Source organism: Thermaerobacillus caldiproteolyticus (genome assembly GCF_013761245.1).
GTDB lineage: Bacteria > Bacillota > Bacilli > Bacillales > Anoxybacillaceae > Thermaerobacillus > Thermaerobacillus caldiproteolyticus.
This window is the reverse complement of record NZ_JACDUT010000004.1, coordinates 230,686-320,903: the sequence shown is the minus strand read 5'-3', so window position 1 is coordinate 320,903 and position 90,218 is coordinate 230,686. Positions and strand designations below refer to the sequence as shown.

Annotated in this window: 101 protein-coding genes, 1 tRNA gene, 2 pseudogenes, 2 riboswitches and 1 other annotated feature (1 of these 107 running past the window's edge); of the genes and pseudogenes, 35 read left to right on the top strand and 69 right to left on the bottom strand. The window is 41.1% G+C overall.

The window, feature by feature from the left end; all coding sequences use genetic code 11:
- The first annotated feature begins 86 nt into the window (after positions 1 to 86).
- On the top strand, positions 87 to 1,253 hold the full coding sequence (locus tag HNR31_RS19095) for a site-specific integrase (protein ID WP_309505652.1): 1,167 nt from the start codon (positions 87 to 89) through the stop codon (positions 1,251 to 1,253).
- 123 nt (positions 1,254 to 1,376) lie between these two features.
- Here the strand turns inward: HNR31_RS19095 and HNR31_RS08585 are convergent.
- Positions 1,377 to 1,449 (bottom strand) — tRNA-Val (locus HNR31_RS08585).
- 144 nt (positions 1,450 to 1,593) lie between these two features.
- Here HNR31_RS08585 and HNR31_RS08580 point away from each other — a divergent pair.
- A complete protein-coding gene (locus HNR31_RS08580) occupies positions 1,594 to 1,764 on the top strand; it encodes a hypothetical protein (RefSeq protein ID WP_181555836.1) in 171 nt (56 codons plus the stop codon).
- 543 nt (positions 1,765 to 2,307) lie between these two features.
- Positions 2,308 to 2,850 (top strand): HD domain-containing protein, encoded by a 543-nt coding sequence (locus tag HNR31_RS08575; RefSeq protein ID WP_181555835.1) that lies wholly within the window; start codon positions 2,308 to 2,310, stop codon positions 2,848 to 2,850.
- A gap of 34 nt (positions 2,851 to 2,884) precedes the next feature.
- On the opposite strand, the gene metC is transcribed toward HNR31_RS08575, so the two are convergent.
- The 4 genes and pseudogenes from metC to HNR31_RS08555 all read right to left on the bottom strand — a co-directional run bounded on the left by metC (position 2,885) and on the right by HNR31_RS08555 (position 6,695).
- Positions 2,885 to 4,063, bottom strand: coding sequence for a cystathionine beta-lyase (metC, locus tag HNR31_RS08570; protein WP_181555834.1), 1,179 nt, complete (start codon positions 4,061 to 4,063; stop codon positions 2,885 to 2,887).
- Positions 4,064 to 4,067: 4 nt separating this feature from the next.
- Positions 4,068 to 5,171, bottom strand: a complete 1,104-nt coding sequence (locus tag HNR31_RS08565) for a methionine biosynthesis PLP-dependent protein (RefSeq protein WP_181555833.1) — start codon at positions 5,169 to 5,171, stop codon at positions 4,068 to 4,070.
- Positions 5,172 to 5,248: 77 nt separating this feature from the next.
- Positions 5,249 to 5,361: riboswitch (SAM riboswitch) on the bottom strand.
- Positions 5,362 to 5,544: 183 nt separating this feature from the next.
- A complete protein-coding gene (locus tag HNR31_RS08560; protein ID WP_181555832.1) occupies positions 5,545 to 5,766 on the bottom strand; it encodes a hypothetical protein in 222 nt (73 codons plus the stop codon).
- A gap of 154 nt (positions 5,767 to 5,920) precedes the next feature.
- Positions 5,921 to 6,695, bottom strand: a pseudogene (locus HNR31_RS08555) (3-hydroxybutyrate dehydrogenase).
- A gap of 194 nt (positions 6,696 to 6,889) precedes the next feature.
- Between HNR31_RS08555 and HNR31_RS08550 the strand changes: the two are divergent.
- The 3 genes from HNR31_RS08550 to HNR31_RS08540 all read left to right on the top strand — a co-directional run bounded on the left by HNR31_RS08550 (position 6,890) and on the right by HNR31_RS08540 (position 8,648).
- Positions 6,890 to 7,618, top strand: a complete 729-nt coding sequence (locus tag HNR31_RS08550) for an alpha/beta hydrolase (RefSeq protein WP_181555831.1) — start codon at positions 6,890 to 6,892, stop codon at positions 7,616 to 7,618.
- 78 nt (positions 7,619 to 7,696) lie between these two features.
- Positions 7,697 to 8,215 (top strand): YjcG family protein, encoded by a 519-nt coding sequence (locus HNR31_RS08545; protein ID WP_181555830.1) that lies wholly within the window; start codon positions 7,697 to 7,699, stop codon positions 8,213 to 8,215.
- A gap of 1 nt (position 8,216) precedes the next feature.
- Positions 8,217 to 8,648 carry a GNAT family N-acetyltransferase gene (locus HNR31_RS08540; RefSeq protein ID WP_181555829.1) on the top strand — a complete coding sequence of 144 codons (432 nt, stop codon included), beginning with the start codon at positions 8,217 to 8,219 and terminating at the stop codon, positions 8,646 to 8,648.
- A 759-nt stretch (positions 8,649 to 9,407) separates the two neighbouring features.
- On the opposite strand, the gene HNR31_RS08535 is transcribed toward HNR31_RS08540, so the two are convergent.
- The 4 genes and pseudogenes from HNR31_RS08535 to HNR31_RS08520 form a co-directional block, all read right to left on the bottom strand.
- Positions 9,408 to 9,638, bottom strand: a complete 231-nt coding sequence (locus HNR31_RS08535) for a hypothetical protein (RefSeq protein ID WP_181555828.1) — start codon at positions 9,636 to 9,638, stop codon at positions 9,408 to 9,410.
- A gap of 148 nt (positions 9,639 to 9,786) precedes the next feature.
- Positions 9,787 to 10,041 (bottom strand): stage VI sporulation protein F, encoded by a 255-nt coding sequence (locus HNR31_RS08530; RefSeq protein ID WP_181555827.1) that lies wholly within the window; start codon positions 10,039 to 10,041, stop codon positions 9,787 to 9,789.
- Between the two features lie 116 nt (positions 10,042 to 10,157).
- A pseudogene (locus HNR31_RS19090) lies at positions 10,158 to 10,244 on the bottom strand (YjcZ family sporulation protein); the annotation flags it as partial.
- 130 nt (positions 10,245 to 10,374) lie between these two features.
- Positions 10,375 to 10,611, bottom strand: a complete 237-nt coding sequence (locus HNR31_RS08520; protein WP_181555825.1) for a hypothetical protein — start codon at positions 10,609 to 10,611, stop codon at positions 10,375 to 10,377.
- Between the two features lie 131 nt (positions 10,612 to 10,742).
- On the opposite strand from HNR31_RS08520, the gene HNR31_RS08515 reads away from it, so the two are divergent.
- The gene (locus tag HNR31_RS08515) at positions 10,743 to 11,063 is read left to right on the top strand and encodes a thioredoxin family protein (RefSeq protein ID WP_181555824.1); all 321 of its coding nucleotides are present in this window, start codon (positions 10,743 to 10,745) and stop codon (positions 11,061 to 11,063) included.
- Between the two features lie 318 nt (positions 11,064 to 11,381).
- Here the strand turns inward: HNR31_RS08515 and HNR31_RS08510 are convergent, their stop codons facing one another.
- The 11 genes from HNR31_RS08510 to HNR31_RS08460 all read right to left on the bottom strand — a co-directional run bounded on the left by HNR31_RS08510 (position 11,382) and on the right by HNR31_RS08460 (position 16,839).
- Entirely contained in the window at positions 11,382 to 11,552 is a 171-nt protein-coding gene (locus tag HNR31_RS08510; RefSeq protein ID WP_181555823.1) for a hypothetical protein, read from the bottom strand.
- 13 nt (positions 11,553 to 11,565) lie between these two features.
- Entirely contained in the window at positions 11,566 to 12,426 is an 861-nt protein-coding gene (locus HNR31_RS08505; protein WP_181555822.1) for a DUF421 domain-containing protein, read from the bottom strand.
- A gap of 12 nt (positions 12,427 to 12,438) precedes the next feature.
- On the bottom strand, positions 12,439 to 12,645 hold the full coding sequence (locus HNR31_RS08500) for a DUF1657 domain-containing protein (protein ID WP_181555821.1): 207 nt from the start codon (positions 12,643 to 12,645) through the stop codon (positions 12,439 to 12,441).
- A gap of 15 nt (positions 12,646 to 12,660) precedes the next feature.
- Positions 12,661 to 13,017, bottom strand: a complete 357-nt coding sequence (spoVAE, locus tag HNR31_RS08495) for a stage V sporulation protein AE (RefSeq protein WP_181555820.1) — start codon at positions 13,015 to 13,017, stop codon at positions 12,661 to 12,663.
- A gap of 5 nt (positions 13,018 to 13,022) precedes the next feature.
- Positions 13,023 to 14,030 carry a stage V sporulation protein AD gene (spoVAD, locus tag HNR31_RS08490; RefSeq protein ID WP_181555819.1) on the bottom strand — a complete coding sequence of 336 codons (1,008 nt, stop codon included), beginning with the start codon at positions 14,028 to 14,030 and terminating at the stop codon, positions 13,023 to 13,025.
- Complete coding sequence (spoVAC, locus tag HNR31_RS08485; RefSeq protein ID WP_181555818.1) at positions 14,027 to 14,509, bottom strand: stage V sporulation protein AC; 483 nt, start codon at positions 14,507 to 14,509, stop codon at positions 14,027 to 14,029. The genes spoVAD and spoVAC overlap by 4 nt, the downstream gene beginning before the upstream one ends.
- Positions 14,510 to 14,521: 12 nt before the next feature.
- A complete protein-coding gene (locus HNR31_RS08480) occupies positions 14,522 to 14,992 on the bottom strand; it encodes a YhcN/YlaJ family sporulation lipoprotein (protein ID WP_181555817.1) in 471 nt (156 codons plus the stop codon).
- Between the two features lie 207 nt (positions 14,993 to 15,199).
- Positions 15,200 to 15,406 (bottom strand): DUF1657 domain-containing protein, encoded by a 207-nt coding sequence (locus tag HNR31_RS08475; protein WP_181555816.1) that lies wholly within the window; start codon positions 15,404 to 15,406, stop codon positions 15,200 to 15,202.
- 136 nt (positions 15,407 to 15,542) lie between these two features.
- On the bottom strand, positions 15,543 to 15,749 hold the full coding sequence (locus HNR31_RS08470) for a phage holin family protein (protein WP_181555815.1): 207 nt from the start codon (positions 15,747 to 15,749) through the stop codon (positions 15,543 to 15,545).
- A gap of 42 nt (positions 15,750 to 15,791) precedes the next feature.
- A complete protein-coding gene (locus HNR31_RS08465) occupies positions 15,792 to 16,019 on the bottom strand; it encodes a hypothetical protein (RefSeq protein WP_181555814.1) in 228 nt (75 codons plus the stop codon).
- A 310-nt stretch (positions 16,020 to 16,329) separates the two neighbouring features.
- Entirely contained in the window at positions 16,330 to 16,839 is a 510-nt protein-coding gene (locus HNR31_RS08460; protein ID WP_228485607.1) for a hypothetical protein, read from the bottom strand.
- Between the two features lie 219 nt (positions 16,840 to 17,058).
- On the opposite strand from HNR31_RS08460, the gene HNR31_RS08455 reads away from it, so the two are divergent.
- Together HNR31_RS08455 and HNR31_RS08450 are read left to right on the top strand one after the other, a co-directional pair.
- Positions 17,059 to 17,775, top strand: coding sequence for a BMQ_0737 family morphogenetic spore coat protein (locus HNR31_RS08455; protein WP_181555813.1), 717 nt, complete (start codon positions 17,059 to 17,061; stop codon positions 17,773 to 17,775).
- A gap of 115 nt (positions 17,776 to 17,890) precedes the next feature.
- Entirely contained in the window at positions 17,891 to 18,694 is an 804-nt protein-coding gene (locus tag HNR31_RS08450) for a hypothetical protein (RefSeq protein WP_181555812.1), read from the top strand.
- 60 nt (positions 18,695 to 18,754) lie between these two features.
- On the opposite strand, the gene HNR31_RS08445 is transcribed toward HNR31_RS08450, so the two are convergent.
- Complete coding sequence (locus HNR31_RS08445; protein ID WP_181555811.1) at positions 18,755 to 19,105, bottom strand: DUF1360 domain-containing protein; 351 nt, start codon at positions 19,103 to 19,105, stop codon at positions 18,755 to 18,757.
- A gap of 375 nt (positions 19,106 to 19,480) precedes the next feature.
- On the opposite strand from HNR31_RS08445, the gene HNR31_RS08440 reads away from it, so the two are divergent.
- Positions 19,481 to 19,882, top strand: coding sequence for a hypothetical protein (locus HNR31_RS08440; RefSeq protein ID WP_181555810.1), 402 nt, complete (start codon positions 19,481 to 19,483; stop codon positions 19,880 to 19,882).
- 158 nt (positions 19,883 to 20,040) lie between these two features.
- Here the strand turns inward: HNR31_RS08440 and HNR31_RS08435 are convergent, their stop codons facing one another.
- Positions 20,041 to 20,853 (bottom strand): UTP--glucose-1-phosphate uridylyltransferase, encoded by an 813-nt coding sequence (locus tag HNR31_RS08435; protein ID WP_181555809.1) that lies wholly within the window; start codon positions 20,851 to 20,853, stop codon positions 20,041 to 20,043.
- Here HNR31_RS08435 and HNR31_RS08430 point away from each other — a divergent pair.
- From HNR31_RS08430 to HNR31_RS08420, 3 genes are read left to right on the top strand one after another with little or no spacing between them, the layout of a single operon-like run.
- Positions 20,765 to 22,327: a UDP-glucose dehydrogenase family protein gene (locus tag HNR31_RS08430; RefSeq protein ID WP_309505649.1), complete on the top strand. Its 1,563-nt coding sequence runs from the start codon at positions 20,765 to 20,767 to the stop codon at positions 22,325 to 22,327. The two genes, HNR31_RS08435 and HNR31_RS08430, sit on opposite strands and share 89 nt — an antisense overlap.
- Positions 22,324 to 23,280 carry an NAD-dependent epimerase/dehydratase family protein gene (locus HNR31_RS08425; RefSeq protein WP_181555807.1) on the top strand — a complete coding sequence of 319 codons (957 nt, stop codon included), beginning with the start codon at positions 22,324 to 22,326 and terminating at the stop codon, positions 23,278 to 23,280. Before HNR31_RS08430 ends, HNR31_RS08425 begins: the two co-directional genes overlap by 4 nt.
- On the top strand, positions 23,277 to 24,440 hold the full coding sequence (locus HNR31_RS08420; RefSeq protein WP_181555806.1) for a glycosyltransferase family 4 protein: 1,164 nt from the start codon (positions 23,277 to 23,279) through the stop codon (positions 24,438 to 24,440). The genes HNR31_RS08425 and HNR31_RS08420 overlap by 4 nt, the downstream gene beginning before the upstream one ends.
- A 559-nt stretch (positions 24,441 to 24,999) precedes the next feature.
- Here the strand turns inward: HNR31_RS08420 and HNR31_RS19265 are convergent.
- The 5 genes from HNR31_RS19265 to mgtE form a co-directional block, all read right to left on the bottom strand.
- A complete protein-coding gene (locus tag HNR31_RS19265; protein ID WP_373367386.1) occupies positions 25,000 to 25,107 on the bottom strand; it encodes a zinc ribbon domain-containing protein in 108 nt (35 codons plus the stop codon).
- Between the two features lie 277 nt (positions 25,108 to 25,384).
- The gene (locus HNR31_RS08410; protein ID WP_181555805.1) at positions 25,385 to 25,651 is read right to left on the bottom strand and encodes a hypothetical protein; all 267 of its coding nucleotides are present in this window, start codon (positions 25,649 to 25,651) and stop codon (positions 25,385 to 25,387) included.
- Entirely contained in the window at positions 25,648 to 26,076 is a 429-nt protein-coding gene (locus tag HNR31_RS08405) for a CotO family spore coat protein (protein WP_181555804.1), read from the bottom strand. The genes HNR31_RS08410 and HNR31_RS08405 overlap by 4 nt, the downstream gene beginning before the upstream one ends.
- A 137-nt stretch (positions 26,077 to 26,213) precedes the next feature.
- Positions 26,214 to 26,990: an enoyl-ACP reductase FabI gene (fabI, locus tag HNR31_RS08400; RefSeq protein WP_181555803.1), complete on the bottom strand. Its 777-nt coding sequence runs from the start codon at positions 26,988 to 26,990 to the stop codon at positions 26,214 to 26,216.
- 99 nt (positions 26,991 to 27,089) lie between these two features.
- Complete coding sequence (mgtE, locus tag HNR31_RS08395; protein WP_181555802.1) at positions 27,090 to 28,451, bottom strand: magnesium transporter; 1,362 nt, start codon at positions 28,449 to 28,451, stop codon at positions 27,090 to 27,092.
- Between the two features lie 144 nt (positions 28,452 to 28,595).
- Between mgtE and HNR31_RS08390 the strand changes: the two genes are divergently transcribed.
- Both HNR31_RS08390 and prpE read left to right on the top strand, forming a co-directional pair.
- Entirely contained in the window at positions 28,596 to 29,771 is a 1,176-nt protein-coding gene (locus HNR31_RS08390; RefSeq protein ID WP_181555801.1) for an FtsW/RodA/SpoVE family cell cycle protein, read from the top strand.
- A gap of 79 nt (positions 29,772 to 29,850) precedes the next feature.
- Complete coding sequence (gene prpE / locus HNR31_RS08385) at positions 29,851 to 30,588, top strand: bis(5'-nucleosyl)-tetraphosphatase PrpE (protein WP_181555800.1); 738 nt, start codon at positions 29,851 to 29,853, stop codon at positions 30,586 to 30,588.
- A gap of 216 nt (positions 30,589 to 30,804) precedes the next feature.
- Here the strand turns inward: prpE and HNR31_RS08380 are convergent, their stop codons facing one another.
- From HNR31_RS08380 to HNR31_RS08365, 4 genes are read right to left on the bottom strand one after another with little or no spacing between them, the layout of a single operon-like run.
- The gene (locus HNR31_RS08380) at positions 30,805 to 31,704 is read right to left on the bottom strand and encodes an RluA family pseudouridine synthase (RefSeq protein ID WP_181555799.1); all 900 of its coding nucleotides are present in this window, start codon (positions 31,702 to 31,704) and stop codon (positions 30,805 to 30,807) included.
- A gap of 22 nt (positions 31,705 to 31,726) precedes the next feature.
- Positions 31,727 to 32,521 carry an NAD kinase gene (locus tag HNR31_RS08375; protein WP_373367388.1) on the bottom strand — a complete coding sequence of 265 codons (795 nt, stop codon included), beginning with the start codon at positions 32,519 to 32,521 and terminating at the stop codon, positions 31,727 to 31,729.
- Between the two features lie 17 nt (positions 32,522 to 32,538).
- Entirely contained in the window at positions 32,539 to 33,177 is a 639-nt protein-coding gene (locus tag HNR31_RS08370; RefSeq protein ID WP_181555797.1) for a GTP pyrophosphokinase, read from the bottom strand.
- 16 nt (positions 33,178 to 33,193) lie between these two features.
- Positions 33,194 to 33,568 (bottom strand): UPF0738 family protein, encoded by a 375-nt coding sequence (locus HNR31_RS08365; protein ID WP_181555796.1) that lies wholly within the window; start codon positions 33,566 to 33,568, stop codon positions 33,194 to 33,196.
- A gap of 134 nt (positions 33,569 to 33,702) precedes the next feature.
- Here HNR31_RS08365 and HNR31_RS08360 point away from each other — a divergent pair, with 134 nt between their 5' ends.
- The 5 genes from HNR31_RS08360 to HNR31_RS08340 all read left to right on the top strand — a co-directional run bounded on the left by HNR31_RS08360 (position 33,703) and on the right by HNR31_RS08340 (position 36,964).
- Positions 33,703 to 34,293 (top strand): CYTH domain-containing protein, encoded by a 591-nt coding sequence (locus HNR31_RS08360; RefSeq protein ID WP_181555795.1) that lies wholly within the window; start codon positions 33,703 to 33,705, stop codon positions 34,291 to 34,293.
- Positions 34,290 to 34,880: a lytic transglycosylase domain-containing protein gene (locus HNR31_RS08355; RefSeq protein WP_181555794.1), complete on the top strand. Its 591-nt coding sequence runs from the start codon at positions 34,290 to 34,292 to the stop codon at positions 34,878 to 34,880. The genes HNR31_RS08360 and HNR31_RS08355 overlap by 4 nt, the downstream gene beginning before the upstream one ends.
- Before the next feature lie 329 nt (positions 34,881 to 35,209).
- Positions 35,210 to 35,623: a globin domain-containing protein gene (locus HNR31_RS08350; protein ID WP_181555793.1), complete on the top strand. Its 414-nt coding sequence runs from the start codon at positions 35,210 to 35,212 to the stop codon at positions 35,621 to 35,623.
- Positions 35,616 to 36,509 carry a ClpXP adapter SpxH family protein gene (locus HNR31_RS08345; protein ID WP_181555792.1) on the top strand — a complete coding sequence of 298 codons (894 nt, stop codon included), beginning with the start codon at positions 35,616 to 35,618 and terminating at the stop codon, positions 36,507 to 36,509. Before HNR31_RS08350 ends, HNR31_RS08345 begins: the two co-directional genes overlap by 8 nt.
- Before the next feature lie 266 nt (positions 36,510 to 36,775).
- The gene (locus tag HNR31_RS08340; protein WP_181555791.1) at positions 36,776 to 36,964 is read left to right on the top strand and encodes a hypothetical protein; all 189 of its coding nucleotides are present in this window, start codon (positions 36,776 to 36,778) and stop codon (positions 36,962 to 36,964) included.
- A gap of 25 nt (positions 36,965 to 36,989) precedes the next feature.
- Here the strand turns inward: HNR31_RS08340 and pepF are convergent, their stop codons facing one another.
- The 4 genes from pepF to mecA all read right to left on the bottom strand — a co-directional run bounded on the left by pepF (position 36,990) and on the right by mecA (position 42,644).
- A complete protein-coding gene (gene pepF, locus HNR31_RS08335) occupies positions 36,990 to 38,807 on the bottom strand; it encodes an oligoendopeptidase F (RefSeq protein ID WP_181555790.1) in 1,818 nt (605 codons plus the stop codon).
- Between the two features lie 69 nt (positions 38,808 to 38,876).
- Positions 38,877 to 40,073, bottom strand: coding sequence for a competence protein CoiA (locus HNR31_RS08330; protein ID WP_181555789.1), 1,197 nt, complete (start codon positions 40,071 to 40,073; stop codon positions 38,877 to 38,879).
- Between the two features lie 311 nt (positions 40,074 to 40,384).
- On the bottom strand, positions 40,385 to 41,896 hold the full coding sequence (cls, locus tag HNR31_RS08325) for a cardiolipin synthase (protein WP_181555788.1): 1,512 nt from the start codon (positions 41,894 to 41,896) through the stop codon (positions 40,385 to 40,387).
- 70 nt (positions 41,897 to 41,966) lie between these two features.
- Complete coding sequence (gene mecA / locus HNR31_RS08320) at positions 41,967 to 42,644, bottom strand: adaptor protein MecA (protein WP_181555787.1); 678 nt, start codon at positions 42,642 to 42,644, stop codon at positions 41,967 to 41,969.
- A 217-nt stretch (positions 42,645 to 42,861) separates the two neighbouring features.
- On the opposite strand from mecA, the gene HNR31_RS08315 reads away from it, so the two are divergent.
- Entirely contained in the window at positions 42,862 to 43,533 is a 672-nt protein-coding gene (locus HNR31_RS08315) for a TerC family protein (protein ID WP_181555786.1), read from the top strand.
- Between the two features lie 44 nt (positions 43,534 to 43,577).
- Here HNR31_RS08315 and spxA read toward each other — a convergent pair whose 3' ends face one another.
- The gene (spxA, locus tag HNR31_RS08310; protein WP_181555785.1) at positions 43,578 to 43,976 is read right to left on the bottom strand and encodes a transcriptional regulator SpxA; all 399 of its coding nucleotides are present in this window, start codon (positions 43,974 to 43,976) and stop codon (positions 43,578 to 43,580) included.
- A gap of 259 nt (positions 43,977 to 44,235) precedes the next feature.
- Between spxA and HNR31_RS08305 the strand changes: the two genes are divergently transcribed.
- Entirely contained in the window at positions 44,236 to 44,421 is a 186-nt protein-coding gene (locus HNR31_RS08305) for a hypothetical protein (protein ID WP_181555784.1), read from the top strand.
- Positions 44,422 to 44,581: 160 nt separating this feature from the next.
- On the opposite strand, the gene HNR31_RS08300 is transcribed toward HNR31_RS08305, so the two are convergent.
- The 5 genes from HNR31_RS08300 to HNR31_RS08280 form a co-directional block, all read right to left on the bottom strand.
- Positions 44,582 to 45,520 (bottom strand): ABC transporter ATP-binding protein, encoded by a 939-nt coding sequence (locus HNR31_RS08300; RefSeq protein ID WP_181555783.1) that lies wholly within the window; start codon positions 45,518 to 45,520, stop codon positions 44,582 to 44,584.
- A gap of 2 nt (positions 45,521 to 45,522) precedes the next feature.
- On the bottom strand, positions 45,523 to 46,590 hold the full coding sequence (locus HNR31_RS08295; protein WP_181555782.1) for an ABC transporter ATP-binding protein: 1,068 nt from the start codon (positions 46,588 to 46,590) through the stop codon (positions 45,523 to 45,525).
- Between the two features lie 11 nt (positions 46,591 to 46,601).
- Entirely contained in the window at positions 46,602 to 47,519 is a 918-nt protein-coding gene (locus HNR31_RS08290) for an ABC transporter permease (protein ID WP_181555781.1), read from the bottom strand.
- A gap of 2 nt (positions 47,520 to 47,521) precedes the next feature.
- A complete protein-coding gene (locus HNR31_RS08285; RefSeq protein WP_181555780.1) occupies positions 47,522 to 48,457 on the bottom strand; it encodes an ABC transporter permease in 936 nt (311 codons plus the stop codon).
- A 98-nt stretch (positions 48,458 to 48,555) separates the two neighbouring features.
- Positions 48,556 to 50,202: a peptide ABC transporter substrate-binding protein gene (locus HNR31_RS08280; protein ID WP_181555779.1), complete on the bottom strand. Its 1,647-nt coding sequence runs from the start codon at positions 50,200 to 50,202 to the stop codon at positions 48,556 to 48,558.
- A 613-nt stretch (positions 50,203 to 50,815) separates the two neighbouring features.
- Positions 50,816 to 51,049: a binding site (T-box leader), on the top strand.
- A gap of 54 nt (positions 51,050 to 51,103) precedes the next feature.
- Here HNR31_RS08280 and trpS point away from each other — a divergent pair.
- Entirely contained in the window at positions 51,104 to 52,093 is a 990-nt protein-coding gene (gene trpS / locus HNR31_RS08275; protein ID WP_181555778.1) for a tryptophan--tRNA ligase, read from the top strand.
- 30 nt (positions 52,094 to 52,123) lie between these two features.
- Here the strand turns inward: trpS and HNR31_RS08270 are convergent, their stop codons facing one another.
- The 5 genes from HNR31_RS08270 to HNR31_RS08250 form a co-directional block, all read right to left on the bottom strand.
- Positions 52,124 to 52,864, bottom strand: coding sequence for a YjbA family protein (locus HNR31_RS08270; protein WP_181555777.1), 741 nt, complete (start codon positions 52,862 to 52,864; stop codon positions 52,124 to 52,126).
- An 87-nt stretch (positions 52,865 to 52,951) separates the two neighbouring features.
- Positions 52,952 to 53,158, bottom strand: a complete 207-nt coding sequence (locus HNR31_RS08265) for a hypothetical protein (RefSeq protein ID WP_181555776.1) — start codon at positions 53,156 to 53,158, stop codon at positions 52,952 to 52,954.
- Positions 53,159 to 53,239: 81 nt separating this feature from the next.
- A complete protein-coding gene (locus HNR31_RS08260) occupies positions 53,240 to 54,040 on the bottom strand; it encodes a DUF2268 domain-containing protein (RefSeq protein ID WP_228485606.1) in 801 nt (266 codons plus the stop codon).
- 91 nt (positions 54,041 to 54,131) lie between these two features.
- Entirely contained in the window at positions 54,132 to 55,373 is a 1,242-nt protein-coding gene (fabF, locus tag HNR31_RS08255; RefSeq protein WP_181555775.1) for a beta-ketoacyl-ACP synthase II, read from the bottom strand.
- 51 nt (positions 55,374 to 55,424) lie between these two features.
- Positions 55,425 to 56,357, bottom strand: a complete 933-nt coding sequence (locus tag HNR31_RS08250; protein ID WP_181555774.1) for a beta-ketoacyl-ACP synthase III — start codon at positions 56,355 to 56,357, stop codon at positions 55,425 to 55,427.
- A 174-nt stretch (positions 56,358 to 56,531) separates the two neighbouring features.
- Between HNR31_RS08250 and HNR31_RS08245 the strand changes: the two genes are divergently transcribed.
- Positions 56,532 to 56,819: a hypothetical protein gene (locus HNR31_RS08245; RefSeq protein WP_181555773.1), complete on the top strand. Its 288-nt coding sequence runs from the start codon at positions 56,532 to 56,534 to the stop codon at positions 56,817 to 56,819.
- Between the two features lie 99 nt (positions 56,820 to 56,918).
- On the opposite strand, the gene HNR31_RS08240 is transcribed toward HNR31_RS08245, so the two are convergent.
- Entirely contained in the window at positions 56,919 to 57,650 is a 732-nt protein-coding gene (locus HNR31_RS08240; RefSeq protein WP_181555772.1) for an alpha/beta fold hydrolase, read from the bottom strand.
- Positions 57,651 to 57,813: 163 nt separating this feature from the next.
- Here HNR31_RS08240 and HNR31_RS08235 point away from each other — a divergent pair, with 163 nt between their 5' ends.
- A complete protein-coding gene (locus HNR31_RS08235; RefSeq protein ID WP_181555771.1) occupies positions 57,814 to 57,996 on the top strand; it encodes a DUF2929 family protein in 183 nt (60 codons plus the stop codon).
- 195 nt (positions 57,997 to 58,191) lie between these two features.
- On the opposite strand, the gene clpB is transcribed toward HNR31_RS08235, so the two are convergent.
- The 9 genes from clpB to argC form a co-directional block, all read right to left on the bottom strand.
- Positions 58,192 to 60,792 (bottom strand): ATP-dependent chaperone ClpB, encoded by a 2,601-nt coding sequence (gene clpB / locus HNR31_RS08230; protein ID WP_181555770.1) that lies wholly within the window; start codon positions 60,790 to 60,792, stop codon positions 58,192 to 58,194.
- A 161-nt stretch (positions 60,793 to 60,953) separates the two neighbouring features.
- Complete coding sequence (locus HNR31_RS08225; protein ID WP_181555769.1) at positions 60,954 to 61,133, bottom strand: YjzC family protein; 180 nt, start codon at positions 61,131 to 61,133, stop codon at positions 60,954 to 60,956.
- 122 nt (positions 61,134 to 61,255) lie between these two features.
- On the bottom strand, positions 61,256 to 62,215 hold the full coding sequence (gene argF, locus HNR31_RS08220) for an ornithine carbamoyltransferase (protein ID WP_181555768.1): 960 nt from the start codon (positions 62,213 to 62,215) through the stop codon (positions 61,256 to 61,258).
- Positions 62,212 to 65,346, bottom strand: a complete 3,135-nt coding sequence (locus tag HNR31_RS08215) for a carbamoyl phosphate synthase large subunit (RefSeq protein ID WP_181555767.1) — start codon at positions 65,344 to 65,346, stop codon at positions 62,212 to 62,214. Before HNR31_RS08215 ends, argF begins: the two co-directional genes overlap by 4 nt.
- Positions 65,339 to 66,409, bottom strand: a complete 1,071-nt coding sequence (locus HNR31_RS08210; RefSeq protein WP_181555766.1) for a carbamoyl phosphate synthase small subunit — start codon at positions 66,407 to 66,409, stop codon at positions 65,339 to 65,341. The genes HNR31_RS08215 and HNR31_RS08210 overlap by 8 nt, the downstream gene beginning before the upstream one ends.
- A 78-nt stretch (positions 66,410 to 66,487) precedes the next feature.
- The gene (locus HNR31_RS08205; protein WP_181555765.1) at positions 66,488 to 67,645 is read right to left on the bottom strand and encodes an acetylornithine transaminase; all 1,158 of its coding nucleotides are present in this window, start codon (positions 67,643 to 67,645) and stop codon (positions 66,488 to 66,490) included.
- Positions 67,645 to 68,421: an acetylglutamate kinase gene (argB, locus tag HNR31_RS08200; protein WP_181555764.1), complete on the bottom strand. Its 777-nt coding sequence runs from the start codon at positions 68,419 to 68,421 to the stop codon at positions 67,645 to 67,647. The genes HNR31_RS08205 and argB overlap by 1 nt, the downstream gene beginning before the upstream one ends.
- A 20-nt stretch (positions 68,422 to 68,441) precedes the next feature.
- Positions 68,442 to 69,674: a bifunctional ornithine acetyltransferase/N-acetylglutamate synthase gene (argJ, locus tag HNR31_RS08195; protein WP_181555763.1), complete on the bottom strand. Its 1,233-nt coding sequence runs from the start codon at positions 69,672 to 69,674 to the stop codon at positions 68,442 to 68,444.
- 15 nt (positions 69,675 to 69,689) lie between these two features.
- Positions 69,690 to 70,727 carry an N-acetyl-gamma-glutamyl-phosphate reductase gene (gene argC / locus HNR31_RS08190; RefSeq protein ID WP_181555762.1) on the bottom strand — a complete coding sequence of 346 codons (1,038 nt, stop codon included), beginning with the start codon at positions 70,725 to 70,727 and terminating at the stop codon, positions 69,690 to 69,692.
- 628 nt (positions 70,728 to 71,355) lie between these two features.
- On the opposite strand from argC, the gene HNR31_RS18655 reads away from it, so the two are divergent.
- Positions 71,356 to 71,451 carry a helix-turn-helix domain-containing protein gene (locus HNR31_RS18655; RefSeq protein ID WP_258561031.1) on the top strand — a complete coding sequence of 32 codons (96 nt, stop codon included), beginning with the start codon at positions 71,356 to 71,358 and terminating at the stop codon, positions 71,449 to 71,451.
- Positions 71,452 to 71,547: 96 nt separating this feature from the next.
- Here the strand turns inward: HNR31_RS18655 and HNR31_RS08180 are convergent, their stop codons facing one another.
- The 8 genes from HNR31_RS08180 to HNR31_RS08145 all read right to left on the bottom strand — a co-directional run bounded on the left by HNR31_RS08180 (position 71,548) and on the right by HNR31_RS08145 (position 77,775).
- A complete protein-coding gene (locus tag HNR31_RS08180; protein ID WP_181555761.1) occupies positions 71,548 to 72,282 on the bottom strand; it encodes a YwiC-like family protein in 735 nt (244 codons plus the stop codon).
- An 18-nt stretch (positions 72,283 to 72,300) separates the two neighbouring features.
- Positions 72,301 to 72,531: a molybdopterin converting factor subunit 1 gene (moaD, locus tag HNR31_RS08175; protein WP_181555856.1), complete on the bottom strand. Its 231-nt coding sequence runs from the start codon at positions 72,529 to 72,531 to the stop codon at positions 72,301 to 72,303.
- Positions 72,531 to 73,001, bottom strand: coding sequence for a molybdenum cofactor biosynthesis protein MoaE (locus tag HNR31_RS08170; RefSeq protein ID WP_181555760.1), 471 nt, complete (start codon positions 72,999 to 73,001; stop codon positions 72,531 to 72,533). The genes moaD and HNR31_RS08170 overlap by 1 nt, the downstream gene beginning before the upstream one ends.
- Positions 72,998 to 73,507: a molybdopterin-guanine dinucleotide biosynthesis protein B gene (gene mobB / locus HNR31_RS08165; protein ID WP_181555759.1), complete on the bottom strand. Its 510-nt coding sequence runs from the start codon at positions 73,505 to 73,507 to the stop codon at positions 72,998 to 73,000. The genes HNR31_RS08170 and mobB overlap by 4 nt, the downstream gene beginning before the upstream one ends.
- Positions 73,504 to 74,763, bottom strand: a complete 1,260-nt coding sequence (locus HNR31_RS08160; RefSeq protein WP_181555758.1) for a molybdopterin molybdotransferase MoeA — start codon at positions 74,761 to 74,763, stop codon at positions 73,504 to 73,506. Before HNR31_RS08160 ends, mobB begins: the two co-directional genes overlap by 4 nt.
- A 349-nt stretch (positions 74,764 to 75,112) precedes the next feature.
- The gene (gene moaA / locus HNR31_RS08155) at positions 75,113 to 76,135 is read right to left on the bottom strand and encodes a GTP 3',8-cyclase MoaA (protein WP_181555757.1); all 1,023 of its coding nucleotides are present in this window, start codon (positions 76,133 to 76,135) and stop codon (positions 75,113 to 75,115) included.
- 14 nt (positions 76,136 to 76,149) lie between these two features.
- Positions 76,150 to 76,806 carry a molybdate ABC transporter permease subunit gene (gene modB, locus HNR31_RS08150; RefSeq protein WP_181555756.1) on the bottom strand — a complete coding sequence of 219 codons (657 nt, stop codon included), beginning with the start codon at positions 76,804 to 76,806 and terminating at the stop codon, positions 76,150 to 76,152.
- Positions 76,807 to 77,187: 381 nt separating this feature from the next.
- Positions 77,188 to 77,775 carry a molybdenum cofactor guanylyltransferase gene (locus HNR31_RS08145; RefSeq protein WP_181555755.1) on the bottom strand — a complete coding sequence of 196 codons (588 nt, stop codon included), beginning with the start codon at positions 77,773 to 77,775 and terminating at the stop codon, positions 77,188 to 77,190.
- 393 nt (positions 77,776 to 78,168) lie between these two features.
- Here HNR31_RS08145 and HNR31_RS08140 point away from each other — a divergent pair, with 393 nt between their 5' ends.
- A complete protein-coding gene (locus HNR31_RS08140) occupies positions 78,169 to 78,315 on the top strand; it encodes a hypothetical protein (RefSeq protein WP_181555754.1) in 147 nt (48 codons plus the stop codon).
- Positions 78,316 to 78,869: 554 nt separating this feature from the next.
- Here HNR31_RS08140 and HNR31_RS08135 read toward each other — a convergent pair.
- Positions 78,870 to 79,637 (bottom strand): alpha/beta fold hydrolase, encoded by a 768-nt coding sequence (locus HNR31_RS08135; RefSeq protein WP_181555753.1) that lies wholly within the window; start codon positions 79,635 to 79,637, stop codon positions 78,870 to 78,872.
- A gap of 113 nt (positions 79,638 to 79,750) precedes the next feature.
- On the opposite strand from HNR31_RS08135, the gene HNR31_RS08130 reads away from it, so the two are divergent.
- The 3 genes from HNR31_RS08130 to HNR31_RS08120 all read left to right on the top strand — a co-directional run bounded on the left by HNR31_RS08130 (position 79,751) and on the right by HNR31_RS08120 (position 80,996).
- Complete coding sequence (locus HNR31_RS08130; protein WP_181555752.1) at positions 79,751 to 80,557, top strand: Cof-type HAD-IIB family hydrolase; 807 nt, start codon at positions 79,751 to 79,753, stop codon at positions 80,555 to 80,557.
- 86 nt (positions 80,558 to 80,643) lie between these two features.
- On the top strand, positions 80,644 to 80,796 hold the full coding sequence (locus HNR31_RS08125; protein ID WP_181555751.1) for a hypothetical protein: 153 nt from the start codon (positions 80,644 to 80,646) through the stop codon (positions 80,794 to 80,796).
- A 2-nt stretch (positions 80,797 to 80,798) separates the two neighbouring features.
- Positions 80,799 to 80,996: a DUF3813 domain-containing protein gene (locus HNR31_RS08120; protein WP_181555750.1), complete on the top strand. Its 198-nt coding sequence runs from the start codon at positions 80,799 to 80,801 to the stop codon at positions 80,994 to 80,996.
- A 339-nt stretch (positions 80,997 to 81,335) separates the two neighbouring features.
- Here HNR31_RS08120 and HNR31_RS08115 read toward each other — a convergent pair whose 3' ends face one another.
- Positions 81,336 to 82,178: a YitT family protein gene (locus tag HNR31_RS08115; RefSeq protein ID WP_181555749.1), complete on the bottom strand. Its 843-nt coding sequence runs from the start codon at positions 82,176 to 82,178 to the stop codon at positions 81,336 to 81,338.
- Between the two features lie 123 nt (positions 82,179 to 82,301).
- Here HNR31_RS08115 and HNR31_RS08110 point away from each other — a divergent pair, with 123 nt between their 5' ends.
- On the top strand, positions 82,302 to 83,165 hold the full coding sequence (locus HNR31_RS08110; RefSeq protein WP_181555748.1) for a DegV family protein: 864 nt from the start codon (positions 82,302 to 82,304) through the stop codon (positions 83,163 to 83,165).
- 62 nt (positions 83,166 to 83,227) lie between these two features.
- On the top strand, positions 83,228 to 83,359 hold the full coding sequence (locus HNR31_RS08105; RefSeq protein WP_181555747.1) for a DUF3941 domain-containing protein: 132 nt from the start codon (positions 83,228 to 83,230) through the stop codon (positions 83,357 to 83,359).
- 126 nt (positions 83,360 to 83,485) lie between these two features.
- On the opposite strand, the gene HNR31_RS08100 is transcribed toward HNR31_RS08105, so the two are convergent.
- The 3 genes from HNR31_RS08100 to HNR31_RS08090 all read right to left on the bottom strand — a co-directional run bounded on the left by HNR31_RS08100 (position 83,486) and on the right by HNR31_RS08090 (position 87,110).
- Entirely contained in the window at positions 83,486 to 85,138 is a 1,653-nt protein-coding gene (locus HNR31_RS08100; protein WP_181555855.1) for a methyl-accepting chemotaxis protein, read from the bottom strand.
- 17 nt (positions 85,139 to 85,155) lie between these two features.
- Positions 85,156 to 86,139 (bottom strand): BMP family lipoprotein, encoded by a 984-nt coding sequence (locus tag HNR31_RS08095; protein WP_181555746.1) that lies wholly within the window; start codon positions 86,137 to 86,139, stop codon positions 85,156 to 85,158.
- A gap of 107 nt (positions 86,140 to 86,246) precedes the next feature.
- A complete protein-coding gene (locus HNR31_RS08090; RefSeq protein WP_181555745.1) occupies positions 86,247 to 87,110 on the bottom strand; it encodes a CvfB family protein in 864 nt (287 codons plus the stop codon).
- Positions 87,111 to 87,212: 102 nt separating this feature from the next.
- Between HNR31_RS08090 and HNR31_RS08085 the strand changes: the two genes are divergently transcribed.
- The 3 genes from HNR31_RS08085 to metH all read left to right on the top strand — a co-directional run.
- Positions 87,213 to 87,704, top strand: coding sequence for a YajQ family cyclic di-GMP-binding protein (locus HNR31_RS08085; RefSeq protein ID WP_181555744.1), 492 nt, complete (start codon positions 87,213 to 87,215; stop codon positions 87,702 to 87,704).
- Positions 87,705 to 87,905: 201 nt separating this feature from the next.
- Positions 87,906 to 88,023: riboswitch (SAM riboswitch) on the top strand.
- Between the two features lie 305 nt (positions 88,024 to 88,328).
- Positions 88,329 to 90,179, top strand: a complete 1,851-nt coding sequence (locus HNR31_RS08080; RefSeq protein WP_181555743.1) for a bifunctional homocysteine S-methyltransferase/methylenetetrahydrofolate reductase — start codon at positions 88,329 to 88,331, stop codon at positions 90,177 to 90,179.
- Positions 90,172 to 90,218, top strand: the 5' portion of a protein-coding gene (gene metH / locus HNR31_RS08075) for a methionine synthase (protein WP_181555742.1). Its footprint extends 3,364 nt past the window's final position; the window shows 47 of its 3,411 coding nt (coding positions 1-47); the start codon lies at positions 90,172 to 90,174; the stop codon falls past the right edge of the window. The genes HNR31_RS08080 and metH overlap by 8 nt, the downstream gene beginning before the upstream one ends.

Below are 90,218 nucleotides of genomic sequence, written 5' to 3'. Positions count from 1 at the left end.
CATTCATCCGCTCCTTTGATTCATCTGTTTAGGAGCAGTATAGACAAGAATAGGCATTGGTTAAACATGTCGGAATTTCAAACTGAATTTATATAGGATCCTACGTTGATCCTAAAACCGGAAAAAAGAAAAGAAATCGAAAATACAAAACAATAACTGCAAAAGGAGCGAGACAAGCAGAGCTAGAACTTGCTAAATTTGTTGCTGAGGTAACCGGAGATGGATACTTTGAACCGGAGAAAATCAATTTTGTTGATTTTGTACAAAACGAATGGATCCCGAAATGCGCTAAAAAACGTTTGGCCCCGACAACTTTTGAAAATTACATGGAATGTGTTAGAAATCGAATATTACCTGCTTTCCAATATTTAAGAATGGACCAGATAAAACCAAAACATATCATAGATTTTTTGGATAACCTTGAGGAAAACGGTATGAGAATGGACGGCAAAGGAGGAAAATTGTCCAGTTCTCGAATTTACTATCATTACCGAATATTAAATAACATTTTTAACTTTGCACAAGAAATTCAAATCATTAAAGAAAATCCTGTGAAAATGGTTAAAAAGCCAAAGGTAGAGTACAAAGAAACAGAGGTATATACGGATGAGGAGGTAGCTCATCTTTTGGAATGTTTGGAATCTGAAACACAAGTACCACACTGGCAGATCATCATTAAACTCGCGATCATAACTGGGATGCGACGATCAGAACTCTGTGGTCTGGAATTTAAACACTTTGATTATGAGAATGGCTTAGTCCGCGTCCGCCAAGCTCTCACTTACACAAAAACCAATGGATATGAAATCCACGAAATCAGAAAAGGGAATCGAACGGCCAGACAAAGAGATATCCATATCCCCCTTTCCTTGGCAACCGAAGTCAAAAAGTTGGAACTGCAAAGAAAAAAAGAGCGCTTAGCTGCGGAAAAACTTTGGATGGACGGAAAATACAATTTTATTCTCTGTGATGAAACAGGGAAACCGTTTAATCCAAACTCTCTCAAAAATTGGTGGGAACGATTTATAAAACGTCATAAGCTTAAATATATTAATATTCATGCTCTTCGGCACACGTCGGCAACGTTGCTGATCAATGAAGGTGTGCACGCAAAAATCATCTCTGAACGTTTAGGACATTCCGATATCAAAACGACAATGAATATATATGGACATTCTCTAAAACAGGCTGACAAACTGGCAACAGAAAAATTGGAAAGTGTACTAAAAAGATCAGCAAAAAAATCAATATGAACCATCAAAAAACATTTAATTTTTCCGTTTTGCCGGCAAAAAGTCGGCAAAAACAGATTTTTAAAGAAAAAGCGCGGTTCATGATTTTCTCAAGAACCGCGCTGTATCAAGGACTTTTAATGATGATTCCGACTGGGCTCGAACCAGCGACCTCCACCCTGTCAAGGTGGCGCTCTCCCAGCTGAGCTACGGAATCAAGCAGGTTTTATCAATCACATTTTCAATTATATTCATGTCCGCATACATTGTCAAATATTTTTTTTAAAAAATCGTGATGATCGCTTAGGTTATTTTGATCTGTTACAACGAACATGCAATCTACTAGAAAGAGAGTACTATGATGAGCTTAAAAATCCGCATATATTCTGACTTCGTTTGTCCGTTTTTGTTTTATTGGAAAAATCCGCTGATGGAAGCAGTGAACGGAAAAGATATTGAAATCGAATGGATGCCGTTTGAACTTCGCTCATATTCGACGGAGCCGATGTCACTAAACAACGAATGCATCTAGCAAACACAACATCAATCGGTCAAACCGCTTTCGACGCAATTTGGCGTAAACATGTAGATTCCAGAGACTGATCCAGTTCCGCCGCATGCAGGATATCAATACACCTACGAACAAGGAAAAACGCTTGAATACGCTCGCTCTGTTTTTTCAGCATATTGACAAGAAAAAAATATAAGCAATATTACCGTGTTAAGCGAAATCTCCGAAAAATTTCGAGCTGTAGTCAAAATGCGAGCTTTAAAGAAATCCATCAACAAGCATTAAAAGCACGCTTACGAAGAAGTTCAAGTTACCGCCGTTCCGAAATCCATCATCAAAAATCGTATGCTTCACGGCTTACATACGAAAGAAGAAGTTAAAACAAATCATCAACGAGTAAACATAAAGCGATGAATGAAGGTCTCGATACATACACAGCCGTACCACTTCTAACGTGTTGCGGATTTTTTTGTTCAGTAAACGTTATCGATGATGTTTTTCTATTGTCCTTATTCCGTTTGATATGTTATGATGAAAGGAAACACATAAAACGGAGGGGTCAGCATGCGATACGTCACGCTAACAGACGTGTTTATCCATCCGATTGCGCAAAAATATTTAAAACGCTCTGGTGTTGCTCATGCGATTGCTACGGCTTATCATGCGTATCGATTAGCCATCAAGCATAACGTTAATGTCGATTTAGCAACAAAGGCAGCGCTTCTGCATGACATTGGCCATTACGAATGGTATTCCGATGGGAAATGGGATTATGAACAATACAAACAAAATGACATTCACGCAATTAAAGGCGCAGAACGAGCGCACAAGCTGCTGATCCGCCTAGGCGAACACCCACAAAACGCAAAAGAAATTGCACTCGCCATTCTTTTGCATACCGACTCCTATCTGCCAGAAGGCGAATTAAAACGAAAACCATTGCAAACAATTATCAAACTTGCCGACGAAGCAGATGAGGAGCCAGACGGCAAGCATCACTACCGAAAAATTGATGATGCGCTCGCTTTGAAAAAAGTGAAACAATTGGATGAACTCGTCAACAAACAACTTCAACAAGAACAAGAACGGCTTGATGAAATTATATAAGGCTAGGTAAAAATAAAGACCTAGCCTTCTGTATTTATCGAGTAATTGCTGTTGACTTTGCCTTGACATAGGAGAGCGCCTCGTCAAAGTCGGCAATTAAATCATCCGCCGCTTCTAGACCAACACTTAAGCGCAATAGCCCATCCGTAATTCCTCTTCGTTCCCTCTCCTCTTTCGGCATCGCTGCGTGCGACATTTTCGCTGGATACGACAAAATCGATTCTACTGCCCCTAAACTAACGGCAAACACTGGAATTTTCACATGCTTCACAAATGTACGTACCGCCTCTTCATCTGCTAGCCGGAATGATAACACTGCACCAAATCCGGATGATTGATAGCGTTGAATCGAGTGACCGGGATGGTGAGAAAGCCCTGGATAATACACTTCTTCTACTTTCGGATGCGCTGCTAAATAACGAGCGATTTGCAACGCTGATTGTGTAGATTGCTGCAAGCGGACATGAAGCGTCTTCAATCCACGCAACACAAGCCACGCGTCTTGCACTCCTAGCACTGCACCAAAGGCATTTTGCAATCTATACAGTTGATTAGCAAGTCCCTCATCTTTGACAACGGCAAGCCCGGCCACCACATCGCTATGCCCAGATAAAAACTTCGTCGCGCTGTGAAGAACGACATCAACCCCTAGATCCAGCGGACGCTGCAACGCCGGAGTCATAAACGTATTATCTAAAAATGTTAAACAGCCGTTCGCTTTGGCAAGCTTAACAATGCCGCGAATGTCGGTAATTTTTAAAAGCGGATTCGACGGTGTTTCCACATAAATTACTTTCGTGTTTGGACGAATATGGGAAGCGACTTCATGCAAATCGGTCATATCAACAAATGTATATTCGATTCCAAACCGGCTTAGTACATCGGTAATAATGCGGTACGTGCCTCCGTAAACATCTTCTGTCACAAGGACGTGATCCCCTTTTGACAATAATAAAAACGCTGTAGAAATCGCCGCCATTCCAGAAGAAAAGGCAAAACCTCGCACTCCTCCTTCGAGCTCTGCGATCGTCTCTTCCAACGCTTCCCTTGTCGGATTGCCAGAACGGCTGTAATCGTATTTGCCGAATGTATCAAAATCGGCCTGATGAAATGTCGACGCGTGTTGAATCGGGACGCTCACCGCCCCGGTTTGCTCATCTACTTTCCATTTGTTATGAAGCAAATTTGTTTGAAAAGAGAACTCTTTTTTCACTTCGCTACACCTCTTTCATTTTTTCCAAGGCTTGCGACAAGTCGGCAATTAAATCTTCAACATGTTCGATGCCAACGGAAAATCGCAATAAGCGGTTACAGACGCCGTTGGCAATGCGAATTTCTTCTGGAATATCGGCATGTGTCTGCGTCGCTGGGTATGTAATAAAACTCTCGACACCCCCTAAACTTTCGGCAAACGTAATCACTTGTAAGTTCTGTAAAAAGCGATTAACCCACGCTTCATCGCGCAGGCGAAACGACAGCATTCCTCCCCGTCCCGGATACAAGACATCCGTAATATCTTCACAGGCGGCTAAAAATTCGCTAATTTTTCGTGCGTTTTCCTCGTGTTGTCTCATTCGCAGCGCCAGCGTTTTCATGCCGCGAATCAAGAGCCAAGAATCAAACGGCGAGAGAACGGCACCGATGGCATTATGATATTCCGCTAACTGTTGACAAAGATCCTCCCCCTTTGCAACAACTAATCCAGCTAATACATCGTTATGGCCGCCTAAATATTTCGTAGCACTATGGATGACAATATCAGCTCCTTGCTTAATCGGTTGTTGAATAACCGGGGTGTAAAACGTGTTGTCAACGATGAGAAGCAGTCCGTGTCGCTTCGCTAATTGCGCTACTTCTGTAATGTCTGTTTCTTGCATTAATGGATTGGTCGGGGTTTCCAGAAAAATCGCTTTTGTTTTTTCCGTAATCAAATTCTCCACTAATTGTATGTCGCGAAAATCTACATAATGAAAACCTAATCCGTATTTTCGCCATCCTCTTTCGAAAAGTCGATATGTACCGCCATAAAGATCAGCAGAAACTAAAAACTCATCCCCGCTTTCAAATAGTGCTAAAATCGTTTGAATCGCTGCCATCCCGGAACTGAACGCATAGCCGCGATCTCCGCCTTCCAGCTTTGCGATCGCTTCTTCGACAATTTTCCGGGTTGGATTGCCGGTCCGAATATAATCGAAGCCTGTTGACTGTCCGATACCTTCATGACGGTACGCGGTGGAAAAATAAACAGGAGGATTCACCGTTCCTGTCACGTTCTCACTTCTGTTTCCGATCTGCGCCAGTAATGTTTCCAGTTTCTCCATGCTTCTCTCCCCTTTTCCGGTAAAATAAAAAAAGCCTTCTAAGAAGAAGACTTTTTGCATACTCCACGAAGTGCTTCTTCTTATCTGCCGAATTGAAACCAATTCGCTGGATTTAGCACCTGGCCAATAAAACATTGGCTGGTTGCTGAAGCTTCACTGGGCCAGTTCCCTCCGCTTCTCTTGATAAGAATCCGTTTTCTGTTATTCATTTTTCAGATTTTCTTACAATGTAACTCATTCTCACAAATTTTTCAAGTAATTTTTAAAATTTTTATTCATCGTTATATACTGAATGATTCTGCGTAGAAAGCTCCAAACAGTGAGTTTTCTTTTCCGATATACGATTCGTTTACTTGCTGATTTATATAAATTATCAAAAAAATTGCGCTTCATTCTCTTTTACGAGATCAACAAGGTTTGAAGTACTTGTCAAAATCGGATTATCCATATTGTTAAAATTCGAGTGTATCCCTGCCATAAAAAAGAGTTTTTCCCCTAATACAGCCGCACCATATGGAGAAAGATCTTCCATGGCGTCTCCCAGAAAAGAAGGAACAACTTTGTCCCCTTTCTTAATCGTTGAAACACGTTCCATAACAGTTTCCCCAAGTTTTGAAAGCTAATCTATCTTACTTATAAAATCATTTTCATAACAAACACCCCAGTGTGAAGTAGGACCCAGGCAACAACTGCTTCTAGTATAAATTTCTTTTACTTTGAACTTCTCTATGACGAAAAGAGGCGATAGATTACTGTGCTGTATATCCCCCATCAATCACCGCAGCTTGCCCAGTAATGCCTTTTGCCCTTTCACTCGCTAAAAAAGAGCGTAATCCGCCACCTCTTCCACACTTAATAGCCGTTTTTGTGGAACAAGCGGATAAATTACTTCCTCTAATACCTTTTCTAAAGGCACATTGCGCGTTACTGCTAAATCTGTTAGTTGATTACGAACAAGGGGGTGTCCACATATCCTGGGCATAATGCGTTAACAGTAATCCCATAAGGAGCTGCCTCCAATGCAGCCACCTTTGTTAAACCGATTACCCCATGCTTGGCACTATTATACGCTGCCTTACCTGCGAAACCGACAAGTCCATTAATGGAAGCCATATTAATAATCCGCCCGTACTTTTGCTTTTTCATAATAGGAAATACATGCTTGATAGCCATGAATGGAGCGATGAGCATCACGCGAATTAGCTGTTCAAATTTTTCTGTTGGAAACTCTTCAATCATGGAAACATATTGTAATCCAGCGTTATTGATGAAAATATCGATGCGTTCAAATTGTTGCACAGTTTGATCAATCGCCGCTTTTAATTGAGCCTCTGATGTTACATCACACGCCACCCCCAACGCTTCCGTTCCTTCACATCGTAACAGTTCTACCGCTTCATTTACCGCAGTTTGATGTAAATCTATTAAAGCAACTTTCGCACCATGTTCAGCAAATTTTTTCGCCAATTCCCATCCGATTCCCCTCGCGGCTCCTGTGATGACCGCCACTCGACTGTTGACCACATCCATATCTCCCTTCTTATCATGAATGTTCTACTATAAACGGGTTTTGACATACCTGTTGAAAAAAACCTTCATTTCGCAACAAATTCTCCAAAAATAAAGTCAATGTAATCACGCACATCGGTGACATGTTTCAACATAAATATGCTACAATAAAACATGTGAACGCTTACTTTCTGATGGAGGATTTCGTCATGACAACACAAAGAGGAACCTTGTTCGAACAAACCCTTTATAGCCGTGAACTACAAGAAGATGTGACATTGCTGATTTATTTGCCTAGCACGTTTTCTCCGCTTTACAAATATTCCATTCTCGTTGCTCAAGATGGGAAGGACTATTTTATGCTCGGCAAAATCGGGCGGGTCATTGAAGAACTATTAGAAGACAAGAAAATTGACCGCACGATTATCGTAGGCATTCCATATAAAAATGTCAATGATCGCTATGAAAAATATCATCCAAACGGAAAAAAACATGTCGCTTATTTAAAATTTTTAGCCAACGAGCTTGTCCCATATCTAGACCAACAATTTCCAACTTATCAAATGGGAATGGGACGCGCGCTCATAGGGGATTCCCTTGGCGGTACCGTTTCCTTACTGGCCGGGCTCACGTATCCACACACATTCGGAAAAGTTACCATGCAGTCACCATACATCAATGAAGCGATGATCGAAAAAATAAAGCATTTCCCTGATCCACATCTATTGAAAATTTATCATTCGATCGGCACAGAAGAGACAGCAGTGAAAACAACGGATGGAAATATTCGTGACTTTATCTCGCCAAATCGGCAAGCCCATGATATATTTGTAGAAAAAGGATTTTCTTACCAATACACAGAATTCCATGGCGACCATTCTTGGACATATTGGCAGCCTGATGTTCCGCGTGCGCTTGAATACACACTTTCTATGTAATGTAAACGTTACACTACAATATTTTTCGAAATTTTGTTATAATTAAATAATACCGCTAATACAAAAGGAGGGATTAATGTGAAATATGGAATTGCTCTTTTTCCGCCAAAGAACATACAAGATTTTGCCAACTCATACAGGAAACGCTATGATAGTCATTATGCCTTGATTCCGCCGCATGTAACGCTCAAAAGCCCTTTTGATGCTGACGATCAAGAAGTGAAAACAATCGTGAAAGAACTGCGTAAGATTGCAGCCGAAACGGATTTAATTCCATTAAAAATTACGAAGTTCAGCTCATTTTATCCAGTGAACAATGTCATTTATTTAAAAATCGAGCCAAATGAAACACTAGAACGCCTTCATAAGCAGCTTTATAGCGGCATTTTTACTGACAAACCAGAGTATGTATTTGTACCGCATATTACAATTGGTCGGGACCTTTCTAACGCGGAATATGCAGATGTGTACGGGCAATTAAAAATGCAAACCGTTCATTTCGAAGAAACTGTCGACCGATTCCATTTGCTGTATCAGCTAGAAAATGGCTCTTGGACCGTGTACGAAACATTCCGCGTGGGAAAGGAACAGGAATAACATGAACGTCGCAATGGGTGAAAAACAGGATTCTTCTCTTTATAACGATGCTCTTACTGTGAGAAAAACAGTATTCGTCGAGGAACAGCATGTTCCGGAAGAAGAAGAAATCGACGAATTTGAACAAGAAGCGACCCACTTTGTTCTTTACGACGGGGACAACCCAGTCGGTGCTGGAAGGTTTCGCATGCTTGATAATCACATGGGAAAAATTGAACGCATTTGCATATTACCAGATTATCGCAATCGTGGAGCTGGGCGACTCATTATGGAAAGCATTGAACAGTTTGCCAAAGAAAATGGCATTTCAAAAATAAAATTGAATGCCCAGACCCATGCCGAACCATTCTACCAAAAACTAGGTTACGAAACCGTTTCCGAGGTGTTCATGGATGCAGGAATCCCGCACGTAGCCATGGTAAAACAGCTTTAGGACCGTGTCATGCCGATACGGTCCTTATTGCCGCTCAACATAAAGAATGGAGCTGAATCGACAGTACGGCTTTCCCGTCTTTTATAAGTGAAAAAATACGCTGTATGACGGTACGTATATAGCAATCAAGAAGAATGTTATTGAGCTCCCTCTCCCAATGCATACACCTTTCGCGAATAAACCATTCATGGCTGATTCTTGCATCGCAACACGTTTTCCTGCCAGCGATATTTTATTGGACAGGTCCCGTATTGTTTACAACATAAGCGGCCAATACAGCGTATGTAGCATTGATCCGCATCGACTACGGAATTTTATGTTTTTTGTAACGCCTCCACTCTAAAAAAGCATATAAAACACCTTGATGGGTAACAGCTACGACCAATCCGTCAAGCTCCCGCGTTCCTTCCTTAGCCATGTCATCGGCTTGAATCCCTTCACTCTCTAGAAACTTTATTGTAACGGTCCATTTCCTTAAAATAATACAGCGGTTCGAGAATCGGGTTTTGTAATATCGCTTCTTCTAAAGCTGACTCTACTACGTGCCTCTTGTTGCTGCTGCAAATAAGATACTCCCATAGTAATATGAGTAGTGAAAAAATGGATGAGCGGCGCTCTCTTCCTTTAAGCGTTTTATTGCCTTATTTTCATTGTCCCTTGATCAAGACCGGCGTCAATCAAAATCCCTTTCTCTTGACGATATTGACAGCTCCTTCAAAATAAGAACAGTGTATTGATTCCATGTCTATCCGTCCATTTCTATATGCATTCATTGATCCATTGACCTTTTCCTGTTATGTCAACGAGTATTTTTTGTGCTGCTGTTTTCTTTCGTTGAGGCACATATTCATTTAGTCGAGCTGTATCATAACGATTGGAAGCAACATTGACTGCTGTTATAGGGAAAACCGAAAGTAAAGGCGAACGTTCAAGTATTGGACGATGCACATAATAAAAAAACGAATCATAAGCGCCAGAAACGGTTAACATCTATTCTCCTCCCCCCTTTGTTCATTGATTCGCTATTCTCACTTATGAATCCTTTTTTCCTACCTTATGTTTTCGTTGCAAAAAGCATAATCGCATTTTGTCAGTGAAAGGCAACAAAGGGAGCTTCGGTCTCGAGGCTCCCCTTTCTTTACTTCTTGTTTAGCATGTTGGCAATTGTACTAAAATCAAGCTGTTTTCCATTTTGAATAATCGTTTTCACAATTTGGTCTTCCAACTCTTTTGGCACTTTTCGATTGGCAATTTGCGCGACACGCTTAATGACTTGACGAACGGTTTTCTCGTCTTTAAAGTTGGCATGTTGTAATGAGTTGGCTAACTCGAATACCTCTTTCATATTGACGCCCGTTTTCTTTTCAATATTTTTCAAAAATTGATTATCCATTGTTCCATCCTCCCTTTCATGCTACATCGTATGAAAACAAAAACCAGAAGTGAATAAATGAAAAGAAAAAGTACGAGCTGCTCGTTTTTGAAAACAGCCCGTACCCGTTAAACACATTAGCCTACGAACGCAGCACCCACAATAATTAACAAAATAAACAAAACAACAATTAATACAAAGCTAGAGCCGTAACCTCCATAGCCATAACCTCCATAGCCATAACCACCGTAGCCGTAACCGCAAGATCCGAACATCGCTATGCACCTCCTTACACGTTGTTAGTTTCATCGTATGCATCTACTTAGCAAACGGTATGGGCTCACGTTGAACTTCCTACCCAAATAACCGAAACAGTTGCGCGAATTGTTTCTCCTTTTTCGCAAACCAACGATTCATATAATCCAAATTCCCTTCAATTTCTTTTAAAAATTGCCCGTTTATTTTCTCGATTTCCTTTATCTGCCCATCAAATTTCTTGTTCCATTGTTCAAATAGTTGAATGAATTGATGGTGCCCTTCTTGCTTTGACTTTGCCAATGTTTCTAACGCTTTTTCCAGCTCGCGGCTCATCGTCTCACCGTCCTTTCTATCATTTATGTATGCAAGCGGACGGACGATGTGCAAAGGCATATCAATTCTTTTTTAACGAGAAAGTATGATAAAGTATAAACGTATACAACATCAATAAGGAGGAACATCCATTGAAAGAATTACAAACTGCAGAGCAATTTCAAGAAGTGATTTCGGGCGAACAGCCAGTCATCGTCAAATTTTATACAACATGGTGCCCTGACTGTACACGAATGAATATGTTCATTGATGACATTGTCAATGAATACTCTCAATATGATTGGTTCCAAATGAACCGCGACCATGTTCCTGAACTCGCGGAAAAATACCAAGTCATGGGAATTCCGAGCTTGCTTGTGTTTAAAAATGGAGAAAAAGTTGCCCATCTTCATAGCGCTAACGCAAAAACTCCAGAAGAAGTCCGAGAGTTTTTGCAATCGTTAAACAGCTAAAAATGTCGTCCAAAAATTACCTCGTCCTGTGAGTAATTGGCAAAATGCCACCATCTTGGCTCCTGCGATGGGCAAATGTTCTTCCGCCCAACATGCTTGTCACTTCAAAAGAGAAGGTTATTTGATACAAGGGAGCTAGAGCAAGGCTATTTTCCAATATTGCTCCTGTGATGACTCGGCGCATATCAGCTGAGAAATTGATTTAATCAGTAGACACGTTGTGGGCCGAACTAACAGCTCTTTAAAAAAGAAACAAGGATATAAGTAAAAAACAAAGAACCGCTTCTCGATGATCTATCGAGAAACGGTCTTTTCTTTTTAATACTCGATGTCTTCATAGTCTTTTGGTTGATGTGTGACATTATCGCCACTATACATAAATTCAAGTGTCACTTCTTCATCAGTGGTATTCGTTTGATTTGGAGCATTATTCTTTCTCAGCCCGAGTGTAATTTCTTCATCAGTTGTTCGTGTTGTTTTCCGTTCCATTTTTTATACCTCCTTAATTTCTTAACAATGGTTCGACTTGTCGCAGCAATGTTGTTAACTTTTCAGCGTTGTTCGTATATAACTGTTTTGCTTCTTCTGATTCGGTCTGAAGCGCAAATAACTCGAAATCGGCTTGTACTTTTTTGATCGCTGCTAGCAGCAATTTCTTTTCTTGCGGCTCTGATACTTGGATTTTATCGTCATACAAATCGACCGTTAGCTGCCCATATGAATCGACTTGGGCTAAAAACACGTTTTCGATCGCTACACCTTGCTTATCCAGCTCTTGCTTTAGCCAACCGCGGTTTAGCCCCATCGTCGCGAGCGGTTCGTCTAAAATTAATCCATCCATAATGACCGTCTGCGGTTCTTTTTCCGAAGGGGGATTTGGAAATACGTCCCCAACAGTTAACGGCTGCTTTTCGCGCTTGAGTAATACGTTTAGCTCTCCGTTTGGCTCAAGTGTCGCAAATTCAACATCAGCAACGCGAAATATATCCTTCTTCCGAAGTTGTTCCAACAATTCATCAATTGTGTATTTTTCCCGTTTTAAATTTTCTTCTAAAATCTTGCCGTTTTTAATAAAAACGGTCGAGTTTCCTTCGATAAAATCGCGGAATTTTTTATTTCGTAAAGAAAGACGTGAAATAAAAACGGGGAATAGCGACCAGATTAAAATACTTGTAATGCCTTCTTGCAGATTAATACCAAGGTCTACTGACATCGTTCCAGCAATATCACCGACTGTAATACCGACAATATACTCAAAAAAGGAAAGCTTCGATAATTGCTTTTTTCCTAATATTTTTGTAATAATAAATAATCCAATTAATATCGAAAAGGATCGTATCGCTGTTTCTAACCATATAGGCATCGATCATACTCCTTACTTTCCGTGATATTGGGGCTCCTCCCATTCTAACTTGCTAAGCCGTTTTTTTATATCGGCGATGATTTCTTCTGTCAACATCATCGCCTCATGAAATGTTCGCTGCGCTTGTTCGTCTTGCGAAATGAGAGCAAGCCCTTGTAAACCAGCGTGAATACTCTTTAAGCTTGCTAAGCTTTGTTTCACTTGGGAACCAACTGTCATGTTATCATCATCTCCTTACCCTTTTGGTCGGAACAATAAAGCGCCAATAAAGCCGAACACAATGGCCGCAGAAATGCCGGCGCTTGTGACTTCGAACATTCCTGTCAATACCCCGATAATGCCGTGTTTATCGGCTTCATGAAGAGCACCATGGACAAGCGAGTTGCCAAAACTCGTAATCGGAATCGTCGCCCCTGCCCCGGCAAAATCGATTAACGGCTCATACAAACCAAATCCGTCTAAAATTGCACCGATAACAACAAGTGTACTTAGTGTATGAGCTGGTGTTAATTTGAAAACGTCAATCATAATTTGTCCGATGACACAAATGATTCCACCTATAACAAATGCCCAAAAAAACATCGCCATCATCTTTTTCACCCCCCATATTCAATCGCTACTGCATGAGCGATACAAGGAATCGTTTCATTTTGTTGAAAAGTAAGCGGCGAAAGCAGAGCCCCCGTTGCCACGACAAGCATTCGTTTGAATTCTCCTTGTTTCATGCGATTAAGCAAATGACCGTACACAACGGTAGCTGAACAGCCAGCGCCGCTTGCCCCTGATAAAACCGGCTGTCCTTCCCGATAAATAAGCAATCCGCAATCCTGATACCGTTCCTCTTTTAGGTCTATACCGTGCTGTCTCATTAAATCAAGGGAGACTTCTCTTCCAATTTTCCCCAAATCCCCAGTAACGATTACGTCATAGTAAGAGGCATCGATTTGCATGTCGCGCAAATGGGCTTCAATCGTATCGACAGCAGCTGGTGCCATCGCTCCTCCCATGTTAAACGGATCGCTGATTCCCATATCGACAACGCGGCCCATCGTTGCAGAGACAATGCGTGGGCCTTCTCCTTGAGGACTGACGAGCGCCACTCCTGCCCCTGTCACCGTCCATTGTGCCGTCGGCGGCTTTTGCCCACCATATTCGGTTGGATAGCGAAATTGTTTTTCAACCGCGGTGTTATGGCTTGATGCACCGGTTAGTATATATTCTGCCCCACCGTAATTCACAATAAATGCGCTTAACGCTAGTCCTTCCATTGAGGTCGAACATGCTCCAAATACCCCTAAATATGGAGCACCAATCGTTCTTGCGGCAAAGCTAGACGGGGTCATTTGATTAATTAAGTCACCGGTAATAATAAACTGTACTTTTTCTTTTTCAATCCCGCCTTTTTCCATCGCTTTAAACATCGCTTCTTCCAATAGCACTTTGTGCGCTTTTTCGTAGGAGTCTTCACCAAGCCAAAGATCTTCGTGCAATAAATCAAAATCATCGGCAATTCGTCCGTTCGCTTCAAATGGTCCGCCGACAGTTGCCGTCGCAATAATAACAGGTTTATTTTCAAAAACCCACGTACGATGTCCTTTCATCATCCAAGTCCACCCCATTTCACCGCAATCGTTTTGATTAAAGCAACGACAAAGGCGGCAAATGTCCCAAATAAAATAACTGAACCAGCAAGTTTAAACATGTTGCCTCCAACACCTAATACAAATCCTTCTGTTCGATGTTCAATCGCTGCGGAGATCACTGCATTCCCGAATCCAGTGACCGGAACAGAGCTACCCGCTCCGGCAAACTGGGCGATGCGGTCATATACGCCTAATCCCGTGAAAATCATCGCAAGAAACACCATTGTAGCCACCGTCGGATTACCTACTGTCTGTTCTGTAAAATCAAAAAAGTACATATAAAAGTACGAAATTGCTTGACCAATCACGCAAATAAGCCCACCGACAAAAAAAGCACGGATACAGTTTTTCACAACCGGTCGCTTTGTTTCTCGTTCCTTTTCAAATAAATGATATTCTTGCTGTACAGGAGTAAGTTTTTTGCGCTTCTCGTTCGCCATATTTGTCCCCCCTCATGTGAGCTCTTCACTTAGTTTTTTCAGTTTTTTTATTTGTTTGTTGATTTGCTTTTCGTTCATTCCATCCTTATTGATTTTGTCGCGTAACTCATTTGTTTTCCAAAATATTTTTAAATCACTCGACACAATAATCTTGTGATTTGGAAATAACTGTTTTAATTGCTGTTCGATATCTTTTTTGATTTGTTTCATACGGAAGCGATGCATATGTTTCACTTGATAAGCGACTAATAGTTTTTTTGAAGTGTTGACCGCTACGGCATCTCTTACTTCTTTTCTTGCTTTTATATGCTGAACAGCTTGTTTCGCTATCGATTGATTCACCTTGTATGAATAGGCTGTTCCATCCCTATTGGTTTTAATCATATTTGTTCCTTGTAATGACTGCTGCTTTATTTCTTTTTCTCTCGCACATCCAACAATCAGTAATGTGACAACCATCAACATCGTTACGTATTTTCTCATGTTTCATCAACCCATCCGTGTATGTATTTTGTTTGAAAAAAGGTTGGTACGTAACCAACCTTTTTCCTGTCTAAAACTACATGACGTTTGTGTACTCGGCTTAAAAACGATCAGAGGACACCGCAGCTCCTTGAAAATATCAAGCCTCTCCGCAGATAACACGGGCATTTGCTCAATCTTGTCTAGGCAAACCGCCTTCGCTTTTCTTTATTGTTGGTTATATTGTGGCTCTTCGTTTTGAATTTCTTGCACGCGAGAATTCACTAAATCCACAATCGCTTGGGCTTGTTGCGCTGCTTGTTGGTAAAGTTGTTTCGCAGCTTGATTGTCCGTTTGTAGCGCAAATGTTTCAAAACTTGCCTGAGCTGATTTTAATCCTGCTAATGTTTGTTTGACTTGAGAAATGACTGTCATGTTTTTTTTGCCCTCCTGAAGATGTTGAGTATCATTTACAGTTGTTAGAATGGATTTTTTTACGAAAAATATAATTGTCATTTTTTGAAAAAAAGAAAATGACTGCCCTGTAGAATGGACAGCCTGAGACATTCGTTTATTCTTCTTGATTGCTTATTTTATCTGAATAACCGCGGCCAAGGGATGGATTGTTAATAATTCCAGCTATGACGAGAATACTTAAAAATGCTTCATACAATCGTTCATATTTTCCTAAATCAATGTCTACACCAAAGGTTTGTAACGCTATGACGGCAAAAGAGGCGATTGCTAGCCAGAGGCCATAATTTTTAAACCTTTCCATTGCATTCTCTCTCTTTGACCAGTGATTCAGTATGGGTTTTAATCAAATCCATGAAAAGCGTCTTCTACCTTCGTCTCCTTCATTCTCTTCAGAATGGACAGTTTCATTTTCTACTGCTTCATTTTGTAAATCATCAAGCCCTTCTACATCCGTGCGACGTGAAGATAGCCACGGATCATGGATTCGTCTTCTGGGAACAATCACCACATCATCAGCGTGAACAATCAGCTTATCGACATGAATGACACGAGCTTTTTTCTTTCCTGACATTTCCGTTTCCTCCTTGCTGCCTATTGGGATTTCGCATTGTTAGACTATGCAAACGCCTTGATAATGGTATAGGCATTTTCCATAAAAAAAGGATTATCTTTTTTCGATAATCCTAATAATGACTCTTACTTTCTCTTTCTAGACTTTCCGCATCTACATCCACCGGTTTTTTTAACAGGAGCTGAAGAAGAATATACCCTTACTGCTTTAATCGCTTTTTTTTCCTTCATAAAATATGACCTCCAATCATCGAGTTGTTAACATATTATGATGCAATGTAGTCATTGGCATAAGTCAAATTCAATTTTTATTATTTTTCTTCTTCATTTCCTCCAAAAGTAAAAGGACTTGAGTCCAACTGGTGATTTACATTCACTTGGCTTTTGTTGGAGGAAGGGGCTATAATCGCATTCTGTTGTCGCAACGTATGAATAAACCAAGAATCCGGTTTTCCCTCCTCGTTTTGTTCTGTTTCTACATACTTTTTTAGCTCTGTCAATTGTCGCTGTAATTCTTCCTTTTCCTGCTTTGCTTGCGTTAATTCTTCATACCTTTGTTCGCTTTGTAATGCAAGTTCTTTAAGAACCACATTCTCTGCAGTGATTTCCTCCAACTTTTTCGCTAATTCTTTTATTTTTGTTTCTACTTGCTCCAACTCGTCTTTAAGGCTCTCATTTTCTGATTTTAAAGCCGCATACTTTCGGTAGATATCGTTCTGTTCATATTCGTGTAATTTAGATTTATATCTCGTTAACTCAGACTGTAGATGAATAACCTTCTGCTTTAACAGTATCACATCTTCCGCTTGCTTTGATTTCAACTGCTATCTCCCCCTGCTTAAAAAATCATTGGTTCCTAATACATACAAATTCAATAACTTTCCCTTTTATACCATCAACAAACAAAAAAATTAAATTTCCGCTTTTATCACAGCACACTTACCTAACAATTTCATACTATACAGTAGTCCTAACTCCCGCAGGAATAATTATTGATATTGATTTCAGCGGGAAAAAATTTTTAACAGGAGGAAAGAGTTATGGATCACTCTCATCATAAAGAAAAAGTATGTATCAAGACTCGTAAAGTGTACGACTGGGTTACTCGTCAAGTCGATGTGCCTTTAAAGAGCTTCTCTAACCAAGATTTAGAAGAAATATTCCCTGAACATAAGTACCACCGAGACGGAAAAAACATTTGTGAGTTCTTCACTTCGCACGGGATAAATCCAGAAGACTTCACTATAAGATGCTTCTTATCAGATGAAGACGGAAATCGAATCGATCCAGTAGTTGACAACGATGCTCTCATTTGTCAAGAAATCATCCAACCAAATGGCCGTCAACCTGTAACAGTTACTCTCCCATCCGGCGAGAGAGTTACATTACAAAAAGTAAAAGCACTAGTGAAAGGTCATGTCGTTGTACAAATTCTTAATGCAAACGGCCAAGTCGTATGCGAATCTGATCCAATCCCATTTGCAACAGCCCAAACATTTATCCTATGTGCTCCTGAAGGCACAATACTTGATTGCCACATTTCGTTCTTCGAATGTGATGCAAGCTTAGTATGTACACATAACTTCTCACAATTAGATGTTTCCGTTACTTTATGCTTAGAAGTGCAAATGGAAGCCGATGTAAAAATCGAAGTAGAAGCTCGTTTCTGTGATCCACGTGAGGAAATCTTGGAAGCTACACTTTGCCCAACCAATAAATTCCCACCTCAATGCCCTGAAGTATTTCCAGCCCATTAAGTTTAACTTTACGAGTTAGGCTGTTGCTCCACTCAACAGCCTTTTTTGTTTGATGAATTCATATTAATGATTTTTTTCTTAGTACATATATATAGCTGTAAAGGAGGGCAAAAAAATGAAACAGCACCCTACGACAGCTAACATCGATCAACAAATACAATTGCAACAAAAAATCATTCACTATCGCTCAGAGATTTCCAGTTATGAAAATAAATTAAAATCATTAGAAACAAAACTTCAAAAAGAGAAGCTGCGAAACAAATACTTACAAGAAAAGCTTCACCTCGCTGAATCAATAAATATTGAACAATATGAAAAAAAAATCGCTCAGTTAGAAAATCAGCTCTTATCCTATGAAGTTGCTCTTGAAGAAGCGAATAATCAAATAAACAACCTGAAAAAAATTCTGTATAGTAACAAACAAGAAGAAAAAAAATCCGTGCCATCTATCGTAAAAATGCAAGCCATTTTCAATTATTCTCTTATTCTTCCCCAGGCCAATGATGCAGAAGATATTGTCATTATCGGCGACTTCATTATTAGCAACCTAGGAACCGAACCTCTACAAAACATAATCACATGCATACGTATTACTCCTAAAAAGGCAGGAGAGTTGAGCGGAAAGATTACAATAAAACCGCTTAAGTCAAAGGAAAATGACTTCGTTTCTAACCAAACTTCTCCTGAATGGACTTTCGCATACGAAAACTGGAGAGACAAAATAAGAAATGAGGGAGAATACTGGATAAAACCGACACACCCGGAGAAATTAATGCCAAATGAAGAATTACGATTTTCCAATTTTGATATAAGAGTAAAAAAAATAAAAGGAGCACACTCCGTAGTTATCGATGGGTTTGTATACTGCCAAGAAATCCCGAACGGAGTTCCTTCGTCAAACAGCATAACGATTAACTAATGAACCTCTCCCACCTGCATACTGTTTAGAGCTGGGAGATGTTCTTATGCTCTTTTCTTCTTATGACAATATTTTTTCGACGATTGCTTCTACTAATGCAGAGCATCCAGCTATCGCAAAAATACATACTAACGGCTTAAATCCATACGGCCATATCGTATAACCTATATACACAAATGCAGAACACCATATTCCGGTACACCAGTAACAACCTAACAGCTCACCAATCCAATATTTGATGCCACTTCCTTTCACAATAAGAAACGTCCGGGTAGTTCCATCCGGCAACTCCTCCTCTATGATGTCATGAAATGGCTTCCTAATAAATGCAGTGATTGTATCGTACATAATGAGTCGCGTTAAACGAAAGCTTGCCAAAAAAAGAAGAAAAAATTCAAATGGATTTAACATCCAAACATCTCTCCTTACATTTTCAGATCACTATTAATTTATGAAGTAAATAGTCGTTAATGATTAAAGATGTTGTATTTTATAACAAACGAAAAATGTACAGTTGGGTAACTCAAAGCAGGAGGTATGATCAATTAACTTGCCTGCCAAACGATAAATCTTGCTCTTTTGTGTACAGTCATGACTGCAAAGTCTCCATGTCAAGTAACACCCGATTACCTTCATATCTATCTGCTGGGATACATTTATTTATATTTTTAAATTCTCAGGAACAGAAAAATAACTCCTCCTCTAGGCCTTTGTCCAAACAGTTCTCCCAGCCAATCATATGATACAGTAGATATTTTATCCATTTGAACATAAGGGAGTGAAAACATGTACAAGGTGTTCTTTAGTAATAGACTGTTAAAGAAAAGTCGTAATCGTAATCATAATGATGATTCCCCTCCAAAAAATAACGAGATAAATGAAGGACTTAACAGTTTAGAACCTGAGATAGAAATAAACGTTCATACCGCAGATCAAAATAACGGGATAAGCGAAATACTTAATAGTTTAGAACCCGGAACAGAAATAAACGTTCATGCTACAGATCAGACTTACTATAACGCTTTGTTTTTAGCATTCGATCGCAGAACAAATAAAGTCTCATTATTGACTGACCGTTTTTACAAACGCGGCAATCGCTTAACCATTTTAGAACTCAAGGATATTATTTCTATCGATCTACCAGTCTCGGGTGATTCCGCTGAAAAATTAGACGATGAAGATGAATAACGTTCGAAACCATGGCAACCGCTAATTTAGAAATAGCGGTTGGCTTTCTTTATGATTACAGTAATGGTCCAAAACAACAAAAAACCAGGTCGTACTTAACCTGGCTTTTCTATAAAAGCGAACACGCTTCCTCCATTGAGTTGTAAGCAAAATCTCATTTAATCCTTTGTTGGTCTATTCATTATGTTGATTAAAGAAATATAGTCATCATATGAACCTATATCAAACCTATTCCCTTCAATTGATTTTCCATAACAAGCTTCTGCTGTCGACATCTTCTTAATAGCATCCGTCAATTGTATTTCTTCTCCTTCTTTCATCGTCAAGGTCTCTAAATAAGAAAAAATGGAAGGAGTAAACACATATCGACCGATGACCGCTAAATTTGATGGAGGGTTCGTTTTTGGCTTTTCGACAATGTCAACGATTTTACACATTCTATTTCCCAACGGCTCCCCTTTAACGACTCCATATTTGTGTAAATGTTTGTCTTCCACTTTATTCAGTCCGATGACGCTCTGAAGGTATGTCTTATACTCTTCTACCAATTGTTGAATGGCTGGTGTTGTTCCATTCAAAATAATATCATCTGGCAAAAGAACAGCAAACGGCTCGTTTCCGACAAAAGACTTTCCTAAATATACAGCATCTCCTAATCCTCTCGCATATGACTGGCGCGTATAGTAAATGCGTACTTTCGGAATAAATTCCTTTTCCAACAAATGTGTTTTATTTTGTTTTTCCAAAAAAGCTTCAAGTTCAAGAGAATGGTCAAAATAATCCACAATTAGATTTTTGGTCCGCGACACAATAATTAATATTTCTTCGATTCCAGATTCAATTGCCTCTTCAACCACATAATGAATTGCGGGTTTCATATCGATGGGGAACATTTCTTTTGGAATCACTTTTGTAATCGGCAAACTTCTTGTACCATATCCAGCCGCTGGTATGATTGCTTTTTTTACCATAGTTCTTCCCCCTCTATTTTCTTTACATTTATCGTATTCGTTCAATGTCGGGAAGGAAGGTTGTCTATATAAAATGGGCGACAGCATTCATGGTGTTTTAGGTATTTGCCATGTAGCAAATCAAGCATGTCCATTAATATGCTATAAAAGCCGCATACTTTTTTTACCAAAGGGAGTGTCTGTCATGAATATATGCGTCATAGGTGCAGGATACGTCGGATTAACTACCGCTGCCGTTCTCGCTGAACTTGGTCATGAAGTCAACTGTATTGATCAAGATAAACATAAAATTGAAATGTTAAACAACGGTGAAGTACCTATTTATGAGCCAGGACTAAAAGAATTAATTTATAAAAACTATAATTATCTTACCTTTGCCGAATCTCTCGATGGTTATATAAAAAGGGCTTCTGTTGTTATTATTTGCGTCGGCACCCCTTCTTGGGAAGACGGAAGTACCAATTTGTGTTATATAAATTCCGTCATTGACGATCTATCAAGTCGTATAAACTCATATAAAACCATCATCACCAAAAGTACCGTGCCGCCTGGAACGAACGAATGGATTTATACAAAATTGCTCGAAAAAGGAGTTCCTCCCCACCTGTTTAACGTTGTCTCAAACCCCGAATTTTTAAGAGAGGGCTCTGCCATTCATGATATGTTTCATGCTGACAAAATTGTCATCGGTCTCCGCCCAGATGATCAGCAATCGTTATCTGTCGTACAAGAAATGTATTCAGGTATCAGCTCTCCATATATCGTAACTAGCCTAAACGGAGCCGAAATGATCAAATATGCTTCTAATGCTTTTTTAGCAACCAAAATTTCATTCATTAATGAAATCGCCCGTATTTGCGAAGCTTTTCATGTCGATGTGAGCGATGTTGCTAAAGGTTTAGGACTAGATCCGCGAATCGGGCCTCAGTTCTTACAAGCGGGACTAGGATATGGGGGATCGTGCTTTCCGAAAGACATAAAATCTCTTGAACAAACTGCTCTTTCCAAAAACATTCAACCGCATATCTTACGGGCTGTTCAAACTGTAAACGACACACAAATTGACATTTATATTCGGAAGCTCAGACTGACGCTAGACGATTTACCAAACCGAAAAATTGCCGTGCTAGGCATCGCCTTCAAACCTAATACAGACGATACCCGTTATTCACCTGCTGAACGATTTATTCGCGAACTTAGTGAATCCGGCTGCATAATTCACGCATATGATCCAAAAGCAAAATTGGATGATCATCACCGACCAAATGTAATCCAAAAAACAACTGTAAACGAAGCCATTCATGAAGCAGATTGTGTGTTTATTGCAACTGACTGGGAGGAATTCAAACAACTAAACTGGTCGGAAGTAAAGCAGCTTATGAAGGGAACGATTATATTCGACGCAAGAAATTGTCTTAATCGTGAGAAAGTCGAACAGTGTGGATTACATTATATAGGAGTTGGTCGCGGATGAAAATCCTTGTTACAGGTGCCGCAGGATTTATCGGTTCACATTTATGTGAAAAATTATTAGAAAATGAACAAAATATTGTTATCGGCATTGATTGTTTAATAGGTCCGACCCCTTCCAGCTTAAAACAATTCAACTTAGATAAACTTGTATCACACCCAAGGTTTACGTTGATTTTGCAAGATCTTCTTTCGACAAATCTACCCGAACTTCTTAAAGACGTTGATGTTATTTATCATTTAGCGGGAATGCCGGGCGTTCGTACGAGCTGGGGAAAAGATTTCGAGTCGTACACCATTCATAATATCTCCTCGACACAACGATTACTAGAAGCATGTAAAGGGTTGCCAATCCAGCAATTTATTTACGCTTCGACTTCCTCTGTATACGGTGAAAAGGATGGGAAAGTATCTGAATCCATGGAACCATCTCCCTTATCTCCATACGGCATTACAAAGTTAACAGGGGAACATTTATGCAGAGTATACCAAACAAATTTTCACATTCCGACTGTCATATTGCGATATTTCACCGTTTACGGTCCACGCCAACGTCCAGATATGGCCTTTCACCGCTTTATCAAGCAAATATTAGCTGAACAACCTATCACGATTTTTGGAGATGGTACGCAATCACGAGATTTCACCTATATTTCTGATTGTGTAAAAGGAACCGCTGCCGTCCTAGGCAATACAAATATAATCGGAAAAACGATAAACATTGGCGGTAAAGAGAGGGCATCAGTAAATGAAGTGATTGAGTTATTAGAATGTCTAACAGGAAAAAAAGCGATCAAACATTATACAAAAACAACGATCGGCGAGCCAAAGCATACTTGGGCTGATATCTCAATGGCACAGCGTTATCTACATTACTCTCCAGAAGTGACATTAAAAGAAGGACTGCAAAAAGAAATTGAGTATATTCGCTCAATTTACAAGGATGAAATCAAATGAAAATTGCCTATATCTGTACTGGAAAACTCCCTTCTCCTGCTGTTAAGGGGGGAGCCATTCAACTTATGATTGACGGTGTCGCACCTTTTATAGCCCGCAAACACCAACTTACTATTTTTTCTATAAACAATCCAATATTGCCACCTAGAGAAACCGTTAATCATATTAATTATATTCGCTTCCCAAAAGAAACCTATGAAAAAGACGTCGCTGTTGCATTAACGAAACAATCTTTTGATGTGATTCATGTTTTTAACCGCCCAATAAACTTGATTAAATATAAAGAGATTTCTCCGGCAAGCGCTTTTGTGTTAAGCCTTCATAACGACATGTTCTCACCGTTAAAAATATCTAAAGAACTAGCGGAAAAAGCGTTAAACGAAAGCGCCTTAATTACATCTGTAAGCGAATACATCAAACAAACAGTAACGAGAAGATATGAAGTGCCAGAAGAAAAAATAAAAGTGATCTACTCAGGGGTAGATTTGGAGAAGTACGTTCCTTCTTGGACAATAGAAGGCCAGCAAATTCGCGAATTAGTAAGGCAAAAATTCGGGGTTTCAAATAAAAAAGTGATTTTATTTATTGGTAGATTAAGTAAAACGAAGGGACCCCATATACTCATTGAGTGCATGAACACCGTTCTTTCAAATCATCCAGATGCAACCTTAGTGATTGTCGGAGGTAAATGGTTTAGCGAAAATGGCTGGAATGACTATGTTGAATATCTTCACCATTTAGCATCCCCATTTGGAAATAACGTGATTTTCACTAACTACATTCCTTCGGAAAAAATTCCGCAAATTCTTTTAATGGGAGATGTATTTGTTTGCAGTTCTCAATGGCATGAACCATTAGCTCGGGTTCACTACGAAGCAATGGCGGCGGGGATTCCTATTATCACTACAAATCGCGGTGGTAACACCGAGGTAATCAGTCATTTACAAAACGGTTTAGTCATTGACGATTACAAAAATCCCTATGCCTTTTCCGAAGCCATCAACTATATTTTTACAAATAAAGAGAAAGCCAAAGAAATGGCGGTAAACGGCAGAAAGCTTATTGAAGAACAATTTCAATTTAGACATGTAGCTAACCGATTAGAAGCTGTCTATGTAGAAGCATTCTACAAAAATACACAATTAAATCTAAAAAATTAAGGATGTCTCCTAACCAATGAGACATCCTCATACTCTCTAAGTGCCGCTTAGTCAGTTTCATCACATGCAATAAAAACAAAGAAAAAGGGCAAACAACTAATTATATGTTTGCCTCTAATGCTCCCTCCGTTAATTCATGCCCCTTTCCATGAAAGATTTTTCAACCCGTTGCTCATTTCTTTCTATTTGTCATATTTTCTTTTGTCCAGATTCCCCTTTTAGCAGTAGCGTTCCAAACTTCTGCCTCTCTTTAGGCCGTTGTTCATAACCAATTTGGCTGTGATTTGACTTCCATGGCAAGTTTCCTCATCATTTCCGCCAATATGTTTTCATCATTCATTAAAGGGAAGGCTGTAGTTTGCTCCTAGAGCAAAACAAAATTTCTTTGTCTTCCACGATAATTGCTTTCTCCTTTTCGCTCCAAAAGAGTAAGTGAATCTGAAGGAAATACCTCTCCTCAAATCGAGGAATATTTTATTTTCTATTGAACTCCTCCACTTTCGCTCCATTTCAGAGCAGGAGATTCTTGGATAGTTCCAAGCGATCCCCGCCCGGCAGTTCAGCTAGGTTGATCTAACAAGCGAAATCCTTCTTTCAAAGTGTTGATGCTTGCGTTCACACCTCGATTACAGTGCGTGCCACATGAGGGACACGTCCACTCCCGCAAATTTAGGCCTTTCGCTTCTTTGGCAGCTGCATTTTAGATCCCATCACGACCCGTTTTTACCGTACCATTCCGTTTTATATTCCAGCGTTTTATGAAATATCAACCAACTTACTTCATAAGATAGGATTTATGATTTTTTGTTATATATATTTTCCACCATAATGGCCCTTCATTTATGTCATCAAAACGATGGAACTGAATAACACGCTGTTAGAAAGCAACAGGAATACTTCATACAGTTGCTTTTGACTTGTGATTGGAGATTTATGAAAAATAATTATGCTGCTTCTAGCAGCTCAGGAATTTGAAATAAAAATACAGTAACGTATGAATCTGTTTTTCCATCAACCAACAATCTGTTTATTGATCTGCCTTTTCCATATGAACGACATGAATTTGTGTTAGAAAAGTATGTATGAAAGACACCTCTGCCAGCGCAAGAGTTAGCAGAGGTAATGTCTGATGAATCATAAAATGGGAAGAAGTTAGCAAAACCTTTGAAAATAAGCGGTTTGAAATTTAAACAGTTAGCTTCGGATTTCATTTCTCCTTTCCAAGACCAATTAAAGATATAGAGACAATTTGTTCAACTGGAATATTAACTTTGTCATGTTTCTCTGTCTGAAATATCACATGTTCATTTTTGTATTCACAAATAAATCCCTTATAATTTCTTTTCTTGGTAGCCAATTGGCATTTGATTGACGAAAGCTGATTAGGAAGCGTGGTGAGAAATTGTAATTTTTCTTCAAGATCCATGTCTTGGAAAAGCTTTGTTTTTACGTTTTCTTGAAAGAATTGTTCCACATCTTTCAAATCAGTCTCATGGATACGATCGTCCTTCTCTACTTTTTCAGAACTCTTTTTCTCCTCTTTAAACGATTTCTGCATATAAGAAACCGTTGGCTCCAGTTTCGGCTGTACGATATAAAGAAGCGGCTCATTACGGACAACTTGATTCGTTTTCATCACTGTTCCTCCTCACGTTTTTATATAAAATATGTATGCTTGCTGCGGATAAAATTGCACTAAACAAAAAAGCTGCCACGGACGAAATCGAAATCCGCTGACAGCTTTTTATATTTTAACAGCCTCTGTTTTTCTTTTTATCGCGCCAAAATATGATAACCAGAGTCGACGTGGATGATTTCTCCTGTAATGCCGCGAGACAAGTCACTAAATAGGAATAAAGCGGTATCTCCAACTTCTTCTTGTGTCGTCGTCCGACGGAGTGGAGCACGCTCTTCGATTTCTTTCAAAATGGAATTAAAGTCGCTAACTCCTTTTGCTGACAATGTCCGAATTGGTCCCGCGGAAATGGCATTGACGCGAATTCCATATTTTCCTAAGTCGTTCGCTAAATATTTGACGCTTGCATCGAGTGATGCTTTGGCTACTCCCATAATGTTATAGTTTTGAACCACACGTTCACCGCCAAGGTACGTTAGCGTAACGATGCTGCCTCCTTCTGCCATGACTTCTTTGGCCGCTCTTGCCACAGCTGTTAATGAATAAGAGCTAATATTATGTGCCAACAAAAATCCTTCACGGCTCACGTTCATATATTCTCCGCTTAAATCTTCCTTGTTTGCAAACGCAATGCAATGAGCTACACCGTGAATAACGCCGACCTTTTCTTTAATTTCTGCAAAACATTGCGTAATCTCTTCGTCTTTCGTTACATCGCATGGAAGAATAAGCGCACTGTCATCTTCAAGTGTATCGACAAGTTCACGTACCCCTGCTTCAAAGCGCTCTCCAGCATATGTAAAAATGAGTCTCGCCCCAGCAGCATGCAGCGAACGCGCAATTCCCCAAGCAATGCTTCGTTTATTGGCCACTCCCATAATGACATACGTACGTCCTTTTAACGATAAAGTCATGTTCCATCCTCCTATATCAATTAGGTATAATATTTGTTATTAGTACCAAGTATTAATTTTATTATAACAAAAAAATCCCTATGACAAAATAGGGATTTTTTAGAGCAAATAATTCATAAACCATGTTGCTAAACCAAAATAAATGAGAATGCTAATAATGTCGTTGAGCGTTGTAATAAATGGACCGGAAGCGACAGCCGGATCGATTTTCAGACGATGCATTAAAAGCGGTATGAGCGCACCAGCAATCGTTGCTACCGTTAATGTGGCTAAAAGGGAAAAACCAACGAGCAATCCAAGAAAAATATTATGTTTCCACAAATATACAATCAATGTGATGAGCACTCCACAAGTCGCTCCTGTAATGAAACCCGTTCCTGCTTCTCGGACAATCCATTTCCATTTTCCTTCCTGATTCATTTGTCCGGTTGCTAAGCTTCTCACAGCAACAGCTAACGCCTGAGTTCCCGTATTCCCCGACATTCCCGCAATCAGCGGAATGAAGACAGCAAGGATGGACACTTTTTGTAATGTCTCTTCAAACCGACCAATCAGGCTCGCCGTAATCATGCCAAGAAAAAGTAAAATGATTAACCAAGGAAGCCGTTTTTTCGCCGCTCCAATTGGACGATGATCAGGAGAATCCATATCAGTAATACCCGCTAGCTTGGAATAATCATCAGACGCTTCTTCTGCAATGACATCGACAATATCATCGACGGTAATAATGCCGAGCAAATGACCAGAAGAATCCACGACCGGAAGCGCGACAAAGTCGTAATCACTCATCTTTCTGGCTACTTCCTCTTGATCCTCATCGACAGATACAGAAACAACTCGCTCATTCATAATGCCGCAAATAAACTCATCGTCATTCGATGTAAGCAATTCCCGCAATGACAGTACGCCAACGAGCCGTTTCACCTCATCTATGACATAAAGATAATAAATCGTTTCTGCACGAGCAGCTTCTTTTTTTAAAATTTGTAACGCTTTTTGTACCGTATCAGTTGCTTGAACTGCAATATATTCCGTTGTCATAATGCTGCCGGCAGTGTATTCTTTATAGTGAAGCAAATCTTTAATTTCTTTTGCCGCTTCATCGCCCATAATCGTTAAATAATTAGCAACATCGCTTTTATCAAGCTCGTTTAACACATCGACAGCGTCGTCGGTATACATGTAAGAAAGCATTTGTGCCGCAAATGTGGGATCCATTTCTTGTAAATACACTTTATATTGATCATCATCAAGGTCTATCTGTTCAAAAATCGCTGCCATTTCTTTCGGCGATAAGTAGTGATACATTCTGATTCGCGCATCAGGCGTTTGTTTTGTATAAAATTTGGCTTGATCGTATGGATGCATGTCCAAAAAAAGCCGGCGAAACTCATCGATATTTTCTCGTAAAAGTGCAGCTGTCATGTTTTCATATTCTTGTTTTTCGATCTTTTTTGTCATTTTTCATTTCCTCCTTTCGATGTAAACTATGTATGAATGAAGCGTAAAATTTTCCGCTTGATTTGTGCACTCCCCTTTGCAAAAATAATGTAATTAGCTAATATGAATATGGCAGGCTTTTTACAATACGGAGAGGGTCAAACTATGGAAAAAGATAAATTATCACAACAAAAACTAGACTACAATTTACTATTCATTTTATTTTTAATGGCGATTGTTAGCGCCATTGCGATTCATAGTGCACAACCATCGTTACCCGAAAAACTGCAAAATGTCAACTTTGCCTCCAAGCAATTACAGTGGTATGGTATTGGTATTTTCGTCATCGTCTTGACGATGCTGATCGACTATGACCGTTTCTTTCAAATTGCTTGGTATTTGTATGGATTTGGGATGGTATTGTTACTTGGACTTGAGTTACATGTGCCAGGAACTGTTACTCTGAAAGGAGCGACCAGCTGGTATTCGCTTCCGGGTATGGGTAACTTCCAACCATCTGAATTAATGAAAATTTTTATGATCATTGTCCTAAGTCGCATTATCGTTAACCATCGTGAAAAATACCCGGAACCAACGATTCAAGACGATTTCAAGCTGTTAGGAAAAATGGCATTAACAACAGCGCCGCCGTTATTGTTATTAATGAAGCAGCCGGATTTAGGAATGTCGATGGTATTTACTGCCATTGTCGGCTCGCTTGTGCTTGTTTCCGGTATTCGTTGGCGCATTATTTTTGCAATTGTATTGAGTGCGATTGTCGTTGCAGCCATACTCGTCTTTATTTTCTTTAAATTCCCAGATTTCTTCCATAAATATATCTTAGAAGATTATCAATTGAATCGCTTTTACGGCTGGCTTGCTCCGTACGAATATTCGAATGAGCAAGGATTCCAGCTCATTCGTTCATTGCTTGCGATCGGCTCTGGAGAATTGTATGGAAAAGGGTATAAAAATTTAGATGTTTACCTTCCTGAACCCCATACTGACTTTATCTTCGGGATTATCGCCGAGCAGTTTGGATTTATTGGGGCCAGTGTCGTTATTTCCTTATTTTTCTTGCTCGTCTATCGGATGATTCACATTGCCCTTGAAAGCCATGATTTATACGGTAGCTATTTATGTGCAGGCGTCATTGGGATGATTACGTTCCAAGTATTCCAAAACGTTGGAATGACCATTGGTCTTTTACCAATTACAGGTTTACCGCTTCCATTTATTAGTTATGGCGGAAGTTCACTTGCCACTTATATGTTAGCCATTGGGATTGTTTTAAATGTTCGCTCACGCACGAAAAAATTCATGTTTTCTTCCGAAGATTAAGCCGCATTTTTGCGGCTTTTTGTTTACTGATTAACAATTCCCCATACACTAATAACAAATAGAACGAGTAGGTGAAACTATGAAAATTGATATTATCGGTGATATTCATGGCTGTTATGCTGAATTTGTCACCTTGACAAAGCAGCTTGGATACGAATGGGAGCGCGGTATCCCCATTCATCGCGGAGGACGAAAACTTGGATTTGTCGGTGATTTAACGGATCGAGGGCCGCAATCTTTAAAAACGATTGAGACGGTCTATGCACTTGTGGAACAAAATCTTGCTTACTATGTCCCAGGAAACCATTGCAATAAATTATATCGATTTTTCTTAGGGAGAAACGTACAAATTACACATGGCCTTGAAACGACAGTAGCCGAGTATCATGCGTTACCTCCCAGCGAACAAGCCATGATGAAGAAAAAATTTATAAAATTATACGAAAATGCCCCGTTATATGCCCAATTGGATCATGGCAACTTAATTATCGCTCATGCTGGCATTCGCCAAGACTATATTGGAAAGTACGATAAAAAAGTACAAACCTTCGTCCTTTATGGAGATATTACCGGGGAAACAAATCCTGACGGCACACCAGTCCGACGCGACTGGGCTAAGTATTACAAAGGAACAGCTTGGATTGTATACGGACATACCCCTGTCAAAGAACCGCGTATCGTCAACCGAACGATTAACATCGACACTGGCTGTGTATTTGGCGGGAAATTAACTGCTTTTCGCTATCCTGAGATGGAGACTGTTTCTGTACCATCATCGTTACCATACGTACCCGAAAAGTTTAAATCATTTGATTAAGAAAAGCGCAAGTGCCCAAATTCTCCATCCTGACTCCTGCGATGAGCAATGTTCTTCACCCGCAAGACAGCTTGCCGCTGGTGTGACCGCAGGGCTCTCAAATCATCCCATTTCGATTGGGTGCTTGCGCTACACAAATTTCGTTTCACATTTATACTTTCATTCCTATCTTTTAAAAACAAAACGGGCGATCCAAAAGTAGAGAAGACGTCTACTTTAAGGAGTGGCCCGTTTGATGATACTGCTCATATCCTCTGGAAGAGGACATTGAAACCGATACGTTTTTTGATGAAAAGGATGAAAAAATGAAAGTTCCTTGCTGTGCAATGCTTGACGCGCCATCATTTCACGCCTGCCACCATACAACTCATCTCCCACAAGCGGGTGACCAAGATACGCTAAGTGAACACGAATTTGGTGTGTTCTTCCCGTTTCAAGCTGCAATGATACGTGCGTATATTCATCGAATCGTTGCAATACACGAAAATGAGTCACCGCTCGCTGACCATCTTCGCGAACTTCACGCTCAATGATGCTATCATGCTTTCGAGCGATTGGCGCATCAATCGTTCCTTCGTCCTCTTTCAGCCATCCGTGACAAATCGCTTCATAACGCCGTTTTACTTGACCGCGTTTTTGCAAGTCGGATAGCAAATGATGGACGTGACGGTGCTTTGCGACAAGCACAATGCCTGATGTATCGCGGTCAAGTCGGGTAATGATATGGGCGGTTGTCGAGAGATGCTGCTCGTCATAGTAATGCAATAACGCATTGGCAAGAGTTCCCCTTGGATGTTCCCGTGACGGAATCGTTGACATAAACGGTGGCTTATTCACTACTAATACATACTCATCTTCGTACACAATGTCAAGCGAAAGGCGTTCTGGTTTCATCTCGCTGCTTCGTTCTTCCGGTGGAAAATGAACCTCAAGCTTCTCTCCTATGCGGAGGCGATGACGAACAGTGACAAACTGCCCATCCACAAAAATCGCGCCACCGCGGAATTTAATATCAGTAAGGGCTGTTTTGGAAATCTGCTGTTCTTTTAAAAAATCGCGAACAAGTTTGCCCTCATCTTTTTCAGTAATGGTCCAAGCTAACGTAAAACGTGACAACGTTTCCTACCTTCCTTTTTGTTTAATCCGCAATAAATGAATCGCGAACCCGTTTCCAAAACGGGAACGGGCGGAAGCGAGCGAAACGAATTTTCTCGCTCGCCACACGGCATTGAATCGATTTTACATCTTTATGAAGGAGCGATAAATGGTCAATCGTAATTTGAAAATCAACGTCGTTCACCGGTTTGAGCATACATGTATGATGAGCAGGGAGAACAAGCGGTGAACCGATCGTTCGGAACACACGATTATTGATCGAAGCCATTTCTGCAAGCTGAATCGCCTCAAGCGACGGATGTAAAATCGCCCCGCCTAACGCTTTATTGTAAGCAGTGCTTCCCGATGGCGTCGAAATGCAAAGACCGTCGCCACGAAACGTTTCAAATAAATCCCCGCGAATTTCTACATCCATGACAAGTGTACCGCTTACGCTTTTGACCGTACATTCGTTAAGCGCAAGGTATCTTGCTTCTCTTCCTCCATTAATATAGCGAATAATTACTTCCAATAGTGGATATTCGACAACTTGATACGGTGTTTTTGCAATCGCAATGACGAGTTTTTCGATTTCATCTGGCACCCAATCAGCGTAAAAGCCTAAATGGCCGGTATGCACACCAACAAACGCCGTTTTATCCAAGCGTCGGCAATAGCGATGAAACGCATAAAGCAGCGTCCCGTCACCACCGACAGAAATGACGATATCCGGCTTGTCTTCATCATACTCTAAACCAAAGTCAACTAAGTATGTTTTGATTTTTTGCATTAACGTATTCGAAGTGGCGTCTCCTTTGGATGTCACAGCAAACTTCATTGGCTGATCTTTTTCTCTCATACTTGTTCTCCTTTTGCTTCCTGTTTCCGAGAAAACGCAGCTTGTGCCTCTTGAATTTCAAAGCGGATTTGCGACATTTCCTCATCAAGAAGATAAGCAGCTTCAGCGGCGCGCTGCAGCCGCACTTTAATATCTTCCGGAAAACGACCGCTATATTTATAGTTTAAAGAGTGCTCAATTGTCGCCCAAAAATTCATCGCAAGCGTGCGAATTTGAATTTCCACTAAAATTTTCTTCTCCCCATGAATCGTTTGCACCGGATAACGGATGACAACATGATAGGAACGATAACCGCTCTCCTTTTTTTGCGTAATATAATCTCGCTCCTCGACAATTTCAAAATCATTCCGCTGCCGTAACAGCTCGACAACCGTCTTAATATCATCGACAAACTGACACATCATTCTCAATCCAGCAATGTCTTGCATTTGCTCTTCCAGCTTATCAAGAGGAATGTTTTTCTTTTGTGCCTTATCTAGTATGCTTGCAATCGGTTTGACTCTCCCTGTAACAAACTCAATCGGAGAATGAACACCTTGCATTTCAAACTGTGTCCGCATTCCTTTTAATTTGACCTTTAACTCTTCTACCGCTTGCTTGTAAGGAGCTAAAAACAAATCCCAATGTTTTACCATATGACCACCACCAGCATTATGTAAGAAAAATTTCTTTGACCGCTTTTTCCATTTCTTCACCGTAATTTGCGTTTCCTTCAATATTTTCAAGCAAATATGCTAATTCTTCCTTAAATTGAGGAAGCTCTAATCGCATCGTTCCACTTTGCAGAAAAACTCGAAATTCGCCACTCAAGACTGCCTTCAAATCTTTCCAGAGCGATTGAGGAATAGTGACATAAACAAATTCATCATTGACTTCGAGAATATAAATAAATGCTAGATGATCGGAGTCTGTTAACATATAATGTTTTGCTTTTGCCCCTTCAAGAGAAAACGGTGGCTCAGTTGAAATTAGCCATAATTGTTGATCATGCATTTCAATATGTTCAATTACTAGCTTTTTTCGCATGCTAAATCTCCTTCCACATTCGACAATCCAATCCCTTTTTATTTTACCATAATCACCTTATGCACAATAAATGATTGATATTCAATTGTAAACGTTCCATAATAGAGATAGAACAGATAAGGGGACAAATGAAAATGAAACAACAAGTGGAAATTGAATTTAAAAACTTGCTGACCGCAGAAGAGTTTAAACACATCAAACAAGTTTTTCATGTTCAAGACAGCCAATTTATATATCAAGAAAACCATTATTTTGATACGCCGGGGTTTTCATTAAAAGAAAAAGAAGCTGCGTTGCGTATTCGCGTAAAAAACGACACGTATACGTTAACATTAAAACAGTTGATGACGCAGGGAGTGCTGGAAACTCATGAGAGGCTAACGAAAGAAGAAACATTGTCACTATTGAACGGTACCTCTGTCATAACCGGAGAAATGGCAAGCGTATTACAAACAATGGGCATCCCTCTTGAGCAATTGCAACATTTTGGCACATTAACGACGAGGCGTGCCGAACTTCCTTACGAAGGAGGCATTCTCGTTCTTGATCATAGCCAGTATTTACAAACTGACGATTACGAAATCGAATATGAAACGAACGATGCCGTGCGCGGAAAACAAGTATTTGAGCAATTACTTTCATCGTTAAATATTCCTATTCGTCCAACGATGAATAAAATCAAGCGATTATATATTAAGAAGTATGGAGTGGAGAAAAGGACATGAATATTCAACAGTTAAAACTCTTACTAGAACTTCAGGCATTACAAAATCTATCCACAAATCGTTCACAAAATGAAGGAATAACAGACAGCCAATGGTCTTTTCAAGATTTACTGGCACAATTCATCACGGAGCAACAAACGAATGAACAGCCAAAGCTGTCGCTGTCACTTTCTCCTTCTTCGATGATAGCAACCCAAAATCAAGCTGCATCTGAAGATATTGACGCACTAATTATGCAGGCATCTGAAAAATATGACGTTGATCCACAACTAATCAAAGCGGTGATTCGACACGAATCAAATTTTAATCCGAACGCGCGCAGTGGTGCTGGTGCGGCTGGGCTAATGCAATTAATGCCCAGCACCGCCAAAATGCTCGGAGTTAAAAATGTATGGGACCCTGCGCAAAATATTGAGGGGGGCACCAAATACTTGCGCCAGCTATTAGACCGATACAATGGAAATATCGAGCTTGCGCTTGCTGCCTATAATGCTGGACCAGGAAACGTTGACCGGTACGGAGGAATTCCACCGTTTACAGAAACAAAAGCGTATGTACAAAAAGTGCTCGACACATACTATTCCTAATACTCATCCCCTGTATGATTTGAAACGATAATGAATGGCATAAAAGCGTGGCAACCCCCACCTTTTCGACGAAAAGGAGGGGGGTTCTTTCTGTCCAAGTCACTTTGTTTGAGATATCGGCACTTCGTTGTTAAAATAACAGTACATGATACTCGTCCTTCACTTCATTGGCTGTCCTCATCTGAAGTAGGGATTTGCATATTTAGCTGTGCAAGACTGATGCTATGCTACGATAAATTGAACTTTGTCTCCCGCCTTCATTAGGTTGCGTTCTGCACCTTTCGAAGTGAGGGGACTTCTTTCAGAAAAATGTTAAAGGAGTTATTACAATGGCAGAACAATGGCAAACACCTTATGAAGCGATTGGTGGCGAAGAAATAATAGGGAAGCTCGTAGAAGCTTTTTATCGACGTGTCGCAGTGCACCCTGATTTAAAACCAATTTTTCCTGACGATCTAACGGAGACGGCGAGAAAGCAAAAGCAATTTTTAACGCAGTATCTAGGAGGTCCGCCTCTTTATACACAGGAACACGGTCATCCGATGTTACGAGCTCGCCATTTGCCATTTGAAATTACTCCGACTCGAGCAAAAGCATGGCTCACCTGTATGCGTGAGGCGATGGATGAAATTGGGTTATCTGGACAAGTTCGGGAAGAATTTTATCAACGGCTTGTCTTAACGGCTCATCATATGGTCAATACCCCAGACGAGTCCGATAGAAAGGAGTATTCCCTTGAATGAAAAAACAGCTGGGAAAGCAAACCATGATTGGTTTGTTTCCCAGCTATGCAACGGTAATAAGAAGCCATTAGAAATTTACTTGTTTATCGATCCACTCTGTCCAGAATGCTGGGGGCTTGAGCCGGTTTTAAAAAAATTAATCATTGAATATGGGCGCTTTTTCACCTTGAAATATGTACTGAGCGGAAAATTGGCGACGTTAAACATTCGCAAAAAGCAAAAGTTTGAAAACATTGCTCACATTTGGGAACGGACAGCAAGTCGCTCTGGGATGTCTTGCGATGGAAGTCTGTGGTTTGAAAATCCTATTTCGACTCCATACGCGGCCTCGATTGCAATTAAAGCAGCAGAGTTGCAGGGAAAACGAGCAGGCATTCGCTTTTTACGAAAACTGCAAGAGTTGCTGTTTTTGGAAAAACAAAATGTGTCAGATGTAACAGTGCTAATCGAATGTGCGAAAAGTGTCGGGTTAGATGTAGATGAGTTCGTCAAAGATTTGCAATCGAATAGCGCTGCAAAAGCTTTTCAGTGTGACTTAAAAATTTCATCGGAAATGGATGTACATGAAATTCCAACGCTTGTCTTTTTTAACGAAAACATCGAAGAGGAAGGAATTAAAATTTCCGGCTGTTATCCTTATGAGATTTACGTGGAATTAATTCACGAAATGCTTGGCTTCTGTCCCGAACCAACCCCACCTCCCCCGCTTGAGTCATTCTTAAGCCATTTTAAATTCGTTGCCACAAAGGAAATCGCGGTTGTGTATAATATGTCTATCCATAAAGTTGAAAAAGAAATGAAGAAACTCCAACTAAAACAAAAAGTCGAAAAAGTTCCGGTCAAGCATGGAACATTTTGGCGCTATGTTTCCGTAAAAACAGAATAACAAGAAAAAGACTCGGCATAAAGCCGAGTCTTTTTCTTGTCATCAAGACAACAAAGGGGATGGGAGAAATTTTTCACGGTCAAACAAAGGGGTATAAGGTTGTTTGTGATTTAATTCACGTTATTATCATAGCAAATGGTGTCGAGTTTTGGCAACACCTTTGTGCTGTTGTTCACATTTTTGTCATAAATTCAAGACAAAAGCATGTTTCTCCGAGCACGCCTCATATAATGAAATAAACATTTTCCATCGTTAGGAGGATAACGATGAAACAAGCTGCGATCATATTTTGGATCATAATGATTATTGCAACATTTTATTTAAATTTATTAGGGTTAATGAACTTAATTTCACTGGTCATTACAATGCCTTTATTATTTGCTTCTATTTTCGGATTGCTTTTCACTTGGAACAACCGTAATCGGTTTAAAGGATTTCATCAAAAGCGAATGTGATCACAGACCACATTCGCTTTATTTTTTATAATGACAATAGTTGTTCCATTTCTTCTAACTTTTGTGCAAACACTTGACACGCTTCTTCGATCGGTTGTGCCGTCGTCATGTCTACTCCAGCTTTTTTCAATACCTCAATCGGATAGTCGGAGCTTCCAGCTTTTAAAAACTCGATATAACGTTCTACTGCTGTTTCTCCTTCTTCTAAAATTTGTTTGCTTAATGCGGTCGCTGCACTAAAGCCTGTCGCATATTGGTATACGTAATAATTGTAGTAGAAGTGCGGGATGCGCGCCCACTCTAAACCGATTTCTTCATCAATGACAACGTCAGTACCGAAATACTTTTTATTTAAATCATAGTAAATCGATGTTAAAGAATCGGCCGTTAGCGCTTCTCCCTCCTGCGCTTTTATATGAATTATATGCTCAAATTCGGCAAACATCGTTTGGCGGAACACCGTGCCACGGAATCCTTCCAAGTAATGATTAAGTAAATATAGACGTTTTTTCTCATCGTCAATCGTTTTGAGTAGATAATCATTCAGTAACGCTTCATTGCAAGTCGATGCCACTTCAGCCACAAAAATAGAATAGTTTCCGTATGGATACGGCTGCGTTTTTCGCGTATAGTAACTATGAACAGAGTGCCCAAATTCGTGCGCTAACGTAAATAAATTATTTACATTATCTTGCCAATTCAACAAAATGTACGGATTCGTTCCGTAAGAGCCTGACGAGTAAGCACCGCTTCGTTTTCCCCTATTCTCACGAACGTCGACCCAGCGGTTTTCTAAGCCTTCTTTCACTACATTTAAGTAATCTTCACCGAGGGGAGCAAGCCCTTTTAATAAATACTCTTTCGCTTCCTCGTAAGTCACTTCCATCTTCACATCTTTGACAAGCGGTGTATACAAGTCATACATATGGAGCTCATCGATGCCTAATACCTTTTTGCGTAGCCGCACATAACGATGCAGTAAAGGCAAGTTTTGATGAATGGTTTCGATAAGATTGTCATAGACGCTTTCTGGAATGTTGTTGCTGCTTAATGCTGCTTCGCGCGCTGATTTATAACGGCGAACACGTGCAAAAAAGTTGTCTTTTTTGATCGCACCGCTCAATGTGCTCGCAAATGTATTTCTATATTTTCCGTATGTGTCATATACAGCCTTAAACGCATCGCGGCGCACGCGGCGGTCTTCGCTTTCAAGGAACCGAATGTAACGCCCATGCGTCACCTCGACCTCATCACCATTTTCATCAATAATTGTTGGGAATTTTAAATCAGCATTATTTAACATGCCGAATGTATTGCTAGGAGATGCCATCACTTCTGCCGCTTGAGCAAGCAATGCTTCCTCGTTTGCTGATAAAACGTGCGGGCGTTGTCGATTGATCTCGTCTAATGCATGTTCATATAGCTTTAGCTCTTCTTTTTCTTTCAAGAATGACTGTAATTTTGTTTCGTCAATCGCTAAAATTTCCGGGACAATAAAGGCCATCGCGCTTGATGCTTCACTATAAAGGCTAGAAGCTCGATCGTTAAGCCCTTGGTAAAACGTATTCGTCGTATCTTGGTCATAACGCATATGAGCATATGTATACAGTTTTCCTAGGCGCATTGATACTTCATCTTGATATTGCAACGCTTCGTAAAGAACATCGGCGGATTCTCCTAGTCGTCCTTGATAATCCGATAATTTTGGAATCATCTTTTTCACTTCTTGAAATTCTTGCTCCCACGCTTCATCTGTCGGAAAAATATCTTCAAGTCGCCATGTCTCTTCAACAGGAATTTCATTACGCGTCGGCAATGATTTCGCCGTTTTCTTTTCATCCATAACTTGCTAAACCTCCTTTAAAAAAATATATGCACGTAAGTAGTATTCTCGTTTTTTTACTTTTTCCCTCTAAAATTGGCCAGATTTTATTTTGATTGCTTCAAGCAACCGTTTGTCTTCATTTACTGCCTCATCCATCGTTTTCGGAAGCGTAAGCGGCTTTATTAATTGTAATGTATGACGGCTTTTCCATTCAATATATCCGAGTTGCGTCAGGAGTTGCAAATATTCATAAACCGCCCGCGAATAATGGTACAGATTCGCAAGTGGCAATGTTCTCACCGTTACAATCCGGGCAGCTATTTTCTCATTCATCAATGCATAGATGGAAGAAAGGGGAATGACTTCATGATACTTTGAGAGCTCTATTAGCACGTATGTCTGCCAAATAAAGGGAGGAGTTTCAAATAAATAACTATGTGATAGAGGCCAACCTGCTTCAGGAGGGAACAAAGGCGGGAGAATACGATGATGATAAAAATCTGAACAAATTCGGCGATTCGTTTTGTTTGGATACATTGTAAACGTCAATCGCCACTTCTTCTTTTCCGACAACCACTCGCTCCAAAAATCATCCGGTAATGGTACAGACGGATATGAAAGCAAATCATCAAAAGAAAGAGACGACAACGCATTCATAAGAGGAATCGCAAACGTGCAATACGGGGAAAATGGAATAAATCGAACGAGACGAAACATCTGCTTTGTTTCCGGGCAGTAATAGAATAGAAGAGGTTGAGAAGAAAGCGAGACATGTTGAGCGAACAACCAGTGAAAACGCGATAGTTTAAAACGATACAAAGACAAATGCCGAAGATGATGAGCCCCCATAATCCAAATAGGTCGAATTCCTGCTTTTTTATAATAGTTGTTCCGCTTCCGAAATAATGCTTCACTGATCGGCGAACATTGATATTCAAGAGCATAAGCGCGCTGATCGACAACAACAAAAAGATCCGGTCGTTGCTGAATAGAATGGAAATACGGCTCTAGCTTGACATTGATGGACTGCTTTTGCAACCAGCGAAATAAATCCATTTTACCAGCTAAATGAGTCGAGGATTCCGCTTCATGTTCGAATGCACACATTCCTTCTTTTTTATGAGCAAAATGAGGAATTCGGCGATTTCCAAGCTTTAAGATCACTTCCCTTTCACAAGCAGGGCAAAAAAATGTTTCTTGTTGTTTTAAACGAATAAGTTCCACTCTTGTCCAACGATCCACAAGCGAAATCGGTCGCCCATCTTTTAGCAACGCGACAAGCAATTTTTTCACATCCTTTCACAATAAAGATAGTCATCACATTCAACAATAAGTAGAAAAAATCCTTCTTTCTAAGTAAAAAAGCGCAAGCGCCCCAATTTCTCCAAAAACCTGTCCACGTCCTGTGGGCAAACGGTATTGCCAGCCTAGCTTCCTTAAAGGAGAAAGTTATTAGGCACCAGAGAGTCATGAGCTAGACAAAACTCCGGAGAAAGGTTATATTCCAGAAAGCGTTGCAGGCCGAGCTAGACGGCGATTCAAATTTTATACTTTCTTAATCATAAAAAACGCCCGAGTGAACACTCGAGCGTGATTTATAATAGCGGTGATAATAACCTTGATACCGACTCGACAACACGAATAGAGAACGGTCGTTTTTTGAATGTTTCATAATCAATACAATTTGAGTCCTCAAGGTCGCGAAGAAAATCATTGACCAGCGTTTTCGTGCTGTCAGTATGGTATAAAAATGCGTTTACCTCAAAATTCAGATGAAAGCTGCGCATATCCATGTTCGCCGTTCCGATAGAAGCAAGTTCTCCATCAACAATAATAATTTTGCTATGCAAAAAGCCTTTTGTATACTCATAAATTTTAACTCCCGCCTCCAACAGCTCTGGAAAATAAGAACGAGAAGCGTAAAAAACAATTTTTTTATCCGGACGCCTCGGAGCGAGAATGCGGACATCGATACCGCTCAGCGCCGCGACTTTCAAAGCAGTTAGAATATCTTCATCAGGGACAAAATACGGGGACGCGATCCAAATGGATTTTTTCGCTGATGTAATCATCGCAAAAAATAAATGCTTAATGACCTCCCACTCTTGATCAGGTCCTCCCGCAATAAGCTGTACTCCCCCTTTTTCTTCTTTATACACAGGTGTCGGCGATAAATAATTTAACGTTAGCAGCGTTTCCCCCGTCATGTAATACCAATCCTGCAAGAAAATGAGCTGCAACGTGCGGACTGCTTCGCCGCGAATCCATAGGTGTGTATCACGCCAAAAACCAAAATACTCATTTTTTCCTAAGTATTCATCACCGATGTTTAATCCGCCAACAAAGCCGACTGTCCCATCAATCACAATAATTTTCCTGTGATTACGAAAATTAATTTTATTATTTAAAAACGGAAGGCGCACAGGAGAAAACGGAATCATTTCAACACCGGCGTCACGCAGCTCTTGAATATACGTTTTCGATAATTTCCAGCTTCCCACTGCATCATAAAGGAAGCGAACGTGAACACCTTTTTTTGCCTTTTCAATCAAAATGTCTTTTAATTGCTGTCCAACCTCATCATGGCGGACAATGTAGTATTCTAAATGAATATGATGAGTCGCTTTTTGTAACTCATCGAAAATCGTTGAAAACGTCTCTTCCCCATTTGTCAAGACTTTCGTTTCTGTCGCGATAGACACAGGGCTTTTTCCAAGGCGATGAGCAAGATGAAGCAACGGCTGCTGATGCTCACCAATATAGCTCATCTCTTGGATGTTCCATTCTCTCTGCCCTTCAAATTTTAAAAACGCCTGTTCATCAAGTATCGCCTTCTTTTTAAAGAGACGCTGCTTTCGGTAATTTCGCCCAAACATTAAATAAAAGAAAAAGCCAAGAAGCGGGAAACTTCCCAACACGACAAGCCATGTTAATGTTTGTGCCGGATGGCGATTCTCTAATGAAATGACAAACGCAATAAAAATCACCGAACAAGTAATTAACACACTTAGAAAACCAAGAAGCCATCCTTCCCAATAATCCTTCGTAAAAAATAAAATAATGCTTAAAACACAAATAAAAATAAGAACTTGTAACGTGTTTCGCAATGATTTTCACCCTAGTCATTTATAAATATCACCGAAGAAAAAGCCGATTTCAACAAGCTGAAATCGGCTTTTATGTTAACGGAAAATGATGAGCCAATGTCGCTAACGCATTCTCGTGAATAATTTCCTTTCCGTATTCCTCCAAACGGTAAATCGTTACTTGCGAATCAGTACCGTACTCTAGCAATAGGCTTAACCAGTTATCAATCTCATGTTCCGTGTAGTCCTCATCATTAAATTCAACAAATAAGTAGTAGCGACCTTCAAAGAAAAAGAGGCGGTTTTTTAGATGAGTAAAATCAGCACGATGCGCTAAAGCGATCATATCTTCAATATCTTTAAAACAAATGGTAAAGTGAAGCACCTCGTCATCTTCTTCTAAGAATGTATCATGTCTTCGTTCAATATGGAAATGATGGTCAAGCAGCTCCTCGATTTTTTCATCAACCGGAAAATCACGTACCTTTTCTTCTGGAAGCGGAAGTTCAAGCTTGCTTCCATCCTTTGATAACTGCGCCTTTGTCACTAATACTTCAAGCCCCTTGTCAAGCGCTTGTACTTGAATCCAAAGCGGCCCTTCAAGCGAAAAATCCCCTTCACTATGAACTTCATCCATCATTTCCCAAAACAGTTCTTCACTGCGCTCGCGGTTATACCAAATTTCTTCTCGGTCAAAACCGCGTTCTTCTATATCAACATACGAAATATAAAATTTGACCGTATGCTCATTAATGCGTTCCATCTCCATTTTGTAAACTCTCCCTTCCTAATAAAGGCTAAAGTTGAAGGGATTTTTTTACCCCCGAGAAAATTCTCTTTAAATACAAGATTATGTCTTGTACTTCTATTTTATGATAAAAAACGTCAGAAGGGAAATAAAAAAACCCCCATTTTTAAAAAATTGGTTATGAAATAAGACATGCCCTACTATAATGATGTTGAAGGGAAAAAAGCGAGGGACATGTATGAATGAATATATCACATCCATTCTTCTCATTATTAGCATTGATATCATTCTTGGCGGAGACAATGCGGTTGTAATCGCTCTAGCAAGTCGCAATTTACCGGAGCATAAACGAAATACAGCGATTGTTCTCGGAACGACGCTAGCGATCGTGGTCCGCATTTTTCTCACAGCTATAGTTGTGGTTTTATTAAAAATCCCTTTTTTACAATTTATCGGTGGATTCATCTTACTCTGGATTTCTTTAAAGCTTTTAATTCAAAAAGAAGATACTGCTGCTCACGTAAAGCCTGAGACTTCGCTTTGGAAAGCGGTACAGACGATTGTTACAGCAGATATTGTGATGGGATTAGATAACGTAATTGCAATCGCTGGGGCAGCAGGCGGTCGTACATCTCTTGTGATTTTTGGTTTTTTAATTTCTGTTCCGATTATCATTTTAGGCAGTAAAATCATTCTCTATTCAATGGAACGCTTTCCTTTTCTTATTTATATCGGTGCAGCGATTTTAGCCTATACCGCTGGAAAAATGATCACAGAAGAGCAACAAATCCAGCATGTATATGGTGAAATGGATTCACTTCGCTCGGCCTTTCCCTTTATCACCACGATACTGATTGTATGCCTTGGATTCATTATCAATTGGAAAAAAGCTCATCGCTGGACATCATGAAGATGCGAAAAAACTTCTACATGGGTACCCATGTAGAAGTTTTTTTATCCGTTGACAAGGCGTTGCGCTTCGCGAAGTTGATAAGCACGAACTTTCCGCGGCAAGAATCGGCGAATCTCATCTTCGTTATAACCAACTTGAAGCCGCTTCTCATCAATAATAATCGGTCTTCTTAAAATACCAGGATTTTGTTGAATGAGCTCGTATAACTCCTGAAGCGGCAACGATTCAAGATTAATGTTAAGCTTTTGAAAGATTTTCGATCTTGTTGAAATAATCTCGTCCGTCCCCGTTTCTGTCATGCGGAGAATTTCTTTAATCTCCTCAATCGTTAACGGTTCAGAAAAAATATTCCGTTCTACATACGGAATATTATGTTCTTCTAACCATGCTTTCGCTTTGCGGCATGATGTGCAACTAGGTGAAGTGTACAAAGTCACCATAATTCTCACTCCCCTTCGACAAGATCACTTGCCATACATATATATAAACCTTCTTCTATGCTAGCGATCACTAAGTAGCAATCATAAATTGAAATTACTTTTACATTGTATATTATACAATAAAAGTGAGAAGAAAGGTATATTTTTTCGAAAAGCCATCGATTTTGCCAATTTGTTTTCCTAAAGACTTCCACTAAGAAAGGAAATCATCTACAATAAAAAATGGGAGCAGTTGGCTTATTAATGGGAGGAATTTGACATGGCACAATATTTCATTGACCTTGTGACTATAGGGGTATTAGTCATTGGAATCACCGCCTTAATGGGCGTCATTGCCAATGGGATTGGTGAAAAAGTGTTTGGTGGTTCAAAACGAATGGAAAACGTTGAACAATCGATGAAAACACAAGCAGGTTGGAAGCTAGTAGGAGGAAAAAAACAATAAGAAAAGCAAAGGCAGTCGAGTAGCTCTCCAAGTCAAATGCTCTGCACACATAAACGTTTTTTCGCTTTAGAGTGAGTTGGTTTGACATAAGAGAGCTAGCCAATTTTCTTTCAGCATTTATACTTTATAATAAAAACGATCTCGTTAACGAGATCGTTTTTTACGTATACATTGTTTTATACTTTTCATATTCCGCTTCAGAGCATAAAACAAAATGACCTGGTGTAATTTCGCGGAATTGCAGTTCTTCCCCTTCCTTATAGTTATGTTGGGATCGGTCATAAACAATTCGCTGACGCGTCCGCTCCGTTTCTGGGTCTGGAAGCGGGATCGCAGACAATAACGCTTTCGTATATGGATGAATTGGATTGCGATATAGCTCATCAGCATCCGCCAATTCTACCATTTTCCCGAAATACATCACACCAATGCGGTCGCTAATATATTTTACCATCGAAAGGTCATGGGCAATAAATAAATAGGTTAATCCTTTTTCACGCTGTAACTTTTTCATTAAGTTTACGACTTGCGCCTGAATCGAAACGTCCAGTGCCGAAATCGGCTCGTCGGCAATAATAAATTCCGGCTCGACTGCTAAGGCGCGCGCGATCCCAATGCGTTGGCGCTGTCCCCCCGAGAATTCATGCGGATAGCGGTTCGCATGCTCGCGATTTAATCCAACCGTCTCAAGAAGTTCATATACGCGTTGCATCCGCTCCTCTCTCGTTTTCGCAAGACCGTGAATATCGATTCCTTCCGCGATAATATCAGCCACCGTCATGCGCGGATTGAGCGATGCATATGGATCTTGGAAAATCATTTGCATTTTTCGCTTCAGTGTTTTTAACTCTTTCGCTGACTTTTTAGCGTGCACATTTACACCATTAAAAAGTACTTCTCCTTCTGTCGCTTTATATAATCCGATAATCGTTCGCCCCGTTGTTGATTTACCGCAGCCGGATTCCCCTACTAATCCCAGCGTCTCGCCTTTATAAATATCAAATGTTAAGCCATCAACTGCTTTAATAACGTTTCCTTTTCCTACATTGAAATATTGCTTCAAGTTTTTTATTTCAATCAGTTTTTGTTTTTCTGCCATTTTTACTCACTCTCCTTTACAACGACAGGTTTCTCATAATTAGAGGAGAGTTTACGCAAGCGTTTTTTTACAGCTTCAGGCGGTTCCACTTTTGGTGCATCTGGATGAAGCAGCCATGTTGCTGCATAGTGCGTATCAGAAACTTTAAACATCGGCGGTTCCATCTCAAAGTCTATCTTCATCGCGTATGGATTGCGCGGAGCAAACGCATCTCCCTTTGGCGGATTCGTTAAATCTGGCGGGGAGCCTGGAATCGCTGCTAATTCCGTCTGGTCATCGCTGTCAAGGCTCGGCATGGAAGCAAGCAATCCCCAAGTGTAAGGATGTCTTGGGTCGTAAAAAATTTCATCAACCGTGCCCATTTCAACGATTTTCCCTGCATACATAACAGCAACACGATCGGCTACGTTGGCTACTACCCCTAAGTCATGGGTAATAAAGATAATGGACGTCCCTGTTTTCTTCTGTAAATCTTTCATCAATTCTAAAATTTGCGCCTGAATTGTTACGTCCAAAGCAGTTGTCGGTTCATCCGCAATTAATAGCTTCGGGTTCGAAGCTAAAGCAACTGCGATCATTGCCCGTTGTCTCATCCCCCCGGAAAACTCGTGAGGATATTGGTTCACACGCTTTTCCGGCATTGGAATTCCAACGAGTCGTAACAATTCAATAGCCCGTTCTTTTGCAGCTGACTTGGACATTTTTTGATGTTTAATCAAAACCTCCATAATCTGATGACCGACTTTCATCGTTGGATTTAATGATGTCATCGGGTCTTGAAAAATCATCCCGATCTCTTTCCCGCGAATTTGTTCCATTTCTTTATCTGTTTTTTTGACAAGATCTTCCCCATTAAATATAATTTGACCACTTTTAATTTTTCCAGGTGGAGTTGGAATAAGGCGCATAATGGTTTGGGAAGTGACGCTTTTTCCAGAGCCTGATTCACCCACAATTGCTAATGTTTCGCCTTTATTTAGATGAAAACTTACACCGCGAACGGCTTGTACCTCTCCACCATACGTTTGAAACGAGACTTCTAAATTTTTCACTTCCAACAGTTTTTCCATCTTCTCACACCTTACTTACGTAATCTTGGATCTAATGCATCGCGTAATCCGTCCCCAACTACATTAAACGCAAAAATCGTCAAGCAAATAAATGTAGCTGGGAAAAACAGACGCCACGGATAATACTGTAATGCTTGTACCCCATCTGAAGCCATTGTTCCCCAACTTGCCAAAGGTTGCGGAACACCTAATCCTAAATAACTTAAAAACGCCTCTGTAAAAATTGCGGTAGGAACTGATAATGTCATCGTAACAAGAATCGAGCCCATTGCATTCGGAATTAAATGTTTAAACATTATTCTTGATGTACTTGCGCCAAGCGTTTGCGCTGCCAGAACATATTCCTGATTTTTCAGTTGCAGCACTTGTCCGCGAACAATACGGGCCATGTTAATCCACCCGGTAATTGTCATTGCTAGAATCATTGTCCCTAATCCTTGTCCGAGAATAACCATTAACAAAATGACTAAAAGTAAGTAAGGGACCCCATATAAAACATCAGCAATGCGCATCATAACTTCATCCGTTTTACCGCCGCGATAACCAGCAATGCCGCCCCAAAGCACCCCAATGAATAAATCAATCAACGCCGCTGACAATCCGATAAATAAAGAAACACGGGCACCATACCATGTACGTGCAAATATATCGCGCCCAAGCTCGTCCGTACCAAACCAATGTTTGGAAGACGGCGGCTGGTTCGTATTCATTAAGTCATTCGTTGCATAGTCATATTTTGTCATATGCGGACCAAAAATGGCCATGAACACTAAAAGGATTAATAAAACTAATCCAAACATCGCTAGTTTATTTTTACGAAAACGTATGAAAACATCTTTCCAAAATGACAAGCTTGGTTTTGATATTTTTTCAGCTTCCCTACTATCTGCTATCGCCGGCTGAAACATCTCTTTAGGAATTTGCTGCATGATTACTCTCCTTTCTTACCACCAGCTAACTTAATACGTGGGTCAATAAAGCCATAGGCAATATCAACTAGAAGAACAGCCACTAATAACAGAATGCTGTAAAACACAGTGACTCCCATAATCGTTGTATAATCGCGGTTAGAAATACTTGTTACAAAATGGCTTCCAAGACCAGGGATACCGAAGATCTTTTCGATAACGAAACTACCCGTTAAAATTTGTGCAGACAAAGGTCCAAGATATGTTACAACCGGTAATAACGCATTACGAACAGCATGCTTCACCGTAATTTGACCTCTTGAGAGCCCTTTTGCTTTCGCCGTTCTAATATAATCATTGCTCAATACTTCTAACATACTTGAGCGAGTTAAACGGGCAATAAACGCCATCGGCGTCGCTGCAAGAGCAAGTGCTGGTAAAACAGTATGCTGTAAAGACTCCCAACGCGCAACTGGAAACAAGCCCAATTTAATCGCTAAAAAGTATTGTAAAATAGACGCCATAATGAAACTTGGAACGGAAATTCCCAACACCGCGAGCACCATCGCAGTGTAATCTTGCCATTTATTATGGTTCAGTGCTGCAATAATTCCTAATAAAACCCCAATACTTATCGCTAACAACAATGATTCCATTCCAAGGAAAAATGATACTGGAAAGCCCTCGTTAATTAAATCGTTCACCGTTTGTCCTTTATATTTAAATGAAGGACCGAAATCCCATTTTGCAATGGAAACTAAATAATCAAAGTATTGGTTATACCAAGGGCGATCTAACCCATAAAATTCATTTAAGTTTTTTTCAATTTCCGGTGGAACCTGTTTTTCACTCGAGAACGGTCCTCCCGGAGCAGCCCGCATTAAAAAGAATGTCACTGTAACAATTAAAAATAAGGTCATAAGAATGTAAAGCAAACGTTTGCTTATATATCTCAACAAATTTCCTACACCTCCATTTTCTTGAAAATACCTTAACAGGAAATGAAGGTATATGAGGCCTCCCTCATATACCTTCTTTTCTTTCACTGCGTACGATTTTATTTAAAATACGCCCATTTAAACTGGACATCACCAAGACCTGACATTTCTACACCTTTTAAGTTATCTTTTTGAACCCAAGTATTTGTATAGAAATAAATTGGTGCAACCGGCATTTCATCCATTAAAATGGCCTCTGCTTCTTTTAGCAGTTCTTTACGTTTTTCAGGGTCCGTTTGTTTTTGAGAATCGATTAACAATTGTTTATATTTCGGATTTTCCCAGTTTGTATCGTTGTTTCCGCCCTTTTTGTCACGGAACAACTCTAGGAAGTTGATTGGATCGTTAAAGTCGCCTAACCATCCCATACGGCCGATTTGATAGTCGCCAGAGTGTAATTTATCAATGTAAACAGCCCACTCGGCATTCTCAAGTTTTACTTCAATACCTAAGTTTTTCTTCCACATATCTTGAACTGCTTGGGCAATTTTTGCATGTGCATCATCGGTATTATATGATAGTGTAATTGGCGGTAAATCTTTTACATCTTTTAATCCAAGCTCTTGGAGACCTTTTTTCAAGTACTCTTTTGCTTTTTTTACATCGTTATCTTTAAAATACCCTTTTTTGTTTTCAGGGAACATCGTCGGTGGTACAGCAGCCATAGCCGGAATTTGTTCGCCTTTTGATACGTTTTTAACAATCGCTTCACGATCGATCGCATACGCAAGAGCTTTACGAATGTTGACATTGTTCAACGGTGGCTTTTCTGTATTAAATTTATACCAGTAAGTACCAGCAATTGGTTGAACGTGTAATTTACCTTCCTCTTTTAATTTTGGTAAAGAGTCTGGTGGCAATTGGCCAGTAGGCATACCTGCCCAATCTAGTTCACCATTATTAAACATCGAAAGCTCCGTGTTGGTATCATTGACCATAACCATTTCAATTTTTGTTAATTTTACGGTTTTTGCATCCCAGTAATTTTCGTTCTTTTCAAGAACGATTTTGTTATTGTGTTCCCAACTAACCATCTTGAATGGTCCGTTAGAAGTATACTGGTCGCCAGCGTTTGTATACCATTTTGGATTTTGCTGAGCAATTTTGCTATTTACTGGGAAATACGTATAGAACGCAGTTAATTCTAAGAAATAAGGTGTTGGGTTCTCAAGCGTAACTTGTAACGTTTTGTCGTCAATTGCTTTCACACCAACATCTTCCGCTTTTGCTTTTCCTTCATTATAGGCTTGAGCATTTTTAATGTAATAAAGCTGATAAGCATATTGTGATTGATTTTTTGGATCTAATGCCCATTTCCACGCATATTCGAAGTCTTTTGCGGTAACTGGGTCACCGTTTGTCCATTTTGCGTCGCGCAATTTAAATGTGTATGTTTTTTGATCATCAGAAACTTTGTAGCTTTCTGCCATCGCTAACTCAGGTTTGCCATCTTTAATACGAGTTAATCCTTCAAATGTTTGATACAATACGTTAGCAGAAACGGAATCATTTGCTAAACCTGGGTTTAGTGAGAATGGTTCTGTTTTAATGTTCACATGCAATTCTTGTGGGACATTAGCCGCTTTGTCCCCATCTTTTCCTTTATCGCCAGCGGATTCGTTTTTCTTCTCGAAACCGCCACAGGCGGAAAGGAAAAGACTTAACACTAGCATTAAGCTAAAAAGAATGGAAAGCCTTTTCTTCATAAATTTCCCCCCTAAAAAAATTATTTTATGTTCAAAAGCTCTACGTAAAAACGTGGAACTTTTGTTAATGAAGTTGCTTGTTTACATCGTATAACCATGTTAGCCATCACAATGTTATGTATAATTTTATGAAAACAAAATCTATACCTTCTGATTTATCAGAATATTTTATCCAAACCCTATTATAAATGTTATTAATATATTTGAAAAGAATTTTTTACACCTATTTTCTGAATTTTGTTTTGCTTTAAATTATTTATGTTTTTAGTTAATTAGCATTTTATAGTGTTTTTTGATAAATGTAAATGAAAAAAATTTACAAAATTAATATTAAAGCGTTTACATTCTGTTTTTTTTTACTTTACATTTACAGACTATCAACAACTTTTTTGAGCATATATTTTTATAAAATAATTTTATCAATAAATCATATATTATTAAAAAACAGTTTGAAATAAAGACAATTATTCGTGTTTAAATGAGGAAATAAGATAGATCATTTTTAATATAATATTATCCTAGCTCTAAATGATTTGTTTTATGCAATAATTCTTAATTGTGTATCATTCTTGCATAAAAGATAGGTATAAGTTAAAATGAAGAGTACAATAGAGAGAATGCGATGAGAAAGAATAGTACATATTGCGATGCATGCAGAGAGCTTGTGGGTGGTGCGAACAAGCGGCTAGCAATATGGAATGGGCTTTCGAGCATCCAAGCTGAACTGGGAGTAGGCTTGGACGTCTGCCTTGCGTTACAAAGGTGCCATGCAAAAATAGCATGGAACAGAGCGATTGTACGTGAAGTACAATAACTAGGGTGGCAACGCGGTCCTATCGTCCCTAATTGAGCGGGAGGTAGGACCTTTCTATTTATATGTATAGTGTAAAGGAGTGATTTTATGAAGACAATTTTTTCAGGTATTCAACCAAGCGGTGTCATTACGCTTGGCAATTACATTGGTGCGATGCGACAATTTATTGAATTACAGCACGAATACAACTGCTATTTTTGTATTGTTGATCAGCACGCGATTACTGTTCCACAGGATCGCCTTGAGCTTCGCAAAAACATTCGCAGTCTAGCTGCGCTGTATTTAGCGGTCGGCATCGATCCGAACAAAGCGACATTATTTATTCAGTCGGAAGTCCCTGCGCATGCACAAGCCGGATGGATGCTGCAATGCATCGCTTACATCGGCGAGCTCGAAAGAATGACACAGTTTAAAGACAAGTCAGCCGGGAAAGAAGCGGTGAGCGCTGGGTTATTAACGTACCCTCCGCTTATGGCAGCTGATATTCTCCTTTACAAAACGGATATTGTTCCTGTCGGCGAAGACCAAAAGCAGCATATTGAATTGACACGTGACTTGGCGGAACGGTTTAACAAACGATACGGAGAAATTTTTACGCTTCCAGAGCCGCGCATTCCAAAAGTAGGAGCGCGCATTATGTCCCTTGCCGATCCGACGAAAAAAATGAGCAAATCTGATCCAAACAAAAAGGCATTTATTACACTGTTAGATGATGCAAAAACGATTGAAAAGAAAATTAAAAGCGCCGTTACCGATTCGGATGGAGTCATTAAATACGATAAAGAAAATAAGCCGGGCATTACGAACTTGTTAAACATTTACTCTATTTTGGCAAACAAATCGATTGAACAACTAGAACAAGAATATGCAGGAAAAGGGTATGGAGAATTTAAAGCCGATCTTGCTCAGGTGATCATTGATACCCTCACACCGATTCAAGAAAAATACTACCATTTAATGGAGAGTGATCTTCTCGATCAAGTGCTTGATGAAGGCGCAGAAAAAGCGAATCAAGTCGCAAATAAAATGTTAAAGAAGATGGAAAACGCAATGGGATTAGGAAGAAAACGTAAATAACAAAAAGCAAGCCTATTTGCGGCTTGCTTTTTAATTCACTTTTGGCTCTTGTTCCATTTCCCATAACTTTTCAAAAAATGGCTGGCCTTTTATGAGTTTTTCGCATAATTGCACATGTTTTTCCGACCAGCCGTACTTCGTTTCCTCATATAAATGTTGCCATGCTTCTTCAAACGACATTTGTTGAATCGAAGGATATTTGTGAGGTGCCCACTCCGTATACCAATAACGTACTTCAGCGACGTTTTTCATGGAATGAAGCTGATCAAGTGCCATAAATAACAGTTGCTTCAATTGGCGTTCTTTTCGTGTTAATCCGCTCATAAGCTGCGGAGATGGTGACAAAATATGATGCTCTTTTTTATACGTAGGTAACGGGTATTGTTCTTCTTGTTGCTCAGCTACCATTTCATATACGAGTTGCTCTTGTCTTGGAATGAGCCGGCTTTTGCGAATCGGAATATTGTAGCCAATCGTATCAATGGCAAGAATCCCTGTTCCATCTGTAATAACGAAACAATAGTCAAGCTGAATTCGCTCATGATTTTTACGTACATACGCTTTCTGGTATACATCATCAAGAAGTGGCTGTGGAATTTCCGATAAACTGTTTTCAATATAATCAAATAACGCAGAGGAAACTTTCAGTAGCGGCACTTGGTCTAATAGTTCGACTTGATCATCTTTCCGCCATTCATGAAAATGGCAAACATTGTATCCGTTCTCTTCTCCTTCAAACCAATTGACCCAAATATCATGAAGATATAACATAAGAATACCCCTCACTTCAAAAAACTATTTGTCCATCAGTATAGGCAGAGGGGACTTATTTTATTCCACTTCACCCTTTTTTATCCACTATTCTTCACGATAGGAAAAATATAGACTTACCCACATCAAAACAATTCCAATTGGTAGAAAATAACATTCGATACGCGTGCTAACAAATCGAAAATAATCAACCCATCCTCGTTCGGGTGTAATAATGTTCAAATAAGCAATGGAAGTAACCCCTCCAATCACTGAAAGGCCAAAACCGACTAAATAAATAAATACGCGCATCATTACGCCCTCTTCTTTCTATCATCAACTTGTCCATCTTATTTCTACATATATGAACTGTAACTTGGGGTCATGACTATATTTTTATTCACCTAGTCGAGCAAGCTGCACGATGCGCTCAGAAGACAATTCCATAAGCTCGGAAAAACGAACTCCTCTTTTTTGCAAACAATGGTGGACGATAGAGTATCCGACTGCATATCCAAGCATGTTCGGATAAAAACCAAGTCCGTAGAGAAGGCGGTTATATAACGGATGGTGGACAGGAATGGACTGATGTGGAGACAGATAGCGTCGCCAAAATTGTATAATCTCTTGTTCCGAATAATATGTCGTCCAGTTCGCTTTATATGTGTCTCCAACGTATTCACGAACCGCATTTTCTGCTAGCCCTTCCAAAATGATGGCATCAAGTAACGTATAGTCATCACTTTGTTTCTCGTGCTTGGCAAAGCGCCAGACATGATTATACTCATGCGTGAACACCGCTTTGATTTCTTTTTCTGTATGATGCGGTAATAAAAATAGGAACAATTTATCAGGGTAAGCCAGTCCGCCTTTGCTATTAAATTCACGGGCTAGTTTTCGATTATGCGGATCCGCCGGAAAAAGAAAAATTGGTACATCGGGACTGTTCCATTGTTTTTTTAATGCTTCGTATATCGTTGTAATATGTTTCCACATTCGTTTCTTTTTCATTTGATCTACGATGTTGGCTATATCGTTTGACGGCTGGTACATCCCATGCTGGATGAGATGTAGATAAATATCACGAGCTGTTGCCTCTTCAAAATAAGGAGTGAGTCGTTCACATAGTTGAAGCGGACGGGAATGTAATTTTACTAACCACTCGTCGGTACGCACGATCGGCACTGTCTTATTCACACCTTTCTCTTGCTTTTTCCCATCGTATGAAATAAACGAAAAGAAGGTGAAAAAAAGGCTATCTCATCCTTGTCTGAGATAGCCCTGTTCGTTATTTTGTATATCTTTTAAAAATCAATGTCGCATTATGGCCGCCAAACCCAAGCGAATTGCTGAGTACCGCATTGACTTCTTGACGTCTTGCTACGTTTGGTACATAGTCAAGATCACACTCTGGATCAGGTGTTTCGTAATTGATCGTTGGCGGAATGATTCCTTCTTTAATCGTTAATACAGAGAATACTGCCTCCACAGCTCCTGCGGCTCCCAACAAATGTCCAGTCATTGATTTCGTCGAGCTAATTGCCAATTTATACGCATAGTCGCCGAATACTTCTTTAATCGCCATCGTCTCATATTTATCGTTATACTCCGTGCTTGTACCGTGTGCATTAATATAATCGATTTCTTCTGGCTGCATTCCGGCGTCTGCCAATGCTTTCCGCATTGCACGCGCGCCGCCTTCCCCACCTGGAGCCGGCGCGGTAATATGATACGCATCCCCTGTCGCTCCATAACCGACAATCTCGGCATAAATGTGAGCACCGCGTTTTAACGCATGTTCTAATTCCTCTATTACGAGAATGCCAGCGCCTTCTCCCATGACAAAACCATCGCGGTTTTTGTCAAATGGGCGGCTCGCTTTGTTTGGATCCGGATTTGTTGATAAAGCAGTATTGGCGCAAAAGCCAGCTAGCGACATTTTCGTAATAGGCGCTTCTGTTCCACCAGTAATCATGACATCTGCATCACCGCGCTGAATCGCTTTAAACGCGTCACCAATAGAGTTCGTTCCCGTTGCGCACGCAGTGACGGTACAAGAGTTAATTCCTTTCGCTCCTAGAATGATCGATACTTGACCAGCCGCCATATCCGGAATCATCATTGGCACAAAAAATGGACTGACACGACGATAACCGCGTTGCTGGAAGATTTCGAACTGTTGCTCGAATGTTTCCATCCCGCCGATTCCAGAGCCGATCCAGACGCCGACTCGTGTCGCATTTTCTTCCGTAATTTCTAGCTTCGCATCCTTAACAGCCATAAGCGCGGCGGCAACCGCATATTGCGTAAAGCGGTCCATTTTTCGCGCTTCCCGTTTATCTATATAATTTTCTGGATTAAAATCTTTTACTTCTGCTGCTACTTTTGCCGGAAAGTCGTCAGGATTGACACGAGTCAACGGCCCAATTCCTGTCCGACCAGCAATTAAATTGTTCCACGTCGTTTCAACATCGTTTCCAAGCGGAGTAACTGCACCTAGACCTGTGACAACGACTCTTCTCTTTTCCATTCTTTTGTCTCTCCTTTTTCTTGTAATGAAAGAGTGTCGATGGTCGATGATTTAGCGACCCCATCGTAACGCGATCGCTCCCCATGTTAGGCCGCCACCAAAACCAACCATAATAATCAAATCATCGTCTTTAATTTTCCCTGCTTCCAATTCTTCGACAATCGAAATCGGAATGGAGGCTGCCGACGTATTTCCATACTTTCTTACCGTTGTCGACATTTTCTCTTCCGGCAACTCTAGTCGCTGCCTTGCAGCTTCGACGATGCGGATGTTGGCTTGATGCGGGATGAGAAAATCAACGTCTTGCTTTGATAAACCTGCTTTTTCTAGCACATTAATGCATGATTCTCCCATTTGCCGAACGGCAAATTTGAACACTTCTCTCCCATTCATAATGACATATTCGTCTTGGTATAAATGTTTTCCTCCTGTTCCATCAGCTCCTAATTCAAATGATAAAATGCCCCGGCCTTCAGAAACGGGTCCCATTACCACTGCGCCTGCGCCATCTCCAAATAACACAGCAGTATTTCGATCGTTCCAATTGACGATTTTCGATAACTTCTCAACACCAACTACTAATATATAGCGATACGCTCCATTGTCAATAAATTGTTTTGCCGTGACCATACCGTAAATAAAACCCGCACATGCCGCACTAATATCAAGCGCCGCTGCTTTGGTCGCTCCTAGACGTTCCTGCAGCATACACGCAACCGATGGAAACGGACGGTCCGGCGTCACCGTGGCCACTAAAATTAAATCAATGTCGGTTGCTGAAATTCCCGCATCCTCTAATGCTTTTTTAGCTGAAAAATATGCCATATCGGATGTATCGATATTGTCAGGAGCAATTCTTCGTTCTTCAATTCCCGTTCTCGTCCGAATCCATTCATCAGACGTATCCATCATTTTTTCTAAATCAAAATTGGTTAACACCTTCTCCGGTAAGTATCGCCCAATCCCTATAATACCTGCACCCACGCTGAACAACTCCTTCAGTATTATATAACCAATTACTATTACTTGGTACTAATTTTATCGGAATTTTGTTAAACGTGCAATACAAATATTTGGTACGTGGTATACGTCTAATCAATTCTTTTTTTTTCACATAAAGTGCTAATAAAGAGGAAAGGGAAAGGAGAGGAAAGCATCATGGAAGACACGGAACAAAATAAGCAAACTGACCAAGAAGCCAAGGAGCAAAATGAGCAGACTAACCAACGAGAGGATCGTTTTTCCCGTTTAATGTTCGGGCCGTTTCCGTCACGTCAAAGAGAGAACGTTCTAGGAAAAAGCGAATTTAGCGAATTCCCTCCGCAACAAGGGCTCGATTTTATGCAATTAATGCAAGATATTGATACGCTTGTCTCCTCATTTAATCAATTAAAGCCCCTTATGAAAAAATTCACTTCCTTTGTTGACCTTTTCAAAAAATCATAACGACAACGGTTCCCCGATGAGGCATGTTCTTGTTTGAATGCCTCTTATTTTCTTTGCCAAAAATAATTCCCCTACCGTTTCTATACTCGATAGAGGAATTTATTGTAAATCATTATATTGCTGATAAAATTGATGAATCGCTTTGGAAAAGCTGTATCTTTTTTCTGGTAAATGGTATACAACATCCACCTGACCTTTTACCTTCCTCGCTAATTCCTCATATTTTCGACAATGAAAAGAGGAAGGATAAGAAGTAACACCCGATAGTTGCCATATCTTAATGGGAACGCATGATTGAACAAATGATAATGAAGGGACTGCGTCTTTTATATTCATTTCGTCGATTTCATACGCTACCGAAATTTCTTTGACCATTCGTTTGTAAAAAAACTTATTTTCTTTTTCATACGCCAGCTGCGCTTGTAAATCTAAGCATGGGCTTAACATCACTACCGCGCGAATTTGCTGTGGCAGTGTTTCAAGCAACCGCAGTGCGACAAGAGCTCCCATTCCTTCAGCAAGAATATAGATGCGATTGTTTAATATTTCACTTTTTAACACGTAGTAAATCAGTTGCTTTACCAAACGGACTGCCTTAGGACTCCCCCAATGTCGACCATATAAATTCGAATAAAAAATGGTATATCCATATTCACGTAGATCGTTAAGAAGCTGGCGTCTTCCTTTATGCTGTAGCCAAAAACTTGTGCTGTCACTGACGAAATGGTTCGTGTCACCAAGGATCAGAATTGCAAATCCGTTCGGGCGCTCCGGCAAGTGAACTACACACCATTGATCATCAAGCTGGAAAAAACGTTGTTGAACCTCCATTCGTATTCACCCTTACTTTTTACAGAGCATAGTTGCACAGTATACTGTATGCAAAAGATGCTAAGAAGTAAGGGGATATTGCCCAAAAACAAAAGGACATTTTCGATTTCTATAAGTTATGGTAAGATAAAAACGGAATGTTACAAAGATTGAGGTGAATGCGGTGAAATTTTTTTGGACATTTTTTTGGACGTTTCTGCTAGTACAAATGGCCACATACGTCATTGGCTCGATGCAAGGTATTGCTTATCACTTTTCAACAGGAGCTTTATTAGGGGTTGTTGTTACGATTCTCATCATCATCATCGCTAACTTACTTCCTGACGAACCAGTTGAACATCACTAAGAAAAGCGGAGGTGACTTGCCTAACCGCAATGGGCAAATGTTCTTCCCCCGCGGAAATGTCTGCATTCGAGGGTGAAGGTGATTTGGCCCAAGCGGTTGGTCACCGGAGCTAGACAAAAAGAAAAGCGAAGGCGGCGCGTGTAACTTCGTAAGAAATAAGGCTGTCCCGAAAGTAAAGGGACAGCCTTGTTCATTTTATTTCGCTGTCACAACGATTTGTCCGCCTTCATAATCAACATCGACTGTGCTGTAATCTTTGATACGGCCAGCGATGATTTCTTTCGCTAATGGGGTTTCAATATGTTTTTGAATAAATCGTTTTAATGGTCGTGCTCCGTAAACCGGATCGAATCCGGATGTAGCAATGTATTCTTTTGCTTTTTCCGTCAATGTGAGGGAAATATGGCGATCGGCCAGCCGCTTGGCAAGTTCCTTCACTAATTTTTCGACAATTCCTTTTACTTCTTTCGTTGTTAACGGTTTAAATAAAATAACATCATCCACGCGGTTTAAAAATTCCGGACGGAAATGAGCGCGCAATTGTTGTAATACTTGTTCTCGCGTTTCTTCTTTGATCTCTCCATCCTCTTTGACTCCTTCTAACAACGCATGCGAGCCGATATTTGATGTCATAATGACGACCGTATTTTTAAAATCGACCGTGCGCCCTTGGGAATCAGTAATACGTCCATCATCCAACATTTGTAATAAAATATTAAACACTTCTGGATGCGCTTTTTCGATTTCGTCAAGTAAAATGACGGAATACGGTTTGCGCCGTACCGCTTCCGTTAATTGCCCCCCTTCTTCATAACCGACATAACCAGGCGGAGCACCAATTAAGCGCGATACCGCATGTTTTTCCATATATTCGGACATGTCGATGCGAATCATTTGTTCTTCGCTATCAAATAACGCTTGCGCGAGCGCCTTCGCCAGCTCCGTTTTTCCGACACCGGTTGGTCCTAAAAAAATAAAGGAACCGATCGGACGATTAGGATCTTTAATGCCCGCACGAGCACGCAACACCGCATCAGCGACAAGCTCGACCGCTTCATCTTGCCCGATGACACGCTCATGTAAAAGGTCATGCAGACGCAACAGTTTTTCGCGTTCCCCTTCGACTAATCGTGTTAACGGAATTCCTGTCCATCTTGAGACGATTTCCGCGATTTCTTCCTCTGTTACTTCCTCACGAAGGAGACGACCTTCTTTGTTTGTTTCGTTCATTTGCTGTTCAAGCTGCTTTAATTGTTTTTCCAGCTGTGGGATGCGACCATGGCGAAGTTCAGCAGCTTTATTTAAGTCATACTCGTTTTCTGCTTCTTCCAATTCGCGTTTAGCTTTTTCAAGAGCTTCACGAACATTGCGCACTTGTTGAATCGCTTCTTTTTCTTGTTGCCATTGCGCTTTCATGCTGTTTGCTTTTTCGCGCAAATCGGCGAGCTCTTTTGTTAAAGTCTCGAGCCGCTCCTTGCTTGCTTCATCCGTTTCTTTTCGCAACGCCGCCTCTTCGATTTCCAGCTGCATGACTCGCCGCATCACTTCATCAAGCTCGGATGGCATGGAGTCAATTTCGGTACGAATCATCGCACACGCTTCGTCGACTAGATCGATCGCTTTATCAGGTAAAAAGCGGTCGGAAATATAGCGATCCGATAATGTTGCTGCCGCCACAAGAGCACGATCGTGAATGTTGACGCCGTGATGGATTTCAAATCGCTCTTTTAAACCGCGCAAAATGGAAATCGTATCTTCGACGCCCGGTTCTTCGACAAGCACTTGCTGGAACCGACGCTCCAAGGCCGGGTCTTTCTCGATATATTGCCGATATTCATCGAGCGTTGTTGCACCAATGCAATGCAATTCCCCGCGCGCTAGCAGCGGCTTTAGCATGTTTCCAGCATCCATTGCGCCTTCTGCTTTTCCCGCTCCGACAATCGTGTGCAATTCGTCAATAAATAAAATAATTTTTCCTTCGCTTTTTTTTATTTCATTGAGCACCGCTTTAAGACGTTCTTCAAATTCACCGCGAAATTTCGCTCCGGCAACAAGAGAACTCATGTCTAAGGCAAAAATCGTCTTATCTTTTAACCCTTCTGGAACGTCTTTCCGAACAATGCGTTGCGCCAACCCTTCAACGATCGCTGTTTTTCCGACGCCCGGCTCCCCGATTAACACCGGATTGTTTTTTGTCTTGCGCGATAAAATGCGAATAACGCGGCGAATCTCGCTATCGCGACCGATGACAGGATCGATTTTTCCCGCTCTCACTTCCGCTACTAAATCGCGGCCGTATTTTTTTAGAGCTTCGTATGTAGCTTCTGGAGTTGGACTTGTCACGCGCTGATTCCCCCTTATTTCTGTTAATACTTTTAACAATGATGAACGGTCAATACGGTATTGCTGGAGCAAATGGCTAATATCGTTGTTTTCAATTGTTAATGCCAATAATAAATGTTCGACTGATAGATATTCATCTTGCATTTGCTTTGCCTCTTGTTCGGCATTCGTAATGAGGCGTTGCAAGCGATGGGTCATATAGATGTTTCCTTCTTCGACCCCTGCGCCAAGTACTTCCGGTTTTTTCTTTAAACACGCTCGCAACTCGTTCGTGAACGCCTCTACATTCACATGAAGCAGAGTTAATATTCTTCCTGCTAGTCCTTCTTCTTGTTGAAGCAAAGCGAGTAAAAGATGCTCGATATCCATTTGTTGATGATGATGTTTCACAGCAAGAGATTGGGCAGCGATGAACGCTTCTTGCACTTTTTCTGTCATTTTATTTATGTTCATTGCTTTCGCCCCTTTTTTGACTTTTTTTGACCTTTAAAGTCATTATAACGGATGCTCCCTTTTGAATTCAAATGGAAAGCCATCCCCATATGAGAATGGCTTTTTCGCATGATTAAGAAAGTATAACTTTTTACCGTTCACAGCGTCCCCGCTTTTCTTGTTTACGGTTTTCGCATATATGTCCAATGACGATTATGGTTCGATGTTTCTGGGAACGTGTCTCCGGCTTTTAACCTGATTTTCTTTGGATGCTTCACATTATCTCCTGTTTCACCAATTTCGATATAGACACCATTGTTCGGTGCTTTATCCCCCGGTCCAAAATGTCGTCTCTGGCCCATCTTCATTCCTCCCTTAAACCAAAGGTACATTATTAACGTTCCCGTTGTCTCTTCCGTTCATAACTACGCAAATGATGGTACAACATGATAAAAGCACCGGAATGTAATCCAGTGCTTTTCGTTTATACTAAAAGAGATAGTAAAATCGCTTTTTGTACGTGAAGTCGATTCCCTGCTTGTTGAAACACAAATGAATGAGCGCTGTCAATCACATCAGCTGTCACTTCTTCACCACGATGTGCCGGCAGGCAATGGAGAAAGATGTAATCATCTTTCGCTTTTTGTACTAGCTGCTCATTGACTTGAAACGGCTGAAAGACAGAAAGCCGCTCTTCACTTTCTTGTTCTTGTCCCATGCTCGTCCATACATCGGTGTAAATGACATCTGCACCTACCACTGCTTCGCTTGGATCATGCGTAACGGTAATCGCTGCTCCTGTTTGTTCTGCCGCTTTTACTGCCTCTTTTACATAATTCTCTTTCGGTTCATAGCCAATCGGACAAGCGATTGTACAATCCATGCCCACTTTTGCTGCGGCGATCATTAACGAATGAGCAACATTGTTGCCGTCACCGACATAAACAAGCTTAATCCCTTTTAATTTCTTTTTTAATTCATAAATTGTTAATAAATCGGCTAATGCTTGACACGGATGATCATCGTCGGTTAAGCCGTTAATGACAGGAATCGTTGCATAGTGAGCTAATTCCTCAATTTTACTATGGGCAAATGTACGAATCATAATTGCATCAACATATTGGGATAATACTCTTGCTGTGTCAGCAATCGTTTCGCCGCGACCGATCTGTAAGTCATTACTATTTAAATAAAGGGAATGGCCTCCTAATTGCGTCATTCCAACTTCAAATGATACTCTCGTGCGCGTTGATGGCTTTTCAAAAATCATTGCTAACGTTTTTCCCGCGAGCGGAGTATAACGTTCCCCCGCGCGCTGTTTTTGTTTTAATTCCGCAGCTAGTGCTAATACATCATGAATTTCTTCCGAAGAAAAATCGATTAGTGTTAATAAGTCTTTTCCTTTTAACGAGGAACTGATTGTTTGTTTTACGACTGGGTTCATACAATCACCGCTTTCTCTGATTTTCTTTTCTGTTCGAGCCAATTTTGAATAGACGAAACAGAAGCATTATCAATACCGATCGCCTGTAAAAATAGCTCACATGTTTCTATTTCTGTAAAGGTGATGATTTGTCGGGACAACGCAAGCATTCTCTCTTCGGTGCTTTCAGTATCTTTTTTCAGATTAAAAAACGCTAACGCTTCTTTTCGTTTCACCCATTGGGCAAACGGTATATCCGTTACAATGGTAAGTTGTTTATCTTCAATGAATTCAAGTAGTGACTGCATATTGTTCATATCAATATCTACATAAATTTCATAAGCGCCGCCTTTTTTAGATAAATACGAATGGAACGCCTTAGCCGCCGCTTCAGTCACTGTTTCAGCGATGCTGATGCCTTCTCCTGTCGATTTCATTTCCGGACCGACGAGAGGATCGACTCCCGGCAATTTATGCGTTGAAAATACCGGATATTTTAAAACGATATATGGCATATTCGCTAATCCTCGGTGTTTTTCGCCAACCGAGTCACACAAACATTTCCCAAGCAATAATTTTGTCGCAATTTGCGCGAGCGGAATTCCTGTCGTTTTGCTGACAATCGGCACGGTACGGCTTGCGCGCGGATTGACTTCTAGTACATACACTTGACCGTTGGAAATGACGTATTGAATATTCATAATCCCTTTAAATTGAAGTTTTTGAACAATTTTTTCCGCGAACGTCATGATTTGCGTTTTTTCTTCTTCCGTCAACGTCTGAGCGGGTAAGAAAGCATAACTATCTCCAGAGTGAACTCCCGCTTTTTCTACATGTTCAATAATCGTTGGAAGCAACATCTCTTCTCCATCGGCGACAACATCGACTTCCGCTTCTTTTCCGTCTAAATATGCATCGATTAAGACCGGATATGTAAACGTTAATCCTTCCTGTAACAGTTGTTGCAATTGTTGTTCATTGTTAACGATAAACATTCCTTTTCCGCCAATAACATAGGAAGGGCGAAGTAAAACCGGATAGCCTACCGCTTTGGCATTGGCGATGAGTTCATTTTCATCGTTTGCCATTAACCCCGGTACATGTGGAATATCGAGCTCTTCTAGTAATTGATAAAAGCGGTCGCGATCTTCAAGTTGGTCAATGACGTCATGGGAAACACCAAGAATGGTTACGTTCGCTTCTTCTAATCCTTTCACAAGGTTAATAGCCGTTTGACCGCCAAATTGAACGATCACTTTTTCAATTCGTTCCGCTTCAATAACATTTAACACTTCTTCTAACGTAAGGGGCTCGAAATAAAGGCGGTCCGCCACAGCAAAATCGGTACTTACTGTTTCTGGATTGTTGTTAATCAAAACCGTTTCATATCCTTCTTCTTGCAACGCATAAACGCTATGAACAGAGCTGTAGTCAAATTCAATGCCTTGCCCGATCCGAATCGGTCCTGCTCCGATAATTAACACTTTCTCTTTATCGCTTTCTTTTCGCTCATCTTGGCCAAAATACGTCGAATAATAATAGTCTGTTTCCGAATGGAACTCCGCTGCGCATGTGTCAACCATTTTGTACGAAGGAACAATGCCAAGCTGCTTCCGTTTTTCCCTTACTGCCCATTCACTTACGTTCCAGACATCAGCTAAAAACGCATCGGAAACCCCTTTTTCTTTCAAAAGACGGAACGTCGCTTCATCAATATCGTCTAAACTTGTTTCTTTCGCTTTCTGTTCCAACAAAATAAGCTGATAAAAGGAATTCAAAAAGAATCGATCAATCTTTGTCAATTCATAAATCGTTTCGATCGTTTCCCCGCGGCGGAATAGCTCGAGAATCGCAAAAAAGCGACGATCATCTTTGTTAACAAGAAGTCCTTTAAGTTGCTCATTCGTTTGTGCTGCTAATTCCGGTAAACATAACCCCACGTTTTCTCCTTCTAACGAATGGACTGCTTTTTGAAAAGCGCGCTCCATATTACGGTCAATCGCCATGACCTCACCGGTTGCCTTCATTTGTGTACCGAGTCGGCGATCGCCGTGAGGGAATTTATCAAACGGTAGGCGTGGAAACTTGACAACAACGTAATCAAGAGCTGGTTCAAAGCTGGCATACGTATTTTTCGTTACCGGATTTAACAGCTCCGCCAATGTATAGCCGACCGCTAATTTCGCTGCGATGCGCGCAATCGGATAGCCCGTCGCTTTTGACGCGAGCGCGGAAGAACGGCTGACACGCGGATTAACTTCGATTAAATAGTAATGTTTGCTGAATGGGTCAAGGGCAAATTGGATATTGCATCCGCCGATAATGCCAAGAGCAGAAATAATTTTGACTGCAGCGGAGCGCAACATATGGTATTCTTCATCTGTTAATGTCTGCGATGGAGCGACGACAATAGAATCGCCGGTATGCACACCGACCGGATCGACGTTTTCCATATTACATACGGTAATACACGTATCTGTATGGTCGCGCATCACTTCGTATTCAATTTCTTTATAGCCGGCGACGCTTCGCTCAATAAGACATTGCGTAATCGGACTTTCCGCTAATCCTTTTTCGACTAAAGCGACGAATTGCTCCATCGTCATTGCAATACCACCGCCTGTTCCCCCTAATGTATAGGCAGGGCGGATAATAATTGGGAAGCCAATTTTTTTAGCAAATGCGACAGCATCGTCTACGTTTGTGATGATCTCGCTCTCTGGAACCGGCTCTCCTAATTCATACATGAGTGAGCGAAACGCCTCGCGATCTTCCCCTTTTTTAATTGCGTCAATCGGCGTTCCGAGCAACTTTACGCCGTATTTTTCTAAAATTCCGGCTTCATGAAGTTGGAACGCTAAGTTTAACCCCGTCTGTCCTCCGAATGTTGCTAACAAGCCATCGGGTCGCTCTTTGGCAATAATTTTTTCGATACTATCGACAGTTAGCGGTTCAAAGTAGACGGCATCCGCATGAACTTCGTCTGTCATAATCGTTGCCGGGTTATTGTTGACTAAAATTATACGGTAGCCTTCTTCTTTTAATGCAATACACGCTTGAGTGCCGGAATAATCAAACTCGGCTGCCTGGCCAATGACGATCGGTCCGGAACCGATGATTAAAATCGATTGCAGCGTTAAATCCTTAGGCATATACTTTCTCCCCTTTTAGCACGGTTTGTAAAAATTCATCAAAGATGTCATTCGTATCGCTAGGGCCGGGATGTGCCTCTGGATGATATTGCACCGATAAAATTGGCTTGTAGCGATGCACCATTCCTTCGACCGAGCTATCGTTCACGTTCGTAAACCGAACAATGAACGGTGTATTCGCTAAGCTGTTTTCATTAACGACATAGCTATGATTTTGCGAAGTCATGAATACTTTCTTTTTAACTGCATCATACACCGGTTGATTCGCCCCGCGATGTCCAAAGCGAAGTTTTTCCGTATTCGCTCCGTACGCCAACGCCACTAATTGATGACCTAAACAAATCGCAAGTGTCGGATAATGATCGATGATATGGCGAATATTCGGCAAATGTTTCGAAAGTTGTTTCGGGTCTCCCGGTCCGTTCGATAGCACAATGCCGTCCGGCTGAAGCGCTTGAATCGTTTGCGATGATGTATAGTAAGGAACGATGGTTACTTTGCATCCTCTTGTGACTAATGATTGTAAAATCGATTTTTTATAACCAAAATCGACTAACACAATGTGTGTGTCTCCGTTTCCGTATGTTTCGATTTGCGAGGTTGAGACTTCACGCACAGGAAACGCTTTTTCTTGTAACGCTTGGATATCACATTCCGCTTCCAATGTGATATTGCCAAGCATTGTTCCCTGGTTGCGAATGTCTTTGACTAAGGCCCGTGTGTCTACATGAGTCAATAGAGGAATATTCCATTGCTGCAAATATTCTTTTAAGCTATATTCCGCTTCATAGTGGTATCCCTGAGCACTTGCCTCATAGACAATGACCGCCTGTACATGCGGACGTTTGCTTTCAAAATCTTCGGCGTTAATTCCGTAATTTCCAATTAAAGGATACGTAAATACGACGATTTGATTTTTATAAGAAGGGTCCGTCAGCACTTCTTGGTAACCGGTCATGCCGGTAAAAAAGACGACTTCCCCGCTCACTTCACTGTCTGGAAGCGGAAATTCAAGCCTTCCCGCAAATTTCTTTCCGTTTGCTAAATGCAAATACGCATTCATGATTGCCACCTCATGATCGAATTTTTATTTACTAATAAGAATTTTTATACATACAGTTCATTAAAGATGCAGCTATGTTCAACTAGCTGCGACACTTTCTTTCATTAATGTTTGTTGTAATATATCGACAGCCATATCAAGCTCTTCGTTCGTAACAATAAGCGGCGGTAGTAAACGGATAACGTTGGGTCCAGCGGTTAGTACAAGCAGTCCATTGGCATGAATCGCTGGAATCAGCTTTGTGATCTCTTGTTTACATTCAATCCCTATCATTAGTCCAAGACCGCGCACGTCTTTTACAATATCTACTCCGTGTAGCGCTTCGCGAAGTTGTTGTAAAAAGTATGCTCCTTTTTTTTGCACTTCCTGTAAAAATTCCTCTTTGAAAATGACTTGTAATGTCGCTTTCGCAGCCGCCATAGCAAGCGGATTGCCGCCAAATGTCGAGCCGTGGATACCGGCTGTAAACGTATCCCGCAAAAATGCTTTTCCGATCATTGCACCAACCGGAACTCCGCTTCCTAATCCCTTGGCGCTCGTAATGATGTCTGGCTCGATTGAAAAATGTTGATATGCAAATGCGGTCCCAGTACGACCAATGCCGGTTTGCACTTCATCGACAATGAACAGAGCGCCATACTGTTTGCAAAGTTCGGCGATTTTTTGCAAAAACGCTTCGTTCGCTTGTCTCACGCCGCCTTCGCCTTGCACAATCTCGACCATGATCGCAGCCACACGTTCGTCCATTTCTTGTTCCAATGTGGCGATATCGTTAAAAGGAAGATGAATAAATTCCGGTAACAGCGGCCCGAACCCTTTATACACTTTTTCTTGCCCAGTCGCTGACATCGTCGCAAACGTCCGACCGTGAAACGATTGTTGAAACGTAATGACTTTCGAGCGACCCGTGTGCTTACGCGCTAACTTTAGCGCTGCTTCGTTCGCTTCCGCCCCGCTGTTACAAAAAAACACATAATCTCCGCAGCTATGCTCAACAAGAAGCTGTGCCACTTCTTCTTGCAAATCGCTTGTGAATAAATTGGAGACGTGCCAAACTCGCTGTAGCTGTGCCTCGATTGCAGCTTGAACAGCGGGATGGCGGTGACCAAGATTACAAACCGCGATTCCTGCAACGAAATCTAAATATTGTTTGCCGTCTTTCGCGACAACTTTTGTCCCCTCCGCTGATTCGAGACAAATGTCCCAACGGTTATAAGTAGGAAATAACGCTCCCATTAGTAAACCCCCGCTTCTTTTCGAATGATCGTTCCATAAATCCGCCCATTTTCGGAATAAAATGTTGTTTTTCCGCTGACAATCATTACTTCATCAAGTGACTCCGATAGTGCAGCCACCGCTGCTTTTACTTTTGGAATCATCCCTCCGGAAATAATCCCGTCATCAATCATGTTCTCAATCGTCTCAATGGTTGCGTGCTCGACCAAGGAACCGTTTTGTAAAATGCCCGGAACATCGGTAACGAATACGAGTTGTTTTGCTTGTAACGCTTTGGCGATAGACCCTGCGGCCGTATCAGCGTTAATGTTATATTTTTGTCCTTTCCGGTCACTTCCGATCGGAGAAATGACCGGAATATACCGAGAGAGAAGAAGATCGTTTAAAAATTGTTCATTGACATTTACAACTTCCCCAACATACCCTAGCTTAGCAACATCAATCGATGCAGCTTCAAGCAAGCGAGCATCAACTCCGGAAAGACCAATGCTAGGAAGGTGGTATTGCTGTAGTAAGGAAACAAGCTGTTTGTTTACTTTCCCGCTTAAAATCATTTCCACAACTTCTAATACCTCTTCTGTCGTCTTCCGCAATCCATTAATGAACTCGCTGCACACATTTAATCGTTTCAGCATTTGTCCGATTTCCGGACCACCGCCATGAACAATAACGATATTCATGCCTTGAGAGTACAACGCTTGTAAACTCGTAAAAAAGGATGGTGACAACTCGCTTAATATGCTTCCTCCGCATTTGATGACAATTGTCTCTCCCATCGTTCTCTCCTCTCATTTTCTTATGTACGATAGCTTGCATTAATTTTGACGTAATCGTATGTTAAATCGCAGCCCCACGCCACGCCTGTTCCATTGCCGAGATGGAGATTCACTTCAATAACGACTTCTTTATGTTGTAAATAAGCAGTAGCCGCTTCTTCCGAAAACGGCTGCGGTTCGCTTCCTTTTAACATGACGATATTTCCGAGTGAGATGTCGACATGATCCGGATCTACTGTCGCATCCGCATGGCCGATCGCCCCGATAATTCTCCCCCAGTTCGCATCTGCCCCATAAACAGCAGTTTTCACTAAATTCGAACCGACAATTTTTTTAGCAATTCGTTTCGCTTCTTCATCCGTTGCTGCTCCGTTCACGCGCACTTCAATAAGCTTCGTTGCCCCTTCGCCGTCTTTGGCAATTTGTTTGGCTAAATCTTCGCATGTTTGTTTTAATGCTTCGTAAAATTTTGGCCACTCTGGATGATTCGGAGTAAGCTCGTTATTTTGGGCAAGCCCGCTTGCCATCACGACAACCATATCGTTCGTCGATGTTTCACCGTCAACGGTAATTTGATTAAACGACACGTCCGTAATCGAACGAAGTGCATCTTGAAGGGAACTTGAAGAGATATTCGCATCGGTTGTAACAAAAGCAAGCATCGTTGCCATGTTCGGATGAATCATTCCTGATCCTTTCGCTGCCCCGCCGATCGTGACCGTCTTTCCATCAATGGTCGTTTGATAACACGCTTTTTTCATCACCGTGTCCGTCGTTAAAATCGCCGTTTGAAAAGCAACAGCATCTTCTTGTAAGTGACTTGGCTGCAATTTTTTGATACCAGCACGAATTTTCTCCATCGGCAAAAATTCGCCGATGACTCCTGTTGAAGCTACCGCTACAAGATGCGGTTGCAGGCCAAATTGCTCAGCGCATAACTCTCTCATTTCATAAGCATCTTTTAATCCTCTTTCTCCTGTACAAGCGTTCGCACAAGCACTATTGACGATGATCGCCTGCAATTTTTGTTCAACAGCGATGCTTTGCTGTGTCACTTTCAGCGGAGCAGCTTGAAAATGGCTTTGCGTATAAACCGCGGCACAAGACGCCGGCACCTCGCACACAATCACTCCTAAATCTTTTTTGGCATACCGCAACCCAGCGTGTACGCCTGCTGCTTGAAAACCTTTCGGCGTAACCACCGTTCCCTCAGCGATATAGTAAACGTCACTTCCTTGCTTTGTGATTATCATGACACTAACTCCTTCCTACGGATAAATAGGCGCAAATGCCAGCCCGCTATCTTCGTCCCAGCCCATCATCACATTCAAGTTTTGAATTGCTTGACCGGCAGCTCCTTTGACGAGATTGTCAATCACGGAGACGACCGTCACTCTTCCTGTTCGTTCATCATATGCAATGCCAATGTCGCAATAGTTAGAGCCATAGACTTCTTTTGTCGCTGGGAATTGTCCCGGCTTTCGTACACGAACAAACTTGGAATCTTCATAACTTGTTTTATACAAATCTAGCAACATCTCTAATGACAAATCTTCCTTTGCTTTCGCATAGATCGTTGCCATAATTCCTCTTGTCATCGGGATTAAATGAGTACTGAACGTAATTAGTTGAACATGCTCATCCCACATTTGCAGCATTTGCTCAATTTCTGGGATGTGTTGATGTTCATTCACTTTATAAATTTTGACGTTTTCATTTGTTTCCGAAAAATGAGTGTTTAACGAAGCTTGACGTCCGGCTCCTGATACTCCTGATTTCGCATCAACAATGATCGAATCTTCTTCGATCAAACGATGTTTCACAAGCGGTGCTAATCCAAGTAATGTTGCCGTTGGATAACAACCTGGATTGGAAAGAAGCTGAGCACCTCGAATCTCTTCTTTGTTCCATTCCGTTAAACCGTACACAGCCTGTTGCAAATAAATATCGGAAGCTGTTTGCCGCTTATACCATTTTTCATACACCGTTCTATCTTTAAGGCGAAAATCGCCGGATAAATCAATCACTTTGATCCCTTTTTCAATAAGCAATGGTGCGAGTCCGCTTGAAACACCCGGCGGTGTAGCAAAAAAGACAAGATCGCATGTAGCTGCAATTTGTTCCATATCAATCTTTTGAAGAATAAGCTCTCCTTCTTCACGCGCATGAGGAAAACTGTGAGATAACGGAACTCCTTCTTGTGACGATGAATAAAGAGAGCAACGACTTATATAAGGATGATGGCGCAAAAACCGCAGCAATTCTACACCGCTATACCCTGTTGCGCCAATAACTGCGATGTTCATGTTCTTCCTCCTTGAACGAATTCTCTTTCATGTAGTTATCATTATAATACTGCATAAAAATAAAATCAAATGTATATTTAATTATTTTCTAAAATTTATGTATATATTTATTCAATTGTCTTTTTCCGTATTCTTTCTATAAATCTGAAAACATATTGCTTATGATTTTTAAATCAGTAATAAACGTGGCGTTCGATAATACAGATACTGTTTCAGAGTGTTTATCGCAATATCCCAATACAAAAAATTCCGTGAAGGGAAAAAGAGAAAGCGACAAAAAATTTACTACATTCAGTCCGGAAAAGTACAAATGAGTAAAATGACGGCAGATGGACAAGAATTTACATTACGGATATGCAATAACGGGGATTTTTCCATGCAAAATATCTGCCAAGTGCCAAAACGCCCGAGACGGGATTGTTTCTGCCACTTCAAAAAAGGTGCTTAAAAAACCACCAATTATCTCTCATGCTTATGAAATGGATAAATGACCAGTGTCGCAAAACTCAAACGAAATTTCGCGACCTTAAAAAGAGGCATTATACTCTACGCTGATTCGCTTATGTAACCGTTACGGGGGATGAAGGAAGACGGCATTCTAATTATCTTGCAACTAACACACTAGAAATTGGAGAGCTTTTGCGGAACGTCGCGCGAAGCCGTCAACATCTTGCTGAGCAAATTGCGGAAAAAAGGCATTATCTCCGTACCAAAAAGTTCATAGCTTTGAATATTTACGTAACGAAATCGCTTGTGAAGGTTGTTCGCCGGAAATATGTAGCATTGATTAAAAAAGGAGACGCATAATGCGTCTCCTTTTTTATGATAGAAAAATCAACATAACGAGCAGAAAATAAGCCGAATTGGCAATTTCCAAAATACCTACTTTTGTTACGGAAAGCGATTTTCCATATAAAGATATTGCACGAATGACGCTTGGAACATAGGCAAGAGCAAACAATGGATAACCAATCATCACTAGGACAACAATTAATAGAAAATGATAAATCCATGACCCCCATTTATAAATAGAATTTTTCTTTTCGCGGATCATCGTTTTCACATAAAAGGTGCTTCCGATAAAAAAGAGGAAGCTAAATAAAGATAGTTCGAACGCTTGAATCGTTAATGCGCCGCGCCCGACGTAAAAGCTGGCAAGACCACCGATACAAAAAGCAGCAATAGCAGCTACATCGTTAAAAAAGGCGCGCTCATTTTTCTTTTTCGCATAATAAAGATTCATCAAAAAGAACGGAACCATGGCGATACCAAAGTTAATGAGCATCGGATGGTACAATAACGGAATAAGAAACATCATGACCGCGAATGAAAAATAACAATAAAACCATGGCATATATTCATTCTTTCGCTTTGTTTTTACTGTCATTAAGAATGGATATGTCGCTAAATGTAAACATAACCAGCCGAGAAATAACGGAAGATGGAACCAAGAAAACCCGCCCGCATATGCTCCTAATCCAAACGGAATGCCAAGCATCGCCCAAGCGCCATGTTGTTTGGGAATAAGCAAGGTCGGCTTCTTGCCAACAATCATCGCTTTGTTACTCCTGATTCATCCCCCGCTTACTGGTGGGATAAAAGCAACGGTATCGCCAGGTTTGAGCTGTTGCTCTTCCCGTGCGTATTCTTCGTTAACTGCCACCATCACGTGGCGCAAGTCGATTCCATACCGTGTTTCAATCTGTTGTTTTAACTCTTTCACTGTTTGTGGAACGTATTGCATTTCGATTCTCTCTTGCCCAATTGCTTCTTGTAAGTGAGCAAAAAAGAGCAATGTAATCATCATATGAAGTCCTCTCCTTCCGGTTTTCCCGTCGGATACGCTTTCGTTTCCAGCTGGTTTCCTACCCATTCTGTCCCATCTTCCCAATGTTCTTTTTTCCAAATCGGCACAATTTGTTTAATTCTCTCAATTGCGTACCGATTTGCTTCGTAGGCGTCGTTCCGATGCGGTGTCGAAACAGCAATGACGACAGCAATATCGCCAATATCAAGCTTGCCAATCCGATGCGTGATCGCCACTTTTGCCTCCGGCCACTTTTCGCGAATTTCTTTTCCGATTTGCGCCAACATTTTTTCCGCCATCGTCACATATGCTTCATACTGTAAAAATAACGTTCGTTTTCCGTTTGTCAGCTCTCGCACCGTCCCGATAAACGTCGTGATCGCACCTGCTTCCGGTCGTATCACTTTTTGTATCACTTTTTCAATGGAGATTGGTTTTTCCGTAATCATAAATAATGGTTCGCTCATACAGCTTTTCTCACCTCATTCATCAACCATTGTAAATAGCGCTTCTCGTCATTAATCAAAAAAACAGGATATGGGATGGATGCTAGCAACGGGGAAGGCTCCCATGTAATAACCGCGACAATATTTGTTAATACAGAAAGCGACGACCAATCTTCATCGGTCCGCAGCATCACGATTTTCTTATATTGTTCGCGTTTATACCCTTCGACGATCGTAAAATCAATAGGCAACAGCGAATAAACTGATAAAATTTGTGACAACGTCCATTGTGGCTGAAAGGCGTGTAATTGCAATAGACCATTTCCTTCGACCGAAGTGACAATCGCTCCGGCTTGTTGATGCCGGCTCGAATCATTAGTCACATGACACACATCCGGATTGCCGCCGTGACCATGGTGTTTCACCGTCCCGACTTTGTATCCTTCTTGGGAGGCTTGCTTTATCCATTTTTCGATGAGTGTTGTTTTTCCGCTATTTTTGTAGCCGACGACTTGCCAGACGTTCATACAGCACTTCCTTCTTCATCTTCTAACAGCCATACATTAACCGTATCTCCTTTGGCGAAACCGCGCGTTCCTCCCGGCAACACCATCAGCGCGTTCGCTTTTGCAAGCGATGTAACGATATTCGATTTATCCATTCCGACAGGGAAAACGTATAGACGTCCGTCTTGAACGGTCACATAGCTTCTTACAAAGCGAGTAAACGGATTCGGTTTTGGAAAATCAGCCAATAACGTTGCAGTCTTTTTTCGCAAATACGGCTTTGGCGAAAACAGCCTCGTTCGAACAACAGGGCGAACGAATAATTCGTACCCGACGTAACAAGCGGAAGGATTGCCGGATAAACCAAACAATAGCTTTCCGTTGACATGTGCTACCGTTGTAACACTTCCTGGCCGCATGGCCACTTTATTAAATAATACTTCGGCTCCCAGCCGTTCATAAATAGTCGGCAAATAGTCGTAATCACCGACAGAAACACCGCCTGTTGTAATGAGAATATCGACATCATCCAACACTTGCTCAATTGCCGCCAAACATTCGTCAACATCATCAGCCAATGTTCCGAAATATACAGGTATCGCTCCGCTGCGGATAACTTGCGCGCTAATCATGTACGAGTTGCTGTTGCGAATTTTGCCAGGAACAAGCGGCTCGGAAACCTCCAATAATTCGCTGCCTGTCGCAAAAATGCCGATCCTCGGTTTTTTCGCGACTTTTACTTCTGCATAACCAAATGTTGCTAATAACGCCTGTACACCCGGGTTAATGAATGTTCCTTTTGGCACGAGCACATCCCCTTTTCTCGCATCTTCGCCTTGAAAGGATATGTTGTCCCCCGGCTTGAACGAACGTTTAATCGACATATACTTTTTACCATTCCGCTCATATTCGTTCGTCAGCTCAAGCATGACGACCGCATCGCAGCCACTTGGAATTTGTGCTCCTGTCATAATGCGTACCGCTTGAAACGGCTGAACGACTTGTTTTGCTACGTCCCCCGCGCCAATCGCTTCGATGACCTCAAATTCAACAGGATGAGTGAGGCTGGCTGAAGCGGAATCTACCGCACGAATCGCAAAGCCGTCGTAAGGGGAACGATCAAACGGCGGAACATCATGATCGGCACAAAGCGGCTCGGCCAAATATCTTCCATAAGCTTCTTCAAGTTGGACTGTTTCTATCTCTCCCTCTTTCGCATACGCCATCACTTTTTTTATTGCTTCTGTTACTGGAATGGGTGTTCTTTTCTCTATCACTAGGTATCTCCCCTCATTTTTTCTATTGCTTCATAACGAATAAAGATCAGCGGCATTAAAAGTTCCCGTTTCTATCCATTTTACATTGTAGAAAAAAATTGAACAAACAAGTTGTAAGAATTTTCTCTATCTGTTCCAAACGCTAGCGGCCTTAGGGTGTCTCACCTTCTTTCGGACAAACACGAAGAACCCGGGCTGCCTCATCATGATGAGTTAGCTCGGGTTTTAGTCTATATTTGCTTTTTGAATCAGCATCGATATAAAACAATAAGAAATCGCTTGAAGCGAAACATTCTCCTCAGCGGATGAAACACGCTTGCGAATCGCATGTAGAGAATGTTTGCGTTTTTTAACCGCCAATATAAGACATTTCGATTTTTTTCCGCGTTTTTGCCGTTTGTTCTGTCCGTTCATCGGAATATCGGTCTGTTCGTTTATTCCATGTCGAAATAATAAGCTGTTGAAGTTCCGATTTTCCTACTCCTGCGCGTAGTTTTTCTTTTAATGAAATCCCATCTGTCGCAAATAAACACGTATACAGCGTTCCATCCGCAGAAATGCGCGCCCGCGTACAGCTTCTGCAAAATGATTCGGTAACTGACGCAATAAAACCTACTTCCGCATTTGTGCCGACGTAACGGTAGCGGCTCGCGACCTCGCCAAAATATGCCTGCTCTACCGGTTCAAGCGAATGAATTTGTTGAATTTGCTCATAAATTTCTTTTTTCGTAACGACATGAGAAAAATCCCAACCGTTCGTGGTCCCCACATCCATAAACTCGATAAAGCGCAGCGTGATTCCTTGTTCCTTAAAATATGTCGCCATCGGTATAATTTGTGAGTCGTTCATTCCTTTTTTCACAACCATATTCACTTTTACGCCAAGCCCCGCTTCTTTTGCTGCAGCAATTCCCTTTAAAATCGGCCCAACTCCGACGCCAACTCCGTTCATTTTTTTTAAAATGGCATCATCAAGCGCATCAAGGCTGACATTGACGCGCTGTAATCCTGCTTCTTTTAATATTTTCGCATACTTCACTAAATGGACACCGTTCGTCGTTAGGGCGATATCACGAATACCTTGAATGACTGTCAGCCGCTCAATCAATGATGGTAAATCTCTTCTTAACAGCGGCTCTCCTCCGGTAATGCGAATTTTTTCGACCCCCAATTCGGCAAAACTTTCGACAAGCAAGACCATTTCCTCAACCGTCAGGAGCTCATCTTCATTTAAAAAGCGAAAGTTCGGGCCGAAAATTTCCGCTGGCATACAATACACGCAGCGAAAATTGCATTGGTCGGTCACGGAAATGCGCAAGTCACGCAACGGACGATTCCATTGATCGACAATTGGCAGTTGTATTTTTCCCATAACCTTCCCTCCTTTCAAGCTGATTTAAAGATCGTTGCACATAGCAGTAGTAAAAACGAAAACACAATTGTTACCGCTACCCACGCCCATGCTAGCGTCATTTCTCCCGATTCCATGGCCACGTAAATCGCCGTAGGGATCGTTTGCGTTTTTCCAGGAATATTCCCGGCAAACATTAACGTCGCACCAAATTCTCCAAGACTGCGAGCGAATGATAAAATCGCCCCCGAGAGAATCGCCTTATTCGCTAACGGAATCGATATATAAAAAAAGACTTGATATTCGTTCGCTCCGTCGATGCGCGCCGCCCCTTCTATTGCCTCATCCACCGCTTCAAACCCTGCCTTCGCTGATTGATACATTAAAGGAAAGGAAACAATGACCGAAGCAATCACCGCCGCATACCACGTAAACATAATTGTCCCTTGAAATATTGCTTCTACCGCTCTTCCAACAAGACTATTTTTACCAAAAACCACCATTAACAAAAAACCAACGACAGACGGAGGAAGAACAAGCGGAAGCATAAACAACGTTTCAACGACGATTTTTCCTTTAAACCGACGGCGCGCCATCCATTTTCCACACAACATTCCAAGTATAACAACAATCGCTCCTGCGACTAGTGATACTTTTAATGACAGCCAAACAGGCGACCAAAACTCGTTCATTACTAAAACCTCTTTCAACTAGAACCGTTCTTTGTCCACGATATACAAAGAAGCTACCTCAATATTGTGACATCACTCATATGAAATACTACTTAATTTATAAGGAAAGTATAACATAGCGAACAAAAAGGTGAAAAAATGTAGTTTCAAACAAAAAGCATCATAATTGTCATCAATGTTGATTTCCACAAAAAGGGGAAAAATCAATTACTTCGTCGATCCAACAAACATTATATATACATCGCCTAGTACCCTCTTACACAGGTCATCATAATCGCGAATTTCTGTTTGATCATGACGCTAGCGACAATATTCACGTTTACTTCCGAACAGACATTAAGGATGTTCCCTTCTTTCTCATTGAAAAACATAGAAGAAGGGCTATGTCACAATATCGTCGTATTCGTCCCGCTCATTAACATTACGAAATACACCTTCTTCCTCTATAAAGTCATGTTCATTCACATAGCGCACCCGACAACGATTAAGCAACGACATCATTCTGTTTTCTCCCGCTTCCAACAATTGTTCCATCCGTTCCAACGTGCGCCGATGGTACATGCCGACTAACGGCTGAATACGCCCGAAATGAGCAGAGAGAATGGCATCAAATGTTTCATCAACATACCTAATCATATTGGCCACAGTATTTGTGCGCATATACGGCATATCGCATGGAAGAACAAAGACCCATTCCGCCTTTGTGTTTTTCATCACTGTATAAATTCCAGCAAGCGGTCCTTGACCGCGATATACTTCTTCATCCATGATTATTTTTTCATCCGTCAGTTGTTGAAAGCGCAACAAAAGAGATGGATGACTCACAATATAGATGTCCTCAACAAATGGACGTAATGCATTTATCGCAATCTGAAAAAAATACATCCCTTCTCGCTTCGCAAATGCTTTCGGACTGCCAAAGCGCCGTGACTCTCCTCCAGCAAGAACGGCTCCTACCATCTGTTCCATCTTCGCTCACTCTCCCACAGTCAACATTTTTGTCTTACTGTAACACGAGGGAAACAAAAAGAAAAGATTTCCTAACTGTATTCAGGAACCTCCCTTTTATTCCAATTGCCTCCATGTAAATTAGTTTTCCCTTTCCATCGAAGAGGACATGGATCATGGTCATTCGCTAATTCCATCACTTTTCCCACAAATAAACGGGAAATCGCTGGATGCCGATCCCGCAGTTTATAATCAGACGTATTGAATTTTCGTAACAAATTGGCTCATAAAATAGGCCTTCCTCATATTATAATAGTCTATATACACATCGTAATGACTTCGCTTACTTGTCGTAGTGATGAGCATCTCAATTTGTTATGAACTTTCTCAACGCTCACGAAAGGAGAATGGCGGTTGGAGGAGCTCGTCGGCTTTTGTTCGGAGTGCGGCAAACCGATTCATTGTTTGTATGGGTTTTTGAACGGTGTCGTCAGCAGCGAAAAAGAAACATTGTACTGCTTCCAATGTTATAAGAAAAAAGACGTAAAGAAAAACCGTTAATGATGGCTAATGAATCACGGAACGTCAGCTCTGTGATTCGTTTTTGTTTTTTTCTTCCCTGATCATCTTTATGATTGCTTTGTATGCATTCTTATCAGTCAATACACTGCCATTGCTGTAATATTGCATCCATATTCATCGTTTCAAATTGGCATTATTTTATATCATCCAATTGAAATACTTCTTCTTTCTTTCGCTTTTGCCCGCTTGGAAAAGTATGAATCACGAATGTAAAAAATTCTCGAGGAGCTCGCTATATCGTTGACCCTGAATTCAGGATTAACACCGTCGATTTAGGGCTCATTTATAACATCAATTCAAACGAAGGAAAGGTAACCAATCACAACACAGGGTTATCCCCTCCATGATTCGATAATGGCGGAGTGAAACGGGTACTTGCAGGCATTGAAGAGATGAAAGATGTCGATGTACAAATCTTATGGAAGCCACCATGAACCCCGGAACGAATGAATGGGAAAGCCATTGCCGCAACTGGGACATCGGTAAAAAGAAAAAACGGTAATGTCGCTTAAAAGCAACATAGCCGTTTTATTTTAGACGTGTTGAACAAACCACTTCACCGTTTCTAAAAACGCTTCCCTTGTTACTTTATGGCCCGCTTTATCATCGAAAATCCCCTTTACCCTCTCTTCATTTCCTTGGTAAAGAGGTTTTATTTGTTCATAAAATTCATATGTATATTGATAAGGTACAACTTGGTCGCGCACACCATGCCAGATCATTAATGGGCGACCTTGCAGTTTTTCCGGATGAAGCGACAAATCGTATTTCGCCAGCCGCTCCTTTTCCTTTTGCAACTGCTCATCGGTGAATGGGATCGATATACGCATTTTTTTCGCCATTGCAATTTGTGCGTCAAAAAATGCTTCGTAACAAGGGTTCCCCATTAACGAGACCGCGGCTTTAATCCAAGAATACGTCGCGAGCGCACCAAATGTGACGATTCCTCCCATTGACGTACCGGCAACTCCGATTCGATCTGCTTCAATGAGATGACGACGATTGAGCTCCTCTTTTATTTGTTCAATTTCTGCAATCGTCCGAACGACAATGTTCCAAAACGACAATTGTAATTGTTTTTCTGTTAAGTTCTTTTCACGTTCTCCATGATAAAGCACATCCGGCAAAATGACGCGATATCCTGCTTCGGCAAGCAAATAGCCGAAATGAAGGTTATGTTCTTTCGCGCTTGTAAAACCGTGAACAAATATAATGAGCGGCAGCGGCTCTTGTTTTTTCTCCTCTTTCACAACATGTAATACAGGAATTTGTGCGATTTTTTCATTTTCAATAATAACCATGGCGCTGGAGACTCCTTCTTAATTTTCTTTTTCTAATATATTAGTGTAACATGTAGACAAAAATTTTGGAAAAGAGTTACACTAAATAAAAATATACAAGTAAAGGAGATAGTATGGAACGATATTTAATTGCTTTAGACTTAGATGGCACATTACTAAAAGATGACAAAACAATTTCCCCATTGACCAAAGAGGTGATTTTTCGGGCAAAAGAAGCAGGTCATATTGTCGTCATTGCTACTGGAAGGCCGTATCGCGCTAGCAAAATGTACTATGCAGAGCTCAGTTTAACAACACCGATTGTCAATTTTAACGGTGCTTTTGTCCATCATCCAAATGATGATTCGTGGGGGATTTACCATACTCCCCTTGAATTGAAAACAGTAAAAGAAATTATTGAAGTAAGCGAAACATATCATGTGAAAAATATTTTAGCTGAAGTGATGGATGATGTATATATTCATGAACATGATGAAAAGCTTCTTGATATTGTTCAATTGGGCAACCCGACGATTGAAATCGGCGATTTAAGGCAAATGTTAAAAGCCGACCCGACGAGCATTCTTATTCATACCGACGAGGAACACGTCGATGATATTCAGGCGTATTTATCCGACGTCCATGCCAACGTGCTTCATCATCGTCGTTGGGCTGCTCCATGGCATATTATTGAAATTGTTCGCGCAGGCATCCATAAAGCCAGCGGCCTGCAACGGATCGCCGAATATTACCAAATTCCGAAAGAACGTGTCATTGCCTTCGGGGATGAAGATAACGATTTGGAAATGATTGAATGGGCTGGATATGGTATCGCGATGGGGAATGCGATTGAACCGCTAAAACAAATCGCCAATGATGTCACAAAAACAAACGAAGAAGATGGGATCGGCGTTTACCTAAAGGCGCTGTTAAAGTTGTAACGAATTGCCTTATTATCATTCCACTGATGCGGTTACAATATAAATGACGCAACATTGCGTCTTGATTTTTTAAGGGGGAATGCGTCTTGGGTAAACGAAATAAATCAAAACGCTTCATTCAGCAAAGCGTTGATGCCGTAGAAAAGCACGATGAGCGAATCCCTTATCATATGACGTACGCAGAGGCGGAAGAGCGAAAGGCCAAGCAGGCAATTGACTCTTCACTTGGAGGAGCATAACAATGGGAAATCCCCTGTTTCAAAAAGCGCGTGAAGCGGTCATGATCGCCAAGCAAGCAGCAAACGGGAAAGCCGATACCGACCTTCAGCACGCGATCGATGTCGCCAAAAATGCCCTTTCCTCTGCCTATGCTCATTCAAGTCTAGCCGAAAAAGCTCAGTTACGTCAGTTTCAACAAGAGCTGGATAAATTACAATAAACAACTTCACGTATAAGAAAAGCGGGAATAGCCCAATTTTGCCTAAAGGCTGTCACATCCTGTAAGCACAAATAATGCCATTGTGGCTTGCCATGGGCAACGTTCTTTCACCCATAGAAGTGCTTGTCACCTCAGGGGAGAAGACTATTTGGCACAAGAGATCTAGACAAAATGATAAAGGAAGGTTATTCTTTAGACGCTTGCGCCTTCGATAGCATATATCATCGAAAAAATTGATTCAAGCAGTTGATACGTTGCAAGCTGAGCTAGACAATTCTCCTCGAAAAGGAAGCAAGATATCAATTCTTATGATGAAAAAGCTGCGGACAATCCGCAGCTTTAATCTTTCCGGAAAAATCCAAATACATCTGTCGTCTGAACAACATTCGTAAAGGCATTCGGATCGACTTTTTTAATGATCCTCGTTAAATCAAATAATTCATATCTCGTGATAACGATAATGAGCATATCTTTCGGTTGTTGTGAAAATGCTCCTTTCGCTGGTACAGTCGTAATCCCGCGCACAAGTTTCGCATGAATCGCTTTTTTCAATTCTTCCCCTTTATTCGTAATAATCATGACCGTTAATTTTTGATAACGCGTATGAATCGCATCGATGACACGCGTCGATGCATATAACGTAACGAGCGTATATAACGCTTTTTCCCATCCGTATACAAAACCTGCTGTTAAAATAATAACTGCATTTAACGCAAAAAAGTATGTGCCAACCGGACGATCTTTCATGCGTGATAACACTAATGCAATGATGTCAAGGCCTCCGGTGGATGCCCCCCACTTTAACGTAATCCCAATACCAACTGCCGCAATTACTCCACCGAATACTGCATTTAGTAAAATATCTTGCGCAACCTCTTTCACTGGAATGATTTCTAAAAATAACGACATAAAAATCACACTGAGAAAGCTATAAAACGTAAATGATTTTCCAACTTTTTTCCACCCCAAAATCGCAACGGGAATGTTAAGCAGGAACAATAAAAGTCCCGTAGAAATATGATAAGGCGTATAGTCATGAGCAAGTTTTGAAACAAGTTGGGAAACCCCAGCAAATCCGCTCGTATAAACGTTAGCGGGAATAAGAAATAAGTTCATGCCTACTGCATTCAGCAGTGCGCCAATGATAACAATGATCAACTTTTTCGCTTCTAACAAAATCATTTGTGCTCCTCCTGTAGGTCGTTCTTCCATAGTGTTTGTTTTTCCTTTTCTTCGTAAACGAAAAATGGTATCTTACACTTATAAAAATAAAACTATTTTATAAAAAGACAGAAGGTGAACATGATGTCGATTAACATTGTAGCCGATAGTGGCTGTGATTTGCCATACTCTTTTTTACAAAAACATTATATTTCCTTCCTTCCGCTCATTGTTCATTTGAACGGAACGGATTATGAAGACTTTGTAACGATTGACCCAAAGCAAGTATATGAGGCAATGCGAAAAGGGGAAATCGTAAAAACATCGCAGGCAAATGCACTGAAGATGAAAGAATTGTTTACAGAGCTTGCCAAAGATGGTCGCCCAGCGATTTATATCGCGTTCTCGTCGCAATTATCAGGAACATATCAAACGGCAATGATGGTGCGTGAGGAAGTGCTCGAACAGTACCCTGACTTCTCACTCACGATTATCGACTCGAAATGCGCGTCACTCGGCCTAGGACTTGTCGTCGCCAAAGCAAGCGAATTAGCCCAGCAAGGCATGCCATATGAACAGCTATGTGACACCATCGCTTCTTATTGTCAACATATGGAACATATTTTTACCGTCGATGATTTAGAATTTTTAGCACGCGGCGGACGGATTAGCAAAGCATCTGCGCTTGTCGGCGGACTATTGAATATTAAGCCGCTGCTTCATGTCGAAGATGGGAAACTTGTTCCGCTTGAAAAACTGCGCGGTCGAAAAAAAGTGTATAAACGAATGCTTGAATTGATGGCAGAACGCGGGGACGATTTGCAAAAACAAGTGATTGGCATCAGCCATGGCGATGATGAAGAAGCCGCTTTAGAATTAAAAAGACAAATCGAAGAGACATTCGGCTGCACACGCTTTTTCATTTCTCCGATTGGCGGCGCAATCGGCGCTCATGCCGGTCCGGGCACATTGGCGCTCTTTTTCCTCAATCAACACATCGAAGCATAAAATCATGCCTTTTCGAAAAAACTACCGGTGTACAATCCACATAAAGGAGTTGTAACACCAGTATGTCCCATACAAGCGATAATGATAAAAAGGCGCGTGACAATAACGCGAAACTCCACGAAAAAAATATGCTTCGCGAAAAAAACCGCCAAGCGGGAAAATACGAATATTCGAAGAAAACGGATCATCTGTAACATTGATATAAGAGAGGGATGTCCCTTAAAAGGGCATCCCTCTTTTTTACTAACAGCCAAACTGGCCCCTAGAAAAAATGTAAAATATTCTATTGCAATAAAGAACATGCCTTTTCTTAGGCTGCATTATTTCGTTCGGAACCTCGCCATAACTGCGTGCAGTTCATCTGTGAGCTGGCGCAGCGTCGTCACTTTTTCGACCATTTTTTCAAATGCGGTCAGCTGTTCTGACATGGAAGCGGCGATTTCTTCGCTTCCGGCTGCGGATTGCTCAACAACCGCGCTAATGCTTTCGACATTTTGCAATACTTGGTTTCCTAATTCTTTCGATGTATTTACATCCGCCACAAGCGCTTGAATATCGCTTGAGATTCCTTCAACTTTTTTCTCGATTTCGGCAAACGCATTGGTCGTTGTTTCAATCGATTGCGATTGTTGTTCGGCGATTTTTACGCCTTGAGCTACCGCTGACGAAACAGAAGCAACGCCGCGTTTGATGAGGGAGACCGTTTCAAAAATTTGCTTTGTCGCCCTCGCGGATTCTTCAGCTAGTTTGCGAACTTCTTCAGCAACAACGGCAAATCCTTTCCCTGCTTCTCCCGCTCTCGCTGCTTCAATCGCCGCATTTAATGCCAATAAATTCGTCTGTTCGGCAATATCTGATACCGCTTTAGCCATTTGTTCAATGTTCGCAGCATAGCTCGTAAATTCATTAGTCGCTTGTTCAATAGACAATGTCGCTTCCGAGTTATCGCGAACGAACTGCATCTGTTGCTCCATCGCTTTTTGGCCGTTCTGAATCGCCTCAACAGCCGCTTCGCTATACAGCGCTGTCTGCTCTGTTCGTTCCGCCGTTTTTGCAAATGTAGCATCCATTTTCTCAATGAGCAATACCGCCTGTTGCAATTCTTCAGAAATGCTTTGTGAACCTGCCGATAGCTCATTCGTTGATAAAGCAACTTGACGATTGATCTCTGTTAACATTTGATTCTCTTTTTCCAGTTCTTTGGCAAATGTTTCAACTTGTTTACTTACACCATCAACAGAGTGCAACAACCGATTGAGCTCATCAACCATCGTATTGAACGCGGTATTCAGCGCTCCTAATTCATCATCATGCTTATAAGAAACTCGTTCCACAAGCAAGTTACCGCTAGCGATTTCTTTGGCGTTGTTCGCCAAACGTTGCAGCGGATTCGTAATGGAGCGCGTAAGCCGTAAACTGATTCCCCCTGACATGATGATGAGCGCAATACTTCCGATAATGGCTGTCCAAATGACAAAGCGGATTTGCGCTTGCAAATCGCTTTGCAGTTTTTGATAAAAATCATTCGTGTATAACTGCAAAACGTAAACGTCATTGAGCGCTCCCTCAATCCGCATCGCTTGCCGTCTCACTTCGGATGCATCACGCTGATCGAGCGCCTCAAGCGATTGGGTGTGCACATCCGAAAATTTCTGCTTCGCTTTCGTTAACAGCTCAATAAATTGTTTTTGTTTTAACGTTTTTTCTAGTTTGCTAATGAATCGTTCTGTTTCTTGAATTTGAGTCGTTACTTCTTGCTTATTTCCCTCGGTCATATTATAAGCAAAATTATTTAAGCTTTGTTTTGTCGATTTCATGCTTGCTTGTAGCTGTTGTACCGTCAGCAAAACCGGAACGATATCTTTATTCGTCGCTTGAATCGACAGCATGTTCACAATAATAAATCCCATCATTGCCATCGACAACAATAACAAAATGAACGAATGAAGCCATAGCTTTTTCCGAATCGTCATCATAATCCCCTTTTCCGTTACTTCGTTGTCACTTCACCGTTAATGATTTTTTGTTTCCATTGTTCAATCAGCTGTTGCTTATGCTCATCCCACGGTACTGCACGAATCTGTGCGAGTCCGACTCCGTTTTCCGCCAATCCAAGCTGAACCGTTCCGCTTGGCAAATCTCCTTTTGTTACGTATTGCTTTAAAACGGTAAACAAGGCAACGTCCACATTTTTAACCATGGATGTCACGACCGCTTTTTCCGCATAAAAATATTGGTCACTATCGACTCCAATCGCATACACCCCATGTGCTTCCGCTTCCCGAAGCGCGCCGACCCCTGTAAGTCCCGCCGCCGCATAAACGATATCGCATCCTTTTTGAAACATCTCTTTCGCAATCGTTGCGCCGAGCTTCTCATTTCCGAAGTCACCCGCATAAACGACATTAACAGAAGCAGAAGGTTTGATCGCGTGAACACCTTTTTCAAAACCTGCCTCGAATTTACGAATAAGCGGCACATCATCTCCACCGATAAAACCGACTCGATTCGTTTTCGTTGTCAATGCGGCGACGACGCCAGTCAAAAAGCTACCTTCATCTTCTTTAAATGTAATGGATGTTACGTTTTTTAATTTGGATACGGAATCAATTAAAATAAATCGTTGTTTCGGATATTGTCTCGCCACTTTTTCTAAATCCTCTTGCACCATAAAACCAAGACCAATGACAATGTCATTGCCTTCTTCGGCAAGCTCTTTTAAACCTTGTTCATACGTCTTCGTATCGCTCAATTCCCGATAATCAAAAATGATTCCTAATTCGTCGCGCGCTTTCATTAACCCGCGAAACGCGGAATCACTAAACGATTGATCTCCTAGTCCGACGTCCGACAACATAATCCCAACTTTGATTCGGTCTTTTTTCTTCGTTGCCTCTTGTGTCGAACAACCAGCTACGATACTAAATAAACTGATGAGTACGATGATAAGACATATGTGTTTCTGCTGTTTCATTTGCCTGTCCCCTCATTTTTTAAAATATGTCCATTGTTTTTATCGACAAGGCTGGAAATTTTTTAAGTTTTTTTATAAAAAAACGGAGCTGTTGTCAGCTCCACACACTATTTTTCTTTTACCGTATACGTCCAACCACTTTCTTGATATACTTTCTTTTCTTTCATCAAGCGACCTAATGCTCGTTTAAAGGCTGCTTTGCTCATTTGAAAACGCGCTTGAATATCCTCAGGGTCGCTTTTGTCGCTATACGGCATCGCCCCGCCGCGGCTTTCCATATAACGATAAATCATCTGCGCATCCTCGTCAATACTTTCATGTTTGCGCGGCAGCAGGGATACATTGACCGTTCCATCTTCTTTTACACCGATAATTCGGCCTTCGACTGCTTCACCAAGCCGCGGCTCTCTTCGGCGTTGTGATTCATGAATAAAACCAAGATATCCGACATCCGATATGATAAACGCCCCTACCTTAATGACCCGATAGACGCGACCGCAAATGTTTTGATTAAACACCGATTCCGGTGCTTTTATTGCAATTTCTTTCATGACCTCATCAGTCGCTAATTGTGCAAGCAACCGGCCACGTTTATCCGTTTTGAGAGAGCAATATAACATATCGCCGCGTTGTGGCCATAGTGACGGAAGCGTCGGCAAATCATCTACCGACACTAATACATCTTTGGAAATCCCAATATTGACAAACACGCCAAGCTTCGGTACAACGTCGGCAACTTCCACCCAGCCGTACGTTTCATTGGTAATTTTCGGCGTTTTTGTCGTTGCGCATAACCGTCCTTGATGATCATGATATAGAAACACCGTGACAGGCTCTTCAATCGCTAGCAAATGTTCCGTTTCGTTTTTAGGCAATAACACTTCCTCTTTTCCATTTGTTAAAAAATAGCCAAACGGCACTTCCCTTTTTACTGTTAATGTTGTTATTTCTCCGGGTACAAATCGTTCCATGTTCACATCTTCCTTTTTTCATTGTTCGTCAGAAAAAGTTGTTTCACATGCTACATTTTACTATAATGAAACCAAATGACCAAACTTTGTTGGAGGTATTTTATGTCAAAAGAAAGCTCATTTGATATTGTATCCAAAGTTGATCTATCTGAAGTCACCAACGCGATTCATATTGCTATGAAAGAAATTCAAAACCGCTATGATTTTAAAGGAAGCAAAAGCGACATTTCTTTGGAAAAAGACGAGCTAGTGTTAATTTCGGACGACGAATTTAAATTGGAGCAGCTGAAAGATGTGCTTATCGGTAAACTCATTAAGCGCGGCGTGCCAACGAAAAATATTCAATATGGAAAAGTGGAACCTGCCTCTGGAGGAACGGTTCGTCAGCGCGCGAAACTCGTTCAAGGCATCGACAAAGAGAACGCGAAAAAAATTAACACAATTATTAAAAATACAGGGCTAAAAGTCAAAAGCCAAATTCAAGAGGATCAAATTCGCGTCAGCGGCAAAAGCAAAGACGATTTGCAAAAAGTGATCGCTGCGATTCGTGAAGCAGACTTGCCAATCGATGTGCAATTTGTTAACTATCGATGAAGAAAAAGAAGGTTATCTCACGAAGGTCTAACTCCCTCACTTCCACAATATTTGTGGGTGTCATTAAGGGGTTAGGCCTTTTTGCTTTTTTCATTGTATAAACACAGCGCAGCGTCAAAGAATAAAAAATTAATAGTTGAATATTTTCGCAAAATTATTTACATTATATATAAATTCATTTCGTCAAAACTTCATAACCATTTCTTATCAAGAGAGGGGGAGGGACTGGCCCAGTGAACCCTCAGCAACCGACTTTCGACCGCATTTTCGAAAGTCCAGGTGCTAATTCCAGACAGGCGTTTCGCTTGGAAGATAAGAAGAGACAATGCTCACAAAAAGTCTTCTTCTTATGGAAGGCTTTTTTATTTTACTGTCTAGCTCGCCTTGCAACGCCTAATGGAAAATAACCTTCCTTCGTCGAAATGCCAGCATTTCTCATCGAAAGAACATTTTCCTTACGGCATTAAGCAAGCGGCTCTGATTTTGTTATTGCCTAGCTTCAGCGGCTAGCTCTCTTCTGCCAAATGACCTTCTCCCTTGAGGTGGCAAGCACCTCTTCGGGCGAAGAAGAGCTGTTCGCGCCGCTTCCACTTTTCTTACTTTATATCGAACGGGGGAATGAACATGGGGCTTCTCGAAGATTTAAAAGAACGAATCGTCATCGCCGATGGTGCGATGGGAACATTATTATACTCTCATGGAGCGGATCGATGTTTTGAAGAGTTGAACCTATCAAAACCGGATGACATTATTCATATCCACGAAGCCTATATGGCTGCTGGAGCAGAAGTCATTCAAACGAATACATACGGCGCGAACTATATAAAGCTCGCCCGTTACGGTTTGGAAGACGAAGTAAAAACGATCAACCGGGCAGCTGTAAAGTTGGCGAAACAAGCGGCAGCAAATCATGCCTACGTACTTGGAACGATTGGCGGTTTGCGCAGCATCAACAAAAGCTCCCTTACCATCGAAGAAATCAAACGAACATTCCGCGAACAACTATATGTGCTGTTGCACGAAGATATTGACGGTCTGTTACTCGAAACGTATTACGACCTAGAAGAGTTAAAAACAGTGCTAACAATTGCCCGAAAAGAAACGGACAAACCGATTATCGCCCATGTCACCCTTCATGATGTTGGCGTTTTACAAGATGGTACTCCCCTTGCCGATGCAATTGTGCAATTAGAACAATTAGGTGCCGATGTTGTCGGACTCAACTGTCATCTTGGTCCGTACCATATGATTCGCTCTCTTGAAGAAGTGCCGTTGCCGACAACTGCCTTTCTTTCTGCTTATCCGAACGCAAGCTTACCGGATTATCGCGACGGTCGTCTTGTGTACGAAACGAATGCCGCTTACTTTGAAGAAACGGCACTTTCGTTTCGCGAACAAGGCGTTCGCCTCATTGGCGGCTGTTGCGGCACAACACCAAAACATATTGAAGCGATTGCCCGCGCACTAAAAGACCGCACTCCAATTCATGAAAAAACGGTAAAACCTCGCAGAACGGTCGTTTCCATTCAAGAGGTCGAACAAGAAAACGAGCCGCCGTTACAAGAAATTGTGCGCAAGCGGCATTCGGTCATCGTCGAACTGGACCCGCCAAAAAAACTGGGGATCACCAAATTCTTAGAAGGAGCGAAGGCGCTTAAAGAGGTGAATATCGATGCGCTTACTTTGGCGGATAATTCATTGGCGACCCCACGCATTAGCAACATGGCGCTCGGAACGATTGTCAAACAACAGCTCGGCGTTCGCCCGCTCATTCATATTACGTGCCGCGACCGCAATTTAATTGGATTGCAATCGCATTTAATGGGCTTACATACGCTCGGTATTACCGACGTGCTTGCGGTCACCGGTGATCCGTCGAAAATCGGCGATTTTCCGGGAGCAACATCCGTATATGATTTATCGTCATTTGATTTAATTCAACTCATCCGTCAATTTAATGAGGGGTTATCATATTCCGGAAAGCCGCTCGGGCAAAAAACAAACTTTTCGATTGCCGCAGCGTTTAATCCGAACGTTCGCCACCTCGACAAAGCGGTTGAGCGTCTCGAAAAGAAAATTCGTTGCGGCGCCGACTACTTTATTTCCCAGCCTCTTTATTCCGAACAGCAAATCGAGGAAGTGTATGAGGCAACGAAACATCTCGAAGCACCGATTTATATCGGAATTATGCCGCTTACAAGCGCGCGCAATGCTGATTTCCTTCACCATGAAGTGCCGGGAATTACCCTTTCTGAAAAGATTCGTTCCCGCATGGCCTCATGCGCCAACAACCCAATTCAATCAGCGCGCGAAGGAATTGCGATTGCGAAATCGTTAATTGATGCTGCCTTTGATTTATTTAACGGCATTTACTTAATTACACCGTTTTTACGTTATGAAATGACCGTCGAACTCGCTCATTACATCCATGAAAAAGAGCAGGCCGCTCAAGAAAGGGAGGTACTCCATGGCTAGCACACAGTTACAACAACAGCTCGAAAAAAAAATCTTAAT

Coding starts and splice junctions, on each gene's coding strand:
- HNR31_RS08365 (WP_181555796.1), bottom strand. CDS start 33,568: ATGCGAAAAAAGCTAGTAATTGAACATATTGAAATGCATGATCAACAA.
- HNR31_RS08390 (WP_181555801.1), top strand. CDS start 28,596: ATGGAAAAAGATAAATTATCACAACAAAAACTAGACTACAATTTACTA.
- clpB (WP_181555770.1), bottom strand. CDS start 60,792: ATGAACATAAATAAAATGACAGAAAAAGTGCAAGAAGCGTTCATCGCT.
- HNR31_RS08265 (WP_181555776.1), bottom strand. CDS start 53,158: ATGATGCGCGTATTTATTTATTTAGTCGGTTTTGGCCTTTCAGTGATT.
- mobB (WP_181555759.1), bottom strand. CDS start 73,507: ATGAACGTCTGGCAAGTCGTCGGCTACAAAAATAGCGGAAAAACAACA.
- fabI (WP_181555803.1), bottom strand. CDS start 26,990: ATGACTTTATCGTTAAAAGGACGTACGTATGTCATTATGGGAGTGGCC.
- HNR31_RS08420 (WP_181555806.1), top strand. CDS start 23,277: ATGAAAATTGCCTATATCTGTACTGGAAAACTCCCTTCTCCTGCTGTT.
- mgtE (WP_181555802.1), bottom strand. CDS start 28,451: ATGACAAAAAAGATCGAAAAACAAGAATATGAAAACATGACAGCTGCA.
- HNR31_RS08290 (WP_181555781.1), bottom strand. CDS start 47,519: ATGCAGCAAATTCCTAAAGAGATGTTTCAGCCGGCGATAGCAGATAGT.
- HNR31_RS08115 (WP_181555749.1), bottom strand. CDS start 82,178: ATGATTTTGTTAGAAGCGAAAAAGTTGATCATTGTTATCATTGGCGCA.
- HNR31_RS08520 (WP_181555825.1), bottom strand. CDS start 10,611: ATGAGCCGCGAGCTGGAAAAAGCGTTAGAAACATTGGCAAAGTCAAAG.
- HNR31_RS08440 (WP_181555810.1), top strand. CDS start 19,481: ATGTACAAGGTGTTCTTTAGTAATAGACTGTTAAAGAAAAGTCGTAAT.
- HNR31_RS08270 (WP_181555777.1), bottom strand. CDS start 52,864: ATGTTATATCTTCATGATATTTGGGTCAATTGGTTTGAAGGAGAAGAG.
- HNR31_RS08095 (WP_181555746.1), bottom strand. CDS start 86,139: ATGAAACAGCAGAAACACATATGTCTTATCATCGTACTCATCAGTTTA.
- HNR31_RS08210 (WP_181555766.1), bottom strand. CDS start 66,409: ATGAATGCGTATTTGCATTTAGCAAACGGAAAGAAATTTGCGGGAAGG.
- HNR31_RS08130 (WP_181555752.1), top strand. CDS start 79,751: ATGGAACGATATTTAATTGCTTTAGACTTAGATGGCACATTACTAAAA.
- HNR31_RS08145 (WP_181555755.1), bottom strand. CDS start 77,775: ATGGAACAGATGGTAGGAGCCGTTCTTGCTGGAGGAGAGTCACGGCGC.
- HNR31_RS08435 (WP_181555809.1), bottom strand. CDS start 20,853: ATGGTAAAAAAAGCAATCATACCAGCGGCTGGATATGGTACAAGAAGT.
- spoVAC (WP_181555818.1), bottom strand. CDS start 14,509: ATGGCGAACGAGAAGCGCAAAAAACTTACTCCTGTACAGCAAGAATAT.
- HNR31_RS08565 (WP_181555833.1), bottom strand. CDS start 5,171: ATGGAGAAACTGGAAACATTACTGGCGCAGATCGGAAACAGAAGTGAG.
- modB (WP_181555756.1), bottom strand. CDS start 76,806: ATGAACGAGTTTTGGTCGCCTGTTTGGCTGTCATTAAAAGTATCACTA.
- spoVAD (WP_181555819.1), bottom strand. CDS start 14,030: ATGATGAAAGGACATCGTACGTGGGTTTTTGAAAATAAACCTGTTATT.
- HNR31_RS08080 (WP_181555743.1), top strand. CDS start 88,329: ATGGGGCTTCTCGAAGATTTAAAAGAACGAATCGTCATCGCCGATGGT.
- pepF (WP_181555790.1), bottom strand. CDS start 38,807: ATGGATGAAAAGAAAACGGCGAAATCATTGCCGACGCGTAATGAAATT.
- prpE (WP_181555800.1), top strand. CDS start 29,851: ATGAAAATTGATATTATCGGTGATATTCATGGCTGTTATGCTGAATTT.
- HNR31_RS08085 (WP_181555744.1), top strand. CDS start 87,213: ATGTCAAAAGAAAGCTCATTTGATATTGTATCCAAAGTTGATCTATCT.
- HNR31_RS08410 (WP_181555805.1), bottom strand. CDS start 25,651: ATGAAATCCGAAGCTAACTGTTTAAATTTCAAACCGCTTATTTTCAAA.
- fabF (WP_181555775.1), bottom strand. CDS start 55,373: ATGGAAAAGAGAAGAGTCGTTGTCACAGGTCTAGGTGCAGTTACTCCG.
- HNR31_RS08245 (WP_181555773.1), top strand. CDS start 56,532: ATGGAAGACACGGAACAAAATAAGCAAACTGACCAAGAAGCCAAGGAG.
- HNR31_RS08530 (WP_181555827.1), bottom strand. CDS start 10,041: ATGGATAATCAATTTTTGAAAAATATTGAAAAGAAAACGGGCGTCAAT.
- spxA (WP_181555785.1), bottom strand. CDS start 43,976: ATGGTGACTTTGTACACTTCACCTAGTTGCACATCATGCCGCAAAGCG.
- HNR31_RS08535 (WP_181555828.1), bottom strand. CDS start 9,638: ATGTTAACCGTTTCTGGCGCTTATGATTCGTTTTTTTATTATGTGCAT.
- HNR31_RS08465 (WP_181555814.1), bottom strand. CDS start 16,019: ATGTCAGGAAAGAAAAAAGCTCGTGTCATTCATGTCGATAAGCTGATT.
- HNR31_RS08475 (WP_181555816.1), bottom strand. CDS start 15,406: ATGACAGTCATTTCTCAAGTCAAACAAACATTAGCAGGATTAAAATCA.
- HNR31_RS08105 (WP_181555747.1), top strand. CDS start 83,228: ATGTCCCATACAAGCGATAATGATAAAAAGGCGCGTGACAATAACGCG.
- HNR31_RS08170 (WP_181555760.1), bottom strand. CDS start 73,001: ATGAGCGAACCATTATTTATGATTACGGAAAAACCAATCTCCATTGAA.
- HNR31_RS08540 (WP_181555829.1), top strand. CDS start 8,217: ATGAACGTCGCAATGGGTGAAAAACAGGATTCTTCTCTTTATAACGAT.
- HNR31_RS08560 (WP_181555832.1), bottom strand. CDS start 5,766: ATGGAACGTGTTTCAACGATTAAGAAAGGGGACAAAGTTGTTCCTTCT.
- HNR31_RS08510 (WP_181555823.1), bottom strand. CDS start 11,552: ATGGAACGGAAAACAACACGAACAACTGATGAAGAAATTACACTCGGG.
- HNR31_RS08100 (WP_181555855.1), bottom strand. CDS start 85,138: ATGACGATTCGGAAAAAGCTATGGCTTCATTCGTTCATTTTGTTATTG.
- HNR31_RS08445 (WP_181555811.1), bottom strand. CDS start 19,105: ATGTTAAATCCATTTGAATTTTTTCTTCTTTTTTTGGCAAGCTTTCGT.
- HNR31_RS08180 (WP_181555761.1), bottom strand. CDS start 72,282: ATGATTGTTGGCAAGAAGCCGACCTTGCTTATTCCCAAACAACATGGC.
- HNR31_RS08355 (WP_181555794.1), top strand. CDS start 34,290: ATGAATATTCAACAGTTAAAACTCTTACTAGAACTTCAGGCATTACAA.
- HNR31_RS08295 (WP_181555782.1), bottom strand. CDS start 46,590: ATGGAAAAACTGTTGGAAGTGAAAAATTTAGAAGTCTCGTTTCAAACG.
- mecA (WP_181555787.1), bottom strand. CDS start 42,644: ATGGAGATGGAACGCATTAATGAGCATACGGTCAAATTTTATATTTCG.
- HNR31_RS08480 (WP_181555817.1), bottom strand. CDS start 14,992: ATGAGAAAATACGTAACGATGTTGATGGTTGTCACATTACTGATTGTT.
- HNR31_RS08090 (WP_181555745.1), bottom strand. CDS start 87,110: ATGGAACGATTTGTACCCGGAGAAATAACAACATTAACAGTAAAAAGG.
- spoVAE (WP_181555820.1), bottom strand. CDS start 13,017: ATGATGGCGATGTTTTTTTGGGCATTTGTTATAGGTGGAATCATTTGT.
- argC (WP_181555762.1), bottom strand. CDS start 70,727: ATGAACATCGCAGTTATTGGCGCAACAGGGTATAGCGGTGTAGAATTG.
- trpS (WP_181555778.1), top strand. CDS start 51,104: ATGAAGACAATTTTTTCAGGTATTCAACCAAGCGGTGTCATTACGCTT.
- HNR31_RS08215 (WP_181555767.1), bottom strand. CDS start 65,346: ATGCCTAAGGATTTAACGCTGCAATCGATTTTAATCATCGGTTCCGGA.
- argJ (WP_181555763.1), bottom strand. CDS start 69,674: ATGATAATCACAAAGCAAGGAAGTGACGTTTACTATATCGCTGAGGGA.
- HNR31_RS08375 (WP_373367388.1), bottom strand. CDS start 32,521: ATGAAGTTTGCTGTGACATCCAAAGGAGACGCCACTTCGAATACGTTA.
- HNR31_RS08315 (WP_181555786.1), top strand. CDS start 42,862: ATGAATGAATATATCACATCCATTCTTCTCATTATTAGCATTGATATC.
- HNR31_RS08110 (WP_181555748.1), top strand. CDS start 82,302: ATGTCGATTAACATTGTAGCCGATAGTGGCTGTGATTTGCCATACTCT.
- HNR31_RS08280 (WP_181555779.1), bottom strand. CDS start 50,202: ATGAAGAAAAGGCTTTCCATTCTTTTTAGCTTAATGCTAGTGTTAAGT.
- HNR31_RS08430 (WP_309505649.1), top strand. CDS start 20,765: ATGGGGAACATTTCTTTTGGAATCACTTTTGTAATCGGCAAACTTCTT.
- HNR31_RS08225 (WP_181555769.1), bottom strand. CDS start 61,133: ATGGGCCAGAGACGACATTTTGGACCGGGGGATAAAGCACCGAACAAT.
- argB (WP_181555764.1), bottom strand. CDS start 68,421: ATGGGAGAGACAATTGTCATCAAATGCGGAGGAAGCATATTAAGCGAG.
- HNR31_RS08550 (WP_181555831.1), top strand. CDS start 6,890: ATGACAACACAAAGAGGAACCTTGTTCGAACAAACCCTTTATAGCCGT.
- HNR31_RS08340 (WP_181555791.1), top strand. CDS start 36,776: ATGAAACAAGCTGCGATCATATTTTGGATCATAATGATTATTGCAACA.
- HNR31_RS08580 (WP_181555836.1), top strand. CDS start 1,594: ATGAGCTTAAAAATCCGCATATATTCTGACTTCGTTTGTCCGTTTTTG.
- HNR31_RS08350 (WP_181555793.1), top strand. CDS start 35,210: ATGGCAGAACAATGGCAAACACCTTATGAAGCGATTGGTGGCGAAGAA.
- HNR31_RS08405 (WP_181555804.1), bottom strand. CDS start 26,076: ATGAAAACGAATCAAGTTGTCCGTAATGAGCCGCTTCTTTATATCGTA.
- argF (WP_181555768.1), bottom strand. CDS start 62,215: ATGAACCCAGTCGTAAAACAAACAATCAGTTCCTCGTTAAAAGGAAAA.
- HNR31_RS08135 (WP_181555753.1), bottom strand. CDS start 79,637: ATGGTTATTATTGAAAATGAAAAAATCGCACAAATTCCTGTATTACAT.
- HNR31_RS08305 (WP_181555784.1), top strand. CDS start 44,236: ATGGCACAATATTTCATTGACCTTGTGACTATAGGGGTATTAGTCATT.
- moaD (WP_181555856.1), bottom strand. CDS start 72,531: ATGATTACATTGCTCTTTTTTGCTCACTTACAAGAAGCAATTGGGCAA.
- HNR31_RS08450 (WP_181555812.1), top strand. CDS start 17,891: ATGAAACAGCACCCTACGACAGCTAACATCGATCAACAAATACAATTG.
- HNR31_RS08505 (WP_181555822.1), bottom strand. CDS start 12,426: ATGCCTATATGGTTAGAAACAGCGATACGATCCTTTTCGATATTAATT.
- HNR31_RS08455 (WP_181555813.1), top strand. CDS start 17,059: ATGGATCACTCTCATCATAAAGAAAAAGTATGTATCAAGACTCGTAAA.
- HNR31_RS08425 (WP_181555807.1), top strand. CDS start 22,324: ATGAAAATCCTTGTTACAGGTGCCGCAGGATTTATCGGTTCACATTTA.
- moaA (WP_181555757.1), bottom strand. CDS start 76,135: ATGGGAAAAATACAACTGCCAATTGTCGATCAATGGAATCGTCCGTTG.
- HNR31_RS08360 (WP_181555795.1), top strand. CDS start 33,703: ATGAAACAACAAGTGGAAATTGAATTTAAAAACTTGCTGACCGCAGAA.
- HNR31_RS08500 (WP_181555821.1), bottom strand. CDS start 12,645: ATGACAGTTGGTTCCCAAGTGAAACAAAGCTTAGCAAGCTTAAAGAGT.
- HNR31_RS08370 (WP_181555797.1), bottom strand. CDS start 33,177: ATGGTAAAACATTGGGATTTGTTTTTAGCTCCTTACAAGCAAGCGGTA.
- HNR31_RS08300 (WP_181555783.1), bottom strand. CDS start 45,520: ATGGCAGAAAAACAAAAACTGATTGAAATAAAAAACTTGAAGCAATAT.
- HNR31_RS08470 (WP_181555815.1), bottom strand. CDS start 15,749: ATGGAAAGGTTTAAAAATTATGGCCTCTGGCTAGCAATCGCCTCTTTT.
- HNR31_RS08240 (WP_181555772.1), bottom strand. CDS start 57,650: ATGGAGGTTCAACAACGTTTTTTCCAGCTTGATGATCAATGGTGTGTA.
- HNR31_RS08575 (WP_181555835.1), top strand. CDS start 2,308: ATGCGATACGTCACGCTAACAGACGTGTTTATCCATCCGATTGCGCAA.
- HNR31_RS08205 (WP_181555765.1), bottom strand. CDS start 67,645: ATGGGAGCGTTATTTCCTACTTATAACCGTTGGGACATTTGTCTCGAA.
- HNR31_RS08120 (WP_181555750.1), top strand. CDS start 80,799: ATGGGAAATCCCCTGTTTCAAAAAGCGCGTGAAGCGGTCATGATCGCC.